This window comes from Rhodobacter sp. JA431 (assembly GCF_900217725.1).
Taxonomy (GTDB): Bacteria; Pseudomonadota; Alphaproteobacteria; order Rhodobacterales; family Rhodobacteraceae; genus Rhodobacter; species Rhodobacter aestuarii.
Genome location: NZ_OBMP01000006.1, coordinates 1 through 113772, shown reverse-complemented (window position 1 = coordinate 113772; position 113772 = coordinate 1). Strand labels below are relative to the sequence as shown.

General features: G+C 61.2%; 104 protein-coding genes and 1 tRNA gene (1 of these 105 only partly in view). 45 read left to right on the top strand and 60 right to left on the bottom strand.

The annotated features are described in order from the left end of the window. The 18 genes from CRO18_RS13130 to CRO18_RS13045 form a co-directional block, all read left to right on the top strand. Window positions 1–339, top strand: partial view of a NifX-associated nitrogen fixation protein gene (locus tag CRO18_RS13130; RefSeq protein ID WP_076485409.1) — the 3' portion only. It extends 132 nt beyond the left edge of the window; 339 of the gene's 471 nt are visible here — the last part of the coding sequence; its start codon lies beyond the left edge, outside the window; the stop codon is at window positions 337–339. Window positions 340–491: 152 nt separating this feature from the next. Next, complete coding sequence (locus tag CRO18_RS13125) at window positions 492–695, top strand: CCE_0567 family metalloprotein (RefSeq protein WP_097082467.1); 204 nt, start codon at window positions 492–494, stop codon at window positions 693–695. Between the two features lie 6 nt (window positions 696–701). Then, complete coding sequence (fdxB, locus tag CRO18_RS13120) at window positions 702–1007, top strand: ferredoxin III, nif-specific (protein ID WP_076485411.1); 306 nt, start codon at window positions 702–704, stop codon at window positions 1005–1007. Beyond that, a complete protein-coding gene (locus CRO18_RS13115; protein ID WP_097082466.1) occupies window positions 991–1542 on the top strand; it encodes a nitrogen fixation protein NifQ in 552 nt (183 codons plus the stop codon). Before fdxB ends, CRO18_RS13115 begins: the two co-directional genes overlap by 17 nt. After that, window positions 1529–1984 (top strand): hypothetical protein, encoded by a 456-nt coding sequence (locus CRO18_RS13110; RefSeq protein ID WP_097082465.1) that lies wholly within the window; start codon window positions 1529–1531, stop codon window positions 1982–1984. The genes CRO18_RS13115 and CRO18_RS13110 overlap by 14 nt, the downstream gene beginning before the upstream one ends. A gap of 174 nt (window positions 1985–2158) precedes the next feature. Then, entirely contained in the window at window positions 2159–2479 is a 321-nt protein-coding gene (locus CRO18_RS13105) for an iron-sulfur cluster assembly accessory protein (RefSeq protein WP_076485413.1), read from the top strand. Window positions 2480–2489: 10 nt separating this feature from the next. Next, a complete protein-coding gene (locus tag CRO18_RS13100) occupies window positions 2490–3311 on the top strand; it encodes an iron-sulfur cluster assembly scaffold protein (RefSeq protein WP_097082464.1) in 822 nt (273 codons plus the stop codon). 7 nt (window positions 3312–3318) lie between these two features. Further along, window positions 3319–4530 carry a cysteine desulfurase NifS gene (nifS, locus tag CRO18_RS13095; protein WP_097082463.1) on the top strand — a complete coding sequence of 404 codons (1212 nt, stop codon included), beginning with the start codon at window positions 3319–3321 and terminating at the stop codon, window positions 4528–4530. 4 nt (window positions 4531–4534) lie between these two features. Further along, window positions 4535–5701 (top strand): homocitrate synthase, encoded by a 1167-nt coding sequence (nifV, locus tag CRO18_RS13090; protein WP_083952216.1) that lies wholly within the window; start codon window positions 4535–4537, stop codon window positions 5699–5701. Window positions 5702–5714: 13 nt separating this feature from the next. Next, window positions 5715–6059, top strand: coding sequence for a nitrogenase stabilizing/protective protein NifW (gene nifW, locus CRO18_RS13085; protein WP_097082462.1), 345 nt, complete (start codon window positions 5715–5717; stop codon window positions 6057–6059). A gap of 142 nt (window positions 6060–6201) precedes the next feature. Further along, window positions 6202–7488 carry an RNA polymerase factor sigma-54 gene (rpoN, locus tag CRO18_RS13080; protein ID WP_097082461.1) on the top strand — a complete coding sequence of 429 codons (1287 nt, stop codon included), beginning with the start codon at window positions 6202–6204 and terminating at the stop codon, window positions 7486–7488. 295 nt (window positions 7489–7783) lie between these two features. Continuing rightward, a complete protein-coding gene (nifA, locus tag CRO18_RS13075; RefSeq protein WP_097082460.1) occupies window positions 7784–9661 on the top strand; it encodes a nif-specific transcriptional activator NifA in 1878 nt (625 codons plus the stop codon). A gap of 207 nt (window positions 9662–9868) precedes the next feature. Next, window positions 9869–11365: a nitrogenase cofactor biosynthesis protein NifB gene (gene nifB / locus CRO18_RS13070; protein ID WP_097082459.1), complete on the top strand. Its 1497-nt coding sequence runs from the start codon at window positions 9869–9871 to the stop codon at window positions 11363–11365. 9 nt (window positions 11366–11374) lie between these two features. Beyond that, window positions 11375–12127 (top strand): 4Fe4S-binding leucine-rich repeat protein, encoded by a 753-nt coding sequence (locus CRO18_RS13065; RefSeq protein WP_097082458.1) that lies wholly within the window; start codon window positions 11375–11377, stop codon window positions 12125–12127. Beyond that, entirely contained in the window at window positions 12117–12455 is a 339-nt protein-coding gene (locus tag CRO18_RS13060; protein ID WP_097082457.1) for a nitrogen fixation protein NifZ, read from the top strand. Before CRO18_RS13065 ends, CRO18_RS13060 begins: the two co-directional genes overlap by 11 nt. Window positions 12456–12485: 30 nt before the next feature. After that, a complete protein-coding gene (gene nifT, locus CRO18_RS13055) occupies window positions 12486–12698 on the top strand; it encodes a putative nitrogen fixation protein NifT (RefSeq protein WP_076485422.1) in 213 nt (70 codons plus the stop codon). Window positions 12699–12700: 2 nt separating this feature from the next. After that, a complete protein-coding gene (locus tag CRO18_RS13050) occupies window positions 12701–13534 on the top strand; it encodes an SIR2 family protein (RefSeq protein WP_097082456.1) in 834 nt (277 codons plus the stop codon). A gap of 156 nt (window positions 13535–13690) precedes the next feature. Beyond that, window positions 13691–13894 carry a molybdopterin-binding protein gene (locus tag CRO18_RS13045; protein ID WP_076485424.1) on the top strand — a complete coding sequence of 68 codons (204 nt, stop codon included), beginning with the start codon at window positions 13691–13693 and terminating at the stop codon, window positions 13892–13894. A gap of 90 nt (window positions 13895–13984) precedes the next feature. Here CRO18_RS13045 and modD read toward each other — a convergent pair whose 3' ends face one another. From modD to modA, 4 genes are read right to left on the bottom strand one after another with little or no spacing between them, the layout of a single operon-like run. After that, a complete protein-coding gene (gene modD / locus CRO18_RS13040; protein WP_097082455.1) occupies window positions 13985–14824 on the bottom strand; it encodes a ModD protein in 840 nt (279 codons plus the stop codon). Next, the gene (modC, locus tag CRO18_RS13035) at window positions 14811–15947 is read right to left on the bottom strand and encodes a molybdenum ABC transporter ATP-binding protein (protein WP_097082454.1); all 1137 of its coding nucleotides are present in this window, start codon (window positions 15945–15947) and stop codon (window positions 14811–14813) included. The genes modD and modC overlap by 14 nt, the downstream gene beginning before the upstream one ends. Beyond that, window positions 15944–16636, bottom strand: a complete 693-nt coding sequence (gene modB, locus CRO18_RS13030; protein ID WP_212710134.1) for a molybdate ABC transporter permease subunit — start codon at window positions 16634–16636, stop codon at window positions 15944–15946. The genes modC and modB overlap by 4 nt, the downstream gene beginning before the upstream one ends. Window positions 16637–16639: 3 nt before the next feature. Beyond that, on the bottom strand, window positions 16640–17389 hold the full coding sequence (modA, locus tag CRO18_RS13025) for a molybdate ABC transporter substrate-binding protein (RefSeq protein ID WP_097082453.1): 750 nt from the start codon (window positions 17387–17389) through the stop codon (window positions 16640–16642). 275 nt (window positions 17390–17664) lie between these two features. Here modA and CRO18_RS13020 point away from each other — a divergent pair, with 275 nt between their 5' ends. Beyond that, entirely contained in the window at window positions 17665–18444 is a 780-nt protein-coding gene (locus tag CRO18_RS13020) for a TOBE domain-containing protein (protein ID WP_097082452.1), read from the top strand. Between the two features lie 159 nt (window positions 18445–18603). Then, window positions 18604–19578, top strand: coding sequence for a cysteine synthase A (gene cysK / locus CRO18_RS13015; RefSeq protein ID WP_076485430.1), 975 nt, complete (start codon window positions 18604–18606; stop codon window positions 19576–19578). A 3-nt stretch (window positions 19579–19581) separates the two neighbouring features. On the opposite strand, the gene CRO18_RS13010 is transcribed toward cysK, so the two are convergent. Then, window positions 19582–22152 carry a M10 family metallopeptidase gene (locus CRO18_RS13010; protein ID WP_097082451.1) on the bottom strand — a complete coding sequence of 857 codons (2571 nt, stop codon included), beginning with the start codon at window positions 22150–22152 and terminating at the stop codon, window positions 19582–19584. A 674-nt stretch (window positions 22153–22826) separates the two neighbouring features. Here CRO18_RS13010 and CRO18_RS13005 point away from each other — a divergent pair. Together CRO18_RS13005 and CRO18_RS13000 are read left to right on the top strand one after the other, a co-directional pair. Then, window positions 22827–25481: a DUF2339 domain-containing protein gene (locus CRO18_RS13005; RefSeq protein ID WP_143128646.1), complete on the top strand. Its 2655-nt coding sequence runs from the start codon at window positions 22827–22829 to the stop codon at window positions 25479–25481. A gap of 54 nt (window positions 25482–25535) precedes the next feature. After that, window positions 25536–26111: a CIA30 family protein gene (locus tag CRO18_RS13000; protein ID WP_097082449.1), complete on the top strand. Its 576-nt coding sequence runs from the start codon at window positions 25536–25538 to the stop codon at window positions 26109–26111. A gap of 33 nt (window positions 26112–26144) precedes the next feature. On the opposite strand, the gene CRO18_RS12995 is transcribed toward CRO18_RS13000, so the two are convergent. The 3 genes from CRO18_RS12995 to CRO18_RS12990 form a co-directional block, all read right to left on the bottom strand. After that, window positions 26145–26774, bottom strand: a complete 630-nt coding sequence (locus CRO18_RS12995; protein WP_097082448.1) for a DUF1638 domain-containing protein — start codon at window positions 26772–26774, stop codon at window positions 26145–26147. Window positions 26775–26784: 10 nt separating this feature from the next. Beyond that, window positions 26785–26955 carry a hypothetical protein gene (locus tag CRO18_RS18865; protein ID WP_170952663.1) on the bottom strand — a complete coding sequence of 57 codons (171 nt, stop codon included), beginning with the start codon at window positions 26953–26955 and terminating at the stop codon, window positions 26785–26787. A gap of 132 nt (window positions 26956–27087) precedes the next feature. Beyond that, the gene (locus tag CRO18_RS12990) at window positions 27088–27786 is read right to left on the bottom strand and encodes a B12-binding domain-containing protein (protein ID WP_097082447.1); all 699 of its coding nucleotides are present in this window, start codon (window positions 27784–27786) and stop codon (window positions 27088–27090) included. Between the two features lie 209 nt (window positions 27787–27995). Between CRO18_RS12990 and CRO18_RS12985 the strand changes: the two genes are divergently transcribed. Beyond that, window positions 27996–29102 (top strand): PA0069 family radical SAM protein, encoded by a 1107-nt coding sequence (locus CRO18_RS12985; protein ID WP_097082446.1) that lies wholly within the window; start codon window positions 27996–27998, stop codon window positions 29100–29102. A gap of 114 nt (window positions 29103–29216) precedes the next feature. On the opposite strand, the gene bmt is transcribed toward CRO18_RS12985, so the two are convergent. From bmt to CRO18_RS12970, 3 genes are all read right to left on the bottom strand, one after another. Then, on the bottom strand, window positions 29217–30230 hold the full coding sequence (gene bmt / locus CRO18_RS12980; protein ID WP_076485437.1) for a betaine--homocysteine S-methyltransferase: 1014 nt from the start codon (window positions 30228–30230) through the stop codon (window positions 29217–29219). A gap of 67 nt (window positions 30231–30297) precedes the next feature. Then, window positions 30298–32292 carry a phosphatidylglycerol lysyltransferase domain-containing protein gene (locus CRO18_RS12975; protein WP_097082445.1) on the bottom strand — a complete coding sequence of 665 codons (1995 nt, stop codon included), beginning with the start codon at window positions 32290–32292 and terminating at the stop codon, window positions 30298–30300. A 219-nt stretch (window positions 32293–32511) separates the two neighbouring features. Further along, complete coding sequence (locus CRO18_RS12970) at window positions 32512–32826, bottom strand: DUF1476 domain-containing protein (RefSeq protein ID WP_076485439.1); 315 nt, start codon at window positions 32824–32826, stop codon at window positions 32512–32514. 255 nt (window positions 32827–33081) lie between these two features. Here CRO18_RS12970 and purC point away from each other — a divergent pair, with 255 nt between their 5' ends. The 6 genes from purC to CRO18_RS12940 all read left to right on the top strand — a co-directional run bounded on the left by purC (window position 33082) and on the right by CRO18_RS12940 (window position 41331). After that, window positions 33082–33843, top strand: coding sequence for a phosphoribosylaminoimidazolesuccinocarboxamide synthase (gene purC, locus CRO18_RS12965; protein WP_076485440.1), 762 nt, complete (start codon window positions 33082–33084; stop codon window positions 33841–33843). An 11-nt stretch (window positions 33844–33854) separates the two neighbouring features. Then, window positions 33855–34094 carry a phosphoribosylformylglycinamidine synthase subunit PurS gene (gene purS / locus CRO18_RS12960; protein WP_076485441.1) on the top strand — a complete coding sequence of 80 codons (240 nt, stop codon included), beginning with the start codon at window positions 33855–33857 and terminating at the stop codon, window positions 34092–34094. Between the two features lie 69 nt (window positions 34095–34163). Continuing rightward, window positions 34164–34832: a phosphoribosylformylglycinamidine synthase subunit PurQ gene (gene purQ, locus CRO18_RS12955; RefSeq protein WP_097082444.1), complete on the top strand. Its 669-nt coding sequence runs from the start codon at window positions 34164–34166 to the stop codon at window positions 34830–34832. Between the two features lie 35 nt (window positions 34833–34867). Beyond that, a complete protein-coding gene (locus CRO18_RS12950) occupies window positions 34868–36664 on the top strand; it encodes an ATP-binding protein (protein ID WP_097082443.1) in 1797 nt (598 codons plus the stop codon). A gap of 5 nt (window positions 36665–36669) precedes the next feature. Beyond that, window positions 36670–37998, top strand: coding sequence for a sigma-54 dependent transcriptional regulator (locus CRO18_RS12945; protein ID WP_097082442.1), 1329 nt, complete (start codon window positions 36670–36672; stop codon window positions 37996–37998). A gap of 447 nt (window positions 37999–38445) precedes the next feature. Further along, window positions 38446–41331 (top strand): ribonuclease E/G, encoded by a 2886-nt coding sequence (locus tag CRO18_RS12940; protein ID WP_097082441.1) that lies wholly within the window; start codon window positions 38446–38448, stop codon window positions 41329–41331. 154 nt (window positions 41332–41485) lie between these two features. Here CRO18_RS12940 and CRO18_RS12935 read toward each other — a convergent pair whose 3' ends face one another. Continuing rightward, complete coding sequence (locus tag CRO18_RS12935) at window positions 41486–41740, bottom strand: sulfurtransferase TusA family protein (RefSeq protein WP_097082440.1); 255 nt, start codon at window positions 41738–41740, stop codon at window positions 41486–41488. Between the two features lie 103 nt (window positions 41741–41843). Between CRO18_RS12935 and CRO18_RS12930 the strand changes: the two genes are divergently transcribed. Together CRO18_RS12930 and CRO18_RS12925 are read left to right on the top strand one after the other, a co-directional pair. Next, on the top strand, window positions 41844–42599 hold the full coding sequence (locus CRO18_RS12930) for a cytochrome c biogenesis CcdA family protein (RefSeq protein WP_097082439.1): 756 nt from the start codon (window positions 41844–41846) through the stop codon (window positions 42597–42599). A gap of 98 nt (window positions 42600–42697) precedes the next feature. Next, window positions 42698–45253, top strand: a complete 2556-nt coding sequence (locus CRO18_RS12925) for a penicillin-binding protein 1A (RefSeq protein ID WP_097082438.1) — start codon at window positions 42698–42700, stop codon at window positions 45251–45253. Window positions 45254–45431: 178 nt separating this feature from the next. Here CRO18_RS12925 and CRO18_RS12920 read toward each other — a convergent pair whose 3' ends face one another. The 18 genes from CRO18_RS12920 to cobT all read right to left on the bottom strand — a co-directional run bounded on the left by CRO18_RS12920 (window position 45432) and on the right by cobT (window position 65673). Next, on the bottom strand, window positions 45432–47111 hold the full coding sequence (locus CRO18_RS12920; protein WP_097082437.1) for a BCCT family transporter: 1680 nt from the start codon (window positions 47109–47111) through the stop codon (window positions 45432–45434). A 57-nt stretch (window positions 47112–47168) separates the two neighbouring features. Next, entirely contained in the window at window positions 47169–47585 is a 417-nt protein-coding gene (locus CRO18_RS12915; protein ID WP_097082436.1) for a universal stress protein, read from the bottom strand. A gap of 162 nt (window positions 47586–47747) precedes the next feature. Next, on the bottom strand, window positions 47748–48329 hold the full coding sequence (locus CRO18_RS12910) for a biliverdin-producing heme oxygenase (RefSeq protein WP_170952668.1): 582 nt from the start codon (window positions 48327–48329) through the stop codon (window positions 47748–47750). A gap of 40 nt (window positions 48330–48369) precedes the next feature. After that, on the bottom strand, window positions 48370–51261 hold the full coding sequence (locus CRO18_RS12905) for an EAL domain-containing protein (protein ID WP_097082434.1): 2892 nt from the start codon (window positions 51259–51261) through the stop codon (window positions 48370–48372). A 92-nt stretch (window positions 51262–51353) separates the two neighbouring features. Further along, complete coding sequence (locus tag CRO18_RS12900; protein ID WP_097082433.1) at window positions 51354–51854, bottom strand: hypothetical protein; 501 nt, start codon at window positions 51852–51854, stop codon at window positions 51354–51356. 57 nt (window positions 51855–51911) lie between these two features. Next, entirely contained in the window at window positions 51912–52238 is a 327-nt protein-coding gene (locus CRO18_RS12895) for a hypothetical protein (protein ID WP_097082432.1), read from the bottom strand. A 165-nt stretch (window positions 52239–52403) separates the two neighbouring features. After that, window positions 52404–52655: a hypothetical protein gene (locus tag CRO18_RS12890; RefSeq protein ID WP_097082431.1), complete on the bottom strand. Its 252-nt coding sequence runs from the start codon at window positions 52653–52655 to the stop codon at window positions 52404–52406. Window positions 52656–52667: 12 nt separating this feature from the next. Beyond that, entirely contained in the window at window positions 52668–53045 is a 378-nt protein-coding gene (locus CRO18_RS12885) for a hypothetical protein (protein WP_097082430.1), read from the bottom strand. Window positions 53046–53155: 110 nt separating this feature from the next. Continuing rightward, window positions 53156–54583 (bottom strand): aldehyde dehydrogenase family protein, encoded by a 1428-nt coding sequence (locus CRO18_RS12880; RefSeq protein WP_097082556.1) that lies wholly within the window; start codon window positions 54581–54583, stop codon window positions 53156–53158. Between the two features lie 21 nt (window positions 54584–54604). Continuing rightward, the gene (locus CRO18_RS12875; protein WP_212710125.1) at window positions 54605–55522 is read right to left on the bottom strand and encodes a hypothetical protein; all 918 of its coding nucleotides are present in this window, start codon (window positions 55520–55522) and stop codon (window positions 54605–54607) included. 51 nt (window positions 55523–55573) lie between these two features. Next, entirely contained in the window at window positions 55574–56815 is a 1242-nt protein-coding gene (locus tag CRO18_RS12870; RefSeq protein WP_097082428.1) for a diaminopimelate decarboxylase, read from the bottom strand. Beyond that, complete coding sequence (locus CRO18_RS12865) at window positions 56808–57062, bottom strand: hypothetical protein (RefSeq protein ID WP_076485458.1); 255 nt, start codon at window positions 57060–57062, stop codon at window positions 56808–56810. The genes CRO18_RS12870 and CRO18_RS12865 overlap by 8 nt, the downstream gene beginning before the upstream one ends. 41 nt (window positions 57063–57103) lie before the next feature. Next, window positions 57104–58522: an aminotransferase gene (locus CRO18_RS12860; protein ID WP_097082427.1), complete on the bottom strand. Its 1419-nt coding sequence runs from the start codon at window positions 58520–58522 to the stop codon at window positions 57104–57106. A 349-nt stretch (window positions 58523–58871) separates the two neighbouring features. Continuing rightward, a complete protein-coding gene (locus CRO18_RS12855) occupies window positions 58872–61013 on the bottom strand; it encodes a bifunctional diguanylate cyclase/phosphodiesterase (protein ID WP_097082426.1) in 2142 nt (713 codons plus the stop codon). Next, entirely contained in the window at window positions 61013–61444 is a 432-nt protein-coding gene (locus CRO18_RS12850) for an SET domain-containing protein-lysine N-methyltransferase (protein ID WP_097082425.1), read from the bottom strand. The genes CRO18_RS12855 and CRO18_RS12850 overlap by 1 nt, the downstream gene beginning before the upstream one ends. A 35-nt stretch (window positions 61445–61479) precedes the next feature. Then, the gene (locus tag CRO18_RS12845) at window positions 61480–61806 is read right to left on the bottom strand and encodes a hypothetical protein (protein WP_076485461.1); all 327 of its coding nucleotides are present in this window, start codon (window positions 61804–61806) and stop codon (window positions 61480–61482) included. A gap of 170 nt (window positions 61807–61976) precedes the next feature. After that, a complete protein-coding gene (locus CRO18_RS12840; RefSeq protein ID WP_097082424.1) occupies window positions 61977–63776 on the bottom strand; it encodes an aminopeptidase P family protein in 1800 nt (599 codons plus the stop codon). Between the two features lie 19 nt (window positions 63777–63795). Then, complete coding sequence (gene cobT, locus CRO18_RS12835; RefSeq protein ID WP_097082423.1) at window positions 63796–65673, bottom strand: cobaltochelatase subunit CobT; 1878 nt, start codon at window positions 65671–65673, stop codon at window positions 63796–63798. 168 nt (window positions 65674–65841) lie between these two features. Between cobT and CRO18_RS12830 the strand changes: the two genes are divergently transcribed. Further along, the gene (locus CRO18_RS12830; RefSeq protein WP_076485463.1) at window positions 65842–66429 is read left to right on the top strand and encodes an NADPH-dependent FMN reductase; all 588 of its coding nucleotides are present in this window, start codon (window positions 65842–65844) and stop codon (window positions 66427–66429) included. Window positions 66430–66870: 441 nt separating this feature from the next. Here the strand turns inward: CRO18_RS12830 and cobS are convergent, their stop codons facing one another. Further along, window positions 66871–67845, bottom strand: coding sequence for a cobaltochelatase subunit CobS (gene cobS / locus CRO18_RS12820; protein ID WP_076485465.1), 975 nt, complete (start codon window positions 67843–67845; stop codon window positions 66871–66873). A 177-nt stretch (window positions 67846–68022) separates the two neighbouring features. Between cobS and CRO18_RS12815 the strand changes: the two genes are divergently transcribed. The 3 genes from CRO18_RS12815 (at window position 68023) to CRO18_RS12805 (ending at window position 69975) form a co-directional block, all read left to right on the top strand. Further along, window positions 68023–68421 carry a DUF4177 domain-containing protein gene (locus CRO18_RS12815; protein ID WP_097082421.1) on the top strand — a complete coding sequence of 133 codons (399 nt, stop codon included), beginning with the start codon at window positions 68023–68025 and terminating at the stop codon, window positions 68419–68421. 63 nt (window positions 68422–68484) lie between these two features. Then, a complete protein-coding gene (locus tag CRO18_RS12810; protein WP_170952667.1) occupies window positions 68485–69117 on the top strand; it encodes a hypothetical protein in 633 nt (210 codons plus the stop codon). Between the two features lie 234 nt (window positions 69118–69351). Next, the gene (locus tag CRO18_RS12805; protein WP_076485468.1) at window positions 69352–69975 is read left to right on the top strand and encodes a J domain-containing protein; all 624 of its coding nucleotides are present in this window, start codon (window positions 69352–69354) and stop codon (window positions 69973–69975) included. A gap of 139 nt (window positions 69976–70114) precedes the next feature. Here the strand turns inward: CRO18_RS12805 and CRO18_RS12800 are convergent, their stop codons facing one another. Then, on the bottom strand, window positions 70115–72286 hold the full coding sequence (locus tag CRO18_RS12800; protein WP_097082419.1) for a malate synthase G: 2172 nt from the start codon (window positions 72284–72286) through the stop codon (window positions 70115–70117). A gap of 161 nt (window positions 72287–72447) precedes the next feature. On the opposite strand from CRO18_RS12800, the gene pepN reads away from it, so the two are divergent. The 4 genes from pepN to CRO18_RS12780 all read left to right on the top strand — a co-directional run bounded on the left by pepN (window position 72448) and on the right by CRO18_RS12780 (window position 78207). Further along, complete coding sequence (pepN, locus tag CRO18_RS12795) at window positions 72448–74994, top strand: aminopeptidase N (RefSeq protein ID WP_097082418.1); 2547 nt, start codon at window positions 72448–72450, stop codon at window positions 74992–74994. 105 nt (window positions 74995–75099) lie between these two features. Next, window positions 75100–76617 (top strand): Asp-tRNA(Asn)/Glu-tRNA(Gln) amidotransferase subunit GatB, encoded by a 1518-nt coding sequence (gene gatB, locus CRO18_RS12790; protein ID WP_097082417.1) that lies wholly within the window; start codon window positions 75100–75102, stop codon window positions 76615–76617. A gap of 115 nt (window positions 76618–76732) precedes the next feature. After that, on the top strand, window positions 76733–77716 hold the full coding sequence (locus CRO18_RS12785) for a DUF808 domain-containing protein (RefSeq protein ID WP_097082416.1): 984 nt from the start codon (window positions 76733–76735) through the stop codon (window positions 77714–77716). Then, window positions 77716–78207 (top strand): YdcF family protein, encoded by a 492-nt coding sequence (locus CRO18_RS12780; protein ID WP_170952666.1) that lies wholly within the window; start codon window positions 77716–77718, stop codon window positions 78205–78207. Before CRO18_RS12785 ends, CRO18_RS12780 begins: the two co-directional genes overlap by 1 nt. Here the strand turns inward: CRO18_RS12780 and CRO18_RS12775 are convergent. Continuing rightward, window positions 78191–78589, bottom strand: a complete 399-nt coding sequence (locus CRO18_RS12775) for a hypothetical protein (RefSeq protein ID WP_249276066.1) — start codon at window positions 78587–78589, stop codon at window positions 78191–78193. The two genes, CRO18_RS12780 and CRO18_RS12775, sit on opposite strands and share 17 nt — an antisense overlap. A 320-nt stretch (window positions 78590–78909) precedes the next feature. On the opposite strand from CRO18_RS12775, the gene CRO18_RS12770 reads away from it, so the two are divergent. Next, a complete protein-coding gene (locus tag CRO18_RS12770; RefSeq protein WP_076485474.1) occupies window positions 78910–79155 on the top strand; it encodes a hypothetical protein in 246 nt (81 codons plus the stop codon). Between the two features lie 59 nt (window positions 79156–79214). Here the strand turns inward: CRO18_RS12770 and CRO18_RS12765 are convergent, their stop codons facing one another. The 9 genes from CRO18_RS12765 to infC form a co-directional block, all read right to left on the bottom strand. Beyond that, window positions 79215–80492 (bottom strand): amidohydrolase family protein, encoded by a 1278-nt coding sequence (locus CRO18_RS12765; RefSeq protein WP_097082414.1) that lies wholly within the window; start codon window positions 80490–80492, stop codon window positions 79215–79217. Next, window positions 80492–81436, bottom strand: a complete 945-nt coding sequence (locus tag CRO18_RS12760) for an ABC transporter permease (RefSeq protein WP_097082413.1) — start codon at window positions 81434–81436, stop codon at window positions 80492–80494. Before CRO18_RS12760 ends, CRO18_RS12765 begins: the two co-directional genes overlap by 1 nt. Next, a complete protein-coding gene (locus tag CRO18_RS12755; protein WP_097082412.1) occupies window positions 81436–82485 on the bottom strand; it encodes an ABC transporter permease in 1050 nt (349 codons plus the stop codon). Before CRO18_RS12755 ends, CRO18_RS12760 begins: the two co-directional genes overlap by 1 nt. Beyond that, window positions 82475–84016 (bottom strand): ABC transporter ATP-binding protein, encoded by a 1542-nt coding sequence (locus tag CRO18_RS12750; protein WP_097082411.1) that lies wholly within the window; start codon window positions 84014–84016, stop codon window positions 82475–82477. The genes CRO18_RS12755 and CRO18_RS12750 overlap by 11 nt, the downstream gene beginning before the upstream one ends. 3 nt (window positions 84017–84019) lie before the next feature. Further along, window positions 84020–85048, bottom strand: a complete 1029-nt coding sequence (locus CRO18_RS12745) for a BMP family protein (protein WP_097082410.1) — start codon at window positions 85046–85048, stop codon at window positions 84020–84022. A gap of 202 nt (window positions 85049–85250) precedes the next feature. Further along, window positions 85251–85817, bottom strand: coding sequence for a shikimate kinase (locus tag CRO18_RS12740; protein ID WP_083952224.1), 567 nt, complete (start codon window positions 85815–85817; stop codon window positions 85251–85253). 4 nt (window positions 85818–85821) lie between these two features. After that, window positions 85822–86949 (bottom strand): peptide chain release factor 2, encoded by a 1128-nt coding sequence (gene prfB, locus CRO18_RS12735; RefSeq protein ID WP_097082409.1) that lies wholly within the window; start codon window positions 86947–86949, stop codon window positions 85822–85824. Window positions 86950–87275: 326 nt separating this feature from the next. Further along, entirely contained in the window at window positions 87276–87863 is a 588-nt protein-coding gene (locus CRO18_RS12730) for a L,D-transpeptidase (protein ID WP_076485482.1), read from the bottom strand. Window positions 87864–88027: 164 nt separating this feature from the next. Continuing rightward, window positions 88028–88567: a translation initiation factor IF-3 gene (gene infC, locus CRO18_RS12725; protein ID WP_097082554.1), complete on the bottom strand. Its 540-nt coding sequence runs from the start codon at window positions 88565–88567 to the stop codon at window positions 88028–88030. Between the two features lie 221 nt (window positions 88568–88788). Here infC and CRO18_RS18990 point away from each other — a divergent pair, with 221 nt between their 5' ends. Then, window positions 88789–89862: a hypothetical protein gene (locus CRO18_RS18990; RefSeq protein WP_212710124.1), complete on the top strand. Its 1074-nt coding sequence runs from the start codon at window positions 88789–88791 to the stop codon at window positions 89860–89862. A gap of 83 nt (window positions 89863–89945) precedes the next feature. Here CRO18_RS18990 and CRO18_RS12710 read toward each other — a convergent pair whose 3' ends face one another. The 5 genes from CRO18_RS12710 to CRO18_RS12690 all read right to left on the bottom strand — a co-directional run bounded on the left by CRO18_RS12710 (window position 89946) and on the right by CRO18_RS12690 (window position 94677). Next, window positions 89946–90596, bottom strand: coding sequence for an aspartate/glutamate racemase family protein (locus CRO18_RS12710; protein ID WP_097082408.1), 651 nt, complete (start codon window positions 90594–90596; stop codon window positions 89946–89948). 6 nt (window positions 90597–90602) lie between these two features. Beyond that, window positions 90603–91439, bottom strand: a complete 837-nt coding sequence (locus tag CRO18_RS12705) for an ABC transporter permease (protein ID WP_097082407.1) — start codon at window positions 91437–91439, stop codon at window positions 90603–90605. A 1-nt stretch (window position 91440) separates the two neighbouring features. Continuing rightward, complete coding sequence (locus CRO18_RS12700) at window positions 91441–92298, bottom strand: ABC transporter permease (RefSeq protein ID WP_076485486.1); 858 nt, start codon at window positions 92296–92298, stop codon at window positions 91441–91443. A 105-nt stretch (window positions 92299–92403) separates the two neighbouring features. After that, window positions 92404–93669 carry a PotD/PotF family extracellular solute-binding protein gene (locus CRO18_RS12695; protein WP_076485487.1) on the bottom strand — a complete coding sequence of 422 codons (1266 nt, stop codon included), beginning with the start codon at window positions 93667–93669 and terminating at the stop codon, window positions 92404–92406. 33 nt (window positions 93670–93702) lie between these two features. Continuing rightward, window positions 93703–94677: an ABC transporter ATP-binding protein gene (locus CRO18_RS12690; protein WP_076485488.1), complete on the bottom strand. Its 975-nt coding sequence runs from the start codon at window positions 94675–94677 to the stop codon at window positions 93703–93705. 227 nt (window positions 94678–94904) lie between these two features. Between CRO18_RS12690 and CRO18_RS12685 the strand changes: the two genes are divergently transcribed. Beyond that, complete coding sequence (locus CRO18_RS12685; RefSeq protein WP_076485489.1) at window positions 94905–95588, top strand: GntR family transcriptional regulator; 684 nt, start codon at window positions 94905–94907, stop codon at window positions 95586–95588. A 35-nt stretch (window positions 95589–95623) separates the two neighbouring features. Here CRO18_RS12685 and CRO18_RS12680 read toward each other — a convergent pair whose 3' ends face one another. Beyond that, entirely contained in the window at window positions 95624–97669 is a 2046-nt protein-coding gene (locus tag CRO18_RS12680) for an NAD(P)-binding protein (RefSeq protein WP_097082406.1), read from the bottom strand. A 111-nt stretch (window positions 97670–97780) separates the two neighbouring features. Here CRO18_RS12680 and CRO18_RS12675 point away from each other — a divergent pair, with 111 nt between their 5' ends. Next, window positions 97781–98419 carry a TetR/AcrR family transcriptional regulator gene (locus tag CRO18_RS12675; RefSeq protein ID WP_097082405.1) on the top strand — a complete coding sequence of 213 codons (639 nt, stop codon included), beginning with the start codon at window positions 97781–97783 and terminating at the stop codon, window positions 98417–98419. A 64-nt stretch (window positions 98420–98483) separates the two neighbouring features. Here the strand turns inward: CRO18_RS12675 and CRO18_RS12670 are convergent, their stop codons facing one another. Both CRO18_RS12670 and CRO18_RS12665 read right to left on the bottom strand, forming a co-directional pair. After that, window positions 98484–100412 carry a methyl-accepting chemotaxis protein gene (locus tag CRO18_RS12670; protein WP_170952665.1) on the bottom strand — a complete coding sequence of 643 codons (1929 nt, stop codon included), beginning with the start codon at window positions 100410–100412 and terminating at the stop codon, window positions 98484–98486. A 545-nt stretch (window positions 100413–100957) separates the two neighbouring features. Continuing rightward, window positions 100958–101033: transfer RNA gene (locus CRO18_RS12665), tRNA-Thr, on the bottom strand. Between the two features lie 115 nt (window positions 101034–101148). Here CRO18_RS12665 and CRO18_RS12660 point away from each other — a divergent pair. Next, entirely contained in the window at window positions 101149–102036 is an 888-nt protein-coding gene (locus tag CRO18_RS12660; RefSeq protein WP_097082403.1) for a hypothetical protein, read from the top strand. A 191-nt stretch (window positions 102037–102227) separates the two neighbouring features. On the opposite strand, the gene CRO18_RS12655 is transcribed toward CRO18_RS12660, so the two are convergent. Continuing rightward, the gene (locus tag CRO18_RS12655) at window positions 102228–102476 is read right to left on the bottom strand and encodes a DUF2312 domain-containing protein (protein WP_076485493.1); all 249 of its coding nucleotides are present in this window, start codon (window positions 102474–102476) and stop codon (window positions 102228–102230) included. A gap of 142 nt (window positions 102477–102618) precedes the next feature. Here CRO18_RS12655 and CRO18_RS12650 point away from each other — a divergent pair, with 142 nt between their 5' ends. Further along, the gene (locus CRO18_RS12650) at window positions 102619–102834 is read left to right on the top strand and encodes a hypothetical protein (protein WP_076485494.1); all 216 of its coding nucleotides are present in this window, start codon (window positions 102619–102621) and stop codon (window positions 102832–102834) included. 8 nt (window positions 102835–102842) lie between these two features. Here the strand turns inward: CRO18_RS12650 and CRO18_RS12645 are convergent, their stop codons facing one another. The 9 genes from CRO18_RS12645 to CRO18_RS12605 all read right to left on the bottom strand — a co-directional run. Continuing rightward, complete coding sequence (locus CRO18_RS12645) at window positions 102843–104831, bottom strand: enoyl-CoA hydratase-related protein (RefSeq protein WP_097082402.1); 1989 nt, start codon at window positions 104829–104831, stop codon at window positions 102843–102845. Between the two features lie 98 nt (window positions 104832–104929). After that, complete coding sequence (locus CRO18_RS12640) at window positions 104930–105265, bottom strand: TraR/DksA family transcriptional regulator (protein WP_076485496.1); 336 nt, start codon at window positions 105263–105265, stop codon at window positions 104930–104932. A gap of 88 nt (window positions 105266–105353) precedes the next feature. Continuing rightward, window positions 105354–106619 (bottom strand): FliM/FliN family flagellar motor switch protein, encoded by a 1266-nt coding sequence (locus tag CRO18_RS12635; RefSeq protein ID WP_170952664.1) that lies wholly within the window; start codon window positions 106617–106619, stop codon window positions 105354–105356. Window positions 106620–106734: 115 nt separating this feature from the next. After that, window positions 106735–109428: an ATP-binding protein gene (locus CRO18_RS12630; RefSeq protein WP_097082400.1), complete on the bottom strand. Its 2694-nt coding sequence runs from the start codon at window positions 109426–109428 to the stop codon at window positions 106735–106737. A gap of 3 nt (window positions 109429–109431) precedes the next feature. After that, window positions 109432–109746, bottom strand: a complete 315-nt coding sequence (locus tag CRO18_RS12625; RefSeq protein WP_097082399.1) for a hypothetical protein — start codon at window positions 109744–109746, stop codon at window positions 109432–109434. Between the two features lie 6 nt (window positions 109747–109752). After that, entirely contained in the window at window positions 109753–110142 is a 390-nt protein-coding gene (locus CRO18_RS12620; protein WP_076485500.1) for a response regulator, read from the bottom strand. A gap of 65 nt (window positions 110143–110207) precedes the next feature. Further along, on the bottom strand, window positions 110208–111587 hold the full coding sequence (locus CRO18_RS12615) for a helix-turn-helix domain-containing protein (RefSeq protein WP_097082398.1): 1380 nt from the start codon (window positions 111585–111587) through the stop codon (window positions 110208–110210). Between the two features lie 369 nt (window positions 111588–111956). Beyond that, complete coding sequence (locus tag CRO18_RS12610) at window positions 111957–112412, bottom strand: hypothetical protein (RefSeq protein ID WP_097082397.1); 456 nt, start codon at window positions 112410–112412, stop codon at window positions 111957–111959. Between the two features lie 58 nt (window positions 112413–112470). Beyond that, on the bottom strand, window positions 112471–113772 hold a 1302-nt coding region (locus CRO18_RS12605), incomplete at its 5' end, for an aspartate aminotransferase family protein (protein ID WP_102026115.1).

Genomic DNA, 113772 nt, shown 5'->3' with positions numbered 1-113772 from the left:
GAAGAGTTCATCATCACCAAAGAAGAGCGCCGCGAAATGCCGATCATCGGCGACCCGGAGCCCGAGGTGATTTGGCGGCTCACCCGCTTTTATGATGCGGTTGGGCTTTTGGTGGAAAAGCGCTCCGGCTGCATGGCAACGCAAATGCAAAACATGCACCATGAGGGCTTTGGCCGGGTCGTGTTGATTGCCGGGCGTTTGGTCGTTGTCTCCAAACACCTGCGCGATGTGCACCGCTTTGGCTTTGAAACCTGGGCGAAGTTGGCGCAGGCGGGCGAAAAACTTGTCGATGACGCGGTCAAGCTGATCGAGGAATTCCCCGAAGCGGCGAAGGCCTAAGCGATGATCCAGATCCAACCGCTGAAAGTGAAACGGATCAAACGGGAGATTGAGCCCGTGAAATTGCACCCCTCGCGTGGGCGCACGGCGCTGTCGCGCTTTTTGCGCGCGGGGGCGGCGACGAGTCAAAAACCGAAAGCAAGGACGGCCCAATGACCTTGGAAGAACTGGAAGCCCGCGCCAAGAAGCTCTCGATGCGCGCGACCAATGCGAAGATGGAATTGCACGATCTTTCGGAAGAACTGCCGACCGACTGGCAGAAAATTCCCGAGGTCGCGCGTGAGACTTTTGAAATTTACCGTGAGCTGGATGAGGCCCGTAAGGCCGTGAAAGCCGCCAAGAAAGCACAGGAGTAATTACACATGGCGAACGTGGCCTACACCCGCGGTGGTGCGGAATATACCCCCGTCTATTTGATGAATATTGATGCCGAGAAATGCATCGGCTGTGGCCGCTGCTTCAAGGTTTGTGGGCGCGATGTGATGGCGCTTTATGGCGTCACCGAAGATGGCGACATTGTTCGCGTCGGTTCCGAAGAATGGGACGATGTGGAAGATGAAGTGGTCAAAAAAGTGATGCAGCTTGACGAGGCCGACAATTGCGTTGGCTGCGGTGCTTGCGCGCGCGTTTGCCCTTCGGAATGCCAAAGCCATGCGGCCCTTTCCTGATCCGTTTTGCGCCACCCCGGCGCCGGCACCCATGCTCGCGGGGGATGCAGATTTTGTCTGCATCTTCTCCCACGCGCTGGCGGAGCGGGCGGCGGGGCAGGGGCCTTTGACCGAGCGGCTGGGCCTGTCGGGCGCCGATTTGGCGGCGCTGCGCGATGCCTATCTGCCCGGCGTAGAGCTTCCCGATCTTGATCTTCCTGCGCCCGGCCAAAGCGCCGAGGAACAGGCGATCACCATGCTCGTTTTGTGGCGCGCGGGGGTGAACAGCCCCGAGGCGCGTTGGCTCGCCGCCATTTTGGCGCGGCGCGCGCAAGAACATCGCCATTTGTGGGAAGACCTTGGTCTGCCCTCACGCGCGCATTTGGGCGCGCTCATCCGGCGGCATCTGCCGGGCCTTGCCGCGGCGAACCATCAAAACATGCGTTGGAAGAAATTCTTCTACCGCCAGATCTGCTCAGACAGCGCCTTTTCGCTGTGCCTGTCGCCCACATGCGATGAATGTGACGAACGGGCCGAGTGCTTTGCCCCCGATTGACCCCACATCTTTGTTGGCGGGGGCAGAGGCCGCCCGCTCGCGCCCGGTCGAAAGCGCCGAGGCAATTGCCCGCGCGCTGGACGAGGCGCCGGAAGATATCGAGGTGCGGCTCGCCGCATATCGCTTCTATTTCTATAGCCATGATTATGAAGCGGCCCTGCCGCAGGCCCGCGTGATTTTGAGCTTGGCGGCGCGGCGGCTCAATATTCCGCAAGACCCTGCCCAAGTGCGCCCCGAAGACGCCGATTTTACCGCGCATGATTTTGCGCCCGGTCTTTATCTGCAAGCTTTGGTGGGTATCGGCTATTGCGCGGTGCGGATGGGGCAAACCGATCTGGTGCGCGAAGTGCTTTCCATCGCGGCCTATCTTGACCCGACCGACCGTTTTGGCGGGGCGTGGCTGCTAGAGCGCTTTGAAACCGGCCTTGCGGAAGACATGTAGGCCACTTGGCCCGAACTTTGTCGTAACCCGCACAATCCCCCCACATTGTCAGACGCGACTTGGCCCAAAACCTGCGAAAATAAGGGGCCAGCACTTGGCACGATGCTTGCTGTATCTCTGATGAGCCCTCGGCCAACCGGCCCAAAGGCACATCATCAGTCACAGGAGAGTGTCATGATCGATATTACCGAACCTGCCCAAAGCGCGATCAAAGCGGCCATCGACGGTGCCGGTCAGCCCGTCGCGGGGCTGCGCCTTATGGTGCAATCGGGCGGTTGCGCGGGCCTGAAATACGGCATGGCGCTGGAACTGGAAGCCCAACCCGATGATGAGGTGGTGAGCTTTGGCGATGTCAATGTGCTGATCGACCCGGCCAGCCGTGAACATCTGACCGGCGCGAAGATCGACTTCGTCACCAATGTCGAAGGCGCTGGTTTCGTTTTCGATAACCCCAACGCTCAAAACAGCTGCGGTTGCGGCAAATCCTTCTGCTGAGGAGCGCGCGATGTTCGATTACTCCGATAAGGTCAAGGAATACTTCTTCAAACCGCGCAATGCGGGTGTGTTGGAGGATGCCAATGCCGTGGGCGAGGCCGGATCGCTTGCCCGTGGCGATGCGCTCAAACTGATGCTGCGCATCAACCCCTTGTCGGAAATGATCGAAGAGGCGCGCTTCCTGAGCCACGGCGGCGGCTCGATGATCGCTTGTTCTTCGGCGCTGACCGAGTTGGTGCGGGGCAAATCTGTTGATGAAGCCTCGCGCCTGACCTCGGCCGATATCGCCGAATTCCTTGACGGTTTGCCGCCGGAGAAAATGCACTGTTCCGAAAGCGGGGAAAAGGCGCTGGCCGCCGCGATCGCCGCTTTCCGGGGGGAAACCCCGGTCGCGCCCGAACGCCGCCCGGCGGAACCCGCGCTCGTGCAAATCGCCGTGCCGCCGAAGCCGCGCCGCGCGCCGCCGCCTGCTGCGGCGGCTATGGCCGCGCGCCAAAACGGGGCTGCGCCCGGCATGACGCTGCGCGAGCTGATTGCTAAAAATAACCCGCTTGCCGCAGTCGAAGAAGAAGAGACCGGCCCGGTCGAACCCGTGAGCCAAGATGACGCCTCGGTGATCTCGAAGATCATCACCGAGATGCGCCCGATCTTCCAACGCGACAAAGGCGATATCGAGCTTTTGGAAATCAAGGGCCGTCAGGTCTTTGTGCGGCTCTCGGGCACTTGCGCTAGCTGCCTGATGGCAAGCCAAACCCTTGCCGGGGTTCAAAAAAGGATCATGGAGACCATCGGTCGCCCGTTCCGTCTGATCCCCTCCACCGCCCGCGCCTGAGGATAGTATGACCAACGCCGCCCGCATCTATCTCGACAACAATGCCACCACACGCGTGGTGGAAGAAGCTGTCGCCGCGATGCTGCCGCTATACACCGAGGAGTATGGGAACCCGTCTTCGGCCCATGCCTTTGGGGCGGCTGCGGGCAAGGGGATGCGTGCGGCCCGTAAGGCGATGCAGGGCCTGATTGGCGCGGAAAGCGAGGCGGAGATCATCTTCACCTCGGGCGGCACGGAATCCAATACCACTGCGATCCGCTCGGCTTTGGCTGTGCAGGAAGGCCGGCGCGAGGTGATTATTTCCACCGTCGAACATCCCGCGATTTTGCAGCTTTGCGATGCGCTTGAGAAATATGAAGGCGTGAAGGTGCACCGTATCCCGGTCGATGCCCAAGGGCGGCTGGAGATTGAGGCGTATCGGGCCGCTTTGTCGGACCGTGTGGCGGTGGTGTCGTTCATGTGGGCCAATAACGAAACCGGGGTGATCTTCCCGGTCGAGGGGCTGGCCGAACTGGCGCATGAATTTGGTGCGCTGTTTCATACAGACGCCGTGCAAGCCGCTGGTAAAACACCTATTTCGGTCAAGGGCACGGCAATTGATATGCTCTCGCTCTCGGCCCACAAGTTCCACGGCCCCAAGGGGGTTGGTGTGCTTTACCTCAAGAAAGGCGTGGCCTTTCAACCGCTGCTGCGCGGCGGCAAGCAAGAACGCGGGCGCCGGGCGGGCACGGAAAATGCGCCTGCCGTGACCGGCGCGGGCGTGGCTGCCGAAATCGCCGCCGCCCGTTTGGCTGACGATGCCCCCCGCATCGCTGCGCTGCGCGACCGGCTTGAGGCGGGCATTCTCAACACCATCTCGCATTGCACCGTTTTGGGCGCGCCGCGCGACCGGGTGCCGAACACGCTCTGCATCGCCTTTGATCTGGTGGAAGGCGAGGGGATCGTGATGAAGCTCGACCGCGCGGGCATTGCCGCCTCGACCGGCTCGGCCTGCGCCTCGGGCGCGGTGGAGCCAAGCCATGTGGTGCGTGCCATGGGCGTTCCCTTCACCGCCGCGCATGGCGTGGTGCGGTTCTCGCTCTCGCGCTTCACCACCGAAGACGAAATTGACCGTCTGCTTGAGACCCTTCCCGCCATTGTCGCGGACCTGCGGGCGCTGTCGCCCTTCTGGTCGGAAAATGGCCCCAACCTGCCGGGCCAAATGCCCGCTGCCCAGTGAGGAGATGACCATGCTCCACGCCCAACCGCTGACCCCGCAAACTCTGGCCTTGTGCGACACGACGCTGCGCGATGGCGAACAAACCGCCGGGGTGGCGTTTTCGCTCAGCGAAAAGCGCGCCATCGCCCATGCGCTGGATTGTGCCGGAGTGGCCGAGATTGAGGTGGGCATCGCCGCGATGGGCTGGAACGAGGTGGCGGAAATCCGCGCCGTCGTGGCCGAAATTCAGCGCGCCGCTCCGGTGGTGTGGTGCCGCTTGCGGATGAATGACCTCGATATGGCGCAAAAAACCGGGGTGAAACGGGTGCATTTCGCTGCCCCCACCTCGACCGCGCAACTTGAGGGCAAGCTGCGGGTGGACCGCGACTGGATCCTGCGCGAAACGGCAGAACTCGTTTATTGTGCCACGCAACGCGGGCTTGAGGTCTCGGTCGGCGCCGAAGATGCGAGCCGCACCGATCCCGATTTTCTGATCCGCTTGGCTGAGGTGGCCAAAGCCGCAGGCGCGATCCGCTTCCGCTTGGCGGATACTTTGGGGCTGCTTGATCCGCTGGGCGCGTATCGGCTGGTGAGCCATCTGGTCTCCAAGATTGAACTGCCGATTGAAATGCACGCGCATAATGATTTTGGCATGGCGACGGCCAATACGATCATGGCCGCCCATGCAGGGGCCACGCATCTTTCCGTCACCGTGAACGGTTTGGGCGAGCGGGCGGGCAATGCCGCGCTTGAGGAAGTGGGCGCCGCTTTGGAAGCAGGCGGGATGCATACGGGCATTGACCTCACCGCTTTGCATCCGCTCTCTGACATTGTCGCCCGTGCTTCGGGCCGCGCGCTTCCGGTGCAAAAGCCGATCACTGGCGCGCTCGTCTTCGCACATGAAAGCGGCATCCATGTCGATGCAATTTTGAAGCGCGCTGATACCTATGAAGACCCGCGCTGCGCGCCCGAGCGTTTTGGCCGGGAACGTCAGATCGTGATTGGCAAGCACTCTGGCGCGGCGGGGCTTTGTGCGGCGCTGTCCGAGGCGGGCTTGCCGTCGTCGACCGAGATTGCCGCGCAACTCAAACCGCTTTTGCGCGCCCATGCCATTCGCACCAAGCGCCCCGCCAATGCCGATGATCTGCGCCGTATGGTGGCGCGCCTTACCCGTGCCAGCGCCCAAGAGTAAAAGGAGAAACCTGATGACGACCGAGACCGAAAGCCCCACGCTTGACGCGTTGATGAAGCTGTCTTCGGCGGAGGATATGTTCGCCTATCTTGGGCTGGAACCCGACCGCCACATCCTCAACGTGGCGCGGCTGCATATCATGAAACGCTTTGGCAGCTACCTGCGCAGCACCGATTTCTCGGGACTGAGCGAAGAGGAAGTGCTGGCCCAAACCCGCGAAGCGCTCGCCCGCGCGCATGATGATTTTGTCGCCTCCACGCCTTTGGCGGAAAAGGTCTTCAAAGTGTTTGAGACCCAAGCCGCACGCCAAGCCAATAAGTTTGTGGGGCTCGATAGCTTGAAGATTAACCCGCGCTGAGCCGCGCGACTGCCGGGATATTTCGCACCTGGCATGATCCGTGCTGCATTTTTGCGCATACGCCCTATGGCCACGCGGCCCCGTTGTCGCAGGCCAGTCATTGCCGCCGTTCCGGCCCGACCCATTGAGATAGGATGATCCCATGGACCTCGTGCAGACGCTATCACAACGCCAATCGATGCAGATGGGGGGGCAGATGCTCCACTCTCTGGCGATCCTTGGCATGTCGTCACAGGATTTGTCGGACCATCTCAACGAACAGGCGACCTCAAACCCCTATCTTGCCTATCGCGCCCCGGCAGCCTTTGCCGCGCGCGGCGGGGCGGATTTCGATGCCGTTGCCGCGGTCGCCGCACATAAGCCCAGCCTAATGGCCCATGTGGTCGATCAAATTGAGATGGCCTTCACCCATGCGGGCGACCGGATGGTGGCGCTGCGGTTTGCGGAATCGCTCGAACCCTCAGGCTGGCTGAGTGCTTCGGTTGAAACCATCGCGCTTTCGGCGGGGGTGTCGACCGCGCGGGCCGAGGGGGTCTTGGCAACGCTGCAGGGCTTTGAACCGGCCGGGCTCTTTGCCCGCGATCTGCCCGATTGTCTGATCATTCAAGCGCGCGAAGAAGACATTCTGACCTGGGAGGTCGAGTGCCTTATTCGCAATATCAATCTCTTGGCGGAAAATCGGCTCACCGATTTGGCCGATTTGTGCGATTGTGAGGTCTCTGACATTCCAGAGATCGTCAAACAAATCCGCCATCTGAACCCCAAGCCGGGCCTGGCCTTTGACCATCAGCCGACCCCGGTTTTTCCGCCGGACCTGATTGCCATTCGCGGCGAAGAGGGCTGGACGGTGGAACTCAACCGCGCCACCTCGCCCTCTATCACGGTGCGCGAAGACCGCTTGCCCGATGGCAAAGCCGACAAAGCGGCCCGGGCGGAGCGGCGCAAAGCGCTGGCCGAGGCGCGCGCTTTGGCGCAAGCACTCGAACGGCGCGGTGATACGTTGTTGCGCACGGCGGCGGTGCTGGTCGCGCGCCAATCTGCTTTCTTGGAAAAAGGGCCCGCTTATTTGGTGCCGCTCACGCTCGAAGATGTGGCCGGGGAGCTTGGCTTGCATGCGTCCACCATCTCGCGTGCGGTTTCGGGCCGGATGATTCAAACCCCGGTGCGCGCCCTGCCGCTGCGGGCGTTCTTCTCCCGTGCGGTCTCGACCGGGGCAGGGGGCGCGGCGGTCTCGCGCGACTCGGCGCTTGATTTCGTCAACCGCGTTGTGGGCGACGAAGATCCCGCCAATCCGCTCAGCGATGATGCCATTGTGGTGCTTGCCGAACGGGCTGGCCTGCGACTTGCGCGCCGCACCGTGGCGAAATACCGCTCCACGCTTGGGCTGGCTTCGTCTTACGAGCGCCGCCGCGCGGCATTGGCTGGATAAGTCGTATTCAAGATATAGAATGCCGCTTTTCGCGCCACTCTGCGCCCTGTCGCTAGAAACTTGTGCGCCGCCCTGTGACGGAACGCAAAATTGAGCGACATAACCGCCCAGATCCCTAGTTGCTGGCCCCGCAAACCCCAGATCAAGCGCATGATGTTTTGGGGAGGCCACGGCAGCGAGGTGGCAAGATGCGATTCTTTCGCGCAGTGACACAAAGCATGCGGTTGGGCAGTGAGAAGCTTCAGCCAAGGGTTTGCGCCACGCCGCCTTTAGCCCGCAACAGGGATCTGAAACAATGACCGACCATACGCCCGTCTCTGAGGACAGCCGTCCCGTGGCGCGTCCGCGCAAGCGTTCGGCCCGCCAGATCGCCGATAGGCTCGCGCTTGATGCGATCTATGAAATTGCGAAAACCTTCGCAGGTGCCCCCGACCCGATGGCGGTAGTGCCGCAAATTTTCAACGTCCTGTCTTCCTTTCTTGATTTGCGCCATGGGGTGCTTGCAGTGCTGGCCGAGCCTGACGGCAAGGATAAGCGCGTAAATCCCTATCGGATTGCGGCCACCTCTTTCCGCCGTGATCCCGATGCTCCACCGTCCGATGTTTTGCCTGATGCGGTGGCGCGGATCGTGTTTCGCTCTTCCGTGCCGTTCGTGGCCTTTGATCTTGAAGAGGAATTCGGTCCGGAGGCCGTTCCTCCGCGTTTGCGGGACAGTGGCCAGACGTTGATTGCGGTGCCGCTGCGGGACCCGGAGCGGAGCCATTTCGTGCTTGGTGTGCTGGCCGCTTATCGCAGCCATGATCACAAGCGCGCGGGCTATTCCGATGCCGATGTGCGGGTGCTGACGATGGTCGCTTCGCTGTTGGAGCAAGCGCTGGCCTTCCGTGCACGGGTGGCGCGCGACCGCGAACGCGCGCTCGAAGATACGCGCCGGATGCTGCAAAGCATGAACGATCAACGCGGGATCAGCCAGCCGCCCGTCACAATTGATGGGATCATCGGCGATAGCCCTGCGATCTCTGAGGTGGTGGCGCAGGTCAAACGCGTGGCCGGCACCAAAACGCCGGTGCTTTTGCGCGGCGAAAGCGGCACCGGGAAAGAGCTTTTTGCCCGGGCCGTGCACAGCCAATCGCCGCGCGCGAAGGGGCCGTTCATCCGGGTGAACTGCGCGGCGCTTTCGGAAACGCTGCTTGAATCCGAACTCTTTGGTCACGAGAAGGGCGCCTTTACCGGGGCGAACGCGCTCAAGAAGGGGCGCTTTGAGTTGGCCGATAGCGGCACGCTCTTTTTGGATGAGATTGGGGAGATTTCGCCCACCTTCCAAACAAAGCTTTTGCGCGTGCTGCAAGAAGGCGAGTTTGAACGCGTCGGCGGTACCCGCACGCTGAAAGTGGATGTGCGCATTGTTGCGGCCACCAACCGCGATCTGGAAGAGGCGGTTGCGCGGGGGGAATTCCGGGCCGATCTTTACTTCCGGATTTGTGTCGTGCCGATCGTCTTGCCGCCGCTGCGGCAGCGCAAATCCGACATTAAGCCGCTGGCGCAATTGTTCTTGGATCGGTTCAACAAGTCGAACGGGACGAACGTGAAATTCGCCTCTGATGCGTTTGACCAGATTTGCCGCTGCAAATTCCCCGGCAACGTGCGGGAGTTGGAAAACTGCGTGAACCGCGCCGCCGCTTTGTCGGATGGGGAAATCGTTTTGGCCAACGAGCTTGCCTGTTCGCAAGGGGCGTGTCTCTCGGCAGAACTTTTCCGCTTGCAAGAGGGGGCCTCGCCCATCGGCGGTTTGGCGTCTGGCCGCACGATCACGCCAAGCGTGCGCGCGCCTGCCTCGCCGCCGCCCGCCTATTCCGCGCCGCCGATGGCCCCACCGCCCCAAGCGGCCCCGCCGATGTCGACGCCGCCAATGGCGCCCCCGGTCGCGGCACCCGCGCCGGAACACATGGTGCAGCCTGCTGCCGCTGCGCCCTATGAACATCATCCGCACCCGGAACCCGAAGAAGTGCATCAGGTGCGCCGCAAGACCTCCAACATCACCCGCGATGAGTTGATCCGGGCGCTGGAAAGTGCGGGTTGGGTGCAGGCCAAAGCGGCGCGGCTTTTGGGCATGACGCCGCGCCAAATCGCCTATGCGTTGCAAAAGTTCGAGATCGAACTGCGCCGGATTTAACGCGCGGCTCTTAGTCCTCCCGGTTTCGACCGGAGCGCGCCCGAGGCCCAAATGCGGCTTCGGGCGCTGCTCGTTCCAAAGCTTGGCACAATCATTGTCGGACAAGCGACAAACTTCGTGCCAAACTCCCACAAATTGCCCGAAAATGCCTTGGCACGGTCTTTGCTAGATATCCCCTGAACGCGCATTACAGCAAGGGGAAGCACCATGTCTGGAAATATCGTCTCTCTCGGCGGGCTGACCATCGGTTCGAAAGACGCGCTAGAAAAGGCGATGGCCTCTGATGGCTGCTCCAGCTCCGGTGCAACGGGCTGCGGCTCGAAACAAGCGCCCGAAGATATGGACCCGGCAACCTGGGCGAAGGTGAAAGACCACCCCTGCTATTCAGAAGAGGCGCACCATTACTTCGCCCGGATGCACGTGGCCGTTGCCCCGGCCTGCAACATTCAGTGCAACTACTGTAACCGCAAATATGACTGTGCCAATGAAAGCCGCCCCGGTGTGGTGTCTGAACGCCTGACGCCCGAAGAAGCCGCGCGCAAGGTGATTGCGGTCGCCAATGAGGTGCCGCAGCTTTCGGTTTTGGGCATCGCTGGGCCGGGCGATAGCTGCGCGGATTGGAAAAAGACGAAAGAGACCTTCACCCGCGTCACCGAAGATATTCCCGACATTCGTCTGTGCCTGAGCTCGAACGGGCTCGCGTTGCCTGAACATGTTGAAGAACTGGTCGATATGAATGTCGATCACGTCACCATCACCATCAACATGATCGACCCGGAAGTGGGCGCGAAGATCTATCCGTGGATCCGCTATGGCAACAAACGCTATTACGGCGTTGAGGCGAGCAAAATTTTGCATGAACGCCAGATGCTTGCGCTCGATATGCTGGTGGAACGCGGCATCTTGGTGAAGGTGAACTCGGTTCTGATCCCCGGCATCAATGACGAGCACCTGCTTGAGGTGAACAAAGAGGTCAAACGCCGCGGCGCGTTCCTCCACAACATCATGCCGCTGATTTCGGACCCGGCGCATGGCACGCATTTTGGCCTCACCGGCCAGCGCGGCCCGACCGCGGCAGAACTGCAAAAGGTGCAAGAAGCCTGTGCTGGCGGCGCGAACCTGATGAAACACTGCCGCCAATGCCGCGCCGATGCGGTGGGGCTGTTGGGCGAAGATCGCGGCCAAGAGTTCAGCCTCGACAAACTGCCTGAAGAGGTCGCCTATGATCCGGCAGCGCGCGAGACCTACAAAGATTGGGTCGCAAAAGAACGCGAAGATCGCCGTGCGGCGGCAGAAGATGCCAAAGCCGAAACTGGCGCGAGCGTGGCTGAAACCGCGCCCAAGCTTTTGGTTGCCGTGGCCACCCAAGGCGGCGGGCGCATCAACCAGCACTTTGGTCATGCCTCGGAATTCCAAGTCTTTGAGGTGGATACCGATGGTGTGCGCTTCGCTTTCCACCGCCGCTGCGACAATTACTGTGTCGATGGCGCGGGCGAGGAGGATCGTCTGGATCGGGTGATTGCCACGCTTGAGGGCATCGACACGGTGCTTTGTGCGAAAATCGGCGATTGCCCGCGCGAAACGCTGGCCGAGGCGGGCATCACGGTGCTGCAAGACCACGCCTATGACTACATCGAAACCGCCGTTTCCGCCGTTTACCGCGCGCGCATGGGGCTTGCCCCGGCGCAAGCCGAACGCGCCTAAGGAGGGATCATGCCCGAGGGACCGGAACCGCTGGATTGGGAGGGCAGGGCGCTTGATTGCGATAGCTGCCGCTTCCGGATGCGGCTCGACCTTGGGCAATGCGGTCTGGGCTGGTCGTGCCTGAATGACCGCTATGCCAAGCGGATTGAGCGGTTTTTTCTGCTCAATCCCGAACTGGCCGATGAAAACCTCGCCCATCCCTATTTTGAAACGCGGGTGAATGCGGCGCGGCTGGCCTCTGTCTTCCGATTGCCGCGGTTGCTGGATGACCCGGACCCGGCGGTGCGCTCGATGGCGATTTTGCGGCTCCCGCAGGCGAGCGCTGAGCGGCTGATGGATGACCCGGATCGCAATGTGCGCATTGCCGTGGCTTGGCGGCTGCCGCCCAACAAACTCTTGCCGCTCGTGCATGATGACGATCCCGGTATCCGGCTGGTTGTTGCGCGTCGTGCCGAAGAGGGCATGCTGCCGGTGATGATGTCTGATCCCGACCCAGAGGTGCGCACCCATGTTGTGCGCCGCATTGGGCCGGACTGGATTGATCGCTTTCGCACCGACCCCGACCCGCTTGTGCGCCGCGAAGCGGCACGCCGCCGCCCGATGCTGTTTGTCGAAGACCACGACATTCGCGTGCGCCACGCCGCCGCCGAAGAGGGCTGTGAAAAGGTGCTCGCGCATCTGATCGACGACCCCGAAGAAATCATCCGCGAGACCGCCTCCGCGCGGCTTGCCAAGCTGGAAGGAGCCGCAGATGTCGACTGATGACCGCGAAATCGAGGTGTATCGCCAACCGCTATATCTGCCGGGCGATAAGGTCGTCTCGCGCAAGCAGGTGAAGAACGATGGCACCATGCCGGGCCGCGAAATTGGCGAGATTGTCGTGAAAAAGGGCGATGTGGGCTATGTCCGCGACATCGGCACCTTCCTCGGCCAGTTCTACATCTATGCCGTCGATTACCTCGAACGCGGCGCGATCGTGGGGATGCGCGAGGCCGAAATCACCCCCGCCGAAGAACTGCGCGCCCGCGACGATGATCGCCCCGCGCTGCAATCCCACATCGTCACCCGTGACATGCTGCAAAAAGCCTGATTTTCCCTATTTCTCCAAGGAGTAAGCCCGATGAAAGTGATGATCCGCGAAACCGCCAAGGGCATTGAAGCCTATGTGCCGAAAAAAGACCTTGAAGAGATGGTGGTCGAGCAAGAAAAGCCGGGCCTTTGGGGCGGCTGGGCGAAGCTTTCGAATGGTTGGGTCTTTGCGATGCCCGAGTTTGACACGCCGCCTGCGCTGCCGGTCACGGTCGATGCGCGCAAGCTTTCCGACGAGGATTGAGCATGGCCGATCTCGACCTGCTGGATACCGCAATGGCCGAGGTGGCGCAGGGGAAGCGCGTGCCTTACCTTGGCGCCGAGGTCTCGGCCCTGTCAGGGAGCGAGGCACCCTCCACCCCGCCCGCGCTCTCGGCGATTTTGGAAAGCAAAGTCCGGGTGCCGCGCCGTGCGGTGGGCAACCTTTGGGCCGTGGCGCAATATATCGAAAGCCGCAAGTTCCGGGGTACGCTCAATAAATTGGTGCGCGAGGCGTTCGCGGTGCCGCCCGGCGGCGCGAACCCGGTCTATGACTGGCTCGCCCGTGTGCGCCCGCCGATGGTGGTGGATAGCTGGTATGATGACGCGATTTTGCACGCCTTCGGGCCGGGGCGCGATGATTGGGGCTATGTCCAAGGTGTGAGCCGCTCGGGTGGCTGGACCGAAGATTACTACCGTGCCTTCACCGCAGGTGGCGGTGAATTGGATGCGGCTGACCCAAACTGGCCAAGCCTGATCTACAAGCCGCATGGGCTTGCCACGGCAGAGGGCTCGTTCCTGATGTCGGATGCCGATTACGTGGAAGTGCTGACCGAGATCGACATTCAAACCCCGATCCCGGAAGAGGTGCAAAACCGCCGCACGGGCCGCCCGTTCCTGTTCTTGGGCTGCCGGTTCGACGATCAGCTTTTGCGCATCTACGCGCGCCAAATCGCCAAGCGCTCGGGCACGGGCCATATTGCGGTGATCCCCGGTCCGCTGACGAAGATGGAAGAGAAATTCTTTGAGGAATTGTCCATCACCCGGATCGACGCACCGCTTTCGGAAGTGACAGAACGACTCACGGTTGCGGAAGGATAAACCCTTTCTCCCGGTTTCACCCAATGCCGATTGCGCATGGCTGACGTGTGCAATCGGCGCTTGTTTTTGGGCCTTTTCGGCGCGACCCTGATCTTAGCCGATGTTGTCGGCTGTCGTGACCCGGAGGGGCCCACAGGCGGGCCGGAAAGGACAGGCATGAAGCTTAGCGCACGCAATGTTCTGACGGGCACCGTAACCGCCATTGAGGTTGGTCAGGTTACCTCCCATGTGAAAATCGACATTGGCGGTTCGATCGTGACCGCCGCGATCACAAATGAAGCCGTCGCCGATTTGAGCCTGAAAATAGGAGATCGGGCCAGTGCGATCATCAAGGCAAGCGATGTGATTGTCGGCCTTTAGGGGCTGTCTTGTCAGGGCGGAAAGGGGCGCGAACGGCCAAGGTGCTCGCGCCTCTTTCGCATGTTTGGGCAATGGGTTGGGGCGCGAAGCTCACGCCATGCCAATATGCACTTTCACGTCACGCGGCGGCGCGGTGTAGGGGGCCGAAGTCACCAGAACATGCGCGCCGGTTGCGGCGTAATCTGCCGCGTTTTTCGCGTTGATGCCGCCCGCCGCGGCGACTTTGCCCGGCCAATCGGGGCCAAGCTCTGCCACGGTCGCGGCAACCTCTGCGGGTGGGAATTTCTCAAGTTGCAGCACCTCGGCCCCGGCTTTGGCGGCGGCAAGCGCCTCGTCACGGCTCGATACTTCCACCACCACGCGCCGCTCCGGGCAGCTTTGGCGCAATAGCGCGATTTGCGCGGCCAATGCGTCTTCCCCACCAAATACGCGATGCTCGGCAAAAAGCAGCACCGTATCAGACAGCCCCGCGCGGTGGATTGTGGCCCCGGCAGCGGTGATGGCCTTGAGCGAAAGCGCCCGCGTGCCCGGCACCGATTTGCGCGTGCAAGCCACGGAAATGGCGGGGTTCACTGCCTGCGCAGCGCTCAGAATATCGCTTGCAGAAGAGGCCACGCCCGAGGCCCATTCCATCAGCGTTTGCGCGACCTTCCAGCCCGCATGCAGCGCCTCAGCCTGACCGCGCCCAAACAAAAGCATCTCGCCTTCTTCGACGCGTTTGCCAGAGGGGCAGGCGATCCATGCTTCGGCGCCCAGCAGTTGGAAAATCCGCACCGCTTCTTCAGAGCAGGCCACCGTCATCGGCCCGCGCGCGCGCATGGTGATTTCGCCCGCATCGGTGGCAATGCCAAGGCTGCGGGTGGTCAGATCGCCCGCAGGCACATCTTCGCGGATCAGCGCCATCAGCGCGGTATCATCAATCACGAACATCGTCGTCCTCTTGCCAATCGGGGGCTGTTTCCATCGAGGTGCTGGGGTGTGAAAGCGATGTGGCTTTAAGCCGCGCCACAATCGGTTCTCCCGGCGCAAAGCCCAAGCTGTCCCAGGATTTGCGCGAAATTCGCGCCAGCAGCAAGGCACCGCCCGTCTCGCGCCCCAGCATCAGCCGCACGGTGATCAGTGGGCTGCCATTGGGCTCGGGTTCCGCGCTCAAAATTGTCGCCGGTAGCGCGTTCAAAATGGTCGTGTCAGAGGGCGGGTTACGCCCAAGGCTGACATCCGCCGCCGGGATACGCATCCGCCGTCGCGCGCCCGCAGGCCCCAGCCGCCCCGGCACGACGATCACGCCCCCCGGCACGGCAATTTGGCTGAGCCCATAAGCATCATCAACCGCGACAACCTCGCCCTCTAGCACCGAGGCGAGATCGGGGCGGTGAATAAGCGGCAAGTCTGGGTCGGCGAGCATCGGGGCAAGTGGGCCTTCTGCCCGCACGCGGCCCCTTTCCATCAGCACCAATCGGTCGGCCAGACGCTCCACCTCGGTCATGTCATGGCTGACCAAGATCACTGGCATTTCAAGCCGCGCATGAAGCCGTTCGAGATAGGGCAGAATTTCCTCGCGTGAGAGCCGGTCGAGTGCAGAGAGCGGCTCGTCCATCAACAACAATTCGGGTTGGGACAGCAGCGCGCGCCCAATCGCCACCCTTTGCCGCTCACCACCCGACAGCGTGGGGGTGGGGCGCTCAAAAAGGGGCGCGATACCCAGCAGTGAAACGACCTCTTCTTCGCCAATACGCTGTGGGCCTTTGGCGCGTTTGAGCCCGTAGCACAGGTTGTCGCGCACGCTCAGATGCGCAAAAAGGCTCGCTTCCTGAAACACATAGCCCACCGCACGGCGATGGATCGGGGTAAATTTGCGCCCCGCTTGCCAAGTTTTGCCACCGACGGTCAATTGCCCGTCAGTCAAGCGGGTCAGACCTGCCATGCAACGCAACACCGTGGTTTTGCCGCAGCCCGAGGGGCCAAACAGTGCGGTGACGCCATGCCCCAAGGCCTCGAACTCTGCATCAAGCACAAAGCCGCCGATGCGCCCTTTGAAACTGGCGTGGATCATGGCCGCGCCCCCCCGCGCGCACCAAGCCGCCGCTCAATCAGCATCATCGCGAGGATCACGGCGAACGAGAGCACCAGCATCAGCCCAGCCAAAAGATGCGCTTTGTTCCATTCCAGCGTTTCGACGTAATCAAAGATCGTGACCGACAGAACCTTTGTGCGCCCGGGAATGGCCCCGCCGATCATCAGCACCACGCCAAATTCGCCCACCGTATGCGCAAACCCCAAGATCGCCCCGGTGGAGATACCGGGCAGGGCGAGCGGCAATGCGACGGTGCGAAAGGCGTCCCAAGGGCTTGCGCGCAGCGTTGCCGCTACTTCCATCGGGCGCGGGCCCATTGCGGTGAAGCTGTTGCGAATGGGGTTCACGACAAAGGGCAGAGAATAGACGACCGAGCCCACCACCAGCCCCGCAAAGGTGAAGGAGAGTTTTTGCCCCAAAAGCGCTGTGAGCGGTGAATTGGGCCCCATCGCGATCAGCAGATAAAAGCCCAAAACCGTGGGGGGCAACACGATGGGCAGGGAGACGACCGTGCCCACTACGTCTTTCGCGAGCCCGCCCGGTTGGGCGAGCCACCATGCCAAGGGCGTGCCAATGATCAGCAACACCACGGTGGTGACCCCGGCCAATTTAAGCGTCAGCACCAGCGTTTGCAGCATTGCCGGGTCATAAAGGCTCGCCCAATCCATCACTTACTCCGCGGTTTCATAGCCATATTTGACTATGATCGCGGTCGCGGCCTCTGTCTTGAGAAAATCAAGGAACGCCTGCGCGGCAGGGTCATTCGCCCCGGGGGTAAGCAGCACCGCATCTTGTTTGATCGGGCTATAAAGATCACCGGGCACGACCCAACTTGAGCCGCTCGTATCGCCCGCCACCTGCGACATGGCTACAAAGCCCAAAGGCGCATTGCCAGAGGCGGTGAATTGATAGGCCTGCGCGATGCTTTTGCCGGTGATGATCTTGTCTTGTAGCGCGTCGTTTAGCCCAAGCGCGGCAAGCACCTCCATCGCCGCCGCGCCATAGGGGGCAGAGCTGGGGTCGGCAATCGCCACATGCTCGGGCGCGGCTTGCAGTGCCTCGGGGCCGGTCACGGTGTGGGGGTCTGCGCTCCACAGCACCAGCTTGCCCCGCGCATAGGTAAAGGCGCTGCCGGGCACGCCAAAGCCTTCATCAATCGCCTTGGCTGGGCGCGCCGCATCGGCCGAGAGGAACACCTCAAACGGCGCGCCTTGGGTGATTTGCGTGTAAAACTGGCCCGATGGACCAAAAGACAGTGTCACTTCATGCCCGGTTTCGGCGGTGAAAAGCGCGGCAATCTCTTGTGCGGGGTTGGTGAAATTGGCGGCGACGGCGGCCATCACCTCATCGGCATGAACCGGGGTGGTAAGTGCCAAAAGCGCGGGCAGGGCGGTCAAAAGACGGGGCAGGCGGGCAATCATTTTAGTCCTTTCTTCGGGCAGGCCCGAGGTGGAGAGCGCTATATACTAGACCTGCATAGCGCCTGCGGGGTGTGTGCCGCAATCGGGGTGCGGCTCGCCGCCTCGGGCAGGGTGTCACTTGGCCCAAGGATTGCGTGGCTATGTGAGGGAATATTGAGCAATTGCCTCGGAATTGCGCGATTTTGGAGGATGTGCTGGCGGCGTAGGTGCATCATCGGTGGTCATTGCCCTGCACTTAGGTCAATTTGGCGGCAGATAAGCCGGAAGGACAGGCCATGACAGAAGGGTTGCGGGGCGCGCTGACGCTGGAACGCACCGGGGCGCGGATGGGCGCGGAGCGGGTGGCGCTTTTGGCCGCCGTAGGGCGCACGGGCTCTATTTCCGCCGCCGCGCGCGAGGTGGGGCTCAGCTACAAGGCCGCTTGGGATGGCGTGAAGGCAATGAACAACCTCTTTGCCAGCCCGTTGGTCACGGCGGCGCCCGGCGGGCGCGCGGGCGGCGGCGCTGAACTGACCGAGGCCGGCCAACAGGTGATTGCCACCTATGGTGAGATTGAAGCCGAGCTTGCCAAACTGCTGAGCCGCCTTGATAACCGTCTTGAACTGGCGCCTGCGCAAGTGTTGCGGGGGCTCAGTCTGCGGACCTCGGCGCGCAATGTCTGGGCCTGCAAGGTGATCAGCGTCTTGGCGGATCGGGTGAGTGCAGAGGTCAAGCTGGACCTTGGCGGGGCGCAGCTTGTCTCTGTCATCACCGCACGCTCGGCGCGTGAGCTTGGCTTGATGCCGGGGGTAGAGGTGCTTGCGCTTGTGAAATCCAATTTCGTGCTTCTCACGCGTGAAGAGGCGCCGCGCGTGTCTATCCGTAATCGGCTTTCGGGCGTGGTGATGGAGCGGATTGATGGCGATCTGGGCACCGAAGTGGTGCTGGATTTGGGGGGGGGTAAAACGCTCGCCGCCGCAATTACCCGCGAAAGTGCCGAAGGATTGGCCCCCGAACCGGGCGAGCGGATCACTGCCCTTGTCAAATCAAGCCATGTGATTCTGGCGCTGCCCTAAGGGAAAACGTGCCACGCACGCGCAGCCCAGCGTAACGCTTTCCCGAAGTTTGGCCAAAGCTGGAACGGCGGTTTTTCAAGGGTTTTCAGTCAGATTTCTTCGTGCTTTCAAGGGGCAAAGGCCGGGGTTCGCCCGGCCAAAGCTGACCGGAGAGACGATATGAGCCGCATTTTTGAAGACAATTCCCGTTCCATTGGGGGCACGCCTTTGGTGAAGCTGTCGCGCCTTGGTGCGGGGCTGGGGGCAACGGTGCTTGCCAAGATCGAAGGACGCAACCCGGCCTATTCGGTGAAATGCCGGATCGGCTCGGCGATGATCTGGGATGCGGAAGAAAAGGGTCTGCTGACCCCGGGCCGTGAAATTGTCGAACCCACCTCGGGCAACACTGGGATTGCGCTCGCCGCCGTGGCTGCCGCGCGGGGCATTCCGATCACGCTGACCATGCCCGAAACCATGAGCCTTGAGCGGCGCAAATTGCTGGTGGCTTACGGTGCGAAACTGGTGCTGACCGAAGGCGCCAAGGGGATGGGCGGGGCGATTGCCAAAGCCAAGGAAATCGCGGCCTCGGACCCGAAATACGTGCTGCTGCAACAGTTCGAAAACCCGGCAAACCCGGCGATCCATGAGCGCACCACCGGTCCCGAGATTTGGGAAGATACCGATGGTCAGGTGGATGTCTTCGTGGCGGGCGTGGGCACCGGCGGCACGATCACCGGGGTGAGCCGCTATCTGAAACAAAACCGCGGTGCCGATGTGAAGGTGGTGGCGGTGGAGCCTTCGGCGAGCCCGGTGCTGACCCAAGCCCGCGCGGGCGAAGAAATTAAACCCGGCCCGCATAAGATCCAAGGCATCGGTGCGGGCTTCGTGCCGGGGGTGCTCGACCTCAAGCTGATCGACGAGGTCGAACAGGTCAGCAATGAAGAGGCGATGGAAGTTGCTCTGCGACTGGCCCGGGAAGAGGGCATTTTGTGCGGTATTTCCTGTGGGGCGGCCACCGCGGCGGCGCTGCGGCTGGCGCAAAAGCCCGAAAATGCGGGCAAGACCATCGTGGTGATCTTGCCCGATTCTGGCGAACGCTACCTGTCCTCGGCGCTTTTTGAGGGCATGTTTGATGCCTCTGGCGCGCCCGTCTAAGGCTTAGAACAGGAAATCATCCACACTCAGCGCGCTGGCCGTCACATCGGCCAGCGTGATTTGAACGCTGTCGAAGCTGATCAGCGTATCCGTGCTGATTTGCGTGATATGGCTCGCGATATCGGACCAGCTGCCGATGTCGCGCAGACCCGTCAGGTTCAAAAGGTCTTCGCCGATGGTGAAATCGGTGATCGTGTCAGCACCATCGCCATCGGCAAAGATGAACGTATCCGCATCGCCGCCGCCGGTCAGCAGGTCATCGCCCGCGCCGCCCATGATCTGGTCATTGCCCCAATCGCCAAGGATCGTGTCTTGCCCGGCATCCCCAGACAGATAATCGTCGCCGATGCTGGCTTGAATACGATCATTGCCGTCGCCGCCATAGACGATATCGGAATCGCGGCGATCCAAGCTGCGGGCGATATAGATATCGTCGCCTCCATTGAGCATCACGAGATCGCTGCCGCCTGTGTCAATCACGCGGTCTACCCCGTCGCCGCCCACAAGCGTGTCATCGCCTTGGCCGCCGCGCAGCATTGAGCCATCATTTGAGGCGGTCAGGTAGTCGTTGCCATTTCCGCCCGACAGCGTGTCAATGCCGCCGTGGCTGGTCAGGATTTCGTCGCCCGCCCCACCACGCACAAGATCGGCGCCGCTGTCATAGGTATCGATGAACGTGTCATTGCCGCGGCCAAGATCAATACGATCATCGCCTGCGCCGCCGGTCACGGTGTCATCGCCCGCACCGGAAAAGATCGTATCATTGCCATCATCGCCAAAGATCAGATCATTGCCGATGTCGGTGGTGATCCGGTCGTTGCCCGCGCCGCCATAAACGCTGTCCCCCGCGCCAAGGCTGTCCCCCGTGCCGGTGTAGTGGTCATCGCCTGCGCCAAGATCGACGTAATCTTCGCCGCCCGCGTCGGTGACAAGGTCATCTCCCTCAGCGCCAAGCATCGTGTCATTGCCAAGGCCACCATCAAGCGCCGCGCCGCCCGATCCGGCCGTCAGATTGTCATCGCCATCGCCGCCCGCCAAGCTGTCAAAGCCGCCCGCGCTGCTGATCGTGTCATTGCCATCGCCGCCCAGCACCGTGTCGTTGCTATCATCGCTGGTGTCGAAGAAGATATCGTCTCCCGCACCGAGATCCACAAAATCGGCCCCTTTGCCCGCGGTCACCCGGTCATTGCCAAGGCCCGCGGCAATCGTGTCATCGCCATCGCCCGCGTCGATCGTATCATTGCCCGCGCCACTGTCGATCGTGTCATTGCCCGCACCGCCCGCAAGGCTGTCATTGCCCGTCGTTCCGAAAAGCTGCATCGGCGCGAGAGGGGTATCTTCGCCCGGCCCGGTGACGAACAGGAAATGCGCCGCGATCAGTCCGGCAATCGTGTTACCGGCCAAAATCAGGGTGCCCGCTGCCGTGGCGATCGTGACCCCGTTCACGCTTTCTGACATCAGCGCAAGCAGGCTCGACCAATCGGTGAGCGAGGCAATCGCGGACACGTCGATATAATCCGTATCCCCAAAATCGGTGATCGTGTCGGAGCCAAAGCCACTGGTAAAGACGAAGGTATCCGCCCCGTCGCCCCCGGTGAGCGTGTCATTGCCGGCCCCGCCCGTCAGCGTATCATTGCCGCTGCCACCATCAATCACGTCATTGCCCGCACCAGACGAGATTTCATTCCCGACCGTGTTGCCAGTGATTGTGTCATTGCCGCTGCCGGTGTGCAGGTTCTCAATCACCGTGCCTGTGGCAATGATCATGTTGCCCGTGCGCCCGAAGACGTTGGAGATTGCGCCTGCGGTCAGGTCGATGCGGCTGGCTTCACTGCGGTCCGAGAAATCCACCAGATCCGTGCCCGAACTGTCGGTGAGCGTGAAGGTGACGGAGCTTGAGTGGTTCGCAACGCCCAGATAATCAAGCCCACCCCCTGCGGTCGACCCCACGCCATAGACGGTGTTTCCACCATGGGCGGCAACCGGCGCACCATAGAGGCTTTGCATCGCAACGATGTCATATTGCATCGGCGTCAGCGTATAGGCGTAGGAGGCGTTGATATAGCTGTTCTGCGTTTGTGAGAAATAGGACATGATCGTCCCTTGCCAGCTGTCATTGGCAAAGAGCGCATTGCTCGAATAGCTGGCCGAGCCGTTATAATTGCCGGCATGGCCAAGGCCAAGCGCATGGCCGATCTCATGCACATAGGTCTGGAACCCATAACCGCCGGGGGTATCGCCGTAGCGGCTAACCCAATCGGTGGAGATGCTGACCGTGGCAGAGGTCATCTTCCCTGCGTAGTTCCACCAAAAATTCGTATAGGCGCCCGAGCTGCTGTGTTGGAAGGTGATCTGCCCGCCAGAGCTTTTTTCAACGAAGTGGATGTTGGCGGTATTGCTCCACTCTTCAAATGCCTTCGCGATCATCGCGCGTTCATTCGCCGTCATATCCGACGCGACAGAATAGGTCACAGTGCGTGTGCTGGTGAGCGCCCATGGATGCGACACGCCCCCCCAATAGCCATGGGTCAGCTGCCATGCTGCTTGTTCGGGGGTATAGACGGGCAAAGCCATGTAGCACTCCTTTGCGACGGGCGTGCGCAACCGGGCTTCGCGAAGCGGGCTTCGGGAAGCAGGGCCGACATGCGCCGGCGGTTCGGTGGCGACACGGGAATATGAGGGTCCGAGTTCTTCGGAAGTTCGGGTCTCGATAGGTTTTATACTGCCTGAAATCTGTTTCCGCCAAGAGAATAGTCTACGCAGGAAGGGGGTATTTAGGCGATGGTCCTCGGTTAAATAAAGACTGGGTAAATGTGCGATTAGGGGTTCAGTGCGCAATTGTGGCGAGGCAATTGAAATGGGGCGATTTGTGGGCGCCTAGAAGGAGGGAAAAGGGCAAGAAAATTTGGCATATGAGACTGAGTCGGAGCAGCGTGAGAGGTGGCCAGAATGCCTTGCGGAATTGAGCCTGATCTATGACCTGCGATGCTTGCGGGCAATTGATCAGTGTCTCTTGTTATTTTGCATTTTAAAATGTGATCTGCGGTTATTTCCGCTTTTCATTATGTTTTTATGCGCATCTCTAGAGATATTTTATTTGCGGCGTGCGGTTTTTTGAACTGATGCCTGCGCGCAAAAATGCCGGTTGCAGCATAAGTTTCGGTGCGCGGCACGCCCTTGCCGAGGGCTGCACTGGCTCGCTAGAGTGATCCAGTGGCCTTGCCCCGGGGGGAACGGTGGAGATTTTCGTGCTGATTATTTTGCTCGCCGTGGCGGGTGGTGTTGCGGGGCTCGTTGCGCTCTTGCTCAGCCTTGCCAATCTGCGCAGACGCGTGGCTGCGCTTGAAGCGCGTCTTGCGCTGGGCGGGGACGAAGCCCTCCCTGTGCCGGAGGCCGTAGAACCGGAGCCAGTCGCGGCTTCCTGGCCGCCAGAGCGGGATGAACCTGCACCACAGGCTCCTCCGGAAGCGGCCGCAGCCCCCGCGATGCCTCCGCCTTTGCCTGCTGCTGCCCGCGTGCCTTCTGAGCCGAGCTTGGTTGCACTGGTTTGGGCGTGGTTGCAGGAAAATTGGTTTTATGCGGTTGCGGCGGTTTCTCTCGCACTCGCGGGTATTTTCGCCGCGCAATATGCGGCGGAACGCGGGCTCTTGTCGTCCACGGCGCGGGTGATGCTGGCCGCGGCCTTCGGGGCACTGCTCATTGGCGCGGGAGAGGTGATCCGGCGCCGTTGGGGCGACGCGCCAGAAACGGCGACTGCCTATCTGCCCTCGGTCTTTTCGGGCGCGGGCGTGGTCACGCTTTACGGGGCGGTCTTAACGGCGCAGATGCTTTATGGGCTGATTATCCCCGCGATGAGCTTGGGTCTTTTGGTCATGGTCGCAGTCGTGGCGATTGTGCTGGGGTGGTTCTATGGCCCGCTTCTGGCGCTGGTGGGCCTGCTTGGGGCCTGCGCCGCGCCGTTTTTGGCGGGAGGCGCGCCCGGTTCTGAATGGATGATCGCGGGCTATTTCGGGCTGGTGATGCTTTCGGGCCTGTCTATCAACGCGCTCAAGAAATGGCGCGCGGTGGATGAACTAGCCCTGATTGCGCCCTTTGCCGCCATGTTTCAGATCGCGCATCTTTCTCAGACTTGGGCAGCGGCGCTTGCCTATTTCGCCCTTGTACCGGTGATTGGGTCGATCTTTTTGGGGGGTGCCTTGCGCCCATGCAGGCCCGCACAGACCATTGTCGCACACCTAAAGGCGGGGCAAGCGCTGATCGAAATCGGTTGGCGCGACTTCTTCATGCGGCTTGTCTGGATCGGCGCGGTGGTGGGGCTTTTCTCGGTGATCGGGGCAGAGGAGCCGCAACTGGCTGCCGCTTTGGCCGCGCTGACCGGGCTCACGCTACTGGCGACATTTTGGAGCCTGCGCGCGCCGGGGGCTGTGGATTTCGCACTGGTTGCCGTTGCTGGGCTTTATCTGCTCGCGCCCCGGATCGTGCCAACACTCGTGGATATGGGGGAGGAATATCCGGCGCAGGTTTCGGCCACTCTGTTTTACCTGTTGATCGCAGCGGGGGCCGTGATCTCACTCGCTTGTGCTTGGCGGTCTGCGCGCGGCGTGGGGCGTGATGCGATCGCTTGGGCAATTGGGGCGGCCGTTGCAGGGCCGGGGCTTTTGGTGCTGCAAGAGGTGATGAATGCGCCGGGTGCGGTGATTGGGGCCAATACATGGGCGGGCATTGCGATGGGCTTTGCCGCTTTGGCGACGCTTTTGGCCGAGCGCGCATGGCATCGCGACGCGCCGGATCGGGAACGTGTTTCGCTTGCCGTTTTGGCGGCGCTGTCGCTGATCGCGCTTGCGCTCTTTATCTGGTTCACGAAAGCGGCGCTGAGCGTGGCACTGGCGGTTTTGGTGCTGAGTGCCGTTCTTATGGATCTGCGCTGGAAACTGCCCCGGCTGTCCGGTTTTGCGCAATTGGGCGTGATGGTTCTTGTCTGGCGCACGCTGGTTGATCCGGGCCTCTTTTGGGGGGTTGATCATGCCAGCTGGTTCGAGATCGTGCTGGCCTATGGGTCCCCGGCACTTGCCTTGCTTGTTGCGGCTGTGGCTTTGCGCAGCGCAGATCGGCCCCTGACCCGAGCCGCCCTTGAGGGGGGCGGCGCCGTGGTTTTGGCCATGGGGGCGAGCGTGGTGCTGATCCGCGCGTTTGAGGCCACCGAACATCTTGTCTTTGGTTTGACCGGCGCAAGTTGGTGGCTCGCTGGCTGGGCCTTGCTGCGCACCGCCTCTCTCACCGCGCCCAAGCAAGAGGTGGGAAGGTTGGCGCGTTTCGCCCGGCTGCTGCGGCTTACGCTTGGATGGCTCGATCTTGCGGTGGCGAGCCTCGCTTTGCTGCTGGCCTTGGCGCTCAACCCGCTTGTGTGGCGGTCCTTTGAGATTGTCGGGCCGGTGTTCTTCAACTCCATGACGTTTGGCTATTTGCTGCCGGGGCTGATCGTCTTGGCGATGGCCGCAAGTCTTAAGGGGCTCAAGAAAGCGGTTCGGATCATCTTTGCCGGTTTCGGCTCGGTGCTGGTCTTGGCGTATTTGTTTTTCAGCGTGGCACAGATTTGGCGTGGCAATCGCCCGGCTGCCTTGCCGATGGGCGAAGGCGAATTGTGGAGCTACACCGCGCTGTTGCTCCTAATTGGTGCCGGGCTTTTGGGGGCCGCGCTGTGGCGGCGTTCTAATCCGCTGCGCTATCTCGCTGATGCGGTGCTGGTGGTGGCGATCATCAAAGTGTTCTTTGTTGATGCCGCCGATCTGGGCGGGCTGGTGCGGGCGGGGTCATTCTTGATCCTTGGCTTGGCGCTCGCGGGTTTGGCTTGGGTGAACCGCCGCGCGGCTTTGGCAAGCGTGCCGCCTGCGCCCGACAGCTAGGGCTGGACGGGGCATCCACAGGTACTACCTCAGAACCAACAGGAGGTGTTGTTCATGCGCGTTTTGACTAGCCTGCTTCTTGCGGTGCCTGTGGCGCTTGGCCTTGGGGTCGGGGCGGCTTCGGCCAACCCGCCAACGCCCGCGCCGCAAATGATCGAGGATTTCACCATGCAGCCTGAGACCCGCTGGCGCTTTTTCACCGATGGGGTGATGGGCGGCATTTCAACCGGCGAGCTTATGATGATCACCGGTGATGGCCCGCCGCATGCGCGGATGACGGGCCATGTCAGCACCGCCAATCGCGGCGGTTTCATTCAGATGCGCCATGACCTCGACGCGCCGCCACCGGCGGGCACGCAAGGCCTGCGGCTCATCGTGCGCGGCAACAACCAGCGCTATTTCGCGCATCTGCGCACCAAGGGCACGCTGTTGCCGTGGCAATATTACCAAGCGCCATTTGAGGTGACCGAAAGCTGGCAAGAGGTACAGCTGCCATTCAGCGCCTTCAAACCCTCTGGCCGGATGCTGCGCGCGGTGCCAGACTCGCAGGCCCTGACCTCGGTGGCTGTCGTCGCCTATGGGCGCGACCACGAAGCCGAGGTTGAGGTGCGCGAGGTCGGCTTTTACTAAGCGCCAAGTGGCTGCAGTTGAACGGGGCCGAAGTTAGACCGCGGCAAGGGCGACGGCCAAATCCCCATAGCCAGTGAAACGGCGTTCATAGGCAAGGTTGAGCCGTTTCGCCGCCTCTTCCGCTTTGGCATCCAACGCCGGGTCATTCGTCTGCGCGAGAAAAACCAGCTTTTCGTAATTGCCAAACATCATCGGGATCAGATCGGGATGGCGGTCAAAGCCCATCGGCTTCCAGACAAAGGCCTCAAACTGCCGCACCAGAAAATCGGTCAGGTAGAAGGCGGTGACTTCGGTTTCAGCATGCGCAGCGAAGGTATCATTGCCTTCAAAAAACGCATAGCAATGCGGGCCCGGCACCATCTCCACCCCAAGTTCGGCGCATTTCGCCTGCAACTGTCCGCCGGTGCCGCAATCGGCATAGACGATATAGATCGTCTCATAGGCGGCGCGGTGTTTGGCGACGGCGGCTTCCACGGCGGCGGTGATCCGCTCGGGGTAAAGGTGCAGGTTTGCGGGCAGGCAGGTCAGGTCGAGATGATCCCAACCATTCGCCGCTTTCAGCGCCAAAATCTCGCGGGCGAGCGCACCGCAGGCAATCAGCAACACGCGTCCACGCCCCTCGGGCGGCAGACCCGCAACAGTCAGACTCTGATCAGAAATCATTTGAGCTGGGTCACTCGACGCGCTCAAAGAGTCGCATCACCGCCGCGCCAATCAGCGCCGCGAGGCCCATCAGCATCAGCGGCACCCCCGCATGCAAGGCCACGGCAATCGTGACCGCCGCAGCCAAGATGACCGCGATCAGCATGATCAGGAAATGGGGCAGGGGCATTGGCTGCATCATGGGCGTTCTCCTTACCTCAAATATGGGACGGCTTCTCCCAAAGGAAAAGGCCCCAAGCGTAGCTTGAGGCCTTTCTGGTTCACATTTCGTTGCGTCAGACGCGATTTTGCCTGACTTTGCGGCACGACGGGCTCAGGCGCCCATCTGGTTGTGTTTGCGCGCGACCATTTCTTTGGCGATTTCCACCGAAACGGCGGCATCGCGGCAGTACGCGTCGGCGCCGATGGCTTTGCCGAATTCTTCGTTCAGCGGGGCCCCGCCGACGAGCACCAGATAATCGTCGCGGATGCCTTTTTCTTTCATCGCGTCGATCACGACCTTCATGTAAGGCATCGTGGTGGTGAGCAGCGCAGACATGCCAAGGATGTCGGCTTCTTCCCGCTCAAGCGCTTCAAGGTAGTTTTCGACCGGGTTGTTGATCCCGATATCCACCACTTCGAACCCCGCGCCTTCCATCATCATCGCCACAAGGTTTTTGCCGATGTCGTGGATGTCGCCCTTCACGGTGCCGATCACCATTTTGCCCATACGCGGCGCGCCGGTTTCCACCAGCATCGGCTTCAGGATCGCCATGCCGCCCTTCATCGCATTCGCCGCCAAAAGCACTTCCGGCACGAACAGAATGCCGTCACGGAAGTCGTTGCCGACAACGGTCATGCCCGCGACCAGCGCTTTGGTCAGGATGTCATAAGGCGTCCAGCCACGCTCGACGAGGATGTTAACCGCCTCTTCGATCTCTTCTTTGAGGCCGTCATAAAGGTCATCGTGCATCTGTTGCACGAGTTCTTCGTCGTCGAGTTCCGAGAGAATGATGTCGTCTTCATCGGCCATGGGCGTTGTTCTCCTGAGCGTGGGGATGTTTCGGTGATGCGGTGAAAGTGGCGGGGTTACTATTATATTTGCGACATGCGGCGTTCTGTCACCGACGCGGGCGCGATGGCATAGGCAAAAGCCGTGCCACAGAAGCACTTAGTTTGCACGGTTGAGTTGTGGCGGCGAATCCCTTGCGCAATGTTCTCATTTCGTTCTAATTTTCGCACATGAGTCTTACTGGATCCCTTCCGCTTGATTTGCCGCCCCCCGATCCGCGCCAACGGCTGCGGGCGCGGGGCGCTGCGGCCAATCCGGCGGGGCGATTTGAACCCTATGCGCGGCTGGTCGAATCCGATGGCTGGGAGATCGCGGAAGAAGAAAAGCTTTTGCGCACAGAACTCTGTGTGGAACGGCCCAAATCTATCATCACTCGCAACACCAGCCCCGATGTGCCGTTTGACCGTTCGGTGAACCCTTACCGGGGCTGTGAGCATGGCTGCATCTATTGCTACGCGCGGCCCACGCATGGCTATTTGGGGCTGTCGGCGGGGCTCGATTTTGAAACCAAGATCATTGCCCGGCCCGAAGCGCCCGAACTTTTGGCGCGCGAGCTTTCCAAGAAGGGCTATGCCTGCGCGCCGATTGCGATTGGCACCGCGACCGACCCTTACCAACCGGCTGAGGCCGCGCAGGGGATCATGCGGGGCCTGTTGCAGGTGCTGAGCGATTTCAACCACCCCGTTTGCCTGACCACGCGCGGCGCGGGGGTGATGCGTGACATGGATTTGCTTGCCGATATGGCGGCGCGCAATCTGGTGCATCTGGGCGTGTCGCTCACCACTTTGGATGAAGATTTGGCCCGCAAAATGGAGCCACGCGCGCCAAGCCCGCAAACCCGGCTGCGGATGATCCGCGCCGCCGCACGGGCAGGGATTCCGGTGCGGGTGATGGCCGCGCCAATCATTCCCGGTCTCACCGATCACGCGCTGGAGGCGATCTTGACCGAGGCGCGCCGGGCGGGCGCGCGCGCCGCCGAGATGATCGCCCTGCGTCTGCCCAATGAGGTGGCGCCGCTTTTTGCCGATTGGCTCGCCCGCCACTACCCGCTGCGCGCGGAAAAGGTTCTGGGCGCGATTGCCGCCTTTCGCAGCGGCAAGCTTAACGATCCGCGTTTTGGTAGCCGGATGGAGGGCGAGGGGACCGAGGCCGAGTTGTTGGCGCGCCGGTTTGAAGTGTCGTGCCGCCGGCTTAGCCTTGCGCGCGATCTGCCGCCGCTTGATGCCGCGCGTTTTGCTGTGCCGCCAAGGCCGGGCGAGCAGTTGGAACTGTTCTGACCTTTCGTGCATCACGCGCCCTTTCAACTGGCACAGCTTTCCCGGTCCGGAAGAGGCTCTCGCGATCTTCCGGCCACAGGGGCAGTCTGGCAAGCGTTAGTTCGTAGCGGTTGCTTAGCCGCGGCGGCGGCCGCGACGCTCGCGGCTCGGGCCGGGGTCGTCGCCGGTGCCATCGGTGTTCGACGAGAACGCGCCCAATTTCTCGGTGACATCTTCAAGCGTCGGGCGCGGCCCGCGTTCACGGGTCGAAAGCGCCTCGTGCATCGCCTTGAGGTGCTCGGGCATGGTGCCACAGCAGCCGCCGATGATGGTGGCGCCCGCATCACGTGCAAGGCAGGCGTAATCACCCATCAGCGCGGGGGTGCCATCATAATGGATGTGGCCATCATGGTATTTCGGGATGCCCGCATTGCCCTTGGCGATGATCGGGCGCTCGGTGCCCGAAGATACAAAGCCCATGATCGTGCGCATCAAATCCGCCGCGCCAACGCCGCAGTTCGCCCCAAAAGCGAGCGGCGGGTTCGGCAGTTTTTCCACAAGACTAGCGAGCTGCGCCGAGGTCACGCCCATCATCGTGCGGCCAGCGGTGTCAAAGCTCATCGTGCCACACCAATCCATGCCCGCAAGCTTCGCAGCTTCCGCCGCGGCCTTGAACTCTTCGGGGGCAGAGATCGTTTCCACCCAAAGCACATCCGCGCCGCCTTCTTTCAGCCCTTCGGCTTGTTCGTGGAACATTTCCACGGCGAGTTCATGGGTGAGCGTGCCCATCGGCGCGAAAATATCGCCCGTCGGCCCGACCGAGCCGCAAACTGCAACCGGGCGGCCCGCTTTATCGGCCACTTCACGGCCGATTTCGGCGGCGACGCGGTTCAACTCCCGCACCCGGCCTTGGGCATTGTGCAGTTTCAGACGGCTGGCGTTGCCACCAAAGGAGTTGGTCAGAAACAGATCCGAGCCCGCATCCACGGCAAAGCTGTAGAGCTTGGCGATCCGGTCGGGGTGGTCAACGTTCCACAATTCTGGCGGTTCGCCCGAAGACAGGCCCATGTTGAACAGGTTTGTGCCCGTAGCGCCATCGGCCAGCAGCCAGTCACGGGTTTGCAGCAGACGGGTAAGCGTGTTGGTCATCGGGCCTCTCCTGATCCGGTCGCGCTCTCCCTGCCAGAACCGGACGAAAAGTGCAAATTCCTTTCACTCAAGATGATCTTGAGGCACGCCACAGATTACGGACCATTTCAAGCGCGGGCGTCGGGGCCGTTTCATGGGCCGCAAGCGGGGCAGGGCGGTGGATTGCGCGGGCAATTTCCACCCCTGCCAGCGCCAGCGCCGGGGCCGAGGGGGCCGCGATATAACGCGGGCTCAGGTTCGGCGCGAAGCTCATTTTGAACTGGCGCAGACCCGCCGCGCCGGCACCTTTTTCCGCGCGCCGCCAGATATGCGCGGCGGGGCCGCTGATGTCTTCGGCGCGCGGCGGCAGGGCCGCGAGCGACAGCCGTTTCACCCCCGCCTGCGCGGCAGCTTCAAGCGCGCCATTGATCAGCGCCTGCATCGTGCCATCGGGGGCGTCTTCCCCCGGGCGCATCAGATCCAGCACCCATTCGGTGCGGTTGGCGTGAAAGCTCGCAAAGCCGACCAGCTTGCCCTTCACATGCGCAAGCATCACTTGTTGCTGGCGCACATAATCGGGGGCAAAGCGCCCCATCGAAAAGCCCCGCTCGCCGCCGCGCGCGCCGCGCCAATGATCGGCAATCGCAATCATCTCGGCCATCGGCAGCGGCCCTTCGGCGGGGGTGATGGTCAGGCCCGCCTTTGCGGCCTTGCGCAATTTGCGGCGCAGACCCGAACGCGAGGGGCAATCGAGCGTATAGCTGCGCGGGTCAAGCCAAACTTCGGTCGCGACCGGTGCGACGACCCAGCCAGCTTTGCGGGCAAGCGCCGCCGTACGTCCGGAGACTTTATAAAGGCTGGCACGGCGGCCTTCTGCCCGTGCGGCTTCGCGCAAGGCATTGAACATCCCACCCGACGGCGCGGTGCCAAAGGGCTCCAAGAGCGCCACAAGCGTTTGCCCGGCGCGGCCCGCCATCCAACCGCCCGGCGCGCGGTCACAACGCAACACGCCCAGATTGCCTTGGTGCATCAGCCCCAGTTCGGCTTGGCGGTCTTGTGCGACCAGATGCGAGATTTGCGGGCAGTCCATCGGCGCGGCAACAACTTGCGGGGCATCGCCCGCACGTGCTGGGCGCAATGCAACCACGGCCATTGCGGCAAGCGCAGGCACACCGAAATAGGCAATCCGCCAGGCGAGAATCGCTGCCAAAAGCTCGGGCTCGGGGGCCGAGGGCAAAAGCGAGATCAGGGTGATTTCAAAGGGGCCAACCCCACCGGGCGTGCCCGAAACAAAGCCCGCGCCAAGGGCGAGCAGAAAGGCCGGGAACAGCGCCAGCAAGCCGATATCGGTGCCAGAGGGCAAAAGCGCCCAAAGCGCAAGCGCGGCAAAGGCGGTGTCAATCAGCGCGAGCGCGAGGATTTGCGCCATCACCGCAGGGGCAGGCAAGCGCAGCGTGAGGCGGCCAATTTTTAGGCCCGGCAACAAAAGTGCGGCCAAGGCCAGCGCGCCGCCAAGCGCAAGACCCAAAAGCGCAAAGCCCTGCACAGTGGCCAAAGACAGGCCCGGCAAGCTCACGGGGGCAATCAACAACACATGCGCGGTGAGCACGGCCCATGAGATCAGGAAGGTCGCGGCAACGGTTGCGGTGATTTTTGTGGCGCGCGCGAGCGAGGTTTCGGGCAGCATTCGCCAGCGCACCAGCGCCCCAGATACGAGCCCAAAACCAATGGTTTGGCTCAGCGCAATCGAGGTCCAACCGGCGCGGCGGGCGGGGCGCGCGGCGGTGCCGGTGCCCAAAAGGCGGTGGATGATCGCATCATATTGCGCAAGCGCGGCAAAGCTGACGAAGGTTGCGGCGAGCGCGAGCGCCCAATGGGCAATGTCTACGCGCGCAAGGGCAGCCATCACCGCCGCGCCATCGAGCATGGCCAAGCGATCGCGCAGCGCCCACAAAAAGGCGCCCACAAGGACGATGCCGAGCACTTGCCGCCCCGCAGCAGCGCCAAAACGCAAAGGCCGCGTTGCCCCCTCGTCTGAGGTAAGTTGCGCAGCGACGGCCGTGCCCTTGCGATGATCCGACATCTGATCCCCTCTCTTTACCACATATCCCCGGTGCTCGGGTTTGCGCCTCTAAGGGAAAGAAAGGTTTAAAATCGAGGTATCAAATCCAAAGATGGTATGCAGAAATTAACCCTGCCAAGCCGCGCCTTTCGTTTGAAGATCGCGTGCTAAGGCTCAGCTAAAAAAGAAAAAACCGGCTCCATAAAGAGCCGGCTTTCGAAACGCGGTCTGGGCAAATGCTCAGCCGACTTCGGTGATTTGTTTCATCGCTTCGCGCATCGCCTCGCCAACTTTGGCGCGGATCTTCGCCTCATCGGCGACGCCCGCCAGATCTGCGACCAGTTTGCGGATCACATCTTCTTGGCCCGCTTCCTCGAAATCCGCTGCGATCAACGCACCGGTATAGGCCTCTGCTTCTTCGCCGCTTTTGCCCAGCAGTTCCGCCGCCCATTGACCGAGGAGCTTCACAGACCGCGCCTCAACTTTAAAGCGCAGTTCCGCATCATGCGCGAATTTGGCCTCAAAGGCGTGTTCGCGGTCGTCAAAAGTGGTCATCTGGTCCCCCCAAATCAGTTGTTATCCCAGATATGGTTTTTTTGGCCTCTTGCTGCAAGACCTCATAAAGCCGCGCCGGGGTGATTGCGCTAGCACGAAACGCAACCGAGAGACGCTCTATTCTAGCATGTTGGCCGTGAAGGTGCACCGATCTTCTTGCGGCGCGAGGCGGCTTGGCCTATAGGGGCCGAAAGGGGTGCCCCGAGGGCAAGACCCCAGATTGGGTCAACGGACCCGCCCAGTATCGGAGAGCCCATGGCACCGCGTCGCAAGAAAATCTATGAAGGCAAGGCAAAGATCCTTTACGAAGGCCCCGAGCCCGGCACTTTGGTGCAATACTTCAAGGATGATGCGACCGCCTTCAACGCGCAAAAGAAAGCGACGATTGAGGGCAAGGGTGTGCTCAACAACCGTTTGTCCGAGTTCTTCATGAACGGGCTGACGAATGTAGGGATTCCGAACCACTTCATCCGCCGTTTGAACATGCGCGAGCAACTGATCCGTCAAGTGGAGATCGTGCCGCTTGAGGTGATCGTGCGCAACTTCGCGGCGGGTTCGATTGCGAAGCGTTTGGGTCTTGAAGAAGGCACGCCGCTGCCGCGCCCGATCGTGGAATATAGCTACAAAAACGATGAACTCGGCGACCCGCTTGTGCCCGAGGAATATATCATCGCCTTCGGCTGGGCGAACCAGCAAGATCTGGATGATATTGTCAGCCTCGCGCTGCGCGTGAACGACTTCTTGTCGGGCGTGTTCTTTGGCGTCGGCATCAAACTGATCGACTTCAAAATTGAGATCGGTCGTGTTTGGGATGGCGATTTCATGCGCCTGATCATTGCCGATGAAATCAGCCCCGACAGCTGCCGCCTTTGGGACGTGAAAACGAACCAAAAGCTCGACAAGGACGTGTTCCGCCGCGACCTTGGCTCGCTGACAGATGCCTATACCGAAGTCGCGCGGCGGCTGGGGGTTTTGCCCGCCAATGCCACGCCGATGAAGCCCACCTTGATCAACTAAAGAGGCCGAAGATGAAAGCGCGCGTGCATGTGATGCTGAAAGATGGGGTGCTCGACCCGCAAGGCGAAGCGGTGCGCCACGCGCTTGGCCATCTGGGCTTTTCGGGTGTTGAAGGTGTCCGTCAAGGCAAGGTGATTGAGCTTGATCTGGCCGCCACCGATGCCGCTGCCGCCGAGGTTGAGGTGAAGGCGATGTGCGAGAAGCTGCTCGCCAACACCGTGATCGAGAAATACACCGTCGAGATCGCCTGATTTGGGGCGGGGCTCACGCTTGGGCCCCGTTTCCGTCCAAGCCCAGAAGAACGCAGGAGCCCTTTCGCAATGAAAGCCGCCGTCATCACTTTCCCGGGGTCGAACTGCGACCGTGATCTTGCCGATGCCTTTGCCAAGGCGGGCGCTGAGGTGGTGAGGGTCTGGCACAAAGACACCGAAATTCCGGCGGGCACCGATGTTGTGGGCGTGCCGGGGGGCTTTTCCTTTGGCGATTATCTGCGCTGTGGCGCGATTGCCTCGCGCTCGCCGATTGGCCAAGCCGTGGTCGATTTTGCTGCCAAGGGCGGCCATGTGATCGGCATTTGCAATGGGTTTCAGGTGCTGACCGAAATGGGCCTGTTGCCGGGGGCGCTGATGCGCAATGCCTCGCTCAAATTCGTCTGCCGCCCGCAAAAACTGGCGGTGGCGACGAGCAATAGCATCTTCACCGAAGGCTATGCGGCGGGCGCAGAAGTGACCTATCCGATTGCCCACCATGACGGCAATTACGTGATTGACGCCGAGGGGCTGAAACGCCTTGAGGGCGAAGATCGTGTGGCCTTCCGCTATATCGACAACCCGAACGGCTCTACTGCCGATATCGCGGGTGTGCTGAGCGAAAACCGTCGCGTGCTGGGCCTGATGCCGCACCCTGAGCGTGTGGTTGAAGACACCCAAGGCGGCACCGATGGGGCGGCGCTTTTCCGCGCGCTTTCGGGTATGCTCGCCCAAGCGTGATTGCTGGGGGCCGCGGCTTCGCCTAATCTGCCCCCATGCCAGAGACCCGCTTGCGCCTTGATCCACCGACCCGCGCCGAGACCCGTCGGCGTATCCGCCGCGCGGCCTATCGCGCTTTGGCGGTGGTGGCGTTGGCGGCAACGATTGCCGGGATCTGGCTTACCAATATCTGGCTGACCGAGCGGTTTACAGAAACCACGCGGATGCGCACCGAACTGCGGCTCGCGCTTTATTCCGGCAACATCTTGTCAGAGCTTCAGCGAACCTCTGTGGTGCCGCTGTTGTTGGCGCGTGACCCCGAATTGAACAAATCGCTGATTTCGGGAGATTTCTCCACTACTTCGGGGATTTTGATTGCCGCGCGCGATGAAGTTGGTGTGGCTTCGATCCGGCTTTTGGACCTGCAAGGCCGGGTGGTGGCGGCGACGGACCGCAATGTGCTCGGCACCGTGTTCAACGATGCGCCCTTCTTTGTGGATGCGCAGCGCTCGCGCGATACGATTTTTACCGCCGTCAAAGGCGTCACCGGCGCGTCCGATTTTGTGTATTCCCGCGCGATGATCTCCGAAGGCAAGCTGATCGGGGTGATCGTGGTGGGGGCCGATCTTGCGCGTTTTGAACGCGCTTGGGCGGGCATTTCCGATGCTGTGGCGGTGATGGACAGCTCGGCCCAGATCGTTTTGGCGACCGAGCCGCGCTGGCGCGGCATGACGATGGAAGAGGCTTTGGCCGTGCGCTCGGCCCCTTCGGCGATTGAACGCGCTTTGCAAGCCACGGCGGATTGGGCCAATGAACCGCCCGATGCTTGGGTCTCTGGCCAAGCGGTGATGCGCACCGAAGCGCGGCTGCCGTTTCGCGGTTGGCGGATGGTGGCGTTCACGCCCTACACCTCGGTGCGCGACCGGGTGAATGCTGTGATCGCGCTTGAAATCATGGGCTTTGCGGTGCTGCTGGCGCTTGGGTTCTACTTCGTCTCGCGGCGCGCCAAGGTGCAATCGGCGGTCTATCGGCGCGAATCTGCGGAACTGCGCGCGCTGAACGCGCGGCTCAAACGCGAGATCGCGGAGCGTGAGCGGGTGCAAAAAGACCTTTCGCTTGCGGAGCAAACGCTGGAACAAAGCTCCAAACTTGCCGTGCTGGGCGAGATGTCTGCCGCGGTGAGCCATGAGTTGAACCAGCCCTTGGCGGCGATGAAAACCTATCTGGCTGGCGCGCGGCTTTTGCTGCAGCGCGAACGGGTGGTGGAGGCGTTGTCGTCGTTCCAGCGCATCGACGATCTGATCGAACGGATGGGGGCGATCACCCGCCAACTCAAATCCTACGCCCGCAAGGGTGGCGATGCGTTTGAGCCGGTGGACCTGCGCGCGGCGCTATCGTCTGCCTTGGCGATGATGGAGCCGCAGCTGAAGGCACGCACGGTCAAAATCACCCGGAGCCTGCCGCGCGGGCAGGTGATGGTGATGGCGGACCGCATTCGGCTCGAGCAGGTGATTATCAACCTTTTGCGCAATGCGCTTGATGCCACAAAGGGGCTACGCACGCCGCATATCGAGATTGCGCTGGAGGCCGATGAAATGGCGGTGCTGACGGTGCGCGACAATGGGCCCGGTATCACCGATCTAGAAAAACTGTTTGAGCCGTTTTGGACCACGAAGAAACCGGGCGAGGGGACGGGGCTGGGCCTTGCGATTTCCTCGTCTATCGTCAGTGATTTTGGCGGTCGCTTGACCGCGCGCAATGCCGCAGATGGGGGGGCCGTATTTGAAGTGCGGCTGCCGCGTTTGACGGCGGGGATGAGTTTGTCTGGCAACGGGCAAAGGGCAGCGGAGTAACAAGAATGCGCATGATGAAGGTGGCGATCGTCGATGACGAGGAAGACATCCGGCAATCCATCAGCCAATGGCTGGCGCTCTCGGGGTTTGATACCGAAAGTTTTGCCTGCGCAGAAGATGCGCTGAAAGTCATTGGGGCCGATTGGCCGGGGGCCGTGATCACCGATATTCGCATGCCGGGCATGGATGGGATGGCGTTTCTCAAGCGTTTGATGGGGCTTGATAGCGGGCTGCCAGTGATCATGATCACCGGGCATGGCGATGTGCCGATGGCGGTGGAAGCGATGCGGCTTGGCGCGATGGATTTCATGGAGAAACCCTTCAACCCAGACCGGATGACCGAGCTTGCCAAACGCGCCACCCAAGCGCGCAGGATGACACTCGATGCCCGCGCTTTGCGCCGCGATTTGGGCGAGGGCACGAAGGTGATGGGCAAGCTCATTGGCACCTCGGCGCAAATGGAACGGCTGCGCGAAGATGTGCTCGATATTGCGCAATCTGATGGCCATGTGCTGCTTGATGGCGAAACCGGCACCGGCAAAACGCTTGTGGCCCATGCGCTGCACGCCGCTGGCACGCGGGCGGGCAAGAAATTCGTCACCATCTCTTGTGCGGCCTATACCGAAGACGCACTTGGTGAACGGCTCTTTGGCCCGGTGGCCGAGGGGGGCGGGTTGCCGCTGGTCGAGGAGGCGCGCGGCGGCACTTTGGTGCTCGAAGATATCGAGGCGTTGTCGAGCGGCCTGCAAGCGCGGCTTTTGACGCTTTTGAACGAACAAGGTAGCCCGGCAGAAACCCGGATCGTGGCGATTTGCAACGCCCATGGTGAGGGGCGGATGCTCGAAGACCTTTTGCGCCCCGATCTTTATTTCCGCTTGGCCGCGCATAAAATCACCCTGCCGCCGCTGCGCGCGCGTGGCGAAGATGTGTTGACGCTGTTCACCCGGATGGCCGAGCAATTCGCCGATGATTACGGCTGCGACGCGCCCGAAGTCAGCGCGCAAGAAGCCGCACAACTGCTACAAGCGCCTTGGCCCGGCAATGTGCGCCAGCTGATCAATGTGGCCGAACGCGCGGTCTTGCAAGCGCGGCGCGGGCAGGGCTCCATTGCCTCGCTTTTGATGGCCGAAAGCGATGAGCTGGGCACCGCCATGACCACCGAAGGTAAGCCGCTCAAGGAATATGTCGAAAGCTTCGAGAAGATGCTGATCGACAATACGATGCGGCGTCACAAAGGCTCCATCGCGGCGGTGATGGAGGAGCTTTGCCTGCCGCGCCGGACGCTCAACGAAAAAATGGCGAAATACGGCTTAAGCCGTGCCGATTACACCTAAAGTTGTGTGCATCCGTGCGTCTGATGATTATCGTTAATCATTTCTTGATGAAAAACAGATTGTATTCATCTGCTCTGCGTTGTTAATGTCGCAGTGTCGGCGGGACTATTCCCGCCCACGGAATTCGCTGATTTCCGAGCCGATGATCTTCGCGGGTGCGAAGCGGGCTTTGGGTCATCCGATTGGTCGAAAGACCGCTTTCACACCCTCAGGGCCTAGAAAACCAAGGGGGTTTCGTCATCATCGCGCGGCCTGCCGCGTGTTTGGGAAGAACCGCGATGGAGCGCGCAAGGGCAACTGAGGTGAGGACGGGCGGGCCACAACTGGCCGCCGCCACCCATTTGCGTGCCAGCGCTCCCGCCTCAACGACAAACCATGCCAGCCTCGCCTTGCCCGCACGATCCAGGTCGTGGTCAGGGCGCGCGCGCGCATGGGGAACCAGGATTAATGGCAAAGAAAATGCTTATCGATGCCACCCATGCGGAAGAGACCCGCGTTGTGGTGGTGGACGGCAACAAAGTCGAAGAGTTTGACTTTGAAACCATCAACAAACGGCAACTCGCCGGAAACATCTATCTAGCAAAAGTCACGCGGGTGGAGCCTTCGCTCCAAGCAGCGTTTGTGGATTACGGTGGCAACCGCCACGGTTTCCTCGCTTTTGCCGAGATCCATCCCGATTACTATCAAATCCCGACGGCGGATCGTCAGGCGCTTTTGGAAGAAGAGCGGCTTGCGGCTGAGGCCGAAGAGGCTGAAGAAAACCGCCCGCGCTCGCGCCGTTCGCGCTCCCGTTCGCGGTCGTCTTCGTCCGCCCCTGCGGCGAAGGCCGAAAAGGCGAGCAACATCGATGCCGTGGTGCGTTCGGAAGATATTCCGGGCATGGCGGTGATCGAATCCGGCGAAGAGGGCGAGGGGGAAGAACCCGCCGTTCTGAGCGAGACGCCGGAAACGACGCTGGTGTCCACGCCTGAAGCTGCCGCACCCGAGGCAGACGAGAGCGCCCCGGTGGAAGGCGATGCGCAAGACGCGCCCGTCGCGGAAACCGCATCCGTGGAAGAAGAATCCGTCGAGGATGTCGTGGCGGAAGCCGTGGCCGATGCGCTTTCGGTCGTGGCCGAGATGACCGAAGAAGCCGAAGAGGTGGACGCGGAAGAAGCCGAGGATGGCGAAAGCCACGATCACGACCACCACGCCCATCCGGCAGAAGGCGATGACGAGATTGAATCCGTCGCCGAAGAGGATGTGCAGGAAGAAATCCGCGCGCCGCGCCGCCCGCGTGCGCGCCGTTACAAGATTCAAGAAGTGATCAAAGTGCGCCAGATCATGCTGGTGCAAGTGGTCAAGGAAGAGCGCGGCAACAAAGGCGCGGCGCTCACCACCTATCTGTCGCTCGCGGGTCGTTATTGCGTGCTGATGCCAAACACCGCGCGCGGTGGTGGCATTTCGCGCAAAATCACCAATGCTGCCGACCGTAAAAAGCTCAAAGAAATCGCCGCCGAGATGGAAGTGCCGCATGGAGCTGGCCTGATCATCCGCACTGCGGGCAGCCAACGCACCCGCACCGAGATCCGCCGCGACTATGAATATCTGATGCGGCTGTGGGAACAAATCCGCGACCTCACGATGAAATCGGTCGCGCCTGCGCCGATCTACGAAGAGGGCGACCTGATCAAGCGCTCGATCCGCGATCTTTACTCGAAAGACATAGACGAGGTGCTGGTCGAGGGCGAGCGCGGCTACCGTGTGGCCAAGGACTTCATGAAAATGATCATGCCGTCCCACGCCAAAAACGTGAAGCATTACGCCGAGCAATTGCCGCTCTTTGCGCGCTTCCAAGTCGAAAGCTATCTAGGCGCGATGTTCAACCCGGTGGTGCAGCTCAAATCGGGCGGCTACATCGTGATTGGCGTCACCGAAGCGCTGGTGGCGATTGACGTGAACTCGGGCCGGGCCACCAAAGAGGGCTCGATCGAAGATACGGCGCTGAAAACCAACCTTGAGGCCGCCGAGGAAATCAGCCGTCAGTTGCGTCTGCGCGACTTGGCGGGCCTGATCGTCATCGACTTCATCGACATGGAGGAGCGCAAGAACAACTCCGCCGTCGAGAAGCGCCTGAAAGAGAAACTGAAAACCGACCGTGCGCGCATTCAAGTGGGCCGGATTTCGGGCTTTGGTCTTTTGGAAATGAGCCGTCAGCGGTTGCGCCCGGGGATGCTGGAAAGCACCACCCAGCCCTGCCCGCATTGCCACGGCACCGGCCTGATCCGCTCGGATGACAGCCTTGCGCTGCAAGTGCTGCGCGCGATTGAGGAAGAGGGCACGCGTAAGCGCTCGCGCGAAGTGCTGGTGAAATGCCCGGTCGCGGTCGCCAACTATCTGATGAACGCCAAGCGCGAGCATATCGCCTCGATCGAGGCGCGCTATGGAATGGCGGTGCGGATTGAAGCCGATCCGAGCCTTGTGAGCCCTGATTTCTCGATTGAGAAGTTCAAAACCGCGACCCGGATCGTGCCCGATCCGATGAGCACGGCGGTGCATGCGAGCGCCGAACTGATGGCCGAGATCGACGAGGAAGAGATCCTTGAGGAGGAAGAGGACGAGGTCGAAGAGGCCGAAGCCGAAACCACGGAGGCCGAAGAGGCGCCGAAGAAGAAGAAACGTCGTCGGCGTCGGCGTAAGAAATCGGGCAATGGCACCGAGGCGGGCGAGTCTGGTGATGCCGACGGCAGCGATGCGGACGACGACGAGGCTGATGAGGGCTCCTCTGACGAGGACGAGGCCGCTGAGGATGCTGCGCGTGCGGCCGCCGCTGCGGAACTGGCCGAGGTTGCGCTGCCCGAGGTGACGGAAGCCGAAGAGGGGGCGCCGGAAGCGGAAGGCGCGGCGGTTGCGGAGGAAGCGGCGGAAGATGCGCCGAAGCCGAAGAGAACCACCCGCTCGCGGAAGAAAAAGACCGAAGACGGCGAGGAGCCCGCGCCGAAGAAAACCACCCGCTCGCGTTCGCGCAAAAAGGTTGAGCCGGTGGCAGAGGAAGCCCCTGCCGAAGCGGCGCCCGAAGCTGCGCCAGTGGAGCCGGTGAGTGCAACCGCTGCTGAAGCGCCTGCCGAGCCTGCGCCCGAGCCTGTCGCGGAAGCGCCGGTTGAGGTGGCACCCGAAGTTGCGCCGGAGCCGGTGGTGGAACCCGCGCCCGAGCCGGAGCCGAGCGTCGAGCCCGTCGCTGAACCTGCCCCAGAACCTGTGGCGGAAGCGCAAAGCGCGCCCGAGGCCCCCGCTTCTGAGGCAGAAGAGGGCGGCGAGCCGAAGCCGAAGCGCCGCGGTTGGTGGTCCATCTGAGGCGAATGCGCCAGAGCTGAAAATTGCAAACGCCGGGCCTCCTGCCCGGCGTTTTGCGTTGTGACCGCTGCGACTGGCCCAAATTTCTTTAGGAGAGTTTGGCGCAGCCAAAGGGAGGCTGCGCCCCCAACACCGCGTTGCCAATAACGCCGCTTTAGTCTTGCGTGTTTTGCTCTGGGCCGCGCCGCACAAGATAGCGCAGCACATCGCCCTCATCCGTCGCGCTTTCGAGCACATGGCCCGCATGGGTGCAAAAATGCGGCACATCAATCCAACTGGCGCGGTCGGTCGCGATCATTTCCACCAGCGCGCCCTCGGGTTGGGCAAGCAACGCCTTGCGCAGGCGCAGCACCGGCAGCGGGCACAGAAGGCCGCGCAGATCAAGGGATAGGGCAGGGGTGTCGCTCATGCGCTTGGCCTAGCGCCGCACCACGCGCCTGTCCACGGCAATGTGAGCGCCGCGTCAGATCACAGCAGATGACGGCGCGCGCCTGCAATGCTAGGACGGGGCCATGTTCGGGATCGACATCATAGATGCAGCCTTTCTGCCCGCCGCCTTCGCCGCTTTTGTGGCGGGGGTGATCTCGTTCCTCAGCCCCTGTGTGCTGCCCATCGTGCCGCCCTATCTTGCCTATATGGGCGGTGTGACCGTGTCCGAGATGAGCGCGGGCAAAGCCGCTGCGCGTGGCCCTGTGCTGCTGGCGGCGCTTTTCTTTGTGCTTGGGCTCTCGACCGTTTTCTTGCTGATTGGTCTTGGCGCCTCGGCGCTTGGTCAAGCGGTGGGCTCTTGGCGCGATGAATTGGGCAAGGTCGCGGGCGTTGTCGTGATGATTTTCGGCGCGCATTTCCTTGGCATCTATCGAATCGGCTTTCTCGACCGCGAATTCCGGCTGGAGACTGGCGATCAGGGGGGCTCGGCCTTGGGGGCATACCTTCTGGGCCTTGCCTTTGCCTTCGGTTGGACGCCCTGCCTTGGCCCGGTGCTGGGCACCATCGCTTCGCTTGCGATGGCCGAGGGCAGCCTTGGCCGTGGCATGGGGCTTTTGGGCGTCTATGCGGCGGGGCTTGGTTTGCCCTTCTTGCTGGTCGCAGCGTTTTTCCCTGCGCTTGGTGGGGCGATGGCCTTCATGCGCCGCAATATGGGCCGTATCGAGAAAATCTCAGGTCTCCTTTTGTGGACGGTGGGGCTTTTCATGCTGACCGGGCAACTCTCTGATTTCTCGTTTTGGATTTTGGACGCTTTCCCGGCGCTTGCCGAATTTGGCTAAAGCCGCGCCTGCGCGGAAACGCGCAGCCTGACGGGAACTTGCTTTGACCCATCGCCCGGCGCGCGCTATAGGGTCGGCACTGTCCACGGGGGTGCCTTTTGATCCGCTTCGTCCTGTCTTCAATTGGGGGGCTTTTCTCCTGGATCGTCACGGCGCTGTTTTTCGCCGCGCTGACGGTTGGCGCGATTTTTTGGATGTATGGGCGCAACTTGCCCAGCCATGAACAGTTGGCCCAATACACGCCCAAAACCATCAGCCGGATTTACTCGGGCGAGGGGCGCTTGATCGACGAATTCGCGCAAGAGCGGCGGATTTTCGTGCCGATCAGTGACATTCCCGATGTGGTGAAACAGGCTTTTGTTTCTGCCGAAGACCAAAACTTCTATATTCACAAGGGCTATGACGCGCGCGGGATCATCGCGGCGGCCTATGCGGCGATCAAATCCGGCGGGCGCAATGTGCGCGGCGCCTCGACGATCACGCAGCAGGTGATGAAGAACTTCCTGCTTGATGGTTCGCGCTCGGCGGAACGGAAGATCAAAGAATTGATCTTGGCGGCCCGCGTGGAAGAGGCGCTGTCGAAAGACCGCATTCTTGAGCTGTATCTGAACGAGATTTTCTTGGGTCAAAACTCCTATGGGGTGGCGGCGGCAGCGCAGACCTATTTCAACAAAACGCTGAGCGAACTCACCGTGGGCGAGGCGGCCTATCTGGCGGCTTTGCCAAAGAAACCGGCCTCGTTGCATCCGGTGCGCGATTATGAAGAGGCGCGACTGCGCCGCAATTACGTGCTGCGGCGAATGTATGAAGACGGCCATATCGACCAAGCGACTTTGCAAGAAGAGCAGGCGAAAGAGCTGAAATCGGTGCAGCGCGGCGATTACCCGGCCTTCCGCCAAGCTTTGCCGCCGCGGGATTATTTCACCGATGAAATCCGCCGCCAGCTGTCAAAAAGCTTTGGGCAGGATGAGTTCTTTGGCGGTGGTCTAACGATCCGCGCCACGGTTGATCCCGATTTGCAAAAGCAGGCCGCGAAGGCGCTGCAACATGCGCTTGAAAAATATGACCGCAACCTTGGCGTCTGGCGCGGCACCGGGGCGACGATCCCGGCTGATCAACTGGGCGAGGAACGGCTGTGGCGTGCGGCGCTTGCCGATGTGCCCACCGACAAAGCCCCCCGCGATGTTGAGGGTTGGTATCCGGCCGTGGTGCTCGAACTGGGGGATAAATCTGCCCGGATCGGCATTGAAGGCATCGAGGAAGATGCCGATGGCCATTGGATCCCCGCCGATGATGTGACTTGGGCGCGTAAGCTTGGCAAAGATGGCAAGCTTGGTCCGCGCGCCAAGCGGGCCTCTGATCTGGTTGATGTGGGCGATGTGGTGCTGGTGCGCGCGGTCACCAAAGACAGCGATGGCTCTTTCGTGCGCTGGTCACTGCGGCAGGTGCCGCGTGTCGAGGGCGCGTTCATGGCGATGGATGTGCATACGGGCCGCGTGCTCGCGATGCAGGGCGGGTTCTCGTATCAAAGCTCGGTCTTCAACCGCACCACACAGGCGATGCGCCAGCCCGGCTCCAATATCAAGCCGATTGTCTATGCAGCGGCGCTCGACTCCGGCTTTAGCCCCGAGACCATCGTTGTGGACGCACCGATTGAGGTGAACACGCCGCAAGGTCTGTGGCGGCCGCAAAACGCCTCAAACAAATACTACGGGCCGACGCCGTTGCGCACCGGGCTTGAGCAATCGCGGAACCTGATGACGGTGCGGATCGCGCAAGAAATCGGCATGGATACCGTGGCGCGCTATGCGGAGCGGTTTGGCGTTTATGACCAGATGGGCCCCTATTTGGCGAATGCGCTTGGGGCGCAGGAAACCACGATGTATCGGCTCATTTCGGCCTATGCGATGTTTGCCAATGGCGGCAAGCGGCTGGAGCCGACGCTGGTGGACCGGGTGCAGGACCGTTGGGGCCGCACGATCTATCGCCATGACCAAAGCGATTGTCTCGATTGCGCCGATCCGACCTTGCCCGAGGGGTTGGGGCCACGCGTGCGCACCAATTCCGAGCAGGTGATTGATGCGATCACCGCCTATCAGATGATCTCGCTGATGGAAGGCGGCGTGAAGCGCGGCACGGGCACGGGCGTGCGGCTGCCGGTTCCGGTTGCTGGCAAAACCGGGACGACGAATGACGCGAAAGACGTGTGGTTCACCGGCTTTACCTCCAATATCGTCGCGTCGTGCTACATGGGCTATGACCAACCGCGCGGGCTTGGCCGGGGCGCTTATGGCGGCACGCTTTGTGTGCCGGTCTTCAATGAGTTCATGCAAGAGGCGATCAAGGAATATGGCGGTGGCCGCTTCAAGGTGCCGCCGGGGGGCTATTGGCAGAACTTCAACCGGTTCACCGGGGAAAAACTGCCCGATGGCGTGTCGGGGGATTTCGTGCAGGCCGAATATATGCGCGAGGATCAAGACATGCGCGGCCTTGGCCTGATTGTGGATGGGGGCTTTGCCATGGGCGCGGACCTGCCGCTTTTCGCGCAGGGTGAAACCGATACTGGCACCACCGTCACGACCGCGACCGGAAAGACTCGCGTGATCCCCAAGAAAGCCGATTTCGGCACCTTGTCTGCCGGTGGGCTCTACTAAGCCTTACCCACGTTTCACGACACCAAGGATTGGGCGCCCCAGCGGGCGCCTTTTCTTTTGCCGCGGTGTTGGGGGGCAGGACGTGGCGGGGCTGGGGGTCTTGTTCTTGCGGTTGCTATGCATGAAAAAGGGCGCCCTGCGGCGCCCTTTTCTGGTTTCGCAACCTCTGGCGTTTGGCTTAGCGCGGTTCCGCTTGCAGCCCGCGCAAGATTGCCCAGCACATCAACAGCAAGATCACCGTGAAGGGCAAACCGGTGGAGATCACCATCGCTTGCAATGCGCCTAGGCCGCCCCCGATCAACAGCACAATCGCAACCGCGCCCTCAAACGTGGCCCAGAACACGCGCTGCGGCAGCGGTGCGTCGACCTTGCCACCCGCCGTGATCGTGTCGATCACTAGCGAGCCCGAGTCCGACGAGGTCACGAAGAACACGATCACCAGCACAATCGCGACAACCGAGGTGATGGAAGACAGCGGCAGCCCTTCGAGCATCGCAAAAAGCGACAAGGGCGGGTTGTAGCTGTCAATCACATTGGCTTTCACCGCCGAATTGACCGGGTCAGAAAGCACTTGGTCAATCGCCACACCGCCAAAGACGGCCATCCACAGCACGCAGACGATGGAGGGGATGATCAGCACACAAACCACGAATTCGCGCACCGTGCGGCCCCGCGAAACGCGCGCGATGAACATGCCCACGAACGGCGACCAGCTGATCCACCACGCCCAATAGAAGGCCGTCCAGCCTTGGCGATAGCTATCATCCTCGCGCCCGATCGGGTTCGACAGAGGAATGATATCTTTCACATAGGCCACCAGCCCCTCGCCGAAATCGGTCAAGATCAGCATCGTCGGGCCCGCAATCAGCACGAACAGCAGCAAAAGCGCTGCAATCCCCATGTTGATTTCGGAAAGCACCTTCACACCGCCATCAAGCCCGCGCAGCACCGAATAAAGCGCAACGCCGGTGATCACGGTGATCAGCGCGACCTGAACCGGAATACTCATCGGCACGCCAAAGACGTGGTTGAGCCCGGCATTGGCTTGTTGAGCGCCGAAGCCAAGCGAGGTGGACAGGCCAAAGAGTGTGGCAAAAACCGCGATAATGTCGATCAGATGCCCGGTCCAACCCCAGACCCGCTCACCAAAAATCGGGTAGAAGGCGGAGCGGATTGTCAGCGGCAGGCCCTTGTTGAAGGAAAAGAGCGCAAGCGCCAGCCCCACCACCGCATAGATCGCCCAAGGGTGCAGGCCCCAGTGATAGATCGTTGCGGCCAAGCCCATTGCTTTGGCGGCTTCGACATTTTCTGGGATGATGTTGCCCGCCGCGTCAAAGGGCGAGGGCGTGCCCAAAGGTGCCGAGATGGCCATGTGATAGACCGGCTCCAGCACGCCAAAGAACATCAGACCAATGCCCATGCCCGCCGCAAACAGCATCGCAAACCAGCTTTTGTAGCTGAAATCGGGGGTGGCGTCTTTGCCGCCAAGCCGGACCGCGCCCCAAGGGCTGACGATCAAGAGCAGACAAAAGAGCACAAAGACGTTGGCCGCCGACAGGAAGAACCAATCAAAGCTCGAGGTGAGGGCCGGACGCAGCCAGCCAAAGATGCTCGCCGCTTGTTCCGGCAGGGCCAGCGCGTAAAACACGAAGGCGACGACCGAGAGCGCGGAAATCGCAAAAACCGGGTTGTGAATGTCAAACCCGATCGGACCCCATTGGCCCTCGATATTGTGCTGACCAATTTCGTAATCGGTGTCGATCAGTTCTGTTGCGCCCTCGGGGGCGGGAATCCCGGTCACCGGATCTGGTTCACCATCGGGAATGGCAGTCCCTGCACTGTCTTCGGGTTCGGCCATATGCCGTCCTCCTGTCGTTTCTATTGTCTTTATGGGGCGGGCGTGCGGACGCCGTGCCTAGGCACGCACCAGAAACACCGAGGCCTGCACATGATTGGCGAGCGCCCCACCATGTGAAGACCAAAGGTAATCGGTGACATTGGGAAGATGGGTGGCCATCACCACCAGATCAGCGTGAAGCGTGTCACAGGCCTTGATCAGCGCTGCATCAAGCTCGGCTGCGGGATCGTGACTGATCAGCAGATGGCCCGCCGCATCGTGACCATGCGCAGCGCTTTCATTCGCAACGAAGCTGTTGAGTTTTTCCTCGACCTCGGCCGGGGTACGGCCAAGGGCGTTCGGTTCTGGGCTGGTGACGGTGACATAAATCACCTGTGCGCCGTTTGTTTTCGCCAGATCGGCGGCGATGCTCAGCGCCTTACCCTGTGCGGGCAAGTGGCGCAGATCCACCGGAACCATGATCTTCTTGAACATATTCAGCTTTCCCCACTTTTCCGCGAGGTAGCCTAGGGATGCGGGAAGGGGATGTCCACCCGGGGGCGGGCAGATTGTCGCAGTTGCGAAGGACGTATGCCGCAAGGCCGCGGCGGGACTGGCGCGGTATTTGGGCTGCTTCGCCTTGTTCTTGCGCCGATCTTAGCGCGGCATTCGGGTCTGGGCCGTATCTGGCGCAAGCCGCAGATGCATGGCGGCGAAAGCGGCCTCGGCCCCCGAGACGGCTAAGGCGAGACGATCTTCATCGGGCAAAAGCCCGGCAATCAGCGCACGGGTTTCGCGCCAGCGCATCGCTGTCGCTTTGCCGTGGCGTTGAAAGTAGCGCGTGGCGGTGCCGAGTTCGTCGCCAAGGCTGTTGCGCAATCCACGCAAGATCACCAGTCCACCAAGCCCGGTGCCTTCATGCACGTAAAGCCACCCCGCCGCATGGGCCGGGCAAGGCGCAGGCGGCGCAGTGGTTTGCTTGGACGTATCAAACCCCAGATCGGCCAGATCGGCTTCCAATGCGGGCAGGGCGGCGCGCTCTGCCAAGCTTTGCAGCGGCAGATGCGGGGCGAGGGCGGCATGGATCACCGGTTCATAGCGGGCGAAATGCGCGTGTAACCGCCCAAGCACCGCCGTATATTGCATCCGTGTCACCTCTGGCGCGGTTAGATCGCGCATCACCGACACGGCCTCAATCCGGGCATGAGCGGCAGAGGTCGCTTCTTTCAACACCGTCATGCAATGGTCGACATGGGCCGGTTCTGGGACTCGTGAGAGATCAACCATGGCGCCGCTGCTCCCCCGCAAGTAGGCTGCGCAGATCCGCCACGGGCATTGGGCGGGCGAAATGGAACCCTTGCAGCACGGTGCAGCCAAGTCCGCGCAAAACCTCCGCATGATCGCGCGTCTCAACGCCCTCGGCGGTGATGCCGATGCCAAGCGATTGGCCGATTTCCACAATCGACGCGACCAGTTTGCGCGCGGAGTCAGATCTGACAACAGGTTCAATCAGTTGTCGGTCGATCTTCAAGCGATCCGGGCGCAAGGTCACAAGGCTGACAATCGAGGTGCGTCCGGTGCCGAAGTCATCAACCTCAATCGGAATTCCCATCTCGCGCAGCCCGGTCAGATTGGCCTCCATCTCGGGCGTGAGTTCATCAAGATAGATCGACTCGAGCAGTTCGAAGGAAACCAACTCCCGGTGCGCGCCAATATTGCGCGCAGCCTCCAAGAAGCTCGGGTCTTGCAGGCGCCGGGCCGAAACATTGAGCGAAAGCTTGGGGATCGTGAGCCCCTCGGTTTCCAGCCGCGCCAAATCCTGCAACGCGGCTTGCATGCCGATACTGTCGAGCGTGGCGACAAGGTCCAGATCCTCGGCCATGTCCAAGAACTGCGCGGGGGACAGGATGCCATGATCGGGGTGGTTCCAGCGCAGCAGCGCCTCTACCCCGCAAAGGGCAAAATCGCTGGCTTTGAATTGCGGCTGATACCAGACTTCAAACCGGCCCGAACGGATGCCTTCGCGAATATCCTCGCCAAGGCGTTGCTTTTCTTCCTGGCGGCGTTGCAGCACTTCGCTGAATTGGGTGACCCGACCACGGCCGTTGCGCTTTGACTCGTAAAGCGCGAGATCGGCCTGATAGAACAATTCATCGGCACCAACAGTGCCGGTGTTGAGCGCGATCCCGACCGAGGCGCCAATCTCGACCTCGCCACAGTTTAGCGTCACCGGGCGAGAGAGCGCTGCGATGATCCGGTCTCCCATCGCATCCAATTCCCACGGATGGGTGCCGGGCGCGGCCAAGATCAGGAATTCATCGCCGCCGACGCGGGCTGGGAAATCGCCGCTGCGCAAGACCCGCTTAAGCCGCCGCGCCACCTCGATCAGCAATTCATCGCCTGCCGAATGGCCCATCGTGTCATTGACCTGCTTGAACCGATCAAGGTCGATATGCACGAGCGCTGAGGGGCGGGTTTCGGCATTTTGCTCCGCCTCATCCAAGCGGCGCTGCAGATAGCGCCGGTTCGGCAAATCGGTGAGCGCATCATGCAAGGCGTTATGTTCGGTTTCTGCGCGCGCTTGGGCCAGTTCGGCTTCCGACTTTTGCCATTCAAACAGCCAGTCGATCTCGTTGAGGCCCATCGTCAATTCGCGCGCCGCGATCATCGCCTCGGGCTCCCAAGGCAGCGCACGATCGCGCACGCTTTCGCGCCACAGATTGAACGAGCCACGCGGGTGCAACCGTTCGCCCTCGGTTTCGGCGGTTACACGTTTGTAGGGATCGCCCGCCCAATGCAGGTCGGTTTCACGCGCGTTGCGCAGCAAGATCAGATCGTAATTGCACTGGCGCGGTTGGTAGATCAGCGCGCCCGCCGCCGCCTCGCCAAGTTGCTCTGACAGATCGGGCCAAAGCCCGGCGGCAAAATGGGTGGAGAACCCATCGCGGTCGACCCCATTCCGATGCGCCTCAAGCCGGTTGCGCAACGCGGCCATCAGCGGTTTGTCGGGCAAGTCTCCAAAGCTATAGTCGCGCCCATCAAGCCGATAGACCATGCCGTCGCATTGCATCAGCGCCAAAAGATCGGTGGCTTGATCGCGCAAGAAGGCATCAAACCCACCGGATTTTGGCCCCTGCAAAAGTGTGTTGCGCAATTTGCGCAGGCTTTGGCGCACATGATCAATCGCTTCAGCTTCGGACCGTTCGACCAAGCGCGCGATTGTGCTTGAGACCGCCTCGGCAAACAAACGGCAGGCCGAAGACCGCCCCGGCGTGAGCCGATAGGGGGCCGAATAATGATGGCAGGCCAAAAGCCCCCAGAGTTTGCCACGCACAATCAGCGCGAGCGTCAGCGTGGCACAAACCCCCATATTCGAAAGGTATTCGAGATGCACCGGCGAAACACCGCGGATCGAACAATCCGACAAATCGTAGGGTTGGCCCGTGCTTGGATGCAGGGGCGGCACAATCGCGACAGAGGCAGAGGCGACATCAACCACCGGCCGCACCCGGTTGCGCAAAAACAGCGCGCGCGCCTGTTTGGGGATGTCGGAAGAGGGGAAGGACAGCCCTTTGAAGGAATGATCCACATGGGGCGCGAAGGTTTCGCCAATCACCTCGCCATTCCAGTCGGTGTCGAAGCGGTAGAGCATCACCCGGTCGTAGCCGGACAATTCATGAAACCGCCGGGTGACGACCGTGGCCAGATGGCGCAGGTCTGCCTCATCCGCGCGGGTCAAACGATCGGTGATTTCACTGATTTCGGTAAGCGCTTCGCCCACACCAAGGCCAAAGCCGACCACGTCATGATCGGCGCCTTCGTAGGTGTTGATTTCGACCCCCAATAACCCATCGGTGCGGAGCAGGCTGACCCAATGTTCCTGTCCGGTCTTGAGCCGAAAATAGCCAGCATTCATGGGCATTTGCCCTGCGGCAATTGCGCGGATCGTGGTGGCGTCGCGGATTGTGAAGAACCGCTCAACCGGGGTGCCCAAAAGCGCGCTGGCAGAGGCGCCAAAAAGGGGCTCTAGGTTGTCACTGGCGGCGGCAAGTGCCCCTTGGTCGGGGTCGAAAAGCAGCAAGATCGAGGCAGATTGAATGGCCCCCGGCGCGTGAATCGGTTCTTGCTCGCACTTCACCAAATCAAGTGCGCTTTCCTTCAACTCATTCATAATCTTAACCTTTGCACCGAATAACCTACCCGGACTTTTCACCGGGTAAGTTTGATGCAAGGGAGCAAATAAATCGTTAGGCTGTGCGGAATTTATTGCCCGGAAAGCGGGTTGGAGAAGGTGACCACATGCACAAGCGCGGTCTCCGGATCGTTGCACAGATCGTCATTGCCTTCAGAGAAGATGCGCAGCTCTTGTCCGCCGCTGCCGTGGTAGACTGGGCAATTGTCGCGGATTTCGCGTTGGATCGGTATGTCGCTTGCCAACAGCGCATTTTCGGCAGCAGCCATGCCTTTCACAAAAGAAACGCTTCCGCTCATCACGCTGCACCACATTGGAAAGCTGTCGCTCGTGGGGGGCAGGGCGATCACCGCGCCATCGGGGCTTTTGAAGGCCAAGGAGCCAAAATCGGGGTCTTCATAGCTGCGCCAGCCCGCTTCCTCGAACCGATCTTGGGCGAACCAAGGATCGGCGCCAAAACGTAGGCACAAATCGACCGCCTCGGCAAAGGAACTGGCGGGGGTCGCCTGCGCGACCGCCGGGGGCAAAAGGCCCGCGCCAAGAAGCGCAAGGGCGAAGCAAAACCGTTTCATAAAATCCTCCCGCAATAGAGGCGCGCGCCCCGGTCGTTTGGGGCGCGCGTCTGGCATTTAGCCGCCGCAATAGTAGCGGATCACGCAATCCACACGCGATCCGGTGCAGATGTAATGACCGTTCAGGTCATAATAGTTCATCTTGCCCGTGTATTGGCCCGCAGAATTATGTTGGTATTCGGACCAAAAGCGGACCTCATTGCCTGCGTTGCAGTGGATGCATGTTTTGCCATAGCCCTGCGGGCCGGGCGGGGAGGAATGCCATTCTATCCCGTTACACTGGTTATAGACGCCACCGCTCAGCGCCATCGCTTGGGGCGCTGCCAGAGCGGCGCAGGCGAGTGCCAAGCTTGCGAGCGATTTTTGAAAGTATTTCCGTGGCATGGTCGTCCTCCTCAAATCTTCGTTGGGCGTATAAAAAGACATGCCCTGAGACCGACTTTTGGAGCGAGGGCACTGTTGTGCCAGACTAGGAATCACTGGTTAACGTTGGGTTCCCTTGTGCCGATGCGTGCCACCTTGTCGCAGCCCAAAGGCCCCAAGCAAAAGTTAGAGCCCGCCCAAGACCCAATTCGCGGGGGCAGGTAAGCGCCAAAGTGCAAGCGCCCCTAGGGTAATTTCCAACAGCCCAATCGCGCTATTGAACTGCCGCGATGGGTCTGCGTCGCGTTCCAGCTTTGTGCCGCAGGCCGGACATTGATAAATTACCACGCGGCCATGCCCACCCCAGCCACCGCCGGTGACCATTTCGACGGGATCGGTGGGCGCGCCGCAGTCGGGGCAGGGGGGCTGTTCCGTCATCCGCTTTTCCCCTTAGCGCGGCGCATACAGCCCATCAGAGCCCATTTTCCAAATCTCTGACCAGCCGGAGTTTTCGCACAAGATATCATGCCAGCCATGGTGCTGGTCTTTCAGCACTTGGAAGGTCACTTCGCATTGCATCGTGCCGACGGGCGAGAGCGCGCGGCCATTGTCCAGCATCACCACATAAACGGGGCGCGGCCAGCCGCCCATATTATCGATGATGGAGTAGACCTTGGCCTCGGCACCTTGCGGAAAATCGACCCCTTCAAGCCCCGGCCAACCCACATAAAGCTTGGCCTCAGCCGGCGAAAATTCCGCCATGCCAGCGGTGGGCGCGCAAAGCGCAAGCGTGGCGGCAAGCAAAATGGCGGCGGGTTTTGCAAACATGATGAGGCCTTTGGTCTGAAAGTGATTGGTCGAAATTAGGACCAGCAGCCGTAAAGGGCGCGTAAAAAAGCAAGCCTGCGCGCGATTTGACGCGGGTCTTACTACGCGAACTAGCCAAAATGCAGGCTTTTCACCTCTTGATAGTCCTCAAGCCCCTGCATCCCGCCTTCGCGCCCATTGCCAGAGGCTTTGTAACCGCCAAAGGGTGTGCCCCAGCCAAGGCCGCCGCCATTGATATGCACCGCCCCTGCGCGCAGCCGCCGCGCCACCCGTTCGGCCCGCATCGGGTCTCCGGTTTGGATATAGGCTGCAAGGCCATAGTCGGTGGCATTTGCGAGCGCGATCATTTCGGCTTCGTCTTCGGCAGGCAGGATCGACAGCACCGGGCCAAAGATTTCTTGGCGCGCGATGGTCATCTCGGGCGTAACATCAGCAAAGACGGTCGGGCGCGCATACCAGCCGTGCTCCAACCCCTCGGGTTTACCAAGCCCACCCGCCAAAAGCCGCGCGCCTTCATCAATCCCTTTGGCAATGAGCGCCTGCACCCGGTCCCATTGTAGCTGATCAAACAGCGGGCCAAGGTGATCGCCCTCTTGCTTCGGGTCGGAGACCTTGATGGCCTTTGCGGCGGCTTCGGCGATTTCAAGCACCTCGTCATAACAGGCGCGCTCGACAATCAGCCGGGTCGGGGCGTCGCATGATTGCCCGGTGTTGAGGAAGCACTCCGCCACCGCATAGCGCACGCGTTCTGCCAGCGCCGCGCCGCAATCGGCAAAGACAAGATTGGGGCTTTTACCGCCGAGTTCGAGCGTGACCCGTTTGACGGTTTCCGCCGCCGCTTTGGACACCGCAATTCCCGCACGCGTTGAGCCGGTGAATGAGACCATCGCCAGCCCTGGATGGGTCGAAAGCGTCTCTCCCACCTCTGGCCCGGTGCCGTGAATGAGCGCAAAGGCCCCCGCAGGCACGCCCGCCTCATGCAGAATTTCGGCGTAAAGCTGCGCCGAAAGCGGCGTGTGTTCCGATGGTTTGAGAATGACCGGGCAGCCGGTGGCGAGCGCGGGCAGCACCTTGAGCGCGATTTGGTTGATCGGCCAATTCCAAGGCGTGATCGCGCCCACCGGGCCGATCGGCTCACGGGTCAGCGTGTCGCCATTTGGCAAAGTCCAGCGCTCGTCTTGTTTGGCGAGCGCTTCGATGAAGCCATCGGCATGGCCAATGCCCGCTTCGGCTTGCATCGCGCGCGCCATCGAAATCGGTGCGCCCATCTCATGGCACATCGCCCAAGCCAAATCCTCTTGCCGCGCGGCGGTGCCCAAGCGGATGCGGCGCAAAAGCGCCAATCGTTCGGCTTTGGGCCAGAGGCCGAATTCCTCAAAGGCGCGGGTCGCGACGTCTACGGCGCGATCCACATCTGCGGCGGTGCCCAAAGCGACCGTGCCAATTTTGGCGTTTTGCGCGGGGTCCATGATTGGCATGGAACCGCCTCCCAAAGGCTCAACCCAAGCGCCATCAATATAAAAACGCTCTGCGTTCATCGTCATGAGTGGGTTCCTCGCTCAAACAGGCGTGCCGCGGATCGTGCAGACCTCATGATAGATCGCCGCTTGTGGATCTGCATCCATCATCGTTTGTGCCGCCCGCGCGGTGAGCGGTTCGGCTCCCGCCGCATCGCGGTAAAAAGCGCAACTGAAAGCCTCATCAAAACCGGTGCCGCCAAGCGCCTTTTCCAGCGCCACAAAGAAGGAAATGTCGGTCCCGGCATGTTGCTCGACGATCTGGGATTGTAGCTTTTCGGGGCGGTAGCCGTTGGCTTCAAACATATCGCACAAGACGGGCACGCCAACACGGGCCCCGAAATTCAAGATCACCTCGGCCCTTGGCGCACAGGCACGCAAGCGGCGCAACAGAGCCTCGTTCAAGCCCAGCCCAACGGTATTGAAGGGAAATTCCTCAAAGTCGGCCCAAGGGTAGTAATGCGCGATATGGTCATCTTCGCGCACATCTGCCGCCACGCCCAATTTGGTGCGATGCGCGTTGCGGAACGCCTCAAACCGCGGATCGCCCGGGCAGGCCACTTGTGGCAGGCAGCCGATCACCACATCCGCCTGTTCCACCTCGGCCAGAGCCTCGGGCGTGTCGATCAGGCTCACAGCCCCATGCACGGGCTGAAACCGATGTGCCGCGCTTGGCGCCAGGGTCAGCACGTTATGGGCAGATAAATCGGCCATGCGCGGATCAAGATCACTGCCCGAAACGCGGGCCGCGCCGCAGATTGTCAGCAAGAAAGCGGCATTCGCGCCCGTGCCGATCCCCACCTCATAGATGCGCTTGCCGTGCAGGTTCGCCCGTTCCAGCGCGCGTTGAAAGGTTTGTGTCCATGGGTCGCGCGGATCAAAAGCAAATTCAGGCGCATGCGCGGCGGTGGAAGTGTTTGCGTCGGAAAGCTGAGGTTCGGTCATGTGTGAATGGCTCATCTGTCTTCCGTCATAAGGGTCCAAAGTGCCGCCCAAGCGGCGGGGCGGCTCTTAGTCGAGCACCATGAGATTGCGCGCCGCGCCGCGCAGGCAGTGGTCAGAGCGCATCGCGGCGGCATAGCCTCCCGCATTCAGGAGCGCGATCACATCACCCTCTTCGGGCGGCGGCATCGGGTGATCTTCGGCCCATTTGTCGAGCGCTTCATTGACATTGCCGACCACGGTAAAACGGCTCGGCGGCGCCTCGCGCGGCACGGTGGGGACAGGTTCACAGGGCAGGTCGTAAAAGGCAGGCTCCATCGCCAAGTTGAACCCGGCATCAAGGCCCAAAAACTCCACCGTTTTGCGCCGTTCGCGGTAGGTGACGGAGGCCAAAAGCACGCCCGCATCCTTGACCAGAAAATCTCCCGGTTCGACGGCAACCGTCAGCCCCGTGCCACCATAGGCTTGCGCGATGGTATGTGCCCAATGATCAAGGTCGAGCGGCCTGTCAGAAGCGCGATGTGGCACCCCCAAGCCGCCGCCGATATTGACTTCACTCAGCCCCGGAAGCTGTTCGGTGAAGCGGCGGCTTTCTTGCAGCACGGCGGCAAATTGCGTCATCTCGCGATCTAGGTAGCCACAGCCCGCGTGGAAATGGAGCCGCGTGATTTTGAGCCGATGGCGCTTGGCAATCTCAATCGCCTCCGGCAACCGATCCAGATAGATGCCAAATTTCGTCGCTGCCGCCCCGCTATACTGCAGCATCTGACTGCCGCCATAGCCGATGCCGCGGTCTGGGTTGATCCGCAGCCCGACTTTGCGGCCCGGATGCGCGCGGCCAAAGCGGTCGAGCGCGGCAAGCGCATCAAAGTTGATGGCGATCCCTTCAAACCGCCCCAACATCTCAAGATCGGCGGCACTGAGCGAGGTGCCCGTAAACGAGATATCTTGCTCACGAAAGCCGCAAGAAAGCGCATATATCAACTCTTCGGGAGAGCAGACATCGGCCCCGCACAGCCCTTGCCCCGCAAGGTAGGATAAAAGCTGGGGCGTGCGGTTGGCCTTGATCGCGTAATAAAGGTGATGGTCCAGCCCGACACGGTCCAAGGCGCGGTGCAAAAGCCCTGCCTTCTGCGCCACACGCCGCGCGCGGATCACATAAGTCGGCGTGCCGAGCTTGCGGGCCAAGGCCGCCAGATCGGTGCTGCCCAGATGCAGCCGTCCGCCCCGATAGGCCAAATCTTCGCGTTGCCACCAAGGGGCGACGGTCTTTTGTGCGCGGTTTTCCGGGGCGATGTCGGTGTCAGCCATGTCGGAGCATTCCTTTGCCGGCTTTCGCCAATGCGCGACGGTCTTGGGTGGAGTAGACAAGCCGGATATCGGTCGGGTCATGCTTCAGGCTGTGCGCGATACGCTCGGGCGCGTTGCAGTGACGGTCGACCAAAACGTCAAGCGGCAGGCCACAATCTTGGCGCCCGACGACGGCTTGTTTGATGCGCAACACCGTCAGCGGTGCCGAAAGCCCGCGGCAATCAATGAAGCTTGTTGGTTGGCTCATATCTTGTCTCCTTCGCACCGAGGGGGGAGCGGTTTTTGGGCTCAGATCTTGCCCGCTTTTTGATCGGCTTCGGCGCGGTCAAGCGCCTCCGACAGGATCGCAACAATCCGGTCGATATCGCTGCGCGTGATAATCAGCGGCGGGGAGAGGATGCAGAGGTTTTCATAGGGCCGCACCAGCAGCCCCGCCTCTTGGCAATAGCTGTCCACCCGCTGCGCAAGCGCCATATTGGCGGCCGTTGGCCCCACCTCTTCGCCCGTCCAGCATTCGACACAGGCCATCAGATGGTCGCCGCGCACCGTATAGACGATGTCTTTGCCGCGCAGCGCGCGCAGTTTGTCGATGAAATAGGGGCCAACATCGCGGACATGGCCGCAAATATCCTCGCGCTCCATAATCTCGATATTGGCAAGCGCAACCGCGCAGGCGACCGGATGGCCCGAATAGGTAAACCCGTTTGAAAAGACAGGCTTATCGGCGGGGGCATTGCGCGCAAGCGCTGTGGCAATACGGTCCGAGATCAACACCGCGCCCAGCGGTTGATAGCCCGAGGAAAGCCCCTTGGCGGTGATGATCATATCGGGCGCGAGGCCAAAGCGGACCTCAGAAGCAAAGAAATACCCTAGCCGGCCAAAGCCCGTCACCACCTCATCCGAGATGTAAAGAATGCCGTATTTGTGGCACAGATCGCAGGTGGCTTTTTGATAGCCCACCGGCGGGGTCAGCACGCCGCCAGACGCCATGATTGGTTCGGCAATGAAACAGGCGATGTTTTCGGGGCCGATGCGCGCAATCTCCGCCTCCATCTCAGACAGCAGTTCTTGCAGTTTGGCTTCGGCCGAGATGTTGGAGCGGTCCGGGTCATATCCGGGGCTAGAAAGGTGGTGCACGAACTCGGCCTCATAATGAAATAAGGTCCGATCCGCCGATTTGCCCGAAAGCGATTGCGTCAGATAGGTGCCGCCATGATAGGCATTGATGCGAGAGAGCACATGGCGCCGTTGCGGCTGGCCTTGCGCGGCGAAATGATACTGCGCGATGCGGATCGCCGATTCCACGGCGGTCGAGCCGCAGGTGGTGAAATGCACCCGGTTCAAATCCCCCGGCGAAAGCTTGGCGAGCTTTTCTGCCAAACGCGCAGCAGGCTCGCTCGAAACATCGCCAAAGGGGGTGTAATAGGCCATCTGGCGGGCTTGATCGGCCATTGCCTCGGCCAATTCTTCGCGGCCATAGCCCAAGGTCATGCACCACATACCGCCAATCGCATCGAGGTAGCTTTTGCCCGCGCTGTCGCGCACCCGCACGCCCTTGGCGGAGTGGATCACCAATGCGTCTTGCGTGCCTAAACTGCTGAGATCTGCCCAAGGGTGCAGCACGTGACGCGCATCAATCCTTGGGACCGGACGGGACTGGAGCTTTTGCGTGGTCTTATCTGGGGCGGTTTCAGCCAACAAATCCATGAAGGTTATGCCTCCTGGTTTCGCGCCGAGGCGCGATTTCGGTGAAGTCTGGCCCCTAGGGGCCCTCTTGGATTGGTGCGGCCGTGCCAGCGCCTTTGCGCCAACTGCGTCACGGCTCGATGACCAAGGGCCAAAGCCGATCCAGACGGACCGCGCCCAAGGAGCGCGCCAGACAACGGCGGGGGCGCTTGATGCCCGCAAAACTCCTCAGATATCTGAATACTTCATCGCACAAACGGGCCCACAACTAAACCCATCGGAACAGATTTTTTCGAAATCCGACGCAATGCCTCCCAAAAACGGCATATTTGCCTGTTCAACAGGCAGTCATCCGGAGGCGATATCGCGTTTAAGAGGCTGGGGTCGTGGTTCTGAGATAATGGTCAATCGGGGCAGGGCGCCCGTAATGATAGCCTTGCAAGAAATCCGCCCCGTTGATGCGCAGCCGCGCGGCATCGGTTTCGGTTTCGACCCCTTCGGCGACGATGCTCAGCCCCATCGCGCGGGCAAGACCGATGATCGAACGGATCATCCGCATCCCGTCTTCCCCCTCTTCGATCGCGCGCACAAAGGACCGGTCGATCTTCAGCGCGTCAAAGGGCATCCGCATCAGATAGCCGATTGACGCAAAGCCGGTGCCAAAATCATCCAGCGCGAGGGTGAAGCCATTGGCGCTGAGCGTGATCAGCTCTTGCGAGATGGTGACATCGTCGCGCAGCACGATTTGCTCGGTCACCTCGACCTCAATCCGCTCCGGCGAAATGTCATGGGCGCGCACATAGGCGGTGAATTTCTCTGCAAAGCCACGGCTCATCAATTGTGTGGGGGAGACATTGATACTGACCTTGGCGTCTTTGAGCAGCTTCATATCCTTGCAGATATGATCAAGCAAAACCCACCCCAGTTGCATAATGAGCCCGCTGGCTTCTGCCACTTTGATAAACTGATCCGGTGGGACTTGCCCCAATTCTGGCGAGAACCAACGCGCCAGCGCTTCATAGCGCAGCGGGCCATCCCCCCCTTTTGCGGGCAGGATCGGTTGGTAATACATGGTGAAACCGCTCCCATCCGTCAGGGCGCGGCGCAGTTCTCGCTCGATATGCTTGTGGTCGAGGTCTTCGCTTTCCATGCGCCGGTCGTAGCGGATTACCTCCAGCGTCTCGCGCAGCTTGGCGGAATACATCGCCCGGTCGGCACGGCGCAAAAGCTCCTCGTGATCCATCGCTTGGCGATCATCGAAGGCAAGCCCTTTGGAGGTTTGCACCTCAAAGCTGACGCCGTGGCAGATGATCGGCGTATCTGAGAGCCGCTGCAGCGCAAGGCATTTGCGCGCGACGATCTCTTCGAGCCCTTCGGGGGCGGCGCTCACCACAAAAAACTCATCACCGCCATAGCGTGCAACAAAGGTATGTTCGTCACGCAGTTCATTGAGCCGTTTTGAGAATTCTACCAAGAAAGCGTCACCGCCCAAATGGCCAACGGTGTCGTTGATCACTTTGAAGCGGACCAAATCAATGGCGATTACCGCGCATTGCTGCTCGGCCTGTTTGCGTAATTTGCTTAAGTGCTCGCGCATAGCATAGCGGTTTGGCAAGCCGGTCAGCGCATCGCTGCGCGCGCGCCCAGAGGAAATCGCCTCACGTTCGATCAGCACCGCCGCTTTTGAGCGCAGCAGCATCGCCGCCCAGTAGGACATGATCACGAACACCACGCTAAAGGCCCCCATGATCGGGAACATCTTCCAAAAAAGTTGTGTGCCCGGCTGCGGGGGGGACCAGCGCATCCAGGCGACAGGTTCGCCGGTCACGCCAGCCAGGGTGGTGAACACCGTATCTTTGGGAGGTGGCTCAGGCAGAACGTCCAGCCCGCTGATGGACAATTCCTGCTCCATATCTTGGAAGCGGTCTTTTTCCAAAATCTTGCCGATCACCGCAATTGCGGCACTGTTCGGTTGCACCTCGGCCAGCAATTGAGCGTTTTCCGGCAGCAGATAAGAGGCCGAGAACATCACCGGCATCCCATCGCGCATTTCAAAGAAATCAAAGGTTTGCCGTTCGGAACTATCGAGTGTTGGCACCACCGCGCGCAAGGCGGCGCGGGTCTGGGGGCTTAAAAGGCCGCCTTGCGGCGCAAGGCCCGCCCCGGCTTGCCACGACACAGGCGCGGGCAGTGGCCCGTCGAACAATTCCGCATATTGGAAGACATCTCCCCGATGTGCGGTGATGCCGTAATTCGAAGACAAGCGATCCGTCGCGCGGTTTTGGGCCGCCAGATAAAGATCGGTCCAGTTATGATAATCCCCCGCCAAAAGGGAGACGGAATCTTGCAAGCTATGCACCCGACCGATCACCCGTTGCGAGGAATCTTCAATCGCATTGGTATCCATCGTCTGGCGCACAGACAGAAGCGCGAGCCACAACACCGCCAACACCGCGAGCAAAACCGCTGTTACAAGACCAACAATTTGCCGAGGAAGGGTGTTGCTGCTCATCAGGCGGCAACCCTGTGCATTAGGGGTCCGTGCATTAGAGGCCCGTGAATTAGGGGAGCGGGAGCGGTATCGGCAAAGCCGAGCACGCAGACATGAGCATAATTGCAGGTCAGTTCGGTGCCTGCGGGCAGATCGCGCGCCGCAATCATTTCCTCGCCGCAGTCAATAAGGCTTGGGGTCTCGGAATGGTTCATGAACATATCCCCGTCATTTCCAAGCCGAAACACCTGAAGATGTGGGATAAATTCGGCATGATGCAGCACGGTTTCCACCGCTTCCTCGGGGAAATGCGCCAATGCGCTGGCCGGGATGTCCACATCGAACATCGGGTCATACCTCCAGACCGTATTGCCCGCGCGGATGGGTTCCCTGGTGAAAACACCCAAACCGTGGATGGGGCTTTGCGAGACATAGTGGTTCACTAAGAGCATCGTGCGACCTCTTGGTTAATTTTTCGTTTACGATTTCAGGCTTCGGTTTCCATGATCACCACGGCAAAAAGCGCGGCGCCAAGCCCAACGATTTGTCTAAGGGAGAGGGTTTCGCCAAAGAAGGCGACGCCAACGGCCGTGAGCCCCAAGATCGTGGCGGAGCTGTAAAGAACGGCAATTTGGGCGAGGTTGTGGGTCTGCATCAAGAAGACCCATCCAAGCGCGGTGACGGCATAAAGCACGGTGCCCGCAGCAAACCAAGAGGTCGTAAAGGGCGCGGTTTTGATCGCCGCAGATTTCAACGCATAATCGCCAAGTATCGTGAAAGCAACAATGCCCACGAGTATCAGGTAGGATCGCATGACGCAGATTTCCCTACATCGTTTCCATTTTAGAATTGCACATTGAAAATGCGACATACCTGCTTGCCGGCTGCTTAATGCGACAAGGGAAAATCATTAAAGTTAATGGTAAATGCCAATCGCCCCGGCGCGAGGTCGGGGCGAGAAACGTCGTCGTATCGGTCTTAGGATTAAAGCGGCTGGCAAGCGGCCTTGAGCCAATCGCGGGCCGGGGCCGAAACCAACGGGCCGATCCGGGCAAAGACCCCGGCATGGTAGGTATCCAGCCAGTCGCGCTCGGTGGCGCTGAGCCGCTCCACCACAATCAGGCGCCGGTCGATTGGCACCCATGTGAGCGTGGCAAAGGCCAAGTGATCGCGCCCGTCGCCCAGTTTCGGCGCGGTTTCGACCAAGATCAGGTTCTCGATCCGGATGCCCCAATGCCCTTCGCGGTAATAGCCCGGCTCATTGGACAAAATCATTCCCGGTGCGAGCGGCACATCAGAGATGCGCGAAATCCGCGCTGGGCCCTCGTGCACGCAAAGCGCCGCGCCCACACCATGCCCGGTGCCGTGGTCATAGTCATAGCCTGCGGCCCAAAGCGCGCTGCGCGCCAAAGCATCCAGATCGCGCCCCGCCAAGCCTTTGGGGAAGCGCGCGCGTGAAAGCGCAATCATCCCTTGCAGCACGCGGGTAAAGGCCTCTGCCGCGCCTTCGGGGGGCTGGCCTATGGCGAGTGTGCGGGTGATATCGGTCGTGCCATCGGGATATTGCGCGCCGCTATCAATCAACAGCAATTCGCCTGCATTGACGGGGCGGTTTGTTGGCTCGGTCACGCGGTAATGGACAATCGCGCCATTGGGCCCCGCGCCGCAGATCGTGTCAAAGCTGATATCGAGCAGTTGACCCGTGCCGCGTCGCGCATTTTCGAGCGCCTTGACAACATCAATTTCGGTCAGCCCGCCTTGCGGGGCAGCATGATCGAGCCAGCACAGAAACTCCACCAGCGCAGCCGCATCGCGGATATGGGCGGCTTTCATCCCGGCCACTTCGGCGGCGTTTTTGCAGGCTTTGGGCAGGATGCAGGGATCTTCGCCCCAAATCACCGCCACTTCGGCCTCTTGCAATTCGCGGCCCACCTGATGCGGTGCAGAGCCCGGATCGACCAGAACCGGCCCGGTGAGCGAGCGCAAACCTGCCTCAAAAGCGGAGATCGGGCGCAGCGTAACCTCGTCGCCCAAATGCGCTCTGACCTCTTCTGAAAGCTTCGTGCCCTCAACGAAAAGCGTCAGATGGCCATTGGCATGCAGCACCGCGAACGCCTGCATCACCGGGTTGCGCGGAATATCGGCCCCGCGAATGTTCAAAAGCCAAGCGATGCTGTCGGGTAGCGTCAGCACCGCCGCTTCGGCCCCAAGCTCCGCCAAAGCCGCCCCCAGACGTGCGCGCTTTTCGCCACTTGTCTCACCAGCAAATTCCGGCGGATGAATGCGCGCGGGCGCGAGCGGCGGGGCAGGGCGGTCGGACCAAATCGCGTCGATCAGATTGGCGCTCTCCGCAAGCTCAATCCCGCTGCCCTCCAACGCGCGGCGCAATTCGTCGATCTCGCGGCGCGTGTGCAGCCAAGGGTCAAAGCCAATGCGCCCCCCTTTGGGAAGCTGTTCAATCAGCCAAGCCGCCAGTTTGATTTCGGGCCAGTGCACAGGAGTAAAAGCCGCCAAATCCACCTCGGCGCGCACCTGCACCCGGTAGCGGCCATCAATAAAGACCCCGGCCATCTCGGGCAGGACCGCACAAAACCCTGCCGAGCCGGTGAAGCCCGTTAGCCAACCAAGCCGCGCATCGCAATCGGCCACATATTCGCCCTGATGCGCATCGGCGCGCGGCACAATGAACCCGGTCAGCCCGGCGTGCGTGATCGCTTCGCGTAGCTGTTCAAGCCGCGCGGGGCCATGTTCTGGCGCAGAGCGGGTGGTGAAATCTTGAAACATATGTCCCCCGAAGGCTGGGTCAGATCGCCTTTTTCATCCCCAACACCCGGGCACGGGCGCGCGGATCATTGTCAAAAAGCGCGGCGAGTTGTTCGGTCATTGCGCCCGCCAACTGCTCGACATCGGTGATGGTCACGGCGCGGCTGTAATAGCGCGTCACATCATGGCCGATGCCAATGGCAATCAGTTCCACCGCGCGCTTACGCTCCACCATTTCGATCACGTCGCGCAGGTGTTTTTCGAGATAGATCGCGGGGTTAACAGACAAAGTTGAATCATCGACCGGCGCGCCATCGGAAATCACCATCAAAATCTTGCGCGATTCCGGGCGCGAGACGGCGCGTTTGTAGGCCCATTCGAGCGCCTCGCCGTCGATGTTTTCCTTCAGCAGGCCCTCTTTCATCATCAGCCCAAGGTTTGACCGCACACGCCGCCACGGCGCATCGGCCCCTTTGTAGATGATGTGGCGCAGATCGTTGAGCCGACCGGGGCTTTGCGGGCGCCCTTCGGCCAACCATTTCTCGCGGGCTTGGCCGCCTTTCCACGCGCGGGTGGTGAAGCCCAAAATCTCCACCTTGACCGAGCAACGCTCCAGCGTGCGGGCCAAAACATCGGCGCAGATCGCGGCAATCGAAATCGGGCGGCCCCGCATCGAGCCGGAATTATCCAGCAGCAGCGTCACGCAGGTATCGCGAAACTCGGTGTCTTTTTCGATTTTGAAACTGAGCGGCGTGGTCGGGTTGGCCACCACACGCGCCAAGCGGCCTGCATCCAACTGGCCCTCTTCGCGGTCAAACTCCCACGAGCGACTTTGTTGCGCTTGTAAGCGCCGCTGCAGCTTGTTCGCCAGCCGCGCCACCGCGCCTTTGAGCGGTTCGAGTTGCTGGTCAAGGTAAGCGCGCAGCCGTTCCAACTCGGCCGGTTCGGCCAAATCTTCGGCGCGGATTTCCTCGTCAAACTCGGTGGTGAAGACGGTGTAATTCGGGTCGGCCTGCGAATGCGGCGGGGGCGGCGGGGGCTCAAGCGGCGCATCCGCTTGTGGCATCTCCACCTCTTCGCCCAGTTCTTGGTCCGACAGGTCGTCTTGGCTTACCGTCGTTTGGGTTTGGTCTTGCTGTTCTTCTTGGCTGCGCTCGGGCGTCGACTCGCTGTCATCCTCGACCTGCTCATCTTCATTGCGGTCTTGGTTTTGCGCCTCGGGATCGTTTTCGCTTTCGTCCGCGTCGCTGTCGTCATTGTTGGGCTCATCCGGGTCATCGCCCAGCTGATCGGCATAGCCCAGATCGGCAATCACCTGCCGCGCGAGCCGCGCAAAAGCGGCCTGATCGGCGAGCACATGATTGACGTTTTCAAGGTCTTTGCCCGCGCTGTCTTCCAAATAGCCGCGCCACAGATCAAGCACATGATCCGCCGCCGCAGGCAGTTTGCGCCCGGTCGCCAGTTCGCGCACCAAATAGCCCGCCGCCACCGGAAGCGGCGCCTCGGATTGGGTGCGTATTTGGCCGTAGCCTTTCCGCTCCGCCTCATGGCCGATTTTGAAATCGATATTCGTCAGCGTGCCGGGCATGTCGCGCGCGCCCAAAGCCTCACAGCGCGCGGTCTCCATCGCCTCAAACAGGCTTTTCGCCATATCGCCGGTGGGCGTGTAGCGCGCCGCGACCTTGGCATCATGGTGACGTTCGCGCAGCGCCAGCGCATCACCCGTGCCGCGCGCGAGCATGATCTCGTCGCGCGTCATGCGGCGGCTCACCTGCGGCAGCCGCATCGCATCGCCTGACACCCCCGAGGGGTCAACCGTATAACTGACCTTCATCTCTGGCGCATCGGCGAGCGTCTTCGTGGCCTCGGCGAGGGCCTTTTTAAACGGATCGGCGGGGTTTTGCGTGGGCTTCGTCATAGTGCATGTAAAGCACCGCCAAGCCGCGCCGTCCAGCGGCACAATGCGTGCGCAAGCAAGATCTTGTGAAAGCACGGAGGCTGTTCATATGCGCGCAGAACCTTGGCTTTTCTTCGCGGCATTGTGCGCCATATTTGAGGAAAGCCACACCGGACAACAGAGGTTCCTATGTCTGCTCAACTCAAAATTGCCGTGATCCTGTCGTCGACCCGCCAAGCGCGCTTGGCCGACAAACCCGCGCAATGGTTCTTGGATTTCGCCCGCGCCGAGCACCCTGAAATCACCTTTGAACTGGTGGATCTGCGCGATTTCAACCTGCCGTTCTTTGACGAGGTCGCGTCGAACGCTTGGGCGCCCTCGCAATCGCCCGAGGCGGTGAAGTGGCAACAAAAGATTGCCGAATTTGACGGCTACATTTTCGTTACCGCCGAATACAACCACTCGATCACCGGCGCTTTGAAAAACGCGCTGGACCAAGCTTACGTTGAATGGGCGAAAAAACCGATGGGCGCGGTGGGCTACGGCGGGCTGGGCGCCGGGCGCGCGATTGAGCATCTGCGCGCGATCGCGGTTGAGCTGCAAATGGTTCCGGTGCGCAATGCGGTGCACATTGGCGGGGGCGATTTCATGGCGATTTCGCCGCTTGGGGCCAATGGCGAGATGTCGGAAATTGCCGGCCATATCGAAGGTTCGGCCAAGGGCCTTCTGGCCGATATCGCTTGGTGGGGCGCTGCCACCAAAGCCGCCCGCGGCTAAGTTTCAAACCCACTCACGAAACGAAACGGCGCGCCCAAGGGCGCGCCGTTTTGAGGTTCTCCGTGGGCATCGTTTAAGACGAAGTAGATTACATCGGTCAGCCTCAGCGAGCGTGCCACCACTTCTTTGTAGTCTTTTCGACGTCCATTTGAACTTTGGCTATTCTTTGGCCTTCTTCGGCTTCGTCTGTGTGCTCGTAAAGGTGGCGCAAGAGTTCTGTGCGAGTGAGTTCTAAGCTAAGCCCATCGATATTTAGAAGAACGGCCGTGATCCCCCAGCCGATTAAACCTCCGAATATTGCGCCACCGAAACCATCGAAGGCAAAGAACCCGGAAACCGCGAGAGATGGAACCCAGAGTAATCGTTCAGTTAGTTTTGGGCGCCTCTCATGGAGGCGCCTAAACAGTTCTGTGTGATACTCAACCGCGGTTTGTCTATCCATCACCGTCCCGCGATAACCGCCGCCGATTCCGGCAGTTCTTCATCGAACAGGCGCTGGTAGAACTCGGCCACGGTGGCGCGTTCCAACTCGTCGCATTTGTTCAGGAAGGTGAGGCGGAAGGCATAGCCCACATTGCGGAAGATGTCGGCGTTTTGCGCCCAGGCAATCACCGTGCGGGGCGACATGACGGTGGACAGATCGCCGTTCATAAACGCCGTCCGCGTCAGGTCGGCCACGGTGACCATTTGGCTGATCACCTTGCGGCCTTTTTCGGTGTTGTAATGCGGCACTTTCGAAAGCACGATCGCCGCTTCCGCATCATGGCTGAGGTAGTTCAGCGTCGAGACGAGCGACCAACGGTCCATCTGGCCTTGGTTGATCTGTTGCGTGCCGTGGTAAAGCCCGGTCGTATCGCCCAGACCCACAGTGTTCGAGGTGGCGAACAGTCGGAAATAGGGGTTTGGCGTGATCACTTCGTTTTGGTCAAGCAGCGTCAGCTTGCCATCGGCCTCCAGCACGCGCTGGATCACAAACATCACATCGGCGCGGCCCGCATCATATTCATCAAACACAATCGCGGTCGGGTTGCGCAGGGCCCAAGGCAGGATGCCCTCGTGGAACACGGTGACTTGTTTGCCATCGACGAGCTTGATCGCGTCTTTGCCGATGAGGTCAATCCGGCTGACGTGGCTATCAAGGTTGACCCGCACGCAGGGCCAGTTCAGCCGCGCCGCAACTTGCTCGATATGGGTCGATTTGCCGGTGCCGTGATAGCCCTGAATCATCACGCGGCGGTTGTAGGCAAAGCCCGCCAGAATGGCCATCGTGGTGTCAGGGTCGAATTTATAGGTCGAATCAAAGTCGGGCACGCGGTCGGTGCGTTCCGCGAAGCCCTTGACCTTCATATCGCTTTCAAGGCCGAAGACCTCGCGCAGATCAATCTCTTCAGTGGGCTTGGCAGTGGTATCGAGCATCTCGGCGTCCTCTTGATCGGGTTAGCGATTTGTGGCGCATCGCAAAGGGCCGCGCAAGGGGGGGGATTGTAAGGGGCACAGGCCAAACGGCTTGGCTTGCCTTCACCCCTTCGTTCCTTGACCCTAGGGCCGGGGCGGTGTTTTGTGGCCGCGCGCGCTTTTCAGAACGGAATTGAGATGCAGGCTTACGAATACAAAGTGGTGCCCGCGCCGACACGCGGCGAAAAAGGGCGAGGGCTGAAAACGGGCGCGGATCGGTTTGCCAACGCGCTCAGCCGGGTGATGAATGAAATGGCGGCAGAGGGCTGGGACTATTGCCGGGCCGAAACGCTTCCCGCCGAGGAACGCTCCGGCCTCACCTCCAAAACCACGGTCTATCACAATATGCTCGTGTTCCGCCGGGTGGTGGAAAACGCTCCGCCGCGTCGCGCCCGCGCTGAAATTGTGGATGAGGCGCCCGAGGGTATGGAGGCTGTGGAAGACGAAATGCCCGCGCGCCGGGGCGGTTTGCTCAGCACCAAGGTCCCCGAGGGCCGCGCGCCGCGTCTTGGCCCCGCCGAGGAGGCGGAGGAGTAAGCGCCCTTTCGCCCTTTATGGCATCCTATTTGCGCATTTTATCCCCCGCCGGGGGAATTGCGAGTGATGCGCCCCCTTTGCGAGGCTTCCCTATCAGCCCGGGGCAGCCGGGCCCACAGCCGCGAAGGAAGCGCCACCATGTTCGATCTGCTTGAGACGTCCTACGATTCCACCCCCGAAGATGACGGCAAAGCGCCGGTGATCTTGGTGGGGATTGATGATCTGCGCCACCCGGAGTTGCCGGTCTTCCTTGACGACGTAGCGGAGAGCCTTTTGGCAGGCGCGGAGGATACGCTGGTCGCAAAGTTGGGCGCAAATCCCAGTTTTGCGGCGCTGATCGAGCTTGTCGCTGCCGCGCAGGAGATGAAAGACGCCGCCACCGATCTTTTGACGGATGGCAATGGGGAAATTGACGAGCGCTTAATGGCCGTCGTCAATCAGACCCTGAAAGAGGCCGAAAGCATCGTCAGCTTTAGCAAAAGCCTGCAAGACAGCGTCAACAAAGTTCGTGATGCGGTGTCGCGCACGGGTGGCGAAGGCGGTTCCGATGGAAGCTCCGACACGGCCGCGAGTTCCGTGACCTATTTTTCCTACACAGAGGACTATGATCTCAGCGCTGATGTGTTCGACTTCGGTGAACTTGCATTCGCTCCCACAAAGGATGACGGCGTCGATTGCCCCTCGCTGAAGAAATAAGCGCGCCGCTTCGTTGTGTGAAAGCCATGGGGCCACGCCAAAGGGCGCGGCCTCATTCGCTTACAAGGAAGCATCATCGCCCGACACGTGATTTTGGTTGATGGCGCATTGACCGTTCTTGCCGCAGCTGCACGGTTTGCTCTTGGCCTCCGGGCGAAATGCTCTATCCTCTCCCCCCTCGAGTCGGTCAGCTGCCACAAGAGCCGCGCCGAGGAAGTGAATTTGCGAGGCCCCATGAGCAAGACCGACCCTTTCGGCTTCAACATCTCCGCCGCTGCTGACAAACAGCGCCGCACCAAGGGCAAGCGCGGCATGTCGGGCGCGTTCGAAACCTCGACGCGCAAATGTGACCACCCCGACTGTAACGAGCCGGGCAAATATCGCGCGCCCAAAAGCCCCAAAGTGCTGGATGACTATTTTTGGTTCTGCAAGGACCACGTGCGCGAATACAATTTGAAATGGAACTATTTCCAAGGCCAAAGCGAAGAGGAATTCCAGCAGTTCCTCGATAGCGGGAATGTCTGGGAACGCCCGACCAAGCCCTTTGGGCGCTCGAAAGAGGAAATGGGCTGGGCGCGGCACGGTATTACGGACCCGATGGAACTACTGGGCCAGAACGCGACGCAAAACCCCGGCCGCGCGGCGGTGGGGCGCAAGCTGCCGCCCACCGAGCGGCGCGCGCTTGAGATCTTGGATGCCAAGGATACGATGACCAAGGCCGAGATCCGCAAAAGCTACAAAGCGCTTATCAAGGTGCTGCATCCCGATATGAACGGCGGCGACCGCAGCCAAGAGGAGCTTTTGCAGCAGGTCGTTTGGGCGTGGGATCAGGTCAAGGACAGCCGCAACTTCAAGTAAGGGTGGCGGGCCGGGCAGGGGGCTGTCTGCCCCCTCGGCCTAACGGCCTCACCCCCGAGGATATTTGCACAAAGTCGAAGACGCAAAAGCAAAGGGCGCCCGTGGGCGCCCTTGTGTGTTTGGGTTGGCGGGCTGCGGCCTAGCCCTGCGCCTTGGCTTCTTTCTTCACCTGTGCGCGGCGTTGGTGCAGCACCGGCTCGGTGTAGCCCGAAGATTGAATACGCGCGAGGAACACCAGATCACAGGCGGCTTGGAAGGCGAGCCCGTCATAATTGGGCGCCATCGGGCGGTAATGCGGATCATGGGCGTTTTGCCGATCCACCACTTTCGCCATTTTGCGCAAAGCCTCCATCACCCGGCCTTCGCTCACAAGACCATGATGCAGCCAGTTCGCGAGCGCTTGCGCGCTGATGCGCAAAGTCGCGCGGTCTTCCATCAGCCCAACGTCGTGAATATCGGGCACTTTGGAACAGCCGATGCCTTGGTCCACCCAGCGCACCACATAGCCCAAAATGCCTTGGGCGTTGTTCTCGATCTCGGTGGTGATTTCCTCTTCGGAATAGTTGCGCCCGGCGGCGAGCGGGATCGTGAGCAGATCTTCCAGCCGTTCGGGGCGGGCGAGCGCCGCAATCTCGCGTTGGCGCGCCTTCACATCAATGCGGTGGTAGTGTGTGGCGTGCAGCGTCGCGGCGGTGGGGGAGGGCACCCAAGCGCAGTTCGCCCCCGCCATCGGATGGGCGATCTTTTGGCTCAGCATCTCGGCCATATTGTCGGGCGCGGCCCACATGCCTTTGCCGATTTGCGCGCGCCCCGCGAGCCCGCATTTCAGCCCAATATCGACGTTGCGATCTTCATAGGCCGAAATCCACGGCTGCGATTTCATCTCGCCTTTGCGCAGCATCGGCCCGGCTTCCATCGAGGTGTAAAGCTCGTCGCCGGTGCGATCAAGAAAGCCCGTGTTGATAAAGGCGACCCGGTGTTTTGCCGCGCGGATACATTCCTTTAGGTTGACCGAGGTGCGGCGTTCCTCATCCATGATCCCCAGTTTGACGGTGTGCAGCGGCAGGCCGAGCACCTCTTCGACATGGGCGAAAACGGCATCGGTGAAGGCCACCTCTTCGGGGCCATGCAACTTCGGTTTCACCACATAGACCGAGCCTGTGGTGGAGTTGCGCGCGCCGTCTTCTTTGCGCAGGTCGTGCAGCGCGCAAAGCGTGGTGACCATTGCATCCATCAGCCCTTCGCAGACCTCGCGGCCATTGCGGCAGCGGATTGCGGGGTTCGGCATCAAATGGCCGACGTTGCGCACCAGCATCAGCGCGCGGCCCTTGAGCGTGACCGTGCCGCCATCGGGCGCGGTAAAGGTCAGATCGGGCGAAAGCGCGCGGGTGAAGGTTGTCTCGCCCTTGGTGACGGTTTCGGTCAGCGTGCCCTGCATCAGGCCGAGCCAGTTGCGATAGGCATGCACCTTATCGTGGGCATCAACGGCGGCGACGGAATCCTCGCAATCCATGATCGAGGACACGGCCGATTCCAGCTTCACATCCGCAACGCCGGCAGGGTCTGCCGCGCCAATCGGGTGGCTCGCATCAATCACAAGAATGATGTGCAGGCCATTGTGTTTGATCAAAATTTCTGTTGGGGCTTCGGGGTCGCCGTTGTAGCCCGCCAGCTGCGCGGGGTTGGCAAGGCCGGTTTCTTCGCCCGCGACCTCGGCAAAGAGCCCGCCATCATGGAGGCGCAGTTTTGAGGCCCCCGCCCAAGAGCCCGCCACCAGCGGGCAGGCGTCATCGAGGAACTTCTTCGCCCAAGCGATGACTTTCGCCCCGCGCGAGGGGTTGTAGCCCTTGGATTGCGGCGCTTCGCCCAAAGCATCGGTGCCATAAAGCGCATCATAAAGGCTGCCCCAGCGCGCATTGGCGGCGTTCAGCGCATAGCGCGCATTGGTGATCGGCACGACAAGTTGCGGGCCGCAAACGGTCGCAATCTCGGGGTCGGTCTCGGGCGTCTCAATGGTGAAATCGGGGCCTTCGGGGATCAGATATCCGATCTCTTCCAAAAAGGCGCGATAGGCGCGGGCATCATGGCCCTTGCCGCGATGGTGCAAATGCCAATCGTCAATGCGCGCCTGCATCGCCTCGCGCTTTTCCAAAAACGCGCGGTTTTTTGGCCCAAAATCGTGGATCAGTCCGGACAGACCCGCCCAAAACCGTGCTGGCGTCACGCCAGAGCCGGGCAGCGCCTCGGTTTCGATGAAGTCGGCCAATTCCGTGGCGACCTGCAAACCTTCGCGCTCGACGCGTTCTGTCATTCTGCCCTCCCTGTTCGTTCGTTGCGCGGTATCTTGTGCTTCAAGCCGCCTCTGTCCAGCGAAAAGCGCATTGCTGCGTTGCGGCGCACTGGCGGTGCGCAGGGTCTTGCCGCTGCCTGCTTGGGGGCCTAGCTATGGGATAACGACAGCACGAGGACCCCATGGACGGCGTGACCCTTCTTTCCGATTACAAACCCTATCCCTATGAAATTGAAAAAATTTCGCTGGTGTTCCAACTGACGCCAGAGGCCACAAAGGTGCGCGCGACGCTCGCTATGACCCCGCGCGACGGCGTTGCAGACCTGCATCTTGATGGCGAGGATTTGAAGCTTTTGCATGTGGCGCTCAATGGCGCCCCGCTCGCCGCCGAGGCTTACACGCTGACCACGACCGGGCTGACCATTCCCGCAAGCGCGCTGCCCGAAGGGGCGTTTGAATTGCAAACCGAGGTGGAGATTGCACCCGCCAAAAACACCGCGCTTGAGGGGCTTTACATGTCAAACGGCATGTATTGCACGCAATGCGAGGCCGAGGGTTTTCGCAAGATAACCTTCTACCCCGACCGCCCCGACGTGATGACCCGGTTCCATGTGCGGATTGAAAGTGACCTGCCGGTGCTGCTTTCAAACGGCAACCCGGTGGGGCAAGGCGCGGGCTTTGCCGAATGGGATGACCCCTGGCCGAAGCCTGCCTATCTGTTTGCGCTTGTCGCGGGCGATCTGCGCGCCACCTCGGGGAGCTTCACCACCGCTTCGGGGCGCAAAGTGGACCTCAATATCTGGGTGCGCCCCGGCGATGAAGACCGTTGTGACTTCGCGCTGGCGTCCCTGCAACGCTCGATGAAATGGGATGAAGAGGCTTACGGGCGCGAATATGACCTTGATCTGTTCAACATCGTTGCGGTCGATGATTTCAACATGGGGGCGATGGAGAATAAGGGGCTGAATATCTTCAACTCCAAGCTTGTTCTGGCCAGCCCCGAAACCGCGACCGATACCGATTACGAGCGGATCGAGGCGGTGATCGCGCATGAATATTTCCACAACTGGACCGGCAACCGGATCACCTGCCGCGATTGGTTCCAACTGTGCCTGAAAGAGGGGCTAACGGTCTACCGCGACCAAAGCTTTACCCGCGATGTGCGGTTGGGCGCGCTCAAGCGCATTGATGACGTGGCGATGCTGCGCGCGCGCCAGTTCCGTGAAGATGCGGGGCCGCTTGCGCATCCGCCGCGCCCGTCGAGCTACCGTGAGATCAACAACTTCTACACCGCTACCGTCTATGAAAAAGGCGCTGAGGTGGTGGGGATGCTGGCGACGCTTTTGGGGGCCGAGGGCTACCGCAAAGCGCTGGATCTTTATTTTGACCGCCATGACGGTCAGGCCTGCACGATCGAAGATTGGATCAAGGTTTTTGAAGATGCCTCTGGCCGCGATCTGAGCCAGTTCAAGCTTTGGTACACGCAAGCGGGCACCCCGCATCTGAGCGTGTCAGAGCAGTTTGAAAACGGCACCTATACGCTGACCTTTGAACAGGTGACTGCGCCGACGCCGGGCGAACCGGAAAAGCCGCCGCGCCATATTCCGATTGCGGTGGGGCTCTTGGGGCAAAATGGCGATGAGGTGGTGCCGACCCAAGTTTTGGAAATGACCAAGGGGCGGCAAAGTTTCACCTTCACCGGGCTTGCGGCTAAGCCCGTCCCCTCAATCTTGCGCGGCTTCTCTGCCCCCGTGGTGTTGGAACGGGAAACAACGCCCGCCGAGCAAGCCTTTCTTTTGGCCCATGACACCGACCCGTTCAACCGCTGGGAAGCGGGGCGCAATTTGGCGCGCGACACGCTGATGGCGATGGCGCAAGGGGCCACCCCCGCGCCGGATTATCTTGAGGCTGTTGGTCAAATGCTCGCCGATGGTGCCGTAACGCCGGGCTTCCGCGCCGCATGTTTGCGCCTGCCGGGGGAAGATGAAATTGCCGCAGCACTCGCCAAAAAGGATGTCGTGCCCGACCCGGACGCCATCCGCGCCGCGCGCCGCGATCTGATGGCCACCTTGGCACAGCGCCATGAAGCGGCCCTTGTCGCCGCCTATGAAGGCAGCGCCGTTCCCGGCCCCTATAGCCCCGATGCCGAACCCGCTGGCAAACGTGCCCTGCGGCTTGCGGCACTGGCGCTCCTTTCCACGCTGGATCAAGGCAGCCGCGCGAGCGCGCTTTACGCCGAGGCCAGCAATATGACCGAGAGCATCGGCGCGCTTGGGCTTTTGGTCGCGCAAGGCGCGGGCCAAGCGGAACTCGCCGCTTTCGCCGCGCGCTGGGGCGCTGACCCGCTCGTCATGGACAAATGGCGCTCGGTGCAAGCGATGCTCACCCCGCCCGAAAGCGCGGTCGAGGTGGTGACCGCCATTGCCGAGAGCGGCGCCTTTGAGTGGAAAAAACCGAACCGCTTCCGCTCGCTTCTGGGCGGTTTTGCGGCCAACCATGCGGGCTTTCACCGGGCGGACGGCGCGGGCTACGTGCTATTTGCCGATTGGCTGATCAAGCTTGACCCGCTCAACCCGCAAACGGCGGCGCGCATGTCCACCGCCTTTGAAACCTGGCGGCGCTATGACGCGACCCGCCAAGCCCATGCGAAAGCGGCGCTGGAGCGGATTGCGGGCACGCAAGGCTTGAGCCGTGATCTTTCGGAAATGGTCGGGCGGCTTTTGGGCTAAGCGCAGGGGGCAGCGCCCCCTCTACGGCCCCATACCGCGCGCCCGCCATCTTGCCCCGCGCGCGCGGCTGTCTTAGAAGAGCGCAAGCCAAAAAGGGAACATGCGATGCTCGATCACCTTGCCTTCACCGCCCCCGAGCCGAAAGTCATTGCCGGCGCGCAAAGCGACTGGGAACTTGTCATCGGTATGGAGGTGCATGCGCAGGTGGCCTCCAACGCCAAGCTCTTCTCGGGGGCCTCGACCACTTTCGGCGCGGAGCCGAATTCGAACGTGGCTTTCGTTGACGCCGCGATGCCGGGCATGTTGCCGGTGATCAACGAATTTTGCGTCGCCCAAGCGGTGCGCACCGGCCTTGCGTTGAAAGCCGGGATCAACCTGCGCTCGGCCTTTGACCGGAAAAACTATTTCTACCCGGACCTGCCGCAAGGCTATCAGATCAGCCAGCTTTACCACCCAATCGTGGGTGAGGGCGAGATCATCGTCGATATGGGGCCGGGCGTGGCGCGCAAGGTGCGTATTGAACGTATCCACCTTGAGCAAGACGCGGGCAAATCCATTCACGACATGGACCCGAACATGTCCTTTGTGGACCTCAACCGCACCGGCGTTGCGCTGATGGAAATTGTGAGCCGCCCCGACATTCGCGGGCCGGAGGAAGCGGCGGCCTATGTGGCCAAGCTGCGCCAGATCCTGCGCTATATCGGCACCTGCGATGGCAATATGCAAAACGGCAACCTGCGCGCCGATGTGAACGTCTCGGTCTGCCGTCCGGGCCAGTATGAGAAATACCAAGAAACGCAAGATTTCAGCCATCTTGGCACGCGTTGCGAGATCAAGAACATGAACTCGATGCGCTTCATTCAAGCAGCGATTGATTATGAAGCTCGCCGCCAGATCGCCATTTTGGAAGATGGCGGCAAGATCGTGCAAGAAACCCGGCTCTATGACCCGGACAAAGGTGAAACCCGGTCGATGCGCTCGAAAGAAGAAGCGCATGACTACCGCTATTTCCCCTGCCCGGATCTTCTGCCGCTGGAGATTGAGCAAGACTGGGTCGATGATATCGGCGCGAAAATGCCCGAACTGCCCGATGAGAAAAAAGCTCGCTTCGTGAAAGACCTCGGTCTGAGCGAATATGACGCCTCGGTGCTGACCGCCGAGGTCGAAAACGCGAATTACTTTGAAGCCGTGGTGACCGTGGCCGAAGATGGCAAATTGGCTGCGAACTGGGTGATCAACGAGCTTTTTGGCCGCTTGAAAAAAGAGGGGCTGGAAATTGGCGAAAGCCCGGTGACGCCCGCGCAGCTTGGCGGCATTATTCGGCTGATCAAATCGGACAAAATCTCGGGCAAGATCGGCAAAGACCTGTTTGAGATCGTTTTCTCCGAAGGGGGCGAGCCCGAGAAGATCGTCGAAGAGCGCGGTATGATCCAAGTCACCGATACCGGCGCGATTGAAGCGGCGGTGGATGCGGTGATCGCGGCCAACCCTGATCAGGTGGAAAAGGCGAAAGCCAACCCGAAGCTGGCGGGCTGGTTCGTGGGTCAGGTGATCAAAGCCTCGGGCGGCAAGGCCAACCCCAAGGCGGTGAACGAGATCGTCGCCCAAAAACTCGGTCTGTAAAAGAAAGGCGCCCCACGGGGCGCCTTTTGGTTTGGGTGGGGCGCGCATTTTCTGGCGGGCCTTGCCCCCACCTATTGTCGCGTCTACCTTTCCCAAAACCCATTCGGAGAACCCTATGAGCGGCCTTCTTGCCCTTTTGGATGACGTGGCGGGCATTGCCAAGATTGCGGCGGCCTCGGTGGATGATGTGGCGGGGCAGGCGGCGCAGGCGGGGGCAAAGGCGGCGGGCGCGCTGATTGATGATGCTGCCGTTACACCCAAGTATGTGCATGGTTTTGCAGCGGCGCGGGAATTGCCGATTGTGGGCAAGATCGCCCTCGGCTCGATCCGCAATAAGCTTGTAGTGCTTTTGCCGCTGGCGCTTTTGCTCTCGGCGTTTTGGCCGGGCGCGATCACCCCGCTTTTGATGCTGGGCGGCAGCTATCTTTGTTTTGAGGGGGCGGAGAAGGTGTTCCACCTCCTTTTCCCGCACGCTCCACATGCCGATGGGCATCAAGACCCCGGTGGCAATCCGGCGGGCGATCCCTTGCGGTTGGAGGAGGAAAAGGTCTCGGGCGCGGTGAAAACCGATTTCATTCTTTCGGCCGAGATCATGACCATCGCGCTCGCCGCCCTGCCGACCGATAACCCGGTTTGGATGCAGGCGATGGCGCTGGTTCTGGTGGCGCTGGGGATCACGGCACTGGTCTATGGGGGCGTTGCGCTGATTGTGAAGGCCGATGATGTGGGGCTGTTTTTGGCGCGCACGGGGCGGCTCTCGCTCACCCGCGCTTTGGGTCGCGTGATTGTGGCGGTGATGCCCGGCTTCATGAAAGTGCTGATGATTGTGGGCACGGCGGCAATGCTCTGGGTCGGCGGATCAATCGTGTTGCATGGGCTGGCGGAACTGGGCTTTGCGGCCCCTTATGATGCGATCCACCATCTGGCCGAAGCGGGCGCGCATCTGGTGCCCGAGGTGCTTGCGGGCGCGGTGGGCTGGAGCATTGGAGCGGCTATTGATGGCGTTTTGGGGCTGATTTACGGCTTCGCGCTGATTCCGCTGGCGATGTATGTGATCGACCCGATCATTGCGCTTGCGGCCAAGTTCAAAAGCAAATGATGCCGCGCACCGCCCTTGTGCTTGGTGCGCGGGTCGCGCCTGATGGCGCGCCCTCTGCGGCGTTGCGGCGTCGGGTGGGCCATGCGGTCAAGCTCTATCAAACAGGGCAGGTGGCGCGGCTGATCTTGAGCGGTGGCGCATTTGATGGGGCACCGGCTGAAGCGACAGTGATGGCCGATCTGTGCCGGGACGCAGGGCTGCCCGAAAGCGCACTCGTCTTAGAGCCCCGCGCACGTAACACGCGGGAGAATTTCACCTGCGCAAAGCCGCTGATTTCTGATCCTGCTTTGATTGTGGTGACAGACACCTATCACGCGCGGCGCGCGCGTTTGGCCGCGCGGGGGCTTGGGCTTACGATCAGCCTATCTTGCCCACCCGCGCCGGATTTGCCCGCCGTGAAACGATCTAAACTGGCCCTGCGCGAAGCAGTGGCCAGCCTGTGGTATCTTGTGCGCTACGGTCTTTTCGGCGGGCTTAGCGGGTCACGGTAACGCGGACATAGTCGCCGCGCGATCCATAGCCGTAAATCCGCACAAAGACGGTTGCCCCGCCTGCCATGATCTTGCGCGCAGCGGCAGGCTCGATCGAGCCATTCATCACCATCCGCTCCATCGCGGCGCGGTTGTTCACATCGCCAAAGAACGGATCCCATTCATCGCCGGGTTGCGAGAGGCCGAACTTATGGAAATTCGCCCTGTCTTGACGCAGCACCTGCCACGGCGCGCTTAGCCGCTGGCCGCGTGAATTGAAAAGATCATCGGTGCCGATATAGGCGACATAGGCGCCCACAACCTCTTGCGCGGCGGCGGGAACCGCCATGAGCCCAACAAGCGCCGCCCCAAGCACGACAGAACGAAGTTGACGGAAATGCATTTCAACCTCCTTTGCGGAATGGCCGCAATAGCCAGAGATTAGGCCCGCATAGGTGTGAACCCAAGGTAAATGTTGCCGCAGGGTTACCGGGAGCGCCAAAAGGGGTGGGCGTGGACGCCATTTTAGGCCGCTTCGATGCATCAAGGCCGAGGTGATGCAAAAACAGAAATCTTCTTCCCGATTGGGCAAATGGTCTGCGGCAAATTTAGGCGGAAGGTTCGGTTCTGCCCAATGGGGAACTTGTCACACGACAAAACAGCCCCCAGCGTGGTAAATTTCTCTTGGGAGGAAGGACTCAACTTTTGAAGTGGGGACTTGCAATGGGAACTGCCCGCAATTCGGTCAATCAGATCGTAACGCGTTATGCCCGCCTGCATCACATTGATCCAGACGGGCCTTGCCGTGACAGCTCCATTGAGGCGCTGTTTTCCAACCGCTTGGATAGTGCCGGTCTGGATCGGACGGAATGCTTGATCGTGGAATTCCGGCGCGATCAACTCATTTCGGACCGCCGGATGGTCGATCTTCTGCGGCGGCATCAAAAAGAAGTCAGCGGGCGCGTCTAAACGCGACTGGCTTGCGCACAAGGTCCGGGCTCTTTCGGGCCCGGACCTGTTTTCTGAAATCAGCGCTGCGGCGCGCGGCGGCGCACCGAACCCGGACGCCCGGGCAGCGACAGCACCGCGTCGGCGCGGGGGCTGCGCGCGATCACTTTGCCTTTGGCCACCACCGCCAGCCGCGCGGGGCGTAGACGCAGCGCATCGACCGGATTGGCGGCATCGAGCACCACGAGCGAGGCTTTCGCGCCTTTCTTCAGCCCGTAATCCGAAAGCCCGATGATCTGGGCATTGGTTTCGGTCACCATCGTGAAGCAGCGCGCCATTTCCGCCGGGTGGGTCATCTGCGCGACATGCATCCCCATAAAGGCCACATCCAGCATGTCTGCCGTGCCGAGCGAATACCACGGGTCGAGCACGCAATCTTGGCCCCAACCGACCGCAATCCCCATCGCTTGCATTTCCTTCACGCGGGTCAGGCCGCGGCGTTTGGGGAAGGTGTCATGCCGCCCTTGCAGCACGATGTTGATGAGCGGGTTCGGGATCGCGGAAATCCCCGCCTCGGCGATCAGCGGCAGCAGTTTCGAGACATAGTAATTGTCCATCGAATGCATCGAGGTCAGATGCGAGCCCGCAACGCGCCCTTGCAGCCCAAGGCGCTGCGTTTCATAGGCGAGCGTCTCAATATGGCGGCTCATCGGATCGTCGGTCTCATCGCAATGGATGTCGACCCACAGGCCCCGGTCGGATGCGATCTGGCACAGGTCCGCAAGGCTCGCGGCTCCATCGGCCATAGTGCGTTCAAAATGCGGGATGCCGCCCACGACCTCCACGCCCATATCGAGCGCGCGGATCAGGTTCTCGCGGCCATTCGGCGCGCGGTAAAGCCCGTCTTGCGGGAAGGCCACAAGTTGCAGGTCGATGTAGTCTTTCACCTTCTCACGCACCTCAAGCATCGCCGTAACGGTGTTGAGGTGATCGGGCGTGGTGTCCACATGCGAGCGAATGGCCAAAAGCCCCATCGAGGCCGCCCAGTCGCAATATTGCAGCGCGCGCGCGACCATTTCTTCGACCGTGGCAATCTCGCGCAGCTCACCCCAAAGCGAGATACCTTCAAGCAGCGTGCCAGAGGCATTCACGCGCGGCAGCCCGTAGCTCAGCGTTGCATCAAGGTGGAAATGCGGGTCCACAAAGGGCGGCGTGACGAGATCACCGGTGGCCTCAATCACCTCGCGCGCCTCTGCCACGATCTTCGGGGCGATCTCAGCGATCTTGTCGCCTGCAATGGCGATATCGGCCACCGTGCCATCGGGCAGGGTGCCCCCTTTGATCAGCAGATCGAACATCATCTTTCCCCTTTATTGAACGGGACCATGAGGGCGGCAGGCACTTCGGCGCGGCGCGACATCAAAACAAGCGCAAGGATCGAGAGCAGATAGGGCATCATTAGGAACAGCTGATAGGGCACCACCGCGCCGATTGTGGTTTGCTGCAGCCGGATTTGCAGCGCGTCGAAGGCGGCGAACAGGATCGCCCCCAACACCGCTTTGCCGGGTTTCCACGCGCCAAAAACCACCAGCGCAATGCAGATCCATCCGCGGCCGTTGACCATGTCAAAGAAGAAGCTGTCAAAGGCGGACAGGGTCAAAAACGCGCCGCCCACCGCCATGAAACCCGAGCCCACAATCACCGCGCCCATGCGGATGGCGGTGACCGAAAGCCCCTGTGCGGCGACCGCAGAGGGGCTTTCGCCTGCTGCGCGGACAGCCAAGCCCAAGGGCGTGCGGTAAAGCACAAAGGCCACGAGCGCGGCCATGATAAAGGCCGCATAGGTAAGCGGGGTTTGGCTGAAAAGCGCGGGGCCCAGCAGCGGAATGTCTGACAGAAGCGGGATTTCAAAGGGTTGAAACGCTTCAATCTTTGGCGGGGAGGAGACCTCAGGTAGCACCACGCGATAGGTGTAGAAGGTGAGCGAAGTGGCCAAAAGCGTAAGCCCAATGCCCACCACATGCTGCGAAAGGCCAAAGGGCACAGACAGCGTGCCGTGCAACAGCCCAAAGCCCATGCCGGTGATAAAGGCCACCGCGACACCGCCCCAAAGCGGCAAGCCCATATAGACCGCGATCCAGCCCGCAAACGCGCCCGCGACCATGATCCCTTCAATGCCAAGGTTCAGCACCCCGGCGCGCTCGCAGATCAATTCGCCCAACGTGGCGAAAATGAGCGGCGAGGCGATGCGGATGGCTGCGGCCCAAAAGGCGGCGGAGGTGAGGATGTCGAAGAAGTCCATCAGTCCCTCACCACGCGGAATTTTGTGAGCAAGATCGCGAGCACCATCATCAACAGCGCAGAGGCGAGCATGATATCGGCAATGTAACTCGGCACCCCAAGCGCGCGGCTCATCGCATCGGCGCCAACAAAGATTGCCGCTACGAAGAGGGCCGCGGCCACCACGCCGAGCGGGTGCAAAAGCGCAAGCATCGCCACCACAATCCCCGTGTAGCCATAGCCGGGCGAGAGATCGAGCGTGAGCGAGCCTTTGAGCCCCGAGACCTCGGAAAAGCCCGCGAGCGCGGCAAGCCCGCCAGACAGGAGCGCGGTTTTGAGCATGATGCGAGTGACGGGCATGCCCGCAAAGCGCGCGGCTTCTGCGTTTTGGCCCACGGCGCGCATTTCAAAGCCAAGCGTGGTGCGAGTGTTGATCACCCAAAGCGCTACGGCAGAGATGAGCGCGAGCGCAAAGCCCCAATGCAGCCGCAACCCATCAACAATGCGCGGCAGCCGTGCCTCGGCCAGAAGCCGGGCCGATTTGGGCCAGCCCATGCCCATCGGGTCTTTCAGCGGGCCTTCCAGCAAGTAGCTGACGAAAAGCAGGAAGATGTAGTTGAGCAAAAGCGTGGTGACGACCTCATCCACGCCAAGCCGGGTTTTGAGAAGCGCAGGGCCAAGAAGCAAAAGCGCGCCCGCCAACATTGCCACCAATGCGAGCACCGGCAGGAGCAGGGCAGGGGGCCAAGGCAAAAGCCCGGTGCCCAAAACGGCGGTGACCACGGCGCCTGCGTAAAGCTGCGCCTCTGCGCCGATGTTCCAAAGCTTCGCCCGGAAGGCAACGGCGACGGCCAGCCCGGTGAAAATCAGCGGTGTGGCTCGGTTGAGCGTTTCCAAAAGCGCGAATTTGGAGCCAACAGCGCCTTTGACGATCGCGCCAAAAACGGCAAGCGGGTTGCCGCCCGCAATCAGCGCCAAAAGGCTTGCGACCAGAAAACTGCCCAGAATGGCGAGTGCCGGAGGCAGCAATTTGCGCGCAAGGCTGGGGGCCGGGATCGGTTCAAGACGCATGTGCCGCCTCCGCAAAGCCTGCACCTGCCATCCATTGCCCCAAATCTTCGGCGCGCATCGTGCCGCGCGCAAAGCCGGGGCTCAGCCGCCCCTCAGAGATCACATGGATCACGTCAGAAAGCGTCATAATCTCATCAAGGTCTTCGGAAATCAGAAGCACGGCGGCCCCCTTTTCGCGGGCCTCGGCCAAGCGGCCGTGGACATAGTTCACCGCGCCAATATCCAAGCCCCGCACGGGTTGGTTTGCCAAAATGATCTGCGGTGTGGTTTCCAGCACCCGGCCCAAGATCAGCTTTTGCATATTGCCGCCTGAGAGCAGCCGAATGCGGGTGTCGGGGCCGGGGCAGCGCACGTCATAGGTGGCAATCAGGCTTTCGGCCCGCGCCTTCGCGTCTGCCCAATTCATCCAGCCATGGCGGGCGAAATCTTTGGCATAGGTTTCCAGCACGGCGTTTTCGGTCAGATCGAAATCGGCAATCGTGCCAGTGTGGTGGCGGTCTTCCGGGATACGGCCAATGCCGCGCGACAGCGCGCGCCGGGGTGACCAATCGGCGACCTCCGCGCCTGCAACTTCAAAGCCGCCGGCGCTTGGCTGCACAAGGCCCGAGATCAGATCGGAGAGCGCCTTTTGCCCATTGCCCGAGACGCCCGCAAGCCCGGTGATCTGGCCCGCGTGCAAAGTCAGGTTCACCGTTTGTAGCCCCGGCGCACGGCCCTCGCCTTTGGTGGACACACCGGTAAGCCGCATCAGCGCGGGGCCTGCGGGCATTGCGTCGATCTTTGGCGGGGAGACTTTGCCGCCCACCATCAGCGCGGCCAATTCCTCGCGCGAGGTGTCTCCAATCGCGCGTTCGGCCACCAATTTCCCGTGCCGCAACACCAAGGTGCGGTCAGCAATCGCCATCACCTCATGCAGCTTGTGCGAGATAAAGACGACGGAAAGCCCTTGCCCCACTGCCTCGCGCAGGGTGGCAAACAGCGCATCGCTTTCTTGCGGGGTCAGAACCGCTGTCGGCTCATCGAGAATGAGAATCCGCGCCTCGCGATAGAGCGCTTTCAAAATCTCGACGCGCTGGCGCTCGCCCACGGTGAGGCGGCCCACTTTCGCTTCGGGGTCCACCACCAGATGGAAGCGCTTCGCAAGGTCCGCGATTTTGGCCTTGGCTGCTTTGGCATCAAGGCGCAGCGACCGAAGCCCCTGGGTGCCCAAAACGATGTTTTCCCACACCGTCAGATTGCCCGCGAGGGTGAAATGCTGGTGCACCATGCCCACGCCCGCATCGAGTGCCGCATGCGGGTTGCCGGGGGGAAGTTCCTGTCCAAACACCTCCACCGCGCCGGTATCGGCGGTGTATTGGCCAAAGATGATATTCATGAGCGTGGTTTTGCCCGCGCCGTTTTCGCCAAGCAGGGCAATGACTTCGCCCCGTTTGAGATCAAAACTCACATCATCATTGGCTGTGAGCGCGCCAAAGCGCTTGGTGATGTTGGAAAGGCGCAGAACGGTCTGCGCCTGCGCCTTTTGTGACATGGATCAGGAGGATTTCGGCTCGGAATCGTTGATCTCGAGCGCGAAGCTGCCTGCTTTGATCTCTTCCGCGCGCGACGCCACCAGATCGAGCGCCTCTTGCGGGATTTTGCCCTCAAAGGTGCCAAACGGCGCGAGCGAGCAGCCGCCTTCTTTCATGAAGGAGAAGGTGCCGTAATCTTCCGCCGAGAATGCGCCCGCCTGCACTTGTGCAATCGCATGGCCAAGCGTCGGTTCAAAGTGCCAGATCGCCGAGGCCACCACGGTTTCCGGGTAATCGGCTTGCGTGTCGATCACGTTGCCAATCGCCAAAATGCCTTTTTCTTTCGCGGCATCGGACACACCAAAGCGTTCCGCGTAAAGCAGATCGGCGCCGTTTTCGATCATCGCATAGGCGGTTTCTTTGGCTTTCGGCGGGTCGAACCACGAGCCGATGAAGGCAACTTGGAAGGTGATGTCCGGGTTCACTTCGCGCGCACCGGCCATGAAGGCATGCATCAAGCGGTTCACTTCCGGGATCGGGAAGCCACCAACCATGCCGATATTGCCCGATTTGCTCATCGCACCGGCGATGATGCCCGAGAGATAGGAGGCATCTTGGATGTAGTTGTCGAAGGTGGCGAAGTTCGCAAGCCCCGCTTCGGGTTTGAACGACGAGCCCATCAGGAAGGCCACTTCGGGGTAGTCCGCCGCGACTTCGCGGGCTTCTTGTTCCACACCGAAGACTTCGCCGATGATCAGGTCATAGCCGCTTTCGGCATATTCGCGCATCACGCGCGGATAGTCGGCGTTGGCGGTGTTTTCCGAATAGGTATATTCGATCCCGCCCGCCTCTTGCGCCGCAACGGCGGCGATATGGATGCGGCTGACCCACTGCTGTTCCACCGGCACGGTGTAGATCCCCGCGACTTTCAGCTTTTTGGCGTCTTGCGCGCGCACCATGCCCGGCGCGGTGCCCAAAAGGGCGGCGCCTGCAAGGCTCGACAGCAAGAAGGCGCGCCGCGAAAGCGGGAGGGAGGGGGTCTTGGCAGCCACTGGATATCTCCTATTGGTGAGGGGCGGAAAGCGTGGTTTTGATCAGGTGATTAAACTTGTCGCACCTAATGGTCAATTCGTTCGCGCTTGCCGTTTTGCGCGCTAACACATCCCTTGACGCTTTCTAGGGCAGGTGCCGTTTTCTGGGCAGGGATGCACAAATTGCAAGCAGTGACAGCCTGTCGCAGCCAGGGGGCGCGAGTCAACGCTGTTGCGTGATCTCTGTGAGCTTTGCGGTGACACTTGCCACCAAATCGCCGAGCGCCGTGGTGCCGCTGACTTCAATCACCGGTTCATTTCGCCCCACAAGCCACGCCAAATGGCGCGCGAGCGAGCGCCCCGAGAAATAGGGGTCTTCGTAGCCAGCCGCCCACTTGATGAATTGCGCGTGTTGGCGCTCCATATCGCCACCGGGTTGGATCCGGTCGCCCCAGCGCGCGGCTTCACGTTTGCGAATGCGCGAAAGCCGCAAGGGCGCGGGGGTGGAAATATAGACGATCAGATCGGCACCATCGATGGCGACATCGCCCCAGCCATCGCAGGAGCCTGCAAGCACCCAGCCGCCATCCTCGCCTTGGCCCAATTGCGCGGCTGCAATCAACGCCAGGCGTTCCGCCACCGGGCGTTTGGTGGTGAAGGGCGGCTCGGTCGGGGTCCAATAGAAATCATCGGTGTCGAGAAAAGGCACACCGAGTTGGTCCGCCAGCGCTCGCCCGAGCGTGGAGGTTCCCGCCCCTGCGGCGCCGGTGATATAGACCCGCGCCGCCACCCGATTAATTGTCCGTTTGGGCGTCCGCGCGCGATTTCCCGGCCACATCCATGGCCAGCGTGGCGGCCATGAAGCCATCGAGATCGCCATCAAGCACGCCTTGCGTGTCGGATGTTTCGTGCCCGGTGCGCAGGTCTTTCACCATCTGATAGGGCTGCAGCACATAAGAGCGAATCTGGTTGCCCCAACCGGCATCGCCCTTGGCTTCGTGCTGCGCGTTGATCGCGGCGTTCCGGCGATCAAGCTCCATTTGGTAAAGCCGCGCTTTGAGCGCGTTCATCGCCGCTTCGCGGTTTTGGTGCTGCGATTTCATCGAGCTTGTCACCACGATATTGGTGGGCAAGTGGGTGATCCGCACCGCCGAGTCGGTGGTGTTGACGTGCTGCCCGCCCGCGCCCGAGGACCGATAGGTGTCAATCCGGATGTCCGAGGCCGGAATGTCGATTTCGATGTTGTCATCGACGACCGGATAGACCCAGACCGAGGAAAACGAGGTATGCCGCCGCGCGGCGCTGTCGTAGGGCGAAATGCGCACCAAACGGTGCACGCCGCTTTCCGATTTCAGCCAGCCATAAGCGTTCGGACCGGAAATCTTGTAGGCGACGGAGCGGATGCCCGCTTCTTCACCGGGCGTTTCCGATTGCAGTTCGACCGTGTAGCCCTTTTTCTCGGCCCAACGGGTATACATCCGCGCCAAGATCGAGGCCCAGTCGCAGCTTTCGGTGCCGCCTGCGCCTGCGTTGATCTCCAAGAAAGTGTCGTTGCCATCGGCTTCGCCATCCAAAAGCGCTTCGAGCTCTTTTGCAGCGGCGAATTCTTTCAATTCGCGCAGGCTTTTTTCGGCTTCCGCGACGATCTCGGGATCGTCTTCCATTTCGCCAAGCTCGATCAACTCGACGTTGTCGGTCAGTTCCTGGTCGATCTTGCGATAGGTGGCGAGTTTGTCGATCAGCATCTGCCGCTCGCGCATCAGCTTTTGTGCGCGCGCGGGGTCAGACCAAAGATCGCCATCTTCGATCATCGCATCGAATTCTTCGAGCCGGTGCGGCGCCGTCTCGATATCCATCCGCTGACCAAGCAGTTTCAGCGTTTTGGTAACCGCATCGACGATCGTGAGCATCTCGGCGCGCATGGAAACTCCTTCCTTGGGTTGGCGTTTCTCTACATCTAGCGGCGGGTTGGAGCAAGGGGGCGGCGCGGGGGATGAGCGCGCGCGGCACCGGGAAAACCGGCTGTTTTGCACTCGCCAAAATGTCGCACGGGGCTGTCACATGATTTTGACCTAAGTCAAAGTGGTTCGGCGCGCCAAACTTTAGAAGAGGGCATCGGGTTTCAGATCTCCCTGAAATGGCGCAAGCCTGCGAAACCCGTGGTCAGAACCCAAGACGTTCTCCCTCGTCGGGTTCCAAAAACGCGCTGCGGGCCTCCCTCCCGCAGCGCTTTATTTTTGGCCAAGACTCAAAGGATCAACACCTGCGTGCCGACCGGGCAAAGCGGATAAAGCTCTTCCACCTGCGCGTTGAAAAGTCCGATGCAGCCAGATGAGCTTTTGCGGCCAATCTTGCGCGTGTCATGGGTGCCGTGAATGATATAGGCGGGCCAACTCAGATACATGGCCCGCGTGCCCAAGGGGTTGTCGGGCCCCGGCTCCATCGGATGCAGGCTTGGATCGGCCTCGATCATCGAGGCGGTGGGCGTCCAGCTGGGGTTTTCGCGCTTGCGCACAATTTCCGTATAGCCGGTTTTTGTCAGTTCCGGCGATTTTGGCACCGAGGTCGGGTAAAGTCGGTAATCAGTTCCGCCTGCGGCCCAGTAATGCAGCGCCTTCGAGCGGGTATCGGCAATCAGCGTGACGCGGTCCAGAGTGTCGAAATGCGCGCGCCAGTCGATTTCACGGAAGGAAGAAATGTTGTGGCGCTCTGCGGGCGCGATGATCGCGGGCTGTTCGGCCATCGGAATATCTTGCGTCCCCGCGCGGGCGAGGGCAGGGGCGAACAAGCTGGCAGCCCCGGTCAGTAGGGCCGTGCGGCGGGTCATAAGGGTCATCGGATGTGCTCGAATGTTGTTTGTGACATTCACCTTTGCCACGGCGCAGTGATCCGAGCAAATCACGCCCCCTCACGAGCCGGTGACACCCCGCAGGCAAACGGAGCAGGCAAACGAAAAAGGCCCCCCGAAGAGGGCCCGTTCGTCAGCAGGTGAAGCGCGGCTTATCTCGGCGCGATCATCATCACCATTTGCCGGCCTTCAAGTTTGGGCATGCTTTCGATCTTGCCAGCCTCGCCCACATCAGCGGCCACGCGGTTCAAAAGCTCAAGGCCAAGTTGTTGGTGTGCCATCTCGCGGCCACGGAACCGCAGGGTCACCTTCACCTTGTCGCCCTCGCCCAAGAATTTCATCACCGAGCGCATTTTGACATCGTAGTCATGCGTATCGGTGCCGGGGCGGAACTTGATTTCCTTGATCTCGATGACCTTTTGCTTCTTGCGGGCTTCGGCTTCTTTCTTTTGCTGTTCATATTTGAACTTGCCGAAGTCCATGATCTTGCACACCGGCGGCACTGCGGTGGGCGAAATCTCCACGAGGTCGAGGCCAGCCTCTTCCGCCATCATCATCGCGCGCTGCGGGGTGACCACCCCCACATTTTCACCATCCGCCCCAATCAGGCGGATTTCGGGCGCGCGGATACGATCATTGATCCGGGGGCCGGTGTCGCGTTGCGGCGGGGCATTGTGCGGTCTGCGAGCTATGACTGTGTTCCTTCTGAGGTCCAAGAATGGCGGGCAAAATAGGCTCTGCCCCCAAGTGTTTCAACCGGTTTTGTTGCGAATCGCATCCGCATCAATGAGAATCGATCCGCCTACGGGCGAAAGGCGGCAATGCGACACGTTTCCTTTCGAAATTTGCGAGTCCATTAATAGCAGTATTGACGTGTTCCCATGAGATTCCCAACAGAACAGAGGGGGAAAAGATGAGCGATAAGAAAAGCTGGAAAGACCTGCCGCAGAACCAAAAGGTGATGCTGACCGTTCTCGGCGGTGGTATCGTCCTCGCGGCGGTCCTCGGCGCCTCGGCCCCGAAATATGAAGTCAAATACGTGACGGAAGCGGCGGCCCCTGTGGCGGCTCCGGCCGAAGAAGCTGCCCCGGCTGAAGAAGTCGTTGTGGTTGAAGAAGAAGTCGTGGTTGTTGAAGAAGCCGCGACCGAAGAAGCTGCCCCCGCTGAAGAAGCTGTTGCCGAAGAGCCGGCCGCTGAAGAAGCTGTTGCCGAAGAGCCGGCCGCTGAAGAAGCTGTCCCGGTTGAAGAAGCCGTTGCCGAAGAGCCGGCCGCTGAAGAAGCTGCCCCGGTTGAAGAAGCCGTTGCCGAAGAACCGGCCGCTGAAGAAGCTGCCCCGGTTGAAGAAGCCGTTGCCGAAGAACCGGCCGCTGAAGAAGCTGCCCCGGTTGAAGAAGCCGCTGCTGAAGAAGCCGCTGCTGAAGAAGCCGCTGCTGAAGAACCGGCCGCTGAAGAAGCTGCCCCGGTTGAAGAAGCCGTTGCTGAAGAACCGGCCGCTGAAGAAGCTGCCCCGGTTGAAGAAGTTGCTGCTGAAGAGCCGGTCGCCGAAGAAGCTGCCCCGGTTGAAGAAGCCGTTGCTGAAGAGCCGGCCGCAGAAGAAGCTGCCCCGGTCGAAGAAGTTGCTGCTGAAGAACCGGCCGCCGAAGAAGCTGCCCCGGTTGAAGAAGTTGCTGCTGAAGAGCCGGCCGCTGAAGAAGCTGCCCCGGTTGAAGAAGCCGTTGCTGAAGAGCCGGCCGCTGAAGAAGCTGCCCCGGTTGAAGAAGCCGTTGCTGAAGAGCCGGCCGCTGAAGAAGCTGCCCCGGTTGAAGAAGCTGTTGCTGAAGAGCCGGCCGCTGAAGAAGCTGCTCCGGTTGAAGAAGCCGCTGTCGACCCGGTTGCTGAAGCCGTTGCCGCCGCCGCTGCTGCGCAAGAAGCCGCTGCGACCGCCAATGCCGCTGCTGCCGCCGCGCTCGCCGCTGCGCAAGCCGCGATTGCTGCCGCTGCCGAATAAGCGTCTCTCATGCGAACACAAAACGCCGCCCTTAGGGGCGGCGTTTCTTTTTGTGGAGTGTTGCGGTGGGGGGAGACGCGGGCTCAAGCCAAACTGGCGGTGATCGCGCGCGCCAAATGGGCCGAGGCGACGACCCCATCAATCAGCGCAGCCGATGTGCGCGTGGCAAGATCGGCGCGCAGATGCGCCATGCCCGCGCAGCCAAGCGCCACCGCTTTTGCCCCATCGGCCACGGCGGCCTCTATTTCTGCGGCCAAGCGCGCACGCACGGGTTCGGAGCCGTCTTCCACCTCCAAAACGCCAAGCCCACTCGCCCGGACCGAGCAGCAACGGCCCTCAAGTCCAAGCCGGGTGATATTTTCTTCCAGCACGGGCACAGAGACGGGCAGGGTGGTCACCACCGAAAAGGCACCAAAGGCCAGCGCGCCAAGCGTATAGGCGGATTGTCCGATGCCAATTACCGGGCAATGCGCGGCTGCGCGCAATTCCTCGAGCCCGGTGTCGTCAAAACAGGCGATGACGATCACATCCACGCCCGCGTCCTTCGCCTTGGGCAGAAGGGCGCGCAACCCCGGCAGGGCGGCGGCGCCATCTGCTGCGCCTTGAATGGCGGGCGGGCCATTGTCATTCGTCCAGCCCATGACCTCGGTCTCTGGCAGAGCGTCGCGGGCCACGCCCACGACCTGCTCGGTCATGGAGGCGGTGGAATTGGGGTTGATGTATAAAAGCCGCATTTTCGCTTACACACCCTTGCCCGCATCCGAGCCATGCCGCGCGCGGCGGCGCGCCATCACCCAAGCCGTAAGCAGGAACGCCCCGATGATCAGTAGGGAAAAGGCGGTGGTCAGGGTGCCAAGCGCATAGATCACCGGCGTGGTGACATTGGTGGTGATCCCGTAAATCTCAAGCGGAAGCGTGTTGTAGCTGCCAGCGGTCAAGAGCGTGCGGGCGAATTCGTCATAGCTCAGCGTGAAGCCAAAAAGCGCGACGCCAATCAGCGAGGGCGCAATGATCGGCAGCACCACATAGCGGATCGTTTGCCAAGCAGTTGCGCCTTGGTCGCGCGCGGCTTCTTCATAGCTTTTGTCAAAGCGGTTGAAGACGGCGAACATGATCAACAGGCCAAAGGGCAGGGTCCAAGTGAGCTGGCTACCAAAGCCAGAGGTGGCCCAATGCACCTTCAGCCCGAGTTGGTTGAAGATCAGCCCAACGCCAAGCGAGATCAGGATCGAGGGGATCACCAGCGACGCAATTGTCAGATAGAAAAGCAGGCCGGACCCGGGGAATTTCTTGCGAAACGCAAGCCCCGCCATCACCGAAACCACGACCGTGGTCACCATCACCATCAGCCCCAGCGCGAAAGAGCGGCGGAAGGCGCCCCAAATGTTGCCAACGGCTTGCTGTTGGAAAAGCTCGTGGAACCAATTGAGCGAGACGCCCCGCATCGGGAAGGTCAGCCCACCTTCGGGGCCTTGAAAGCTTAAGATGCCGATGGTGAGCGTGGGGCCGTAAAGGAATAGCACAAAGAGCGCGAAGAAGAGGCTGAGCACGTAAAAGGAGCGCGGACGCTTTTCCATTTTAAAGCTCCTTCCGAATGTTGACGAAGCGCAGCAGGATACCGATCACGATCAGCACGGTGCACAGCAAAACCACGGCAGTGGCGGCGGCGGAGGGGTATTGCAACAGGCTGATATCGTTCGAGATCAGGCGACCGACATTGGCGCGTTGCGAGCCGGACATGAAGCGCACGGTGATGAAATCGCCCATCACCAACGTCAGCACGAAGATTGTGCCGATCATGATCCCGGGCTTGGTCAGGGGCACGATCACATGGATCAGCGTTTGAAACCCCGAGGCACCATTGTCGCGCGCGGCCTCCAGAAGGTTGCGGTCAATCCGCATCATCGTGTTGAAGATCGGCACCACCATGAACAGCGTGTAGAGGTGGACAAAGGCCAAGATCACCGAGAAATCGGAATAAAGCAGCCATTCCAGCGGCTGGTCGATCACCCCCCATGACATCAGCGTCTGGTTGGCAATCCCGTTACGGCCAAGGAAGGGGATCCACGAAATCATGCGGATGATGTTCGAGGTCCAAAACGGGATCGTGCACAGCAGGAATAGCGCGATCTGCATCGTTTGGGAGCGGATATGAAAGGCGAGGTAATAGGCGACCGTAAAGCCAATCGCGAGCGTGAAGGCCCATGTCAAAAAGGCATAGCGGAAGGTCGCCATGAACACTTTATAGGTGACCGGCGAGCCAAACAGGAATTCGTAGTTTTCAAAGCTGAAAGCCGGAATGATCGAAAATTCCGTCGCCTGCCAGAAGCTGACGATAAAAATGGTGACGATCGGCGCCACAAGGAAGCCCAGCAGCACCAGCGTTAGCGGCGCGGCTTGGAGCCATCCGATCACCGTCTCGCGTGCATGTTTCATCGCGCGGCGTCCCTTCGATCTGATCAAAACAGGAGGTCATAGAGGGAACCGGCGCGGGGGCGCGCCGGTTCGGGCGGGGGCTTACGCCCCCTCACAAGGCAGTGCTTAGGAAGCGATGAACTCGTTCCATTTGCGGACCATGTATTGGTTTTCGTCCATCACCGCGTTCCAGCAGGCGACGGCGCCCATGCGGTCGTAGAACGAGCCGCCATCGCGCGTTTCGCCAGCTTGGGCGAGCACGTCGCCGGTGGGCGAGGTGATGACATCGGTCGCGGCTTTGCCCTCGAACCAGTAGCCCCATTCGTTTTCCGACATGAAGTTTTTCGAGGTTTCCGGCACCGCCGAATAGTAGCCTTGGCGCATCAGATAGCCGCCGACCCAGCCCGAGAGATACCAGTTGATGTATTCATAGGCCGCATCGAGCTCCATGCCGGTGAGCGATTTCGACAGGCCAAGCCCGCCGCCCCAGCTGCGATAGCCTTCTTTGAGCGGTTGATAGACGCACGGAATGCCGCGCGATTTCACTGCGGTGATCGCGGGCGACCACATGGATTGGATCACCACCTCGCCCGAGGCCATCAGGTTGACCGACTCGTCGAAGGTTTTCCAGAACGCGCGGAACTGGCCGTTTTTCTTCGCTTCGGTGAAGATCGCCATCGTTTTGTCGATCTCTTCGCGGGTCATGTTGCCCTTGTCGCCATAGGTGATTTCACCCATCGCTTCGCAGACCATGGCCATATCCATGATGCCGATCGAGGAGATGTCGAGGATCGAGGCTTTGCCTTTGAACTCGGGGTTCAGAAGCTCGGTCCAGCTGCTGATCGGACGGCCGATCAGGTCGGGGCGGATGCCCAGCGTATCGGCGTTGTAGATCGTCGGGATCAGCGTCATCCAGCCGGTTTCTTCTTTCGCGAAGCTGGTGCCGCCGGGGCCTTCGACAAAGCCCACGCTATGGGGCGCGGTGCCTTGAGCGATGGTGCTTTCCGGGGTCAGTTTGCCGCTGCGGAAGATGCCCACGATCTTGTCGTAATTGGCAATTTTCGACGTATCCATCGCTTGCAGGTTGCCGGTCGGCCAGACCTTTTTGCAGATCCAGTATTCGATATCGGCAATGTCGAAGCTGTCGGGTTGGGTGGCGGCGCGTTGGGTCACCGCATCGCTGTCAAGCGCGGTCATTTCCAGCGTGAAGCCAAGGTCTTCTTTCACGCGGGTGGCCACATCGTTGAGGTTGGACACACCGGTGCCGAACTGGCGCAGGGTGATGTTTTTGATCTCTTGCGCCCAGATCATCGGCGCGGGAAGCGCCGAGGCCACCGCCGCCGCAGCGCCAGTCTTCAAAAGCGAACGGCGGGTGAAACCGGTCTTTGCCATGTTGGGGAGTTCCTCTCGTTGAACTGTCGTAGATTATGCCTGAAGGCGGTGGAGCCGCCCTGCGTCCCAGGCAAGGTGAACCGGTTGGCCCGGCGTTATGTCATTGGAATAAAACGCCTCGTCACTCATAAGCGCGATAATCGGTTCTTGCCCTTCGGCCTGCGCGGTCACCGCCACGCGGTCGCCTTGATATTCAATCGCGCTGACCGTCGCGGGCAGGCCGTCGCTTGCCAGACGCACCGCATCCGAGCGCACAGCATGGCGTTGCCCATCGAGCGTGACGACATTGTGCCCGCCCATGAAGCGCGCCACAAATTCGGTGCGCGGGGTGTTGAACACCTCCCGCGCGGGGCCAGCCTGTTCGATGACGGAGTTGTTCATCACCACAACCTCATCGGCGAGCGCGAGCGCTTCATCCTGGCCGTGGGTGACGTGCAAGAAGGTGATACCCAGTTCACGTTGCAGCCGTTTCAATTCGGCCCGCATCCGGATGCGCAAGAACGGGTCAAGCGCGGAAAGCGGCTCGTCAAGCAGTAGCACTTCGGGTTCGGTGACCAGTGCCCGGGCCAGCGCGACGCGCTGTTGCTGCCCGCCCGAAAGCTGCGCGGGCAGCCGTTCGGCCAGCGGGGCCATATCGACAAGCTCCAAAAGCTCCATCGCTTTGGCGTGGCGGGTCGGTTTGTCGACGCCCTTCATCCGCAGCGAAAAAGCGACATTGTCCTTGACCGACAGATGCGGAAAGAGCGCATAGTTTTGAAACATCATCGCGGTGCCGCGCCGGGCGGGGGGCAGGGCCGAAATATCGCGCCCGCTCAGCAAAATCGCGCCTTCGCTGACGCTTTCATGCCCGGCGATCATCCGCAGTGTCGAGCTTTTGCCGCAGCCCGAGGGGCCAAGCAAACAGACATAGCTGCCCGGCGCAAAGACATGGTTGATCGCATTCACGGCGATGGTGTCGCCATAACGCTTTGTCAGATTAGCCAATTCGAGATCGTGTGCTGTTCGCATCGCATCCGTGTCCTGTGGGTTGGTTCATCCTTTGCTTGGCTTTGCGCTGCGGGCGACAGTTTTTTGTCTTTGGTGGAATGCGAAACAGACAGTGCCAAAAAATTCACCATTGTTGGACAGGTTGTGCGCAAAACGTGAAACATAATTGTATACAATCGTCGATACGAGCGCTGCGGCTTGCCTCTCTTGACCGCGTGCCCGCAAGTTGAAGTCAAAAGGATTCTGATATGAGTGCGCCGCAGCCCCACCCGATTCCCGAGACCATCGCCGCCGATTTGGCGTTGGCGATTCACGAGCATCGTCTTGCGCCCGGCACGAAGCTCTCGGAAGAAGAATTGGGCGAGATTTATGGCGTGTCGCGCACGATCATTCGCGCCGCTTTGCAACGGCTCGCCCATGATCGCTTGGTGGAGTTGCGCCGCAACCGGGGGGCTTTTATCGCCCAGCCCACGGTGCGCGAGGCGCGCGAAGTGTTTGAGGCGCGCGCGCTTTTGGAACCACGCACCGCGCGTTCGGCGGCAGAGCGGATCACCGAGGCAGATCTGGCCGCGCTACAGCATCATATCGACGATGAACATGCCGCGATTGCGGCGGGGGAGGCGGGGCGCGCCTTGCATCTTTCTGGGCTCTTTCATCGCGAGATCGCCCGGATCGCCGATCAAGAAACCATCGCGGAATTCACGGACCAATTGATCGCGCGCTCGTCCTTGATCATCGCGCTTTACTGGCAGCGCCGCGGCGCGCTGTGCGAAAGCCATGCCCATCACGCGCTGATGAAAGCCTTTGCTGCGCGCGACGGCGCCTTGGCCGAGGAATTGATGAAAAACCATCTGCTGGATTTGCTCAGTTCGCTCGATTTGCGCCACCGCGCCACGGCCTATGCGAGCCTGCGCGAGGCGTTGAACGGCTAAGCTCGCTCGGTTCATCGCCTGCGCAGTTTTGTTCCTCAGATATCCTTCATCAGCCGAAGCGCATCATGGATCGCCGCATGAGTGTTGCGCGCGCTGACCGCATCGCCGATGCGGTAAAGCGCGAAGGCGCCCTCGGGGTTCGGCGCGAGCCCTTGCGCGCGGCCTTCGATCAACGCGTCGTAATCGACCGCGCCAAGGTTGCTCGAAAGCGGCTTGAGCGCGAAGTAGAGCTCATCAAGCGGCAAGGTGCCGTAGTTCAGCACCACCTGATCCACGAGCCGCTCCTCGGTGAAATCGCCGTAATCCGAGCCGATCCGCGCGCTGAGTTGGTTGCCCGCACGGCTCACCCCCAACAGCCGCCGCGCCACGGTGAAGCGCACCCCGCGCGGCTGCAATTCGCGCATGTAGGGCACAAGGTTCATCGCCATGATATCGGGGGCAAAGGTCCGATCAGGCGTCATCACCTCGACCACAGCCCCCGCCTTCGCCGCCACTTCCGCCGCCATCAGCCCCGGATGATCGCCGCTTTCATCATAGATCAGCACCTCGCGCCCCGGCTTCACATCGCCCGCGAGGATGTCCCATGTCGAGGTGACGAGCGCCGCCTCCTCGCGCGTCTCGAACAGGGTCAGGTTCGGCAGGCCGCCGGTGGCGATCACCACCACATCGGGGGAAAGCGCGGTCACATCCTCGGCCTCGGCGAAGGTGTTGAAGCGAAACGCCACATCGTGCGCGGCGCATTGCGCCATGCGCCAGTCGATGATCGAGAGCATCTCGCGCCGACGCGGGTTTTGCGCGCAAAGCCGGACCTGACCGCCGGGGTCGGGCTGCGCCTCGAACACCGTCACCGCATGGCCGCGCTCGGCCGCCACCCGCGCGGCCTCAAGCCCCCCCGGCCCGGCGCCCACCACCACCACCCGTTTGCGTGTCTCGGCAGGGGCGATCACATGCGGCAGGCTGAGTTCGCGCCCGGTCGCTGCATTATGGATGCAGAGCGCCGGACCCCCGGCATAGATCCGGTCAAGGCAATAGGTGGCGCCAACGCAGGGGCGAATCTCGTCCTCGCGCCCGGCAAGGATCTTTTGCACGATATGCGGGTCGGCCATATGCGCCCGCGTCATCCCCACCATGTCCAGAAGCCCCGAGGCCACCGCATGCCGCGCCGTCGCCACATCGGGGATGCGGGCTGCGTGGAAGGTGGGCAGGCCGGTCGCCGCCCGCACCTTGCCCGCAAAATCAAGGTGCGGCGCGGCGCGCATGCCCTGCACCGGGATCATGTCGGTCAGCGCCGGGTCGGAATGGATGCGCCCCCGCACCACATTGAGAAAATCGACCTGCCCCGCGGCGGCAAGGCGTCTGGAAATCTCGATCCCCTCGGCGGCGTCGATACCGCCCGCCTGCGCCTCGTCCGCCGTGTAGCGGATGCCGACGATGAACGCCTCGCCCACCCGCGCCCGGATCGCGCCCAGCACATCTGTCAGCATCTGCATCCGGGTCTCGAGGCTCTGGCCACCATAGCGCCCCTCGAGGTCATTGGTCAGCGGCGACCAGAACTGATCGAGCAGATGGCCGTAAACCTCGAGCTCGACCCCGTCCATGCCGCCCGCCTGCATCCGCTCGGCGGCATCGGCGAAGTCGTTGATGATGCGGGCAATATCCCAATCCTCGGCAAGCTTGGGGAAGACCTTGTGCGAGGGCTCGCGGTGGCGCGAGGACGAGACCGAAGGCAGCCAGTCGCCCTTCGACCAGGTGGTGCGACGGCCAAGGTGGGTGAGCTGGATCATCGCCGCGCAGCCATGTTCGTGCAACGCATCGGTGAGACGGCGCACCCAGGGCACCACCTCGTCGCGATAGGCCAGCACATTGTTGAACACCGGCGGGCTGTCGCGCGAAACCGCTGCCGAGCCCGCCGTCATCGCCAGCGCCACCCCCGCCTTCGCCCGTTCGGCGTGATAGGCGATGTAGCGCTCTTTCGGCATGCCATCCTCGGGATAGGCGGGCTCGTGACTCGTCGTCATGATCCGGTTGCGCAGGGTCAGATGCTTGAGTTGATAGGGTTGCAAAAGCGGATCGTTGGACATCGCGGCCTCCTAGTTTGGGGCAGGATGCGAAGAAATGTTCATAACTGTCAAGTATGCGGTCATAGGTGTATATTTCTTGTGCCCGCGCTGCTCAGCATTTAAGCTAAGAGGATGGAACAAAAAGAAGATCAGCCCGGAGGATGGCGCGGTTCGCGCGAAGGATGGCTTGCCGCCGCGCGGGAGGTCTTTATCGAGACAGGCTTTGAGGCGGTAAAAATCCAACCTTTGGCGCAGCGGCTCGGGCTTTCTCGGACCTCGTTTTATTGGTTTTTTGAAAACCGCGAGGCGCTGCTGCAGGCGTTGCTTTCTGATTGGGAGGAAACCAACACCGGCGCGATTTTGGGCGCCAGCACGGCCTATGCCGAAACGCTGCAGGAAGCGGCGCTGAACTTAATCGGCGTATTCTTGGAAGATGGTGCCTTTTCCCCGGGGTTTGAGCGGGCCGTGCGCGGTTGGGCGCATGGCGATGCGGCGGTGGCCACGCGGGTGCAGGCGGCGGATGCCGCGCGGCTCGCCGCTATTACCGCGCTCTTCACGCGCTTTGGCGTGCCTGCGCACGAGGCCGATGTGCGCGCGCGCAACGCCTATCTTGTGCAGATCGGTTATATCTCGATGCAGATGCGCGAAAGCTTTGAAGAACGGCTCGCAAGGATACCCGATTACGTGAAAATTTACACCGGAGCCGCGCCAAACGCGCGCGAAATAGCAAGGTTTGAGGCCGCGCATCGGCCCCAAGCTACGCCGCGCTAAAGGGGGATGCTTGACCGGTTGCCCGCATCTGAAGGGCCGGATGCGGGCAACTTCGTGTTTTGCCTCACGCTGCCGTTTGTCGCGCAGCTTGCGCCTTTGGCGTGCCCAAGTTGAACACTGATACGGCATCGGACAGGGCATCCACTTCGCGGCGCAGCGAATGTGTGGCGGCGTTGGTTTCCTCGAACATGGCCGCATTGTGCTGGGTCACTTGATCAAGATCGGTGACGGCCGAATTGATTTCGACCAATGTGCTCGCCTGTTCGGCGGCAGAGGTTGCAATATCCTCGACCCGTCCCGAGATATCTTTGATAGATGCCAAGATCGAAGACAGCGCCCCGCCGGTTTCTTTGACAAATTTCACCCCGGTGGCCACGTGTTGGCCGGACTTCTCGATCAAATCATTGATCTCGCCTGCCGCCTCTGAAGAACGCTGTGCGAGTGCGCGCACCTCGGTCGCAACCACCGCAAAGCCACGGCCCGTTTCGCCCGCGCGCGCGGCTTCGACACCTGCGTTCAAAGCCAAAAGATTGGTTTGGAAGGCGATATCCTCAATCACTGACGAAATCTTCGAAATCTCCTCCGAAGACACGCGGATAGCATCCATTGCATCTACCGCAAGGGTGGCAATTTCGCTGCCCTTGGTGGCGTTTTGGCGCGCGTCTTTCGACATGACATTCGCTTCACTCGCGTTTTTAGAGGCTTCTTTGACCGAGGCCACCAATTCATTCATCGCGGCAGCGGTTTCTTCCAGCGTTGCCGCCTGCCGTTCGGTGCGATGCGCCAATTCATTCGAGGCGGTGCTGATTTGCGAGGTCTCAGAACGGATCGCCCCTGCATTATGAATCACCGTTGAAAGCGCTTCGCGCAGGCTGGCAACGGCCGCATTGAAGTCGGTCCGGATCACCTCATAGGCACCGTAGAAGGGGGTGGTGATCGTGCTTGTCAAATCACCTTGTGACAGGTGCTTGAGCGCCTGCCCCAAGGCGTCCACAACCACTTTTTGCTGTTCGGCATGCGCAGTGCGCTCCGCTTCCGCAACTTCGCGCATGTGTTCCCGCTCCGCGGCTTCTTGGGCTTCGCGTTCTTGAGCTTCGCGTTCCATGGCGGCTTCCCGGGCAAGCCGGGCTTCCCGCTCCGCCTCGGCTTGCAAACGTGCCTCTTCTTGTTCACGGCGCGCGCGGGCGTTCGCTTCTTCCAATTCGGCGGTGCGTTGAAGCCCATGCTGGAAGGATTGAACCGAGGCGGCCATTTCCCCGATTTCATCGCGTTTTTCGATGAACGGGATCGGCGCCGCAATATCGCCATCTGACATGGCGCGCATGCGGGTGTTCAGGCCTTGGATCGGCTTCGTCACGCTGCGGGCAATGGCCACGCTGAGCAAGGACAAAAGCAAAATGCCCACTCCGAACACGATCAGGGCAGAGTTGCGCAATGTGGCAATCACCGCGTGCAAATCTTCGATATAAGTCCCGGTCGCGATGACCCAGCCCCATTGCGGAAAATTCCGGCTGAAGCTCATTTTGGGAATCAGCGTGTCGGGGCCGCCATTGGTGCCCGCCCGCGCGGTGCTATACATGACAATGCCGCCGCCATCGGTGCGCGCGACATCGATCATATCGCGGTAGAAATAGACACCGTTCGGGTCTTGCAGGTCCATCTGGTTCGCGCCGACCCGGCTTGGTTTGGTGCCATGAGCCACCACCACCGCATCATAGTCAAAGGCAAATAGGTAGTTTCCATTGTCGTAGCGCAGCGTGCTGATGAAATCGCGGGCCTCGGCCTTCGCCGCATCAAGGCTGATTTCTCCCGCTTCTACGCGTGTGTTGAGCTGATCGAGCTTGCTGACCGCAAGGTCAACGACATCCGTGAGGTTCTTTTCCCGCATGGAATAGACGTTATCGACGGCCAGAACATACATCGTGCCGGCAATGGCCGCGCTGGCTAGGATCGAAGCTAAAACGATGAAATAGATACGAGCACCAATCTTCAATGACGACATGAACCGCATGTTAGTTCCTCAGCTTGGGTGCTTTTTGTCTATGCCTTGGGTCTTAACGGATGGTTGTCAGGACTATTCGAAAAACGCATTCAAACTATTGATATAGATAATATTTTGTCGAGCTGACCGGAGGGGCTGCTCCGCCAAACGCGACGGTGTTCGCCACGCGCACCTGTTCGTGGAAACCGTCCAGTTTTGTGCATTGGGGTCGTATTTTCCTTTATCAAATGACCCTGGGTCAGCATTATCTGACTGAAGGTCATTCGTTTCGGAGCGCAAAAAGGCAGGGGAACGGGCGGGGGTTCACGGGCGGAACCGACGCGCAGCGCCAATCCTGCCCGCCTCAAAACGCCCCAACAAACTACAGAAGATTTTAGCGTATTACGTGCTGGCACGGGCCAAGCGGACTCAGTCTCGCCTATTCGGCGCGGGCCGCTTTCGCAAAACGGGTCGACGCTGCTTTGTCCGCGACTATGTTCTACGCTCGCTCCATCTTGCGATAAAGCTGAGGGGTTTTAATGTCTTAACGGATTTCATGGTGCCGGCGGAGAGACTCGAACTCCCGACCCCCTGATTACAAATCAGACGCTCTACCAACTGAGCTACGCCGGCCTTGCCTTGAAATAACGTCGGGCGAAGGGGCGCGCAAGGGGCGTGGTGGGGTGATCAGAAGCGATTTGCCACACATCTGCCGCCCGGTTATGGTCCGCCGGAGGAGAGCAGGATCATGCAACTGGTTTTTCATCTTGGCGCGCATGCGACCGACGAGGGGCGTTTGATCCGCACGTTGGCCGCCAACCCCGAAAAAATGGCGCAAGCGCAGGCCCATGCGCCCGCGCCCGGTGCCTATCGCACGGCGCTGCGCGACGCGCTGCTCGCGCTCAAAGGTGGGCCAGCGGATGAAGAAACGCAAGAAAACTTGCGCACCGCCTGTCTGCGGGGGGCGAGCGGACCGGTTGAACGGCTGGTGTTCAGCTATGAAAATTTCTTAGCGCTGCCGGACCGGACGATTGGGGCCTCTGGCTTTTACCCTTCGGCGGCGGACAAGCTGGGCCCGCTCGCAAATCTGTTCCCAGAAGAAGAGACTGAGTTTCATTTGGGGCTGATCAATCCGGCCGTCTTGATTGCCGCCTTGATGGCGCGGCAGAATGGGCGCGATTATACAGAGATGATGGCCGGGCAAGACCCGCTTGACTTGCGTTGGGGGCCGGTGGTCGCGCGCATGGCCGAGGCGGCCGCACGCTGCGATGCCAAGCTTGTTTTGTGGTGCAACGAAGATTTGCCGCTGATCTTCCCAGAGGTGCTGCGCGCCATGTCCGGCATTGCCGATGATGTGGTGGTTGAGGGGGAAATGGCTCTGGTCGAAGAGATCATGGAGCCCGAGGGCGTGAAGCGCCTGCGCGCTTATGTGGCGCAGCATCCGCCGCTTTCGGTTGAGCAGCGCCGCAAAGTGTTGATCGCGTTTTTGGATAAATTCGCGCGCCCCGAAGCGCTGGAGGCAGAGTTGCCGCTGCCGGGCTGGACCGATGAGCTTGTCGCCGAAATCGGGGCAGCTTATGACGAAGACATCGAGGCAATTGCGCAATTGCCGGGGGTGACGTTGATCACCCCGTAAGCGCGGCCAGCCTCTTTTGCCCAAACGCAACATCTTAGATGATTGCGGGGCCGTTTGGCGGTGAAAGACGTTCATTTTAGAACGGAAAACCGCGCGGCATGCGGCCAAGTGCTGTTGAATATGCGACATTTCGTGCTGGAACGGGCAGGGGAATGCCCCAGCCCTGTTCCTTTTCAAACGCGCGGTTGCGTTCAGATCATTCCAAGCGCGGCTTTGTAAATGTCCATGATCGCCTCTTCTTCGGCGAGATCGTTCTTGTCACGCTTGCGCATGGCAATGATCTTTTTCATCACCTTGGTGTCGTAACCGCGGGCCTTGGCCTCGCTCATGACATCCTTTTGTTGCTCGGTGATGTCTTTCTTCTCGGCTTCGAGGTGTTCGTACTGCTCGATGAACTGGCGCAATTCGTCGGCGGCCACGTTATAGACGTCGTTGGGCATGGGATCCTCGCTGGCGATGGAGCCTCTCCCTAGCGCAGCACCTGCCGGGCTTCAAGCATTGAGGGTGCTCGCGCCACTTGGCACAGCCCGCGCTTGCCATTGCTGCGCCATCCGTGTAGCCCAAGGGAAAGTGGAGGAAGCCATGGAAATACTGATCTGGATCGGAGCGGCCGTGTCGCTGGTGGGTCTTGTCGGAATTCTCTATTGTGCCTCGCTTGTGGCCAAGGCAAAGGGCGCAGGGCTTGATGATGCGGGCTTGCGCGATCGGTTGCGCCAGATCGTGGCGCTGAACCTTGGGGCGCTGTTCGTCTCTGCAATTGGGCTGATGCTTGTGGTGATCGGGATCACCTTTAAATAAGCGCCGCTTTAGCTTTCGTCTTCAAAGAACTTTTCGCCGTCGCGGATCATGCGATCGAGGCGCGGGGAGGGCAGGGGGCATCCCTCGGCCACAAGCGCGCGCAGCCGTTTGCGGAGCGCAAGGGCGCCGATCCGGTCTGCTTGGAACATCGGGCCGCCGTGTCGGCGCGGAAAGCCAAGCGCAGCTTCTGCGGCAAGGTCAATGTCGCTGGCACGATGGGCGCGCCCGGTTTCGAGCGCGGCGGCGCCTTCGCCCGCCAGCTCGGCCAAAACACGCGCGACGATCTCTGCATCGGTCAGCCCCTGTGGGGTGATCCCCTCCGCCAGCCGTAAGGCCGCCAGCCAGTTTTCCTCGCCCACACGTGGCTGGGGCGGCGCATCATCGGGGTAGTCATAGATCCCCGCGCCGCTTGCTTTGCCCAACCGCCCGGTGTCGACAAGAGCCGCGATCAGCGCGCGTCCCCGCCGCCCGGCGACGGTAAAGCGCGCCTGCACTGCATTCAGCCCAAGCGCATCCAGTCGCGCACAAGGCCCTTCAGGAAAGCCCCACTCGGTCAAGGCGCGATCCACCTGCGCCGGGCTTGCCCCTGCCAAAATGGCCCGCTCTGCTGCAGCGATAAAAGCCACCTCAAGGCGCAGCGGCAGTGCCACCCCATGAATGACCTGCGTGCCATCCGTGCGCAGCACCATGGCAAGCTGGGCGAGGGACCCGTCATGGCCCGGTTCGGGTGCCCAGATCGCGGCAAGGCCGCGCGTGCGATCCACGCCCAATTCGCCCGGGGCCGGGGTGGCCCCGGTCAGTGCCATGATCCCGGCGGAAGCGGGGCGCGCGCGCAAATCGGCAAGGTCTTCGGGCGTCGTGGGGTTGGCAATCAACAGATCGGATTGCGTGAAATCGGTAGGGCTTGCGACGGGTTCCAGCCGTGCCCAATCGGCATCGCGCCGGGCAGCATCAATCCGGCCTGCTGTCAGGGCCTTGTGCTGGGCGTGGGCAACGGCGGTGAGCGTGGCTTCCAACCGCTCAGGCTGACTGGCACCGATTTGCACCGTGACACCACGGCTCAACAGGGCGCGCACCAACCGCTCCGGTGGGTTCCAAAGCGCAATCCGGCGCGGCTCGGCCACGGCAATCTCTGTGGGAAGCCCCCCCAGTTGCAGAGCGATACGGCGTGCGCGGCTAAGATGGCGCAGCGCGGCGCTGTCTTCGCGCGAAAGCAGATCTGCCATCAAAACGGCTTCTACATCGAGCGCGGCCTCAAGCGGCAACAGCAAGGCCGCCTCGGCCAATTCGGTCAGCTGTGGCAAAAGCGATGCATGGGGGCCTTGCGCATGGCGCGCGCGGGCTTGCAGCAGCGCATCAAGCGCTGCGCCGGCATCGGCCAAGGCGGCATCGGGCGGGGTGAAGGGCGCGCCGCCCTCCGCCACGCGCAAGGCCTCGCTGAGCGCGGCGGTCTCAATCGTGCCTTCGGAGGCAACGGCATCGCATAGGCCCAAATGCATGGCGGACTGGGCATCAAGCGGCGCAGGGGCCAGCACGGCATCAAGCGCTGCCGCCCCGCCCGCGCGGCGCACCAAACGCACCAGCGCGCCTGCGGCGGGGATCAACCCTAACCCGGGCTCTGGGCAGAAAAACCGCGCATTGGCATGGGCAAGCCGCAAGCCCGCAGCAAGACTTAGCGCCAAAGTGCCCCCCGTGATCATCCCAGAAAGCACGATCACCACGGGCACGGGGGCCGCGGCAATGCGCGTGGCAAGATCGGCAAGGCTGGGCGCCTCGGGGGCGTAATCGGCAAAGGGATCAGCCGCTTGCGGCCAGCCATTTGGACCCGCCCGCAGCACAAGGGCCTTCAGGTCTGGCGTGGCCAAGGCCTCGCTCAGGGCGGCATCAAAAGCGCGGCGCAGCGGAAGGTCAAAACCGGCGCTTGGATCCTCGGCAGACCCGCCCAGCGTGATCAGCGCCACGCCCTCTCGTCGCTGCACGCCCACGCGTCTTGCCATGCCCCCTCCGTTTTCATGCAACTTACGCGGGTAGGGGCGCGACCTGCAAGAGCAAGTCGTTGAAAACGTCCAAAATGCAGGGCTTTAGGGGCAGATGTTCAGTGCCGCGCGGCGTGCTCGGCACAAAATGGTGTCGCCGGGATCAAATCCAACCGTTCCTCTGGGATCCGTTCGCCACAAATGACGCAATAGCCATAGTCGTCCGACTCCATGCGCGTGAGCGCCGCCTCAATCATCCGCAGCTCGTTTTGTGCGGCGGCGCCAAGGTCTTCCAGCACTTCATCGCCTTCGCGTTCGGTGGCCATTTCCTCCCAGTCCTTGGAGTCATGTTCCTCAAACTCACCCGAGATTTGGTCGATGCGGGTTTCAAGCTGGTTTTTGCGGGCTAAAAGCTCCGCGCGGCGGGTCTCGTCGGATTTGATGGCGGGTGTCATGCGCGCCTCCTATGATCGGACTATCCAACACCCGCGCCGCAAAAAAAGCCTTGATGCACGTCAATTTCGCGCGCAGAGGCGGTGGCGCTTAGCCGAGATTGCCGATTTTCAGCGGCGGCAAATCTTCTTCGTCGTTCAACCCGCCAAGACCGCCCAAGCCGCCAAGGCCCCCCAAATCGCCCTCAGGCTGGTCAAACCCATCAAGGCCGCCCAGATCCCCAAGACCGCCAAGGCCAGAGGCTTCATCAAGATTGCCAAAGCCGCCAAGCCCTTCGGCGCCCGGTTGCGGGTCATAAGCGGGGCTGTCGATCCGGTCGAGCGGACCGGGCATGCCGCTGTTCATCTCCATACCGGCAAAGGGGCTTTCGCCGGATTCAAAGGGCTGCGGCACGACCCGACGCACCTTGGGGGCACCGGTTTCAAGTTCCACCACCGAGGCTTCTTCTTCGCTGATCCGCACCGCGCGCATGCCGCGATGCTGGCCAAGCCGTGCAGAGGCCAACCGCCGCCGCCCGACCCCCTCAAGGGTAAGGTTTTCCAGTGCATCTTCCGGGATCGGCAGGCTGACGCCGGGGCGCAATTGCATGATTTGCGACAGCGGCAGGGTCACGCGGTGCAAAACGGAATCGATTGTTGCTGTGGCGCTAAGAACCGAGTTTTCCATCCGCGCGTGCCATTCGGCCTCTTCCTGCGCGGGGGTCTTTTGGCCACCGGCTTCACCCTCCGTCGCGCCGGGCATACGGCGCAAGTTTTGGCCGCGGCCATTGACCGGCACGGCCCAAAGCAATTTGCCTGTGCGTTCGGCTCCCGCGCCAAAGCCCAGTTCCAATTGCCACATCCGATAGCCCATATCTTCGAGCAAAAGCCCGAGCGGACGCGGATCATCAAGATAAGAGGCATAACGAAAGCCCCCGGCCCAGACCACGGCCTCGGTTTCAACAAGGCTTTCTTCAATGAGCGAGAGCACCGCGTCGAGATATTCAACCACCATCGAGGCATCAATGCGGGTGGGTTTGCGTGCAGGCGGCGCCGTTTTCGCAAGGTTGCCCATCGTCTGCACCTCGATCAGCACCGAGAGCGTTTCGGGCGGCAGCGCGATAATGCCAAGCCCTTCATCCGGGCCTTCGATGATCGCAATCAGCGATAAAGGTTCCAGCGCCTCGGGCAGATCGGCCAAGGTGCGGCGGCTTTCTTTGATGCTAAGGGTTTGAACAGGAAGGGCAAACATATCCTGCGCAACTTTGGAAACGGCTTGCGTGATCGCCCGTTCCGCCGTCAGCGGAGAGCCGTCAGAGGCGGGGCGTCCCGCTTCTGCCTTGCGTCGCATCGCCGTGTGAACCTGTTCGTCCGTCATTCCTTCGTGCCGCCCATTTCCCATGCCTTGGATCAATCATTCGCAGATCAAGGTTTACAAATGGTTGACGAGATCAGGAATTCTTCACTCTTTTCCAAGCCTTCCGGTATGCGCCTTAGACGGGTTCGACCTCACCCTCACGCCGCCGAAGCGGTAAGGTCATGCGAAAAGCGGCCCCACCTTGGCCTGGCAGATAGTCGATCGAGCCGCCCAGATTGGCCATGATCTCGCGGCAAATCGCCAGCCCCAGCCCCGCGCCACCGGCCTTTTGCGTATCGGTCAGGCGGGCGAATTTCTCAAAAATAAGCTGCTGCTGCGCTTTCGGGATGCCGCCCCCATTGTCGATGAAGTCGATCTGCACCCGGTTTTTGCTGCGTTTCACTTCAATCCGCAGCACCGCACGCTCAGCATCGCAGTATTTCCGCGCGTTGGAAATCAGGTTGATGAAGACCTGCACCAGCCTGTCGGTATCGGTGAAAACCGGCATATGCTCGGTGGGGAAATCGCGCTCATAGCGGAAATCGCGTTCGGGCCGGGTGGAGGAGGCCGATTGCACCGCGCGGTTGATCAGATCATGCAGATTGGCGACCGAGATATTGAGGTTGACCTTACGGTTTTCGAGCACGGCAAGGTCGATCAGATCATCCAAAAGCCGGGTCAGGCGGCGCGCCTCTTCATGGATGATCTCGGCATATTGCGCGCGCATGCCCTCGGGCAGATCGGGCTCCATCAAAATCTCGGAAAACGCCCGGATCGAGGTCATGGGGGTGCGCAATTCATGGCTGATCTGGCCAAGGAAGGCGTCTTTTTGCACCGAAAGCGAGGTAAGCTTTTCATTCGCTTCGCGAAGCGCGCGGGCGGTGCGGGCAAGCTCTTTGGATTGCGCCTCTAGCTGGGCGGAATATTCTTTGATTTCTTGCGCTTCATTGGCAACCGCGATCAGGTCTTGCACGCTGACCGCTGCCCCGCCAATCAGTTGCGAAATCATCGCATGCGCCGTGGCCGCGCCGACAGAGCCCGCCAATTGTCGCTCCAACGCGGCCAGAAAATCGGGTGTCGGGTCGGGTAGAAAGCCGCGCTTGCCCTGCGCCGCGGCCTGCGCCTGAAAGAAAAGCTGCGCCTCCTGCGCGCCAAGAATGCGCTGCGCCATCGAAAGCAGATCTTCGGCTTCGGCCTGCCCGCGCGACCAACCCTTGGCCCCCTCGCGCCCCTCAAACACATTGACGAAGGCGACGCCTTGCAGCCGTTCCACCGGGCCGGGGAAGGAGATCATGGAAAGCGTCAAAAAGGCGAGCGTGTTGAGCAAAAGGCTCCACAGCATCGCGTGCAAAAACGGATCGAGCCCGTCGATGCCGAACAACGCCTGGGGCCGCAGCCAAGTAAGGCCAAAGGGGCCATCTTCCATCAGGCTGGCAGAGATCAGCCCGCCTTCGCCTACCGAGGGCAGAAAAAGCGCGTAAAGCCAAATGGCAAAGCCAATCACCATACCCGCCGCTGCGCCGGTATGGGTGGCGCCGCGCCAGAAGATGCCGCCAATGAGCGCGGGCAGCACTTGGGCCGCGCCCACAAAGGCAATCAGGCCAATCGCCGCCAAAGCCTCTGAGCCGCCCGAAAGTTGGTAGTAGCCATAGCCCATCGCCAGAACCGCGCCGATGGAAAGCCGCCGACTGGTCAGCACCAAGCCGCGCACGTCGCCGCGCTCCGCCGGCCCGCGCGCAAGCGCCAGCCAAAGTGGCGTGACGATGTGGTTCGATACCATGGTAGACAGCGCAATTGCTGCCACAATCACCATCGAGGTGGCCGAGGAAAAGCCGCCCAAAAACGCCAAGAGCGCAAGCCCACCTTGCCCTTGCGAAAGTGGGAGCGACAGAACAAACAAATCCGGGTTCGCGCCGGGGGCCGCCGTTTCAAGCCCCACAACGGCGATGGGCACCACGAAAAGGCTCATCAACAGCAGATAGCCCGGAAAAGCCCAGCTTGCGGTGACAAGGTGGCGCTCATCGGTGTTTTCGACGACGAGCACCTGAAACATACGCGGCAAGGTGAGCACGGCCGCGGCAGAGACAAAGGTTAGCCCGGCAAAACGCCCCGGCTGCAATTGCCAATCCGCCAAGGCGGAAGCGTCGATCCTGGCCAAGATATCGCCCACGCCATCGGCCAGCCCCCAGACAACCCAGATCCCCACAGCCAAAAGTGCCACCAGCTTCATCACCGCTTCAAGCGCAATGGCGGTGACAACGCCATGGTGGCGCTCGTTTGCATCCAAATTGCGGGTGCCGAACAGAATGGTGAAAAGCGCAAGCCCGCCCGCGATCCATAGCGCGGTGGCGGATTGGTTGGGCAGCGCCCAGAACTCTGGTGTATCGGCGGCAAAAACGCCAAAACTCAGCGTCACCGATTGGAGTTGCAGCGCGATATAGGGCGTGGCCGCGGCAACCGACATCAGCGTCACGATCACGCCCAGAAGGTTTGACTTTCCATAACGGCTTGAAATTAAATCCGCAATTGAGGTGACACGCTGCGCGCGGCCAATCCGCACCAGTTTGCGCAGCACCCACCACCAGCCGGTAAAAACGAGTGTGGGCCCAAGGTAGATCGTCAGGAACTCCAGCCCGGAACGCGCCGCAGAGCCCACCGCGCCGTAAAAGGTCCACGCTGTGCAATAGATCGAGAGCGAGAGCGTGTAGACCCAAGGGCTGTAGAGAAAATGCAGCCGCCCACGGGCCGCGCGCCGTTCCGCCACAAAGGCCACCAGAAACAGGAACAGCACATAAACCAAGGAAACCGCGACAAGAATATTGAAGGGCATTGGTTAGAGATCCCCGTCTTTGGGGGCCGTCGTGCCGGGCAAGCTGGGGAGGCTGCCTTCGGCCTCTTCTTCGGCATCCAAAGCGGGCGCAAGGCCCCGCGCCAGCGCCGCCGCCAGCGCCACCAACAGCGCCCAGACGGTGAAAAGATAAATCAGCCCGCGCGCCGTGTCGGGATGCGCGCCCGCATCGGGGCGCCAAAGGGCGGGCAGGGTGAAGAGAACAACCCCAAAGAGCGGCAGCAGACGCGCGGCATCCATCATCCGCCGCCGACGATAAGAGCGGCGCGCCAAAAACAGGGGCGTCGATTTACGCGGCATTCGCGCTTACGCCCCTTGCGCGGGCAAAGGCACGGCAATCTCTTCAAGGGCGCTGAGCAGATCGGCATTGGCGAAGGGCTTGGCCAGAAAGGCGGTGGCCCCCGCAGCGGCGGCGGCCTCTCGGTCGCGGCCCTGACCGCGCGCACTCAGCATCAAAACCGGGGTAGTGGCCAGACCCGCATCGGCGCGCAATTCGGCCAGAATATCGAGCCCCGAGCGGCCCGGCAGCATCAGATCAAGGATCACGGCGCTTGGTCGCCATTCGGCAATTTGCACCATCGCCCGCGCGCCAGAGGGCTCAACCGTTACGGCCCAGCCCGCGCGCGATAGAATAAACCGGATCGCCTCGGCGATGTTCGGCTCATCCTCCACCACAAGCACGCGCTTTTCTGTCATCGTTACGCCTCCCCCGGGATCAATCTATCCACGCTTGGCCCGGTGCTGTCAAACGCTGCAACGGTTCAGCGCAGCGCCACGAGCGAGGGTTCTCTGCGGCCGGGGCAGGCGGCACGCGGGCACACCCGGCAAGATGTCCCCACAGGTCGCGCCGTTTCGGTGGCGCCAAGCGGTGCGGGCAGGATCAGCATCATCGCTTCCATCAAGACAGGGCCTTCAAAGCCAGCCCCATCAAAGGCAGCGCCATCAAAGCCTTGGCTTTCGGCTGTGCCGGTCACGCGTGGGGCGGCAAAGGCATAGGTCATGAACCGCTGCGGCAGCCGCCCGGCCATATCCACAGGCATCCGCAACGGTTGCATCGGGCGCGAAAGTGCTTCGTATAGCGGCCAAAGCGCGCAAGCCGCCGTGGCGCGGGGCAAGGTGAAGCCGGGCAGGGGGCGGCGCAGGGTCAGCGCGCCCGAGCCATCACAAACGACCAGCCCAATCGGCGGCACGCCCGGCACCCCCTCGGGAAGCGTGGCGAGGCGGCGAAACACCCGCGCCATCGGAGCCCCAAAGCGCGCGGCCAATTGCCCCGGCGCGGGCCCGGTTTCCCCGAGCGCCGCCAAAAAGGGTTTGAGCGGCAGCGCGCGCGTATCGGCCAAAGCCTGTACCAGATGTGCCCGCGCCAATTCCTTGGCTGCCGAAGCCGCAAGCTCCGGCGTGGCCGCGATAATCTCCTCCGGGTCGGGCGGATCGGGGCGCTCAAATTCCGCAATATGCCAGTTGCGGGTGGTAAGCCACGCCTCAAGCTGTTCCTGCGGTGACGCGGGGCCGGTTTCCTCAGCCTCCATCTCATCAAGATATTCGACCAAACCTTCGGCGGCGCCCGAAAGCCGCAGGCTTTCTTGTGCAATCGTTTCCAAGAACCTTGCGTGCCACTCTGGCTCGATATCAGGCGTTTCCACCAAAATCGCCGCGCTTGAGCGCAGCGAGGTCACGGCGGAAAGCACCTCATGCAGGCCATCAAGCAAAAACGGGTCTTGCGCCATGCGTTCGGAATAGGTCTCGACCACGCGCTCAAGCGCCGCCACCCGCTCTTGCCGCGCGGCGAGCACCCGCGCCCAAGCCGGAAAGCGGCCCACAAACTCCTCGATCCGTTCCAATTCACCGGGGTCGAGCGGGTCGCTTGATGCGCCTGCAACGGGCATTGCGCTGCCGGCCGCAGCCTCTCGGAGCGCTTCGAAAAGCGCAGATTCCGCGCCCTCTGACAGCGCCACAGAGGCGACGCCCAGTGCCGAGGCAAAAGCCTCCAACAGCGTGTCAGAGACGCGGCGGCGGTTGTGTTCGATCAAGTTGAGATAGGCTGCCGAAATCCCCACCGCGCGGGCCAATTCGGCCTGCCGCAGCTTGAGCGCCAAGCGACGCTCGCGGATCCTTGTGCCGGTTAGCGCAGAACGAGCCATCTCTCCTCCTGCAAGGAATTTACGGCCAAAGCCCCGCGAACAAAAGCACTTTACAAAGACGGTGAAAATAGAAACGGCCCGCGGCCAGGGGGGGCACCCCGGCGCGCGGGCCTACCCCTGCGCCGTGACAGTCAACAGGGGTATTTCGGTTGCGCTTGCGGCGCAAATTTGAGGCCCGCCCGGATCACGGGGTGGACATTGGCAGGAACCTGGTGCGCGGTTGCGCGCTGGCCGGGATGAAAGGCCGAGGTGAATGGAGCGCGCGTGAAAGGCGTAGCGGATATAGCAACACCCGCCAAAGCGGGTGTGGTGAACAGTCTAGTTCGGAAACCTGCCATCCGATGTGACCGCCGTCAAGGCGCGATTGCCCTAGTCGAAAGATCGGAAATGCGCCCCGTAGTTCAGGGCTTTGAGCGAGCATTGATCCATGGCGTATTGAAACCAGACATCGCTTTTCTCGCGCGCGGCCTGTTTGTCGATGGCGAGTTTGGCACGGCCTTTGGCGATGGCTTTGCCCATGTCTTCATCCAGATCGCGCAGCCGTTTGACCCAGAATTGCGCGGCTTCATCAAAGTAGCTGCCAATCGGTGCGCCCGAGGGCACGATCATCTGTGCTACGCTCAGGCAATAGCCCGCCTCGGCGCCAAGGGTGGGCGTGTCAAAGAGGTAGCTCGCCGGCGCGGCGAATTGGCTTTTCCAAACGCTCCAGAAAAGTGCCGCCACAACGATCAGCAAAACCGCGCCACCGCCCCAGATGACGCGCGGTGACAGCTCTTCATCGGGGTTGATCCGACGTTTGAAAGTGGGGCGTTTGACGCGGGCCATGAAAGTCCTCCGCGACCACAATGGCCGCGAAGGATCAAGCTTTGGTTAAGGCGCGCCGTTACTCGAGTGTTTCGAGGACGTCTTTGAGGGTGCCGATGAGGGTATCGATATGGGTTTTTTCGATGATCAGCGGCGGCGACATGGCGATGATGTCGCCGGTGGTGCGGATCAAGATGCCTTTCTCATAGGCTTTGAGGAAGGCGCTAAAGGCGCGCTTCGTCGGCTCGCCCGCGATCGGTTCCAGCTCCACCGCGCCAATAAGCCCTTCGTTGCGGATGTCGATCACATGGCGGGTGCCTTTGAGCGAATGCAGCGCCTCTTGCCAGTAAGGCGCAAGCTCCGCCGCGCGCTCGAACAGGCCCTCTTCTTTATAGGTCTCAAGCGTCGCAAGGCCCGCCGCCGCCGCCACCGGGTTGCCCGAATAGGTGTAGCCGTGGAAGAGTTCGATCATATGCTCGGGCCCTTGCATGAAGGCATCATGCACCTCGGCCGAAGTGAGCACCGCTCCCATCGGGATAACGCCGTTGGTCAGGCCCTTGGCGGTGGTCATCAGGTCCGGCGTCACGCCGTAATGTTGCGCGGCAAAGGGCGCGCCCAAACGGCCATAGCCGGTGATCACCTCGTCAAAGATCAGCAAGATGCCGTGCTTTTTGGTGATCGCGCGGAGTTTTTCGAGATAGCCCTTGGGCGGCAAGAGTACGCCCGTCGAGCCCGCCATCGGCTCCACAATCACCGCGGCGATGGTCTCCGCGCCATGCAGCGCGACGATCCGCTCCAACTCATCGGCGAGGTTCGCGCCATGCTCCGGCTGGCCTTTCGAAAAGGCATTTTGGCCCGGCAAATGCGTATGCGGCAGGTGGTCCACCCCATTGAGCAGGCTGCCAAACATCTTGCGGTTGGTGACAATGCCGCCGACCGAAATGCCGCCAAAGTTCACGCCATGATAGCCGCGCTCGCGGCCAATCAGCCTGGTACGGGCGCCTTCGCCGCGCGCGCGATGGTAGGCAATCGCCAGTTTCAGCGCGGTTTCGACCGATTCCGAACCGGAGTTGGTGAAGAACACATGTTCCATCCCCTCGGGCGCGATATCGATGATCCGGTTGGCCAGTTCAAAGGCCGCCGGATGGCCCATCTGGAAGGCGGGCGCATAGTCAAGCTCGGCCGCCTGTTTCGCGATCGCTTCCGAGATCTTCGGACGGCAATGGCCCGCGTTGCAGCACCACAGCCCCGCCGTGCCATCGAGCACCTGGCGGCCTTCGGCGGTGGTGTAATGCATGTCTTTGGCACCCACAAACATCCGCGGCGCCTTTTTAAATTGGCGGTTGGCGGTAAAGGGCATCCAGAATGCGTTCAAATCATT

Excerpts from the sequence above, each read along its gene's own strand:
- CRO18_RS13125 (WP_097082467.1), top strand. The coding sequence starts at position 492 with ATGACCTTGGAAGAACTGGAAGCCCGCGCCAAGAAGCTCTCGATGCGC.
- fdxB (WP_076485411.1), top strand. The coding sequence starts at position 702 with ATGGCGAACGTGGCCTACACCCGCGGTGGTGCGGAATATACCCCCGTC.
- CRO18_RS13115 (WP_097082466.1), top strand. The coding sequence starts at position 991 with ATGCGGCCCTTTCCTGATCCGTTTTGCGCCACCCCGGCGCCGGCACCC.
- CRO18_RS13105 (WP_076485413.1), top strand. The coding sequence starts at position 2,159 with ATGATCGATATTACCGAACCTGCCCAAAGCGCGATCAAAGCGGCCATC.
- CRO18_RS13100 (WP_097082464.1), top strand. The coding sequence starts at position 2,490 with ATGTTCGATTACTCCGATAAGGTCAAGGAATACTTCTTCAAACCGCGC.
- nifS (WP_097082463.1), top strand. The coding sequence starts at position 3,319 with ATGACCAACGCCGCCCGCATCTATCTCGACAACAATGCCACCACACGC.
- nifV (WP_083952216.1), top strand. The coding sequence starts at position 4,535 with ATGACCATGCTCCACGCCCAACCGCTGACCCCGCAAACTCTGGCCTTG.
- nifW (WP_097082462.1), top strand. The coding sequence starts at position 5,715 with ATGACGACCGAGACCGAAAGCCCCACGCTTGACGCGTTGATGAAGCTG.
- rpoN (WP_097082461.1), top strand. The coding sequence starts at position 6,202 with ATGGACCTCGTGCAGACGCTATCACAACGCCAATCGATGCAGATGGGG.
- nifA (WP_097082460.1), top strand. The coding sequence starts at position 7,784 with ATGACCGACCATACGCCCGTCTCTGAGGACAGCCGTCCCGTGGCGCGT.
- nifB (WP_097082459.1), top strand. The coding sequence starts at position 9,869 with ATGTCTGGAAATATCGTCTCTCTCGGCGGGCTGACCATCGGTTCGAAA.
- CRO18_RS13065 (WP_097082458.1), top strand. The coding sequence starts at position 11,375 with ATGCCCGAGGGACCGGAACCGCTGGATTGGGAGGGCAGGGCGCTTGAT.
- CRO18_RS13060 (WP_097082457.1), top strand. The coding sequence starts at position 12,117 with ATGTCGACTGATGACCGCGAAATCGAGGTGTATCGCCAACCGCTATAT.
- nifT (WP_076485422.1), top strand. The coding sequence starts at position 12,486 with ATGAAAGTGATGATCCGCGAAACCGCCAAGGGCATTGAAGCCTATGTG.
- CRO18_RS13050 (WP_097082456.1), top strand. The coding sequence starts at position 12,701 with ATGGCCGATCTCGACCTGCTGGATACCGCAATGGCCGAGGTGGCGCAG.
- CRO18_RS13045 (WP_076485424.1), top strand. The coding sequence starts at position 13,691 with ATGAAGCTTAGCGCACGCAATGTTCTGACGGGCACCGTAACCGCCATT.
- modD (WP_097082455.1), bottom strand. The coding sequence starts at position 14,824 with ATGTTCGTGATTGATGATACCGCGCTGATGGCGCTGATCCGCGAAGAT.
- modC (WP_097082454.1), bottom strand. The coding sequence starts at position 15,947 with ATGATCCACGCCAGTTTCAAAGGGCGCATCGGCGGCTTTGTGCTTGAT.
- modB (WP_212710134.1), bottom strand. The coding sequence starts at position 16,636 with ATGGATTGGGCGAGCCTTTATGACCCGGCAATGCTGCAAACGCTGGTG.
- modA (WP_097082453.1), bottom strand. The coding sequence starts at position 17,389 with ATGATTGCCCGCCTGCCCCGTCTTTTGACCGCCCTGCCCGCGCTTTTG.
- CRO18_RS13020 (WP_097082452.1), top strand. The coding sequence starts at position 17,665 with ATGACAGAAGGGTTGCGGGGCGCGCTGACGCTGGAACGCACCGGGGCG.
- cysK (WP_076485430.1), top strand. The coding sequence starts at position 18,604 with ATGAGCCGCATTTTTGAAGACAATTCCCGTTCCATTGGGGGCACGCCT.
- CRO18_RS13010 (WP_097082451.1), bottom strand. The coding sequence starts at position 22,152 with ATGGCTTTGCCCGTCTATACCCCCGAACAAGCAGCATGGCAGCTGACC.
- CRO18_RS13000 (WP_097082449.1), top strand. The coding sequence starts at position 25,536 with ATGCGCGTTTTGACTAGCCTGCTTCTTGCGGTGCCTGTGGCGCTTGGC.
- CRO18_RS12995 (WP_097082448.1), bottom strand. The coding sequence starts at position 26,774 with ATGATTTCTGATCAGAGTCTGACTGTTGCGGGTCTGCCGCCCGAGGGG.
- CRO18_RS18865 (WP_170952663.1), bottom strand. The coding sequence starts at position 26,955 with ATGATGCAGCCAATGCCCCTGCCCCATTTCCTGATCATGCTGATCGCG.
- CRO18_RS12990 (WP_097082447.1), bottom strand. The coding sequence starts at position 27,786 with ATGGCCGATGAAGACGACATCATTCTCTCGGAACTCGACGACGAAGAA.
- CRO18_RS12985 (WP_097082446.1), top strand. The coding sequence starts at position 27,996 with ATGAGTCTTACTGGATCCCTTCCGCTTGATTTGCCGCCCCCCGATCCG.
- bmt (WP_076485437.1), bottom strand. The coding sequence starts at position 30,230 with ATGACCAACACGCTTACCCGTCTGCTGCAAACCCGTGACTGGCTGCTG.
- CRO18_RS12975 (WP_097082445.1), bottom strand. The coding sequence starts at position 32,292 with ATGTCGGATCATCGCAAGGGCACGGCCGTCGCTGCGCAACTTACCTCA.
- CRO18_RS12970 (WP_076485439.1), bottom strand. The coding sequence starts at position 32,826 with ATGACCACTTTTGACGACCGCGAACACGCCTTTGAGGCCAAATTCGCG.
- purC (WP_076485440.1), top strand. The coding sequence starts at position 33,082 with ATGGCACCGCGTCGCAAGAAAATCTATGAAGGCAAGGCAAAGATCCTT.
- purS (WP_076485441.1), top strand. The coding sequence starts at position 33,855 with ATGAAAGCGCGCGTGCATGTGATGCTGAAAGATGGGGTGCTCGACCCG.
- purQ (WP_097082444.1), top strand. The coding sequence starts at position 34,164 with ATGAAAGCCGCCGTCATCACTTTCCCGGGGTCGAACTGCGACCGTGAT.
- CRO18_RS12950 (WP_097082443.1), top strand. The coding sequence starts at position 34,868 with ATGCCAGAGACCCGCTTGCGCCTTGATCCACCGACCCGCGCCGAGACC.
- CRO18_RS12945 (WP_097082442.1), top strand. The coding sequence starts at position 36,670 with ATGCGCATGATGAAGGTGGCGATCGTCGATGACGAGGAAGACATCCGG.
- CRO18_RS12940 (WP_097082441.1), top strand. The coding sequence starts at position 38,446 with ATGGCAAAGAAAATGCTTATCGATGCCACCCATGCGGAAGAGACCCGC.
- CRO18_RS12935 (WP_097082440.1), bottom strand. The coding sequence starts at position 41,740 with ATGAGCGACACCCCTGCCCTATCCCTTGATCTGCGCGGCCTTCTGTGC.
- CRO18_RS12930 (WP_097082439.1), top strand. The coding sequence starts at position 41,844 with ATGTTCGGGATCGACATCATAGATGCAGCCTTTCTGCCCGCCGCCTTC.
- CRO18_RS12920 (WP_097082437.1), bottom strand. The coding sequence starts at position 47,111 with ATGGCCGAACCCGAAGACAGTGCAGGGACTGCCATTCCCGATGGTGAA.
- CRO18_RS12915 (WP_097082436.1), bottom strand. The coding sequence starts at position 47,585 with ATGTTCAAGAAGATCATGGTTCCGGTGGATCTGCGCCACTTGCCCGCA.
- CRO18_RS12910 (WP_170952668.1), bottom strand. The coding sequence starts at position 48,329 with ATGACGGTGTTGAAAGAAGCGACCTCTGCCGCTCATGCCCGGATTGAG.
- CRO18_RS12905 (WP_097082434.1), bottom strand. The coding sequence starts at position 51,261 with ATGAATGAGTTGAAGGAAAGCGCACTTGATTTGGTGAAGTGCGAGCAA.
- CRO18_RS12900 (WP_097082433.1), bottom strand. The coding sequence starts at position 51,854 with ATGAAACGGTTTTGCTTCGCCCTTGCGCTTCTTGGCGCGGGCCTTTTG.
- CRO18_RS12895 (WP_097082432.1), bottom strand. The coding sequence starts at position 52,238 with ATGCCACGGAAATACTTTCAAAAATCGCTCGCAAGCTTGGCACTCGCC.
- CRO18_RS12890 (WP_097082431.1), bottom strand. The coding sequence starts at position 52,655 with ATGACGGAACAGCCCCCCTGCCCCGACTGCGGCGCGCCCACCGATCCC.
- CRO18_RS12885 (WP_097082430.1), bottom strand. The coding sequence starts at position 53,045 with ATGTTTGCAAAACCCGCCGCCATTTTGCTTGCCGCCACGCTTGCGCTT.
- CRO18_RS12880 (WP_097082556.1), bottom strand. The coding sequence starts at position 54,583 with ATGAACGCAGAGCGTTTTTATATTGATGGCGCTTGGGTTGAGCCTTTG.
- CRO18_RS12875 (WP_212710125.1), bottom strand. The coding sequence starts at position 55,522 with ATGAGCCATTCACACATGACCGAACCTCAGCTTTCCGACGCAAACACT.
- CRO18_RS12870 (WP_097082428.1), bottom strand. The coding sequence starts at position 56,815 with ATGGCTGACACCGACATCGCCCCGGAAAACCGCGCACAAAAGACCGTC.
- CRO18_RS12865 (WP_076485458.1), bottom strand. The coding sequence starts at position 57,062 with ATGAGCCAACCAACAAGCTTCATTGATTGCCGCGGGCTTTCGGCACCG.
- CRO18_RS12860 (WP_097082427.1), bottom strand. The coding sequence starts at position 58,522 with ATGGATTTGTTGGCTGAAACCGCCCCAGATAAGACCACGCAAAAGCTC.
- CRO18_RS12855 (WP_097082426.1), bottom strand. The coding sequence starts at position 61,013 with ATGAGCAGCAACACCCTTCCTCGGCAAATTGTTGGTCTTGTAACAGCG.
- CRO18_RS12850 (WP_097082425.1), bottom strand. The coding sequence starts at position 61,444 with ATGCTCTTAGTGAACCACTATGTCTCGCAAAGCCCCATCCACGGTTTG.
- CRO18_RS12845 (WP_076485461.1), bottom strand. The coding sequence starts at position 61,806 with ATGCGATCCTACCTGATACTCGTGGGCATTGTTGCTTTCACGATACTT.
- CRO18_RS12840 (WP_097082424.1), bottom strand. The coding sequence starts at position 63,776 with ATGTTTCAAGATTTCACCACCCGCTCTGCGCCAGAACATGGCCCCGCG.
- cobT (WP_097082423.1), bottom strand. The coding sequence starts at position 65,673 with ATGACGAAGCCCACGCAAAACCCCGCCGATCCGTTTAAAAAGGCCCTC.
- CRO18_RS12830 (WP_076485463.1), top strand. The coding sequence starts at position 65,842 with ATGTCTGCTCAACTCAAAATTGCCGTGATCCTGTCGTCGACCCGCCAA.
- cobS (WP_076485465.1), bottom strand. The coding sequence starts at position 67,845 with ATGCTCGATACCACTGCCAAGCCCACTGAAGAGATTGATCTGCGCGAG.
- CRO18_RS12815 (WP_097082421.1), top strand. The coding sequence starts at position 68,023 with ATGCAGGCTTACGAATACAAAGTGGTGCCCGCGCCGACACGCGGCGAA.
- CRO18_RS12805 (WP_076485468.1), top strand. The coding sequence starts at position 69,352 with ATGAGCAAGACCGACCCTTTCGGCTTCAACATCTCCGCCGCTGCTGAC.
- CRO18_RS12800 (WP_097082419.1), bottom strand. The coding sequence starts at position 72,286 with ATGACAGAACGCGTCGAGCGCGAAGGTTTGCAGGTCGCCACGGAATTG.
- pepN (WP_097082418.1), top strand. The coding sequence starts at position 72,448 with ATGGACGGCGTGACCCTTCTTTCCGATTACAAACCCTATCCCTATGAA.
- gatB (WP_097082417.1), top strand. The coding sequence starts at position 75,100 with ATGCTCGATCACCTTGCCTTCACCGCCCCCGAGCCGAAAGTCATTGCC.
- CRO18_RS12785 (WP_097082416.1), top strand. The coding sequence starts at position 76,733 with ATGAGCGGCCTTCTTGCCCTTTTGGATGACGTGGCGGGCATTGCCAAG.
- CRO18_RS12780 (WP_170952666.1), top strand. The coding sequence starts at position 77,716 with ATGCCGCGCACCGCCCTTGTGCTTGGTGCGCGGGTCGCGCCTGATGGC.
- CRO18_RS12775 (WP_249276066.1), bottom strand. The coding sequence starts at position 78,589 with ATGCATTTCCGTCAACTTCGTTCTGTCGTGCTTGGGGCGGCGCTTGTT.
- CRO18_RS12770 (WP_076485474.1), top strand. The coding sequence starts at position 78,910 with ATGGGAACTGCCCGCAATTCGGTCAATCAGATCGTAACGCGTTATGCC.
- CRO18_RS12765 (WP_097082414.1), bottom strand. The coding sequence starts at position 80,492 with ATGTTCGATCTGCTGATCAAAGGGGGCACCCTGCCCGATGGCACGGTG.
- CRO18_RS12760 (WP_097082413.1), bottom strand. The coding sequence starts at position 81,436 with ATGGACTTCTTCGACATCCTCACCTCCGCCGCCTTTTGGGCCGCAGCC.
- CRO18_RS12755 (WP_097082412.1), bottom strand. The coding sequence starts at position 82,485 with ATGCGTCTTGAACCGATCCCGGCCCCCAGCCTTGCGCGCAAATTGCTG.
- CRO18_RS12750 (WP_097082411.1), bottom strand. The coding sequence starts at position 84,016 with ATGTCACAAAAGGCGCAGGCGCAGACCGTTCTGCGCCTTTCCAACATC.
- prfB (WP_097082409.1), bottom strand. The coding sequence starts at position 86,949 with ATGCGCGCCGAGATGCTCACGATCGTCGATGCGGTTACCAAAACGCTG.
- CRO18_RS12730 (WP_076485482.1), bottom strand. The coding sequence starts at position 87,863 with ATGACCCTTATGACCCGCCGCACGGCCCTACTGACCGGGGCTGCCAGC.
- CRO18_RS18990 (WP_212710124.1), top strand. The coding sequence starts at position 88,789 with ATGAGCGATAAGAAAAGCTGGAAAGACCTGCCGCAGAACCAAAAGGTG.
- CRO18_RS12710 (WP_097082408.1), bottom strand. The coding sequence starts at position 90,596 with ATGCGGCTTTTATACATCAACCCCAATTCCACCGCCTCCATGACCGAG.
- CRO18_RS12705 (WP_097082407.1), bottom strand. The coding sequence starts at position 91,439 with ATGGAAAAGCGTCCGCGCTCCTTTTACGTGCTCAGCCTCTTCTTCGCG.
- CRO18_RS12700 (WP_076485486.1), bottom strand. The coding sequence starts at position 92,298 with ATGAAACATGCACGCGAGACGGTGATCGGATGGCTCCAAGCCGCGCCG.
- CRO18_RS12695 (WP_076485487.1), bottom strand. The coding sequence starts at position 93,669 with ATGGCAAAGACCGGTTTCACCCGCCGTTCGCTTTTGAAGACTGGCGCT.
- CRO18_RS12690 (WP_076485488.1), bottom strand. The coding sequence starts at position 94,677 with ATGCGAACAGCACACGATCTCGAATTGGCTAATCTGACAAAGCGTTAT.
- CRO18_RS12685 (WP_076485489.1), top strand. The coding sequence starts at position 94,905 with ATGAGTGCGCCGCAGCCCCACCCGATTCCCGAGACCATCGCCGCCGAT.
- CRO18_RS12680 (WP_097082406.1), bottom strand. The coding sequence starts at position 97,669 with ATGTCCAACGATCCGCTTTTGCAACCCTATCAACTCAAGCATCTGACC.
- CRO18_RS12675 (WP_097082405.1), top strand. The coding sequence starts at position 97,781 with ATGGAACAAAAAGAAGATCAGCCCGGAGGATGGCGCGGTTCGCGCGAA.
- CRO18_RS12660 (WP_097082403.1), top strand. The coding sequence starts at position 101,149 with ATGCAACTGGTTTTTCATCTTGGCGCGCATGCGACCGACGAGGGGCGT.
- CRO18_RS12655 (WP_076485493.1), bottom strand. The coding sequence starts at position 102,476 with ATGCCCAACGACGTCTATAACGTGGCCGCCGACGAATTGCGCCAGTTC.
- CRO18_RS12650 (WP_076485494.1), top strand. The coding sequence starts at position 102,619 with ATGGAAATACTGATCTGGATCGGAGCGGCCGTGTCGCTGGTGGGTCTT.
- CRO18_RS12645 (WP_097082402.1), bottom strand. The coding sequence starts at position 104,831 with ATGGCAAGACGCGTGGGCGTGCAGCGACGAGAGGGCGTGGCGCTGATC.
- CRO18_RS12640 (WP_076485496.1), bottom strand. The coding sequence starts at position 105,265 with ATGACACCCGCCATCAAATCCGACGAGACCCGCCGCGCGGAGCTTTTA.
- CRO18_RS12635 (WP_170952664.1), bottom strand. The coding sequence starts at position 106,619 with ATGACGGACGAACAGGTTCACACGGCGATGCGACGCAAGGCAGAAGCG.
- CRO18_RS12630 (WP_097082400.1), bottom strand. The coding sequence starts at position 109,428 with ATGCCCTTCAATATTCTTGTCGCGGTTTCCTTGGTTTATGTGCTGTTC.
- CRO18_RS12625 (WP_097082399.1), bottom strand. The coding sequence starts at position 109,746 with ATGCCGCGTAAATCGACGCCCCTGTTTTTGGCGCGCCGCTCTTATCGT.
- CRO18_RS12620 (WP_076485500.1), bottom strand. The coding sequence starts at position 110,142 with ATGACAGAAAAGCGCGTGCTTGTGGTGGAGGATGAGCCGAACATCGCC.
- CRO18_RS12615 (WP_097082398.1), bottom strand. The coding sequence starts at position 111,587 with ATGGCTCGTTCTGCGCTAACCGGCACAAGGATCCGCGAGCGTCGCTTG.
- CRO18_RS12610 (WP_097082397.1), bottom strand. The coding sequence starts at position 112,412 with ATGGCCCGCGTCAAACGCCCCACTTTCAAACGTCGGATCAACCCCGAT.